Origin of the sequence: Pseudaminobacter soli (ex Li et al. 2025) (assembly GCF_029892515.1) — a bacterium.
GTDB classification, from domain to species: Bacteria; Pseudomonadota; Alphaproteobacteria; order Rhizobiales; family Rhizobiaceae; genus Pseudaminobacter; species Pseudaminobacter soli_A.
The window spans coordinates 56,426-171,536 of sequence record NZ_JARXVF010000006.1; the positions used below are offsets into that span (position 1 = coordinate 56,426).

Annotated in this window: 105 protein-coding genes, 1 tRNA gene and 8 pseudogenes (1 of these 114 only partly in view); 49 read left to right on the forward strand and 65 right to left on the reverse strand. The window is 61.0% G+C overall.

The window, feature by feature from the left end; translation table 11 throughout:
• Positions 1-552: 552 nt before the first annotated feature.
• Positions 553-882 carry a hypothetical protein gene (locus tag M2281_RS21715; protein ID WP_280823545.1) on the forward strand — a complete coding sequence of 110 codons (330 nt, stop codon included), beginning with the start codon at positions 553-555 and terminating at the stop codon, positions 880-882.
• 22 nt (positions 883-904) lie between these two features.
• On the opposite strand, the gene M2281_RS21720 is transcribed toward M2281_RS21715, so the two are convergent.
• The 4 genes and pseudogenes from M2281_RS21720 to M2281_RS21735 all read right to left on the reverse strand — a co-directional run.
• The gene (locus M2281_RS21720) at positions 905-1,633 is read right to left on the reverse strand and encodes a protein phosphatase 2C domain-containing protein (protein WP_280823280.1); all 729 of its coding nucleotides are present in this window, start codon (positions 1,631-1,633) and stop codon (positions 905-907) included.
• Positions 1,630-2,328, reverse strand: coding sequence for a hypothetical protein (locus M2281_RS21725; RefSeq protein ID WP_280823281.1), 699 nt, complete (start codon positions 2,326-2,328; stop codon positions 1,630-1,632). Before M2281_RS21725 ends, M2281_RS21720 begins: the two co-directional genes overlap by 4 nt.
• Positions 2,325-2,891: a hypothetical protein gene (locus M2281_RS21730; protein ID WP_280823282.1), complete on the reverse strand. Its 567-nt coding sequence runs from the start codon at positions 2,889-2,891 to the stop codon at positions 2,325-2,327. Before M2281_RS21730 ends, M2281_RS21725 begins: the two co-directional genes overlap by 4 nt.
• Positions 2,892-2,955: 64 nt before the next feature.
• Positions 2,956-3,048: pseudogene (locus M2281_RS21735) on the reverse strand (IS6 family transposase); the annotation flags it as partial.
• A 218-nt stretch (positions 3,049-3,266) separates the two neighbouring features.
• Between M2281_RS21735 and M2281_RS21740 the strand changes: the two are divergent.
• The 5 genes from M2281_RS21740 (at position 3,267) to M2281_RS21760 (ending at position 6,819) form a co-directional block, all read left to right on the forward strand.
• Positions 3,267-3,340: transfer RNA gene (locus M2281_RS21740), tRNA-Cys, on the forward strand.
• 77 nt (positions 3,341-3,417) lie between these two features.
• On the forward strand, positions 3,418-4,113 hold the full coding sequence (locus M2281_RS21745; protein ID WP_425537787.1) for an MOSC domain-containing protein: 696 nt from the start codon (positions 3,418-3,420) through the stop codon (positions 4,111-4,113).
• 107 nt (positions 4,114-4,220) lie between these two features.
• A complete protein-coding gene (locus tag M2281_RS21750; protein WP_280823283.1) occupies positions 4,221-5,663 on the forward strand; it encodes a PLP-dependent aminotransferase family protein in 1,443 nt (480 codons plus the stop codon).
• A gap of 185 nt (positions 5,664-5,848) precedes the next feature.
• On the forward strand, positions 5,849-6,124 hold the full coding sequence (locus tag M2281_RS21755) for an aminotransferase class III-fold pyridoxal phosphate-dependent enzyme (RefSeq protein WP_280823284.1): 276 nt from the start codon (positions 5,849-5,851) through the stop codon (positions 6,122-6,124).
• Entirely contained in the window at positions 6,121-6,819 is a 699-nt protein-coding gene (locus M2281_RS21760; RefSeq protein ID WP_280823285.1) for a phosphatidylserine decarboxylase, read from the forward strand. The genes M2281_RS21755 and M2281_RS21760 overlap by 4 nt, the downstream gene beginning before the upstream one ends.
• A gap of 308 nt (positions 6,820-7,127) precedes the next feature.
• Here the strand turns inward: M2281_RS21760 and M2281_RS21765 are convergent.
• The 3 genes and pseudogenes from M2281_RS21765 to M2281_RS21775 form a co-directional block, all read right to left on the reverse strand.
• A pseudogene (locus M2281_RS21765) lies at positions 7,128-7,295 on the reverse strand (YggS family pyridoxal phosphate-dependent enzyme); the annotation flags it as partial.
• Positions 7,295-7,724, reverse strand: a pseudogene (gene glyA / locus M2281_RS21770) (serine hydroxymethyltransferase); the annotation flags it as partial. The pseudogenes glyA and M2281_RS21765, both read right to left, overlap by 1 nt.
• A gap of 98 nt (positions 7,725-7,822) precedes the next feature.
• Entirely contained in the window at positions 7,823-9,313 is a 1,491-nt protein-coding gene (locus M2281_RS21775; RefSeq protein WP_280823547.1) for a PLP-dependent aminotransferase family protein, read from the reverse strand.
• 109 nt (positions 9,314-9,422) lie between these two features.
• Here M2281_RS21775 and M2281_RS21780 point away from each other — a divergent pair, with 109 nt between their 5' ends.
• The 7 genes and pseudogenes from M2281_RS21780 to M2281_RS29265 all read left to right on the forward strand — a co-directional run.
• Positions 9,423-10,658, forward strand: coding sequence for a benzoate/H(+) symporter BenE family transporter (locus M2281_RS21780; protein ID WP_280823286.1), 1,236 nt, complete (start codon positions 9,423-9,425; stop codon positions 10,656-10,658).
• Between the two features lie 5 nt (positions 10,659-10,663).
• Positions 10,664-11,509 carry a pyridoxal kinase gene (gene pdxY / locus M2281_RS21785; protein WP_280823287.1) on the forward strand — a complete coding sequence of 282 codons (846 nt, stop codon included), beginning with the start codon at positions 10,664-10,666 and terminating at the stop codon, positions 11,507-11,509.
• Positions 11,506-12,774 carry a 5-aminolevulinate synthase gene (hemA, locus tag M2281_RS21790; protein ID WP_280823288.1) on the forward strand — a complete coding sequence of 423 codons (1,269 nt, stop codon included), beginning with the start codon at positions 11,506-11,508 and terminating at the stop codon, positions 12,772-12,774. Before pdxY ends, hemA begins: the two co-directional genes overlap by 4 nt.
• 201 nt (positions 12,775-12,975) lie before the next feature.
• Positions 12,976-13,431, forward strand: coding sequence for a hypothetical protein (locus tag M2281_RS21795; RefSeq protein WP_280823289.1), 456 nt, complete (start codon positions 12,976-12,978; stop codon positions 13,429-13,431).
• Positions 13,432-13,584: 153 nt separating this feature from the next.
• On the forward strand, positions 13,585-13,926 hold the full coding sequence (locus M2281_RS21800; RefSeq protein WP_280823290.1) for a transposase: 342 nt from the start codon (positions 13,585-13,587) through the stop codon (positions 13,924-13,926).
• Positions 13,916-14,521, forward strand: a complete 606-nt coding sequence (locus tag M2281_RS21805; RefSeq protein WP_280823291.1) for a transposase — start codon at positions 13,916-13,918, stop codon at positions 14,519-14,521. The genes M2281_RS21800 and M2281_RS21805 overlap by 11 nt, the downstream gene beginning before the upstream one ends.
• A gap of 195 nt (positions 14,522-14,716) precedes the next feature.
• Positions 14,717-14,845 (forward strand): annotated as a pseudogene (locus M2281_RS29265) (hypothetical protein); the annotation flags it as partial.
• Between the two features lie 227 nt (positions 14,846-15,072).
• Here M2281_RS29265 and M2281_RS21815 read toward each other — a convergent pair.
• The 6 genes from M2281_RS21815 to M2281_RS21840 form a co-directional block, all read right to left on the reverse strand.
• Complete coding sequence (locus tag M2281_RS21815; protein WP_280823293.1) at positions 15,073-15,855, reverse strand: ABC transporter permease; 783 nt, start codon at positions 15,853-15,855, stop codon at positions 15,073-15,075.
• A 54-nt stretch (positions 15,856-15,909) separates the two neighbouring features.
• Positions 15,910-16,740 (reverse strand): ABC transporter permease, encoded by an 831-nt coding sequence (locus M2281_RS21820; protein WP_280823294.1) that lies wholly within the window; start codon positions 16,738-16,740, stop codon positions 15,910-15,912.
• Between the two features lie 47 nt (positions 16,741-16,787).
• Positions 16,788-17,897 carry an ABC transporter substrate-binding protein gene (locus M2281_RS21825; protein WP_280823295.1) on the reverse strand — a complete coding sequence of 370 codons (1,110 nt, stop codon included), beginning with the start codon at positions 17,895-17,897 and terminating at the stop codon, positions 16,788-16,790.
• 20 nt (positions 17,898-17,917) lie between these two features.
• Positions 17,918-18,937 carry an ABC transporter ATP-binding protein gene (locus M2281_RS21830; RefSeq protein WP_280823296.1) on the reverse strand — a complete coding sequence of 340 codons (1,020 nt, stop codon included), beginning with the start codon at positions 18,935-18,937 and terminating at the stop codon, positions 17,918-17,920.
• Positions 18,938-19,192: 255 nt separating this feature from the next.
• Positions 19,193-19,852: a 2-hydroxychromene-2-carboxylate isomerase gene (locus tag M2281_RS21835; protein WP_280823297.1), complete on the reverse strand. Its 660-nt coding sequence runs from the start codon at positions 19,850-19,852 to the stop codon at positions 19,193-19,195.
• Positions 19,853-20,038: 186 nt separating this feature from the next.
• Positions 20,039-20,911 carry a class II aldolase/adducin family protein gene (locus tag M2281_RS21840; protein ID WP_280823298.1) on the reverse strand — a complete coding sequence of 291 codons (873 nt, stop codon included), beginning with the start codon at positions 20,909-20,911 and terminating at the stop codon, positions 20,039-20,041.
• 87 nt (positions 20,912-20,998) lie between these two features.
• Here M2281_RS21840 and M2281_RS21845 point away from each other — a divergent pair, with 87 nt between their 5' ends.
• Positions 20,999-21,580 (forward strand): helix-turn-helix domain-containing protein, encoded by a 582-nt coding sequence (locus M2281_RS21845; RefSeq protein WP_280823299.1) that lies wholly within the window; start codon positions 20,999-21,001, stop codon positions 21,578-21,580.
• A gap of 617 nt (positions 21,581-22,197) precedes the next feature.
• Positions 22,198-22,320, forward strand: a pseudogene (locus tag M2281_RS21850) (alanine racemase C-terminal domain-containing protein); the annotation flags it as partial.
• Positions 22,321-22,756: 436 nt separating this feature from the next.
• Here the strand turns inward: M2281_RS21850 and M2281_RS21855 are convergent.
• From M2281_RS21855 to M2281_RS21870, 4 genes and pseudogenes are all read right to left on the reverse strand, one after another.
• Positions 22,757-23,713, reverse strand: a complete 957-nt coding sequence (locus M2281_RS21855) for an ornithine cyclodeaminase family protein (protein ID WP_280823300.1) — start codon at positions 23,711-23,713, stop codon at positions 22,757-22,759.
• A 129-nt stretch (positions 23,714-23,842) separates the two neighbouring features.
• Positions 23,843-25,126, reverse strand: coding sequence for an NAD(P)/FAD-dependent oxidoreductase (locus tag M2281_RS21860; RefSeq protein WP_280823301.1), 1,284 nt, complete (start codon positions 25,124-25,126; stop codon positions 23,843-23,845).
• 41 nt (positions 25,127-25,167) lie between these two features.
• Positions 25,168-25,623, reverse strand: a pseudogene (locus tag M2281_RS21865) (aldehyde dehydrogenase family protein); the annotation flags it as partial.
• A 496-nt stretch (positions 25,624-26,119) separates the two neighbouring features.
• Positions 26,120-26,836 (reverse strand): annotated as a pseudogene (locus M2281_RS21870) (2-oxoadipate dioxygenase/decarboxylase family protein); the annotation flags it as partial.
• Positions 26,837-26,907: 71 nt separating this feature from the next.
• Here M2281_RS21870 and M2281_RS29270 point away from each other — a divergent pair.
• Complete coding sequence (locus tag M2281_RS29270) at positions 26,908-27,339, forward strand: LysR family transcriptional regulator (protein ID WP_425537780.1); 432 nt, start codon at positions 26,908-26,910, stop codon at positions 27,337-27,339.
• Between the two features lie 331 nt (positions 27,340-27,670).
• Here the strand turns inward: M2281_RS29270 and M2281_RS21885 are convergent, their stop codons facing one another.
• The gene (locus M2281_RS21885) at positions 27,671-28,510 is read right to left on the reverse strand and encodes a helix-turn-helix domain-containing protein (RefSeq protein WP_280823303.1); all 840 of its coding nucleotides are present in this window, start codon (positions 28,508-28,510) and stop codon (positions 27,671-27,673) included.
• An 83-nt stretch (positions 28,511-28,593) separates the two neighbouring features.
• Here M2281_RS21885 and M2281_RS21890 point away from each other — a divergent pair, with 83 nt between their 5' ends.
• Positions 28,594-29,427 (forward strand): hypothetical protein, encoded by an 834-nt coding sequence (locus tag M2281_RS21890; RefSeq protein ID WP_280823304.1) that lies wholly within the window; start codon positions 28,594-28,596, stop codon positions 29,425-29,427.
• Between the two features lie 218 nt (positions 29,428-29,645).
• The gene (locus M2281_RS21895; RefSeq protein ID WP_280823305.1) at positions 29,646-30,098 is read left to right on the forward strand and encodes a carboxymuconolactone decarboxylase family protein; all 453 of its coding nucleotides are present in this window, start codon (positions 29,646-29,648) and stop codon (positions 30,096-30,098) included.
• Positions 30,099-30,263: 165 nt separating this feature from the next.
• Here M2281_RS21895 and M2281_RS21900 read toward each other — a convergent pair.
• A pseudogene (locus M2281_RS21900) lies at positions 30,264-30,874 on the reverse strand (transposase).
• On the opposite strand from M2281_RS21900, the gene M2281_RS21905 reads away from it, so the two are divergent.
• Positions 30,873-31,031 carry a hypothetical protein gene (locus M2281_RS21905; protein WP_280823306.1) on the forward strand — a complete coding sequence of 53 codons (159 nt, stop codon included), beginning with the start codon at positions 30,873-30,875 and terminating at the stop codon, positions 31,029-31,031. The pseudogene M2281_RS21900 and the gene M2281_RS21905 overlap by 2 nt on opposite strands.
• A gap of 263 nt (positions 31,032-31,294) precedes the next feature.
• Here the strand turns inward: M2281_RS21905 and scpB are convergent, their stop codons facing one another.
• The 3 genes from scpB to M2281_RS21920 all read right to left on the reverse strand — a co-directional run bounded on the left by scpB (position 31,295) and on the right by M2281_RS21920 (position 33,452).
• Positions 31,295-31,990 (reverse strand): SMC-Scp complex subunit ScpB, encoded by a 696-nt coding sequence (scpB, locus tag M2281_RS21910; RefSeq protein ID WP_280823307.1) that lies wholly within the window; start codon positions 31,988-31,990, stop codon positions 31,295-31,297.
• Complete coding sequence (locus tag M2281_RS21915) at positions 31,987-32,817, reverse strand: DUF1403 family protein (protein WP_425537781.1); 831 nt, start codon at positions 32,815-32,817, stop codon at positions 31,987-31,989. The genes scpB and M2281_RS21915 overlap by 4 nt, the downstream gene beginning before the upstream one ends.
• A gap of 392 nt (positions 32,818-33,209) precedes the next feature.
• A complete protein-coding gene (locus M2281_RS21920; RefSeq protein ID WP_280823308.1) occupies positions 33,210-33,452 on the reverse strand; it encodes a helix-turn-helix domain-containing protein in 243 nt (80 codons plus the stop codon).
• 158 nt (positions 33,453-33,610) lie between these two features.
• On the opposite strand from M2281_RS21920, the gene M2281_RS21925 reads away from it, so the two are divergent.
• The 3 genes from M2281_RS21925 (at position 33,611) to M2281_RS21935 (ending at position 37,081) form a co-directional block, all read left to right on the forward strand.
• Positions 33,611-34,276: a hypothetical protein gene (locus M2281_RS21925; RefSeq protein ID WP_280823309.1), complete on the forward strand. Its 666-nt coding sequence runs from the start codon at positions 33,611-33,613 to the stop codon at positions 34,274-34,276.
• 723 nt (positions 34,277-34,999) lie between these two features.
• Complete coding sequence (gene nirK, locus M2281_RS21930; protein ID WP_280823310.1) at positions 35,000-36,118, forward strand: copper-containing nitrite reductase; 1,119 nt, start codon at positions 35,000-35,002, stop codon at positions 36,116-36,118.
• A gap of 87 nt (positions 36,119-36,205) precedes the next feature.
• On the forward strand, positions 36,206-37,081 hold the full coding sequence (locus M2281_RS21935) for an SUMF1/EgtB/PvdO family nonheme iron enzyme (RefSeq protein WP_280823311.1): 876 nt from the start codon (positions 36,206-36,208) through the stop codon (positions 37,079-37,081).
• An 81-nt stretch (positions 37,082-37,162) separates the two neighbouring features.
• On the opposite strand, the gene M2281_RS21940 is transcribed toward M2281_RS21935, so the two are convergent.
• Both M2281_RS21940 and M2281_RS21945 read right to left on the reverse strand, forming a co-directional pair.
• Entirely contained in the window at positions 37,163-38,368 is a 1,206-nt protein-coding gene (locus tag M2281_RS21940) for an NnrS family protein (RefSeq protein WP_280823312.1), read from the reverse strand.
• 84 nt (positions 38,369-38,452) lie between these two features.
• Entirely contained in the window at positions 38,453-38,896 is a 444-nt protein-coding gene (locus M2281_RS21945) for a pseudoazurin (RefSeq protein ID WP_280823313.1), read from the reverse strand.
• 210 nt (positions 38,897-39,106) lie between these two features.
• Between M2281_RS21945 and M2281_RS21950 the strand changes: the two genes are divergently transcribed.
• On the forward strand, positions 39,107-39,811 hold the full coding sequence (locus tag M2281_RS21950; RefSeq protein WP_280823314.1) for a Crp/Fnr family transcriptional regulator: 705 nt from the start codon (positions 39,107-39,109) through the stop codon (positions 39,809-39,811).
• A 10-nt stretch (positions 39,812-39,821) separates the two neighbouring features.
• Here the strand turns inward: M2281_RS21950 and M2281_RS21955 are convergent, their stop codons facing one another.
• Positions 39,822-40,022: a DUF1858 domain-containing protein gene (locus tag M2281_RS21955; RefSeq protein WP_280823315.1), complete on the reverse strand. Its 201-nt coding sequence runs from the start codon at positions 40,020-40,022 to the stop codon at positions 39,822-39,824.
• A gap of 408 nt (positions 40,023-40,430) precedes the next feature.
• Between M2281_RS21955 and M2281_RS21960 the strand changes: the two genes are divergently transcribed.
• Entirely contained in the window at positions 40,431-41,402 is a 972-nt protein-coding gene (locus tag M2281_RS21960; RefSeq protein ID WP_280823316.1) for an ABC transporter substrate-binding protein, read from the forward strand.
• A 12-nt stretch (positions 41,403-41,414) separates the two neighbouring features.
• Positions 41,415-43,148 (forward strand): ABC transporter permease, encoded by a 1,734-nt coding sequence (locus tag M2281_RS21965; RefSeq protein WP_342394280.1) that lies wholly within the window; start codon positions 41,415-41,417, stop codon positions 43,146-43,148.
• A gap of 36 nt (positions 43,149-43,184) precedes the next feature.
• Here the strand turns inward: M2281_RS21965 and M2281_RS21970 are convergent, their stop codons facing one another.
• Positions 43,185-44,225: an ABC transporter ATP-binding protein gene (locus M2281_RS21970; RefSeq protein WP_280823317.1), complete on the reverse strand. Its 1,041-nt coding sequence runs from the start codon at positions 44,223-44,225 to the stop codon at positions 43,185-43,187.
• 225 nt (positions 44,226-44,450) lie between these two features.
• On the opposite strand from M2281_RS21970, the gene M2281_RS21975 reads away from it, so the two are divergent.
• Genes M2281_RS21975 through M2281_RS21985 form a run of 3 tightly spaced genes read left to right on the forward strand, consistent with a single transcriptional unit; the run spans position 44,451 to position 48,274 of the window.
• Positions 44,451-45,542 carry an ABC transporter ATP-binding protein gene (locus M2281_RS21975; protein WP_280823318.1) on the forward strand — a complete coding sequence of 364 codons (1,092 nt, stop codon included), beginning with the start codon at positions 44,451-44,453 and terminating at the stop codon, positions 45,540-45,542.
• A 20-nt stretch (positions 45,543-45,562) separates the two neighbouring features.
• Positions 45,563-46,516, forward strand: a complete 954-nt coding sequence (locus M2281_RS21980) for an ABC transporter substrate-binding protein (protein ID WP_280823549.1) — start codon at positions 45,563-45,565, stop codon at positions 46,514-46,516.
• A gap of 18 nt (positions 46,517-46,534) precedes the next feature.
• On the forward strand, positions 46,535-48,274 hold the full coding sequence (locus tag M2281_RS21985) for an ABC transporter permease (protein WP_425537788.1): 1,740 nt from the start codon (positions 46,535-46,537) through the stop codon (positions 48,272-48,274).
• Positions 48,275-48,301: 27 nt separating this feature from the next.
• Here M2281_RS21985 and M2281_RS21990 read toward each other — a convergent pair whose 3' ends face one another.
• The 6 genes from M2281_RS21990 to M2281_RS22015 form a co-directional block, all read right to left on the reverse strand.
• Positions 48,302-48,502 carry a DUF2905 domain-containing protein gene (locus M2281_RS21990; RefSeq protein WP_280823320.1) on the reverse strand — a complete coding sequence of 67 codons (201 nt, stop codon included), beginning with the start codon at positions 48,500-48,502 and terminating at the stop codon, positions 48,302-48,304.
• Positions 48,503-48,593: 91 nt separating this feature from the next.
• Positions 48,594-49,370, reverse strand: coding sequence for an amino acid ABC transporter ATP-binding protein (locus tag M2281_RS21995; RefSeq protein WP_280823321.1), 777 nt, complete (start codon positions 49,368-49,370; stop codon positions 48,594-48,596).
• A gap of 1 nt (position 49,371) precedes the next feature.
• On the reverse strand, positions 49,372-50,034 hold the full coding sequence (locus tag M2281_RS22000; protein ID WP_280823322.1) for an amino acid ABC transporter permease: 663 nt from the start codon (positions 50,032-50,034) through the stop codon (positions 49,372-49,374).
• On the reverse strand, positions 50,034-50,681 hold the full coding sequence (locus M2281_RS22005) for an amino acid ABC transporter permease (protein ID WP_280823323.1): 648 nt from the start codon (positions 50,679-50,681) through the stop codon (positions 50,034-50,036). Before M2281_RS22005 ends, M2281_RS22000 begins: the two co-directional genes overlap by 1 nt.
• Positions 50,682-50,735: 54 nt before the next feature.
• Positions 50,736-51,554, reverse strand: a complete 819-nt coding sequence (locus M2281_RS22010) for a transporter substrate-binding domain-containing protein (protein ID WP_280823324.1) — start codon at positions 51,552-51,554, stop codon at positions 50,736-50,738.
• A gap of 406 nt (positions 51,555-51,960) precedes the next feature.
• Positions 51,961-52,167, reverse strand: coding sequence for a heavy-metal-associated domain-containing protein (locus M2281_RS22015; RefSeq protein ID WP_280823325.1), 207 nt, complete (start codon positions 52,165-52,167; stop codon positions 51,961-51,963).
• Positions 52,168-52,419: 252 nt separating this feature from the next.
• Here M2281_RS22015 and M2281_RS22020 point away from each other — a divergent pair, with 252 nt between their 5' ends.
• Positions 52,420-54,948 (forward strand): heavy metal translocating P-type ATPase, encoded by a 2,529-nt coding sequence (locus M2281_RS22020; RefSeq protein ID WP_280823326.1) that lies wholly within the window; start codon positions 52,420-52,422, stop codon positions 54,946-54,948.
• A gap of 570 nt (positions 54,949-55,518) precedes the next feature.
• Entirely contained in the window at positions 55,519-57,030 is a 1,512-nt protein-coding gene (locus M2281_RS22025) for a multicopper oxidase family protein (protein ID WP_280823327.1), read from the forward strand.
• A 97-nt stretch (positions 57,031-57,127) separates the two neighbouring features.
• On the opposite strand, the gene M2281_RS22030 is transcribed toward M2281_RS22025, so the two are convergent.
• Both M2281_RS22030 and M2281_RS29275 read right to left on the reverse strand, forming a co-directional pair.
• Positions 57,128-57,841 (reverse strand): hypothetical protein, encoded by a 714-nt coding sequence (locus M2281_RS22030; RefSeq protein ID WP_280823328.1) that lies wholly within the window; start codon positions 57,839-57,841, stop codon positions 57,128-57,130.
• Positions 57,842-57,854: 13 nt separating this feature from the next.
• The gene (locus M2281_RS29275; RefSeq protein ID WP_425537782.1) at positions 57,855-57,998 is read right to left on the reverse strand and encodes a DUF1127 domain-containing protein; all 144 of its coding nucleotides are present in this window, start codon (positions 57,996-57,998) and stop codon (positions 57,855-57,857) included.
• Between the two features lie 155 nt (positions 57,999-58,153).
• Here M2281_RS29275 and M2281_RS22040 point away from each other — a divergent pair, with 155 nt between their 5' ends.
• From M2281_RS22040 to M2281_RS22055, 4 genes are all read left to right on the forward strand, one after another.
• The gene (locus M2281_RS22040) at positions 58,154-58,948 is read left to right on the forward strand and encodes a helix-turn-helix transcriptional regulator (protein ID WP_280823330.1); all 795 of its coding nucleotides are present in this window, start codon (positions 58,154-58,156) and stop codon (positions 58,946-58,948) included.
• Positions 58,949-59,020: 72 nt separating this feature from the next.
• Positions 59,021-59,467, forward strand: a complete 447-nt coding sequence (locus tag M2281_RS22045) for a FixH family protein (protein ID WP_280823331.1) — start codon at positions 59,021-59,023, stop codon at positions 59,465-59,467.
• Between the two features lie 2 nt (positions 59,468-59,469).
• Positions 59,470-60,705, forward strand: coding sequence for a cytochrome-c peroxidase (locus M2281_RS22050; protein WP_280823332.1), 1,236 nt, complete (start codon positions 59,470-59,472; stop codon positions 60,703-60,705).
• A 106-nt stretch (positions 60,706-60,811) separates the two neighbouring features.
• Entirely contained in the window at positions 60,812-61,495 is a 684-nt protein-coding gene (locus tag M2281_RS22055) for an outer membrane protein (protein WP_280823333.1), read from the forward strand.
• 232 nt (positions 61,496-61,727) lie between these two features.
• On the opposite strand, the gene M2281_RS22060 is transcribed toward M2281_RS22055, so the two are convergent.
• The 6 genes from M2281_RS22060 to M2281_RS22085 all read right to left on the reverse strand — a co-directional run bounded on the left by M2281_RS22060 (position 61,728) and on the right by M2281_RS22085 (position 67,214).
• Positions 61,728-62,936 carry an FAD-dependent oxidoreductase gene (locus M2281_RS22060; protein ID WP_280823334.1) on the reverse strand — a complete coding sequence of 403 codons (1,209 nt, stop codon included), beginning with the start codon at positions 62,934-62,936 and terminating at the stop codon, positions 61,728-61,730.
• A gap of 4 nt (positions 62,937-62,940) precedes the next feature.
• Entirely contained in the window at positions 62,941-64,155 is a 1,215-nt protein-coding gene (locus M2281_RS22065) for an Atu1372/SO_1960 family protein (RefSeq protein ID WP_280823335.1), read from the reverse strand.
• 22 nt (positions 64,156-64,177) lie between these two features.
• Positions 64,178-64,837: an amino acid ABC transporter permease gene (locus M2281_RS22070; protein ID WP_280823336.1), complete on the reverse strand. Its 660-nt coding sequence runs from the start codon at positions 64,835-64,837 to the stop codon at positions 64,178-64,180.
• On the reverse strand, positions 64,834-65,493 hold the full coding sequence (locus tag M2281_RS22075; RefSeq protein WP_280823337.1) for an amino acid ABC transporter permease: 660 nt from the start codon (positions 65,491-65,493) through the stop codon (positions 64,834-64,836). The genes M2281_RS22070 and M2281_RS22075 overlap by 4 nt, the downstream gene beginning before the upstream one ends.
• Before the next feature lie 11 nt (positions 65,494-65,504).
• Positions 65,505-66,257, reverse strand: a complete 753-nt coding sequence (locus M2281_RS22080; protein WP_280823338.1) for an amino acid ABC transporter ATP-binding protein — start codon at positions 66,255-66,257, stop codon at positions 65,505-65,507.
• A 75-nt stretch (positions 66,258-66,332) separates the two neighbouring features.
• Positions 66,333-67,214, reverse strand: coding sequence for an ABC transporter substrate-binding protein (locus M2281_RS22085; protein ID WP_280823339.1), 882 nt, complete (start codon positions 67,212-67,214; stop codon positions 66,333-66,335).
• Positions 67,215-67,382: 168 nt separating this feature from the next.
• On the opposite strand from M2281_RS22085, the gene M2281_RS22090 reads away from it, so the two are divergent.
• Positions 67,383-68,447: a GlxA family transcriptional regulator gene (locus M2281_RS22090; protein WP_280823340.1), complete on the forward strand. Its 1,065-nt coding sequence runs from the start codon at positions 67,383-67,385 to the stop codon at positions 68,445-68,447.
• Positions 68,448-68,572: 125 nt separating this feature from the next.
• On the opposite strand, the gene M2281_RS22095 is transcribed toward M2281_RS22090, so the two are convergent.
• From M2281_RS22095 to M2281_RS22120, 6 genes are all read right to left on the reverse strand, one after another.
• Positions 68,573-69,439 (reverse strand): ABC transporter permease, encoded by an 867-nt coding sequence (locus M2281_RS22095; protein WP_280823341.1) that lies wholly within the window; start codon positions 69,437-69,439, stop codon positions 68,573-68,575.
• Entirely contained in the window at positions 69,432-70,328 is an 897-nt protein-coding gene (locus tag M2281_RS22100) for an ABC transporter permease (RefSeq protein WP_280823342.1), read from the reverse strand. The genes M2281_RS22095 and M2281_RS22100 overlap by 8 nt, the downstream gene beginning before the upstream one ends.
• Positions 70,325-71,368: an ABC transporter ATP-binding protein gene (locus tag M2281_RS22105; protein ID WP_280823343.1), complete on the reverse strand. Its 1,044-nt coding sequence runs from the start codon at positions 71,366-71,368 to the stop codon at positions 70,325-70,327. Before M2281_RS22105 ends, M2281_RS22100 begins: the two co-directional genes overlap by 4 nt.
• Positions 71,369-71,444: 76 nt before the next feature.
• Positions 71,445-72,578, reverse strand: coding sequence for an ABC transporter substrate-binding protein (locus tag M2281_RS22110; protein WP_280823344.1), 1,134 nt, complete (start codon positions 72,576-72,578; stop codon positions 71,445-71,447).
• Positions 72,579-72,725: 147 nt separating this feature from the next.
• Positions 72,726-74,690, reverse strand: a complete 1,965-nt coding sequence (locus tag M2281_RS22115) for an FAD-dependent oxidoreductase (protein ID WP_280823345.1) — start codon at positions 74,688-74,690, stop codon at positions 72,726-72,728.
• 35 nt (positions 74,691-74,725) lie between these two features.
• Entirely contained in the window at positions 74,726-75,079 is a 354-nt protein-coding gene (locus M2281_RS22120; RefSeq protein ID WP_280823346.1) for a cupin domain-containing protein, read from the reverse strand.
• Positions 75,080-75,319: 240 nt separating this feature from the next.
• Here M2281_RS22120 and M2281_RS22125 point away from each other — a divergent pair, with 240 nt between their 5' ends.
• Positions 75,320-75,931 carry a helix-turn-helix domain-containing protein gene (locus M2281_RS22125; RefSeq protein WP_280823347.1) on the forward strand — a complete coding sequence of 204 codons (612 nt, stop codon included), beginning with the start codon at positions 75,320-75,322 and terminating at the stop codon, positions 75,929-75,931.
• Positions 75,932-75,970: 39 nt separating this feature from the next.
• On the opposite strand, the gene M2281_RS22130 is transcribed toward M2281_RS22125, so the two are convergent.
• From M2281_RS22130 to M2281_RS22175, 10 genes are all read right to left on the reverse strand, one after another.
• A complete protein-coding gene (locus tag M2281_RS22130) occupies positions 75,971-76,939 on the reverse strand; it encodes an ATP-binding cassette domain-containing protein (RefSeq protein WP_280823348.1) in 969 nt (322 codons plus the stop codon).
• Positions 76,932-77,915, reverse strand: a complete 984-nt coding sequence (locus tag M2281_RS22135; RefSeq protein WP_280823349.1) for an ABC transporter ATP-binding protein — start codon at positions 77,913-77,915, stop codon at positions 76,932-76,934. Before M2281_RS22135 ends, M2281_RS22130 begins: the two co-directional genes overlap by 8 nt.
• Positions 77,912-78,733, reverse strand: coding sequence for an ABC transporter permease (locus M2281_RS22140; RefSeq protein ID WP_280823350.1), 822 nt, complete (start codon positions 78,731-78,733; stop codon positions 77,912-77,914). The genes M2281_RS22135 and M2281_RS22140 overlap by 4 nt, the downstream gene beginning before the upstream one ends.
• 5 nt (positions 78,734-78,738) lie before the next feature.
• Entirely contained in the window at positions 78,739-79,674 is a 936-nt protein-coding gene (locus M2281_RS22145) for an ABC transporter permease (protein ID WP_280823351.1), read from the reverse strand.
• A gap of 187 nt (positions 79,675-79,861) precedes the next feature.
• Positions 79,862-81,460 (reverse strand): ABC transporter substrate-binding protein, encoded by a 1,599-nt coding sequence (locus M2281_RS22150; RefSeq protein WP_280823352.1) that lies wholly within the window; start codon positions 81,458-81,460, stop codon positions 79,862-79,864.
• Positions 81,461-81,581: 121 nt separating this feature from the next.
• Positions 81,582-83,213: an amidohydrolase gene (locus M2281_RS22155; protein WP_280823353.1), complete on the reverse strand. Its 1,632-nt coding sequence runs from the start codon at positions 83,211-83,213 to the stop codon at positions 81,582-81,584.
• A 21-nt stretch (positions 83,214-83,234) separates the two neighbouring features.
• The gene (locus M2281_RS22160) at positions 83,235-83,429 is read right to left on the reverse strand and encodes a hypothetical protein (protein WP_280823354.1); all 195 of its coding nucleotides are present in this window, start codon (positions 83,427-83,429) and stop codon (positions 83,235-83,237) included.
• Between the two features lie 11 nt (positions 83,430-83,440).
• The gene (locus M2281_RS22165) at positions 83,441-84,778 is read right to left on the reverse strand and encodes a glycosyltransferase (RefSeq protein WP_280823355.1); all 1,338 of its coding nucleotides are present in this window, start codon (positions 84,776-84,778) and stop codon (positions 83,441-83,443) included.
• A gap of 7 nt (positions 84,779-84,785) precedes the next feature.
• Entirely contained in the window at positions 84,786-85,979 is a 1,194-nt protein-coding gene (locus M2281_RS22170; protein WP_280823356.1) for a GNAT family N-acetyltransferase, read from the reverse strand.
• A gap of 188 nt (positions 85,980-86,167) precedes the next feature.
• A complete protein-coding gene (locus tag M2281_RS22175; RefSeq protein WP_280823357.1) occupies positions 86,168-87,661 on the reverse strand; it encodes a glucosamine inositolphosphorylceramide transferase family protein in 1,494 nt (497 codons plus the stop codon).
• A 280-nt stretch (positions 87,662-87,941) separates the two neighbouring features.
• Between M2281_RS22175 and M2281_RS22180 the strand changes: the two genes are divergently transcribed.
• Positions 87,942-89,048: an acyltransferase family protein gene (locus M2281_RS22180; protein WP_280823358.1), complete on the forward strand. Its 1,107-nt coding sequence runs from the start codon at positions 87,942-87,944 to the stop codon at positions 89,046-89,048.
• A gap of 270 nt (positions 89,049-89,318) precedes the next feature.
• Positions 89,319-91,298, forward strand: coding sequence for an acyltransferase family protein (locus tag M2281_RS22185; protein WP_280823359.1), 1,980 nt, complete (start codon positions 89,319-89,321; stop codon positions 91,296-91,298).
• A 149-nt stretch (positions 91,299-91,447) separates the two neighbouring features.
• Here the strand turns inward: M2281_RS22185 and M2281_RS22190 are convergent, their stop codons facing one another.
• Positions 91,448-92,923 carry a VpsF family polysaccharide biosynthesis protein gene (locus tag M2281_RS22190; RefSeq protein ID WP_280823360.1) on the reverse strand — a complete coding sequence of 492 codons (1,476 nt, stop codon included), beginning with the start codon at positions 92,921-92,923 and terminating at the stop codon, positions 91,448-91,450.
• Between the two features lie 269 nt (positions 92,924-93,192).
• Here M2281_RS22190 and M2281_RS22195 point away from each other — a divergent pair, with 269 nt between their 5' ends.
• Entirely contained in the window at positions 93,193-94,275 is a 1,083-nt protein-coding gene (locus M2281_RS22195; protein WP_280823361.1) for an acyltransferase family protein, read from the forward strand.
• Positions 94,276-94,342: 67 nt separating this feature from the next.
• On the opposite strand, the gene M2281_RS22200 is transcribed toward M2281_RS22195, so the two are convergent.
• Complete coding sequence (locus M2281_RS22200) at positions 94,343-95,749, reverse strand: oligosaccharide flippase family protein (RefSeq protein ID WP_342394283.1); 1,407 nt, start codon at positions 95,747-95,749, stop codon at positions 94,343-94,345.
• A gap of 63 nt (positions 95,750-95,812) precedes the next feature.
• On the opposite strand from M2281_RS22200, the gene M2281_RS22205 reads away from it, so the two are divergent.
• The 3 genes from M2281_RS22205 (at position 95,813) to M2281_RS22215 (ending at position 100,233) form a co-directional block, all read left to right on the forward strand.
• On the forward strand, positions 95,813-97,291 hold the full coding sequence (locus M2281_RS22205; RefSeq protein ID WP_280823363.1) for a VpsF family polysaccharide biosynthesis protein: 1,479 nt from the start codon (positions 95,813-95,815) through the stop codon (positions 97,289-97,291).
• 182 nt (positions 97,292-97,473) lie between these two features.
• Positions 97,474-98,616, forward strand: coding sequence for a glycoside hydrolase family 5 protein (locus tag M2281_RS22210; protein WP_280823364.1), 1,143 nt, complete (start codon positions 97,474-97,476; stop codon positions 98,614-98,616).
• Positions 98,617-99,084: 468 nt separating this feature from the next.
• Positions 99,085-100,233 carry a GNAT family N-acetyltransferase gene (locus M2281_RS22215; protein ID WP_280823365.1) on the forward strand — a complete coding sequence of 383 codons (1,149 nt, stop codon included), beginning with the start codon at positions 99,085-99,087 and terminating at the stop codon, positions 100,231-100,233.
• Between the two features lie 200 nt (positions 100,234-100,433).
• Here M2281_RS22215 and M2281_RS22220 read toward each other — a convergent pair whose 3' ends face one another.
• Positions 100,434-101,033, reverse strand: a complete 600-nt coding sequence (locus M2281_RS22220; protein WP_425537783.1) for an Lrp/AsnC family transcriptional regulator — start codon at positions 101,031-101,033, stop codon at positions 100,434-100,436.
• Between M2281_RS22220 and M2281_RS22225 the strand changes: the two genes are divergently transcribed.
• The 3 genes from M2281_RS22225 to M2281_RS22235 are packed head-to-tail and all read left to right on the forward strand — an operon-like array spanning position 101,020 to position 104,631.
• Positions 101,020-102,231, forward strand: coding sequence for a diaminopropionate ammonia-lyase (locus M2281_RS22225; protein ID WP_280823551.1), 1,212 nt, complete (start codon positions 101,020-101,022; stop codon positions 102,229-102,231). The genes M2281_RS22220 and M2281_RS22225 overlap by 14 nt on opposite strands.
• A complete protein-coding gene (locus M2281_RS22230) occupies positions 102,228-103,469 on the forward strand; it encodes a Zn-dependent hydrolase (protein ID WP_280823366.1) in 1,242 nt (413 codons plus the stop codon). The genes M2281_RS22225 and M2281_RS22230 overlap by 4 nt, the downstream gene beginning before the upstream one ends.
• 1 nt (position 103,470) lies before the next feature.
• Entirely contained in the window at positions 103,471-104,631 is a 1,161-nt protein-coding gene (locus M2281_RS22235) for a M20 aminoacylase family protein (RefSeq protein WP_280823367.1), read from the forward strand.
• Positions 104,632-104,646: 15 nt separating this feature from the next.
• Here the strand turns inward: M2281_RS22235 and M2281_RS22240 are convergent, their stop codons facing one another.
• The 6 genes from M2281_RS22240 to M2281_RS22265 all read right to left on the reverse strand — a co-directional run bounded on the left by M2281_RS22240 (position 104,647) and on the right by M2281_RS22265 (position 109,440).
• Complete coding sequence (locus M2281_RS22240) at positions 104,647-105,219, reverse strand: GNAT family N-acetyltransferase (protein ID WP_280823368.1); 573 nt, start codon at positions 105,217-105,219, stop codon at positions 104,647-104,649.
• A gap of 66 nt (positions 105,220-105,285) precedes the next feature.
• Positions 105,286-105,690: a DUF302 domain-containing protein gene (locus M2281_RS22245; protein ID WP_280823369.1), complete on the reverse strand. Its 405-nt coding sequence runs from the start codon at positions 105,688-105,690 to the stop codon at positions 105,286-105,288.
• Between the two features lie 99 nt (positions 105,691-105,789).
• Positions 105,790-107,241, reverse strand: a complete 1,452-nt coding sequence (locus M2281_RS22250; protein ID WP_425537789.1) for a YncE family protein — start codon at positions 107,239-107,241, stop codon at positions 105,790-105,792.
• Positions 107,242-107,304: 63 nt separating this feature from the next.
• Positions 107,305-107,655 carry a DUF305 domain-containing protein gene (locus tag M2281_RS22255; protein WP_425537790.1) on the reverse strand — a complete coding sequence of 117 codons (351 nt, stop codon included), beginning with the start codon at positions 107,653-107,655 and terminating at the stop codon, positions 107,305-107,307.
• Positions 107,656-107,853: 198 nt separating this feature from the next.
• The gene (locus tag M2281_RS22260) at positions 107,854-108,186 is read right to left on the reverse strand and encodes a cytochrome c (RefSeq protein WP_280823372.1); all 333 of its coding nucleotides are present in this window, start codon (positions 108,184-108,186) and stop codon (positions 107,854-107,856) included.
• Between the two features lie 9 nt (positions 108,187-108,195).
• On the reverse strand, positions 108,196-109,440 hold the full coding sequence (locus tag M2281_RS22265; RefSeq protein WP_425537784.1) for a molybdopterin-dependent oxidoreductase: 1,245 nt from the start codon (positions 109,438-109,440) through the stop codon (positions 108,196-108,198).
• 357 nt (positions 109,441-109,797) lie between these two features.
• Here M2281_RS22265 and M2281_RS22270 point away from each other — a divergent pair, with 357 nt between their 5' ends.
• The 4 genes from M2281_RS22270 to M2281_RS22285 all read left to right on the forward strand — a co-directional run.
• Positions 109,798-111,456: a thiamine pyrophosphate-binding protein gene (locus M2281_RS22270; protein WP_280823373.1), complete on the forward strand. Its 1,659-nt coding sequence runs from the start codon at positions 109,798-109,800 to the stop codon at positions 111,454-111,456.
• Between the two features lie 240 nt (positions 111,457-111,696).
• Positions 111,697-112,905 carry an MFS transporter gene (locus tag M2281_RS22275; protein ID WP_280823374.1) on the forward strand — a complete coding sequence of 403 codons (1,209 nt, stop codon included), beginning with the start codon at positions 111,697-111,699 and terminating at the stop codon, positions 112,903-112,905.
• A gap of 359 nt (positions 112,906-113,264) precedes the next feature.
• Positions 113,265-114,464, forward strand: coding sequence for a PAS domain-containing protein (locus M2281_RS22280; protein WP_280823375.1), 1,200 nt, complete (start codon positions 113,265-113,267; stop codon positions 114,462-114,464).
• Positions 114,461-115,111: the beginning of a sigma 54-interacting transcriptional regulator gene (locus tag M2281_RS22285; protein ID WP_280823376.1), read on the forward strand. 744 nt of this gene lie beyond the right edge of the window; the window shows 651 of its 1,395 coding nt (coding positions 1-651); it begins with the start codon at positions 114,461-114,463; its stop codon lies beyond the right edge, outside the window. The genes M2281_RS22280 and M2281_RS22285 overlap by 4 nt, the downstream gene beginning before the upstream one ends.

The window sequence follows — 115,111 nt, forward strand, 5'->3', positions numbered from 1 at the left end:
GAAAGATCCTGAGCACGAGGCGGAAGCTTCATCAGCTGCCCCGCCATCGCCTTGAGCCCATAACGTAATTGCCAAAGGAACTCGTGACCCTGCATGCGTTTCTGATGCGCACCCGGAAATCCGTACCAAGCTGGATTTCCTGCAGGGAATGCCCCGGCCGAAGCAAGTTCGCCAGCAAGGCGTTCCATCTCCTCGATTGCCGCGCCGGAGGAGTAGCCTGGCGCGTCCTAGCCGCTGATGCAACGTACGCTCGCGTTGTGGGTGAAGCACAAAGAACCGTCCAGGTGTTCAGACCTGGCCGACCCCAACATTCATTCCGGATCGCCGTTTAATACGAGATCGCTCCAAGTTACCGAGGGCTATTCGCTCGCACAGGAGAGCCCTGCGTAAACGTCCAAGCATTCAGGCCGAATAAGGCCCGAAAAACCGCCTACGCACCTCAATTCGCGAGCACAGCCAGATCGTTGATGCCATCGTCGCCGGGGATGAAACGAATTCGCCGCTCCCGCTGCGTCGCGCGCTATCCTTCATCCATTTGGAAGTGGGATCGCGATCGGCGCGAGTGTCAGTATCGAGGGCACCTGCATGACCGTGACAGAAGTTGCAGGAACGTGCGTAACCTTCGAGGCTATGTCGGCGACGCTCGACCGTACCAACCTACGCCGTTTCAAATCCGGCAACTTCGTCAACATCGAACGCTCTGCTAAAATGAACGGTGAAGTTGGTGGCCACCTGATGGCGGGGCATGTGGCGACCACGGCCGAAGTGATTGACCTTTCCGTACGCGATGAGGGCGCATTCATCCGGTTTCGCGTGCCCGCAGCGATGAACGCAAGCCGTTCCGCGGACCCCATTTGGCAAATACGGCTAGCCTGTCGCTGACCTATCTGCAGTCTCTTCGCCATCATCCATGCCTGAAATAGATCGTGTCGGGGGAATGTAGCCCGCCGACTCCGGCTGTCGGCTCGCCGGCGTTTCGCAAGATCGAGAGGACACCGCAATCATCGCGCTCGCCCGCGATCGAGGGCAGCCGACCCTCGAGAAATGCGCTCTGCTGGTCGGTACTTAACTCCGCCCAGAATCCATCCGTCGCTGCGAGCAGTGGCCGATCGTCGAGCGCGAAAGAATTCAGATCGGGCGCCATGAAGCGCTTTGATCGGAAGCTGCGCGTGATCTTGTGACGAATTTCCTGCTTCGCCAAGTTTTCGACCGACATCTGCAGGGCGTTTGCGAGCGTGTGGGGCTGCAGAAGCCAGGCCGTCTGACCGATTGCGTCGCGTTGGCCGACGAGGCAATCGCCTGCGTGCAAGACGAGTGCCGGCTGCGTGACGTCGAGATGCAGCAAGACGTAACTCGCCGAGTCCATGCGATACGCCTTCGCAAGCGTTGCATGGGTTGTGCGAAGCTGTGCGACCAGCGTGTTGGCGTTCACCTCTACCGCTGCGGTGACGAACCAGTCGACCATCATACGCGCGATCTCGCGGGCGAAACGGCCGCTGTCCGTCCCTGACGTTGCTCCATCGAGGACGATGGCCATCATGGCATCGCCGCGACGCCCAATGCCGGCGTGATCGCGATTGTCTTCGGTCCTCGTGCCTTGTCGACAGTGCCATCGGATATCGAAGGCCTTCAAGGCATGTCCAACTTGCTGATCGCCAGGAGGCGATCATAGACAATGTCGGCGCGACCTGCGGGACCGCGAATGTTGCCCGCGAGGAAATGATCGAAGTTGGGATCCGCGAGCATCTCGGCGATCCCCTCAGCGATATAGTCTCTGATTTCGGGCTCGGCCGCCGCGATCTCCGCCGTGAGTTCCTCACGTCCATCGACGAGCAGAAGAATGTCCTCCGCATCGCGGCTGGCGATCAAGTCGCCTTCGCCTCGCCCGTGATAGGCCTCCAGCTTGGTCGCAACAAACAAGGGTGGTGTGAGGCGTCTGATCGCAAGCGCATCCGTGAGCTGCGTTTCGACCGCTGTCTCGATCCCTTTCGCGTACCAGCGATTGCTGAAGCCAAGGATCTTTTCGTCGTCGGGCATGAAGTCGACTTTAAGCTCGCCCAGTTTCATGCGGCAGATGACGGCATCCTGCGCCTCGGAGAATCCGCGTGCGCGCAATTGCTCCAACAGTTCTGCCCATTCGGCGAAGCCGGCAAGATCGACGATCAGGTCGACATCGTCGGTCGCCCTTACTCCTTCCAGGACGATGGGATCGGTGATGTAGAGCGCCGTGGTACAGCCTCCGACAAAAGCAAGACGCCCGCGCAACTCCTCGCCGAGCGCCTCGGCGACGGTCGTCAGCATGGCCTTTAACTGACCCTCGACCGTCATCCCAACCTCGCTTTGAGCAGATCCGCGGCAAGGTGGCTCTCACGTGGATTGCCGATCCGGATCGCATCGACAAGGGCGAGATATGCGTAGAGCCGTTGGTCCTTCTCGGCGGCCTCCGGCACGCTCTTGAAAAGCGGCTCGATCACCTGCCCCAGATCCTTGCCATGTGCGTAAGGCCAGACGCAGATGAGGTGTCCGGCGCTATGCAAGGACTCTTTCAGGACCGGTGCGGCAAAGGCCGTTGGCAAGCCGCGCTGCATGGCGCCAGGCTTGGCCGGGAAGACGAACTTCAGACCGTGAACGATGAAGTCGCGCAGGAGACGCCGGTTCGGTTTGTGGCGGCCTGTCGCTCGGTCTTTGATCGCGAGCCCCGACTCGATGCTGCGCTTGAGAGACGCGCCGACCTCGGTTTTGCTGATGCCGAGCGCAGCCTCCAGCCCGCGAACAGAATAGATGTCCTCGCCCCCAAACGGCCTCGGCGGTGGGGGTTCGTGACCGGCTTCCTTGACCTCGTCCTCCAAGCTCGCCAGCTTCAGCAGGACGACTACATCCTGGCTCTTCATCGCCACTGTCCTCTGTCCTCGGACAGCGGACACTTAAATAGGCGACAGCGCTTGATGTCAATGGGACGATACCGCGCTCGAGCAGCATTTCCTCAACATCGCGCAGGCTCAGATTGAAGCGGAAGTAGAGCCAGACAGCACGGGCGATGATTTCGATCGGATAGCGGTGGTTTTATAGGTCAGGTCGGTCCTGCTCATGCCCCGCAACTACCCAAAGATACTTGCCAAAAAGACAATGTGACAGCACCCTCTTCCAGTCTGCGGAGCCGCCTTGGTTCGATGACCGATGTGGTCGGGGATCGGGAATCGGCCTAGCAAGTATCATCAATCCGGCTGATATCGGGAGCCAGATGTGCTGTTAGAGAGATGCCATGAGGCCGGATAGCGGAGTGGTGACGCAACGGACTGCAAATCCGTTTAGCCTGGTTCAATCCCAGGTCCGGCTTCCAACAGCTTATGAAATGTGGGCAACCCGGTGCTGGCAGTCGCCGGGCGGGCTGTCTCGCGACATGCGGGGGCGCTGGAAATGGCGATTGTTGGTGAAATCCTGATCGGGGCGATTGCGCCGCTCGGCCCTCGTGCCGCGCCAAGCGGCATCGACAAGCACCCGGTAGGGAGCCGAATCTTTCTGGGATCGGAAGGATTTGTCGGTGATGCCCAAGGCGACCGCAAGCATCATGGTGGCATCGAAAAAGCAGTCCATCATTATGCCTACGAGCATTATGCGCACTGGATCGCCGCTCTCGGAAGCCGCAGCGTGCTCTCCAGGTCGGGGGCCTTCGGGGAGAACCTGTCGACACGGGGCTTGACCGAACAGGACGTCGCCATCGGCGATACATTCAGGCTCGGCCGAGCAGTCGTTCAGGTCAGCCAGGGCCGCCAGCCCTGCTGGAAGCTCAATGCGCGCTTCGATACCGCCGACATGGCAATACGGGTCCAGAAATCGGGCATGACCGGATGGTACTACAGAGTGCTTGAGCCCGGATACGTCGAGCCGGGAGACCAGCTCTACCCGCTGGACCGTATTTCCCCGGAATGGACGATCCAGCGGCTCTGGCGCGTCCTTTATGTCGACACCATGAACCATCACGAACTTGCCGCCATGGTCGAACTCGACCATCTGCCGGAAAGCTGGCGAGGCTATGCCCGAAAGCGTCTTCAGACCCGGCAGGTCGAAGACTGGTCACGGCGCCTTCAGGGAGAGTCTTCGCCATCGGCCTGATCGGGCGTAAGCTAAATGGCCGCGCAATTGCCGAATTGCGCCTGGCATTCCCGGACTATAATCTGGCCTATCAGAGGACATCGAAACAGAACAAGAAGACATGCCGGATGGGCAAGGGCACCACGCTCGCGATCGAAGTCAGGCCGGAAGCCCGTGAGCCCGTGTTCCTCGCTTTGGCGCGAACGATTGTTCAGGAGATCGAGCGCGGTCGCCTGAAACCTGGCGATCCGCTGCCGGGGACGCGGGCGCTCTCCCGGACCCTGAAGCTCAACCGAAATACGGTCGACGCGGCCTATCACGAGTTGGCGATGCAAGGCTGGCTGGTGACGGAGCCATCGCGCGGCACTTTCGTCGCGACGGACCTTCCCGACATGGCCATGCATCCGCAGCCGGTGCGCCCGGCGGGCAAACAAACCACGCCTGTCCGAACGGCAGAGCGCGTGCTTCTTCGCCTGTCTGACGGTTCCCCCGACGTGCGCCTGGTGCCGACCACAGCCTTTGCGCAGGCGTTTCGCCGTGCCCTCGCCAGCGCTGCCTTCACCTCGGCCGGCACCTATGGCGATCCACGTGGGAACAGCAAGTTGCGCGACGCGCTATCATCGTACCTGCGCGACGAGCGTGGCCTGACGGCGGCGGCATCTGAAATCCTCGTGACGCGCGGCAGTCAGATGGCACTTTTTCTGGCGGCATCGGCAGTGGCTGATCCCGGTTCCCTCATCGCCGTTGAGCGGCCCGGCTATCCTCTCGCGTGGTCCGCATTTCGCGCGGCAGGAGCTGATGTCCTTGGCGTCCCGGTCGATGCCGGAGGGATCAATGTCGATGCGCTGGAGAAGATCGCCCGGACCAACGGCCGTTTGCGCGCTATCTATGTCACGCCCCACCATCAATATCCGACCACAGTGACGATGGGTGTCGCGCGGCGCTTGCGATTGCTCGACGTCGCCCGCCGGTTTGGCCTCGTCATTATCGAGGACGACTATGACAACGAATATCGTTTCGATGGTAGGCCGATCCTGCCGCTTGCTGCGCGGGCGGAAAGTGATCTTCCGATCATCTACCTCGGCTCGCTGTCAAAGCTTTTGGCGCCCGGCATCCGGCTTGGCTATGCGGTCGCGCCGCCGCAAATCCTGATTCAAATGGCGGACCGGCGCGAGGCTCTGGACCGCCAGGGTGATCTGCCGCTGGAACATGCGCTTGCCGATCTTGTCGAAGATGGAACGATCAAGCGCCATGCCCGGAAAGCGCGGCGGGTCTATCATGCGCGTCGCGACCTCATGGCACGATTGCTTCGGGAGCGGCTATCCGAAGATGCGCAATTCGCCCTGCCTGCCGGCGGGCTGGCTATCTGGCTGCGCCTGAACGATGGCCTGAGCGCGGAGACATGGGCCGCCAGCGCCGCGAAGCTCGGCCTTTCGGTCATGCCGGGCATTCACTTCGATCTGGAGACGGTGAAACCGGCGGAAGCGTTCCGGCTCGGTTTCGCGGGTCTCGATGAACACGAACTGACGCGTGCCATCGATATATTCGAGCGATCGAAGCCCTCCCGCTGAGGCCGCCAGTCGTTTTCCATGTGGTGCTGCGATCATCATAACCGGCCCAGAGGTTTTCTCTGATCCGTCCCTGCTTGATGGTCCATATCATGACTAAACCCTGCACACACAGGAGGGCGTCTTGGTGAACAACAGTGCTTATTATCAGGAAATGGCTGTAAATCCCAAGACTACGGGGTACGGCCATGTCTGATTCGCTTTTGCAGGTCATCAAGCGGATCGATCTTTCATTCGAGTTCGGAAAGGGATCGTGGCTCTGTACGCAGGATGGCGGGCGCTATCTGGATTTCGCATCCCGCATCGCCGTTAATTCGCTCGGTCACAGTCATCCGCACCTGGTCAAAGCCGTGAAAGCCCAGTTGGGCACGCTCTGGCACACTTCGAACCTCGTTCGCATACCCGAAGGCGAGCGGCTGGCGAGACGCTTGCCCCGGCTCGCGAATGCAGAGCAACCTGCATGAGTGTCCTGTCTTCGATCAGGAACAGCCTCGTGCCGGTCCACAGGGCGGGCTATCCGTTCATCTTCATCGGCCTCGCCGGGATTGTCGGGTTGAGCATTGTATCGACTTTTCTGGCCTGGCTCGCCGTCATCGTGACGGTCTGGATCTGCTATTTCTTCCGCAATCCACGCCGCACAACGCCGGTTGAGGATGGTGTCGTCGTGTCGCCTGCGGAGGGCCGCGTCAGTATGATCGCCGAGGTTCTCCCCCCGAGCGAACTCGCTTTGCCGGCCGAGCTGATGCTGCGGGTTTCGGTTTTCATGAGCATTTTCGATTGTCATGTGAACCGCGCGCCGGTGAGCGGGCGGATACAGCAAATTGCTTACACGCCCGGCCGCTTTCTCAACGCCGATCTCGACAAGGCCAGCGAACATAACGAGCGCAATGCGATCGCACTCGAAACGCCTTATGGCCCTGTCGCGGTCGTACAAATCGCGGGGTTGATCGCCCGGCGCATCGAACATTGGGTTGCCGAAGGCGACCACATTGAAGTCGGAGACCGCTTCGGCCTGATCCGTTTCGGCTCCCGCCTCGACGTCTATCTTCCCCTCGGGACACCGGTTTGCGTCGCGGTTGGCCAGACCGCCATCGTCGGTGAAACGGTGCTGGCGAGGCTGGGCGGTAACACGGCCGCACAGCGGTACAAGACGAGCTAGGGCAGCCTGCCCAAAACGCGATTGTCGTCGCATCGGTCGGGCGAAACCCATTGGGGGACGGCGATCAAACCGTCCCCTGAAGGCGCGGCCTCTCGCAGCGCCGGCCCATGCTTCGTCGCGTCGGCCCGAAGGGCGCTAGGCTCGATGCGAGCCGAGGCAAGTTCGGCAGCATGACCAATCAGCCAGCGTTCGATCCCTGCGCAGGCATCCACTTCCGGGTGAAACTGAAGCCCAAGAACATTCTGCCCGATCGCGAAGCCTTGTCTGGCGCACAATGCCGTCGTGGCGAGGCTGGTCGCGCCCTCGGGTATATCGCCGATGATGCTCCAGTGGATCGCCAAGTCGCCTAGCGCGGCTCGCTTGTCGCGGGCCTCCTGCAACTTGTTTTCCCCGAAGTCTGAGATGCCGGCGGCATAGGCGAGCCGCAGGACATGAGCCGGAACCGTCTTGGTGACGGGAAGCAACCGCACATCGTCGACATATTCATCGGGGCTCCATGAGTCAGATATCCGCCGGCCCTGAGATCAAGCCCGAGGATCGTATCGCCCGGCGTCAGGAGCGCCAGAAACACGGATTGATTGGCCTGACTGCCCGAATGCGGCTGGACATTGGCATAGGTGCTGCCGAAGAGCTGGTTCACACGTTCGATCGCCAGGCCTTCGACCACATCAACGTTCGCGCAGCTTCCATAGTAGCGGCGGTGCGGATAACCCTCGGCATATTTGTTGGTGTGCATCGAACCTTGTGCATCAAGTACGGCTTAGCTCACGAAATTCTCTGATGCGATTAGTTCGATGGACTCGCGCTGGCGGACCTTCTCGCTGGCGATGGCGGCGGCGATGGCGCTATCGGCAATCTCGCCTCAAGGTGCTAGCAAAGAATTTCACGGCCCGCGCACTCCGCATAGCGGCTGATAAGCGGCAAGTACCACAGAGATGGCCTGCTGTTCCCAACCACCTTAGCCTACCGAAACAGACCAATCTGGCATTGGAGTGCGAACCGCTCACACTGTGCTGACTGCGCGCAGCGCATTTGCCAGCTTTTTGACGGCCACCTCGATTTCCTGCGGGGTATAGGCAGCGAAACCCATCAGGAAACCGGCCTTTCCGTCCCCGGCCGCATGAAGCGCGGAAAGGCCAAGAAGTTCGATCCCTACGCGCCGTGCCGCATCAATCGCGGTCCGCTCGGAAATCTTGCAGATCAGCACACACGGCATTTGCAAGCCGCCGATGGGAACCTGCGCTTCGACGAAGCCCGAAAGATGCTTGCGGACGAGCTTTGTCAGCACATCGAGCCGCTCTGCATAGATGCCGCGCATGGCGCGGACATGCGCGCCGAAATGTCCGCCTTCCATGAATCGGGCCAGCGTCAGTTGCGCCATGGAGGCCGTGTGACCGTCCAGCAGCGTGCGCGCAACCGTCATCGGCTTGACGAGTTGCTGCGGCAGGACGACATAGCCGATCCGCAAGCCCGGAAAGAGGGCTTTTGTGAAGGTGCCGACATAGATGGTCCGGTCATGAGGATCGAGGCCCTGGACGCAGGCGGTGGGTTTTCCGGCATAGTGAAACTCGCTGTCGTAATCGTCTTCGATGATCCATGCTTGATGCCGGTCGGCCCATTCGATCAAAGCGAGGCGACGATCCAGGGCCAGTGTCGCCCCTGTTGGGAACTGATGGGACGGAGTCAGGAACACAGCCTTCGCCTTGCGTGGTTCGGCCATGATCTGTTCGACCACGATGCCCTGACGGTCCACGCGGATCGGAACGCATTCCAGACCGGCAGCATCGAATGCCTTGCGCGCACCGTAGTAGGCGGGGTCTTCGATGAAGATTCGATCACCTGGATCGAGCAACATATTCGCACACAGGGTCATTGCCTGCTGCGAACTGGTCAGAACCAGAACGCGATCAGCCGTAGCGCGTGCGCCACGTTCCAGATTTACGTAGTCGGCAATGGCGCGGCGCAGTAGTTCCGTTCCCTGCGGGTCGCCGTGAAGGAGGGCCTGAATGCCTGTTTCCTTGAGCACCTGCCGCTCCAGACGTTCCCAAAGTTGAAGCGGGAAGCTGCGCGTCTCTGGCACTCCGTGCGCGAAAGGGCGCGGCGACGGCATCTCGCGCACGCCTCCGCTGCGGAACATGGCGGAGCCCCGCTTGCTGAGGTTCGGGGCCTGATAGCGCAGGAGGGCATCGCGTTGGGTTAGCCGGCGGCCGGGCATGAACTCCGTCATCTCCGCGACAAAGCTGCCGCTGCCCACGCGCCGGTCGATGAAGCCTTCCGCATGAAGCTGGGCGTAGGCAGACTCGATGGTGTCTCGGGAAACGCCGAGCGATTTGGCAAGTGCGCGCGAGGCCGGCAGCGGCTTACCAGGACCGAGCGCGCCGTCGACGATCAGTTGCCGGACGGCCCGCTGTATCCGCGCATGCAGGGGCATCGCCGCATAGGCAGGATGGGCAAGCCAGGCCTTCACGGACTCCAGTTGCGAATGCTTGAACAAATGGTCTGGAACTCTCTCGATAAGTGGATGGGAATAACAGGCCATTTGTGCGCTAGAAGTCAAGGCAAAGAATTGGCCGCAATCCACGATCAGGAGCCTCATCAGAATCATGCCGACTAGTCCGCCGTCACGGTCGCCCGTCCGTCTGAACGACCTTACACATCCTATTGTCGCGGGATTTATCTCTGTCATCGTCAACTATGGCGGCACCTTTATTCTGGTCTTTCAGGCAGCGCGTGTCGCCGGACTAAGCCCGGAACTTACGTCGTCCTGGGTGTGGTCGGTTTCGATCGGCGTCGGCCTGACAGGGCTCATCCTGAGCTGGCGCTATCGCGAACCGATCATCACGGCTTGGTCCACACCAGCGGCAGCGTTCCTCGTGACCGCACTCGCCACCACGCCCTATGCCGAGGCGGTCGGGGCCTACATGATCTCGGCGGCCGCCTTCGGCCTGCTGGGCCTCTCGGGCTATTTCGAGAAAGTCATCCGACTGATCCCGTCCGGCATCGCCTCGGGCCTGCTCGCCGGAATCCTGCTCCAGTTCGGCATTGGAGCCTTCGGCGGTGCGACCGTCGATCCGCTGTTGGTCGGCCTGTTGATCGTCGCCTATGTCCTGTTAAAGAGGTTTTCCACCCGTTACGCGGTTGTCGGCATTCTAGCGCTCGGTCTTGTGTTCCTCGTAACACAAGACCGCGTTGATCTTTCCGGGCTCCAGCTTCGATTCGCGGCGCCGGTCTTCACCATGCCGGTCTTTTCTCCGAATGCGCTGTTGAGCGTCGCGCTGCCGCTGTTTCTCATCACCCTGACCGGCCAATACATGCCGGGGATGCTCGTGTTGCGGAACGACGGATTCAGGACGAGCGCCAACCCCATCGTCACGGTGACTGGCATCGGCTCGCTCCTCATGGCGCCGTTCGGTTCGCACGCCTTCAACATCGCGGCGATCACGGCCGCCATCGCCACTGGCAGGGAAGCCCATGAAGACCCGTCCAAGCGCTGGGTCGCCGGTATCGCGGCCGGCGTCTTCTATATGCTGGTCGGCGTTTTCGGCGTGACGTTGGCGGCCGTCTTCATGGCGTTTCCTGCAACCTTCATCACGACTCTGGCCGGGCTGGCGTTGCTCGGAACCATCGGCGGGAGCCTCGCCGGCGCCATGGCGGACCCGGCATCCCGCGAGGCGGCGCTCATAACATTCCTGGCCTCGGCCGCGAACATCAACCTGCTCGGTATCGGCGGAGCATTTTGGGGGCTGGTGATCGGCCTTGTTGCCTATGTCGTTCTGAACGGTCGACTGCCACGCCGTGACCGTGCCGGACTGGCGGTGCGTGAAGGTGCGGTGGAGTGATGCTTATGCCGGCCAACATTATCTCCATCCAGAGCCAGGTCGTGCATGGGCATGTCGGCAACAGCGCCGCCGTGCTACCCATGCAGGTTCGGGGGCTGACGGTCGCCGCAGTTCCGACCACCTTGCTTTCCAACAACCCCCATTTCGAGACCATGCGCGGGCGCGTCCTCGAAGCCGAGCTTGTCGGCGATCTGCTCCGCGGGGTCGAGGAACGTGGCCTGATAGAAACGAGCCGCTACATCGTCTCGGGCTATCTCGGTTCCCGCGCCAACGGGGACGTAGTTGCGGCCTTCGTCGAGCGTGCGCGACGGCTCAACCCGGATATCGTCTATATCTGCGATCCGGTTATGGGCGATTCCGATCTCGGTATCTTCGTCGCGGATCAGGTGGTGGAATGCCTGCTCGACCGTCTCGTGCCGATAGCAGATGTGCTGACGCCCAACCAGTTTGAGGTCGGGCTGATCGCAGGGGGCGAACTATCGACATGGCGCGAGCTTGAGGCGGCCGTTCTGAGAATACAGGCGCAGCGCGGAGTGCAGCTGGTTGCCACCGGCTGCACCCTTGCCGATACGCCAGACGGCTCGCTAGAGAATATCGTTTTCGAGGACAAGACCTGCACGCGGCTGACTTTCCCGCGCTTGCCAATCGTCCCCGTCGGGACAGGTGATCTCTTCACCGGCCTCCTGACCGCCAATCTAGCGCATGGTCGCCCTCTGCTCGGGGCCACACGAGATGCCGCAAATGTGTTGCTCGACGTACTCGGCCGCGCGATCGCCAATGGCGAACACGAGATGCGGCTCGCCAGCGTCATCGAAGCGCTTGTGCCAAACCCGGTGGAGACTCCCCAATGATCCGTTTCAACTATCAAGACTTTTTCACGCAGGAACTGACCCAACTGCATCGGGAGGGGCGTTATCGCGTTTTCGCCGACCTCGAACGTGAGCCGCAAAGCGACATCTACGCCTTCGATCATCGTGTTGGCAGGCGCGTCACCATCTGGTGTTCCAACGACTATCTGTCTATGGGCGTCCATCCTGATGTCATAAGTGCCGCAGGCGAGGCGTTGCAGCAATATGGGGCGGGAGCGGGTGGCACGCGCAACATTTCCGGCACCAGCCATGAGCATGTCCTGCTTGAGCAGGAGCTTGCCGACCTTCACCGCAAGCAATCCGCTTTGCTGTTCACATCGGGCTACGTCGCAAACGATGCCGCTCTCTCCACGCTCGGCCGCTTTCTGCCGGGCTGTGTAATCTTTTCCGATGCCCTGAACCATGCGTCGATGATCGAAGGCATCCGCCGCTCGGGTGCGGAAAAGCACGTGTTCGCGCACAATGACTGGCGCGACCTTGAGCGCCAGCTTGCCACCGTTTGCAAATATCGGCCAAAGCTGATCTGCTTCGAGAGCTGCTATTCCATGGATGGCGACTTTGCCCCGATGGAAGCGATCTGCGATCTCGCAGAGAAGCATAATGCTTTCACCTATGTCGATGAAGTCCATGCCGTCGGCCTTTACGGCGCGCGCGGCGCTGGCGTCGCTGAACGGGATGGCCTTCTCGACCGTATTGATATGTTCCAGGGGACACTCAGCAAGGGTTTCGGCTCTATCGGCGGCTATATTGCCGGTAGTCAGGATGCGGTCGATTTCGTTCGCAGCTTCGCATCTGGATTCATCTTCAGCACGGCACTACCGCCGTCCGTGGTCGCGGGCATCCGTGCAGCCCTGCATCATCTGAAAGAAGACGGTTCGGCCCGGCAGGCGCTGACGAGGCGAACGGCGTCCCTGAAGGGGAAGATGCTGGCGAACGGCATTCCGGTCCTGCCGAGCCCCAGCCATATTCTGCCTGTGATGATCGGCGAGGCCGCGTTGGCAAAGGCGATAGCCGACCACCTGATGGCCGAAGACGGCATCTATATCCAACCCGTCAACTATCCGACCGTGCCGCGCGGGACTGAACGCCTGCGCATTACGCCAACCCCGCTTCACACCGATGAGGACGAGGACGCCCTGATCGCTGCGCTTGTCGGTGCCCGCGAGACCTTTCCGCGCTGGCGGAAACTTGCGAGAACTACTCGACCTGGCACTGCTTCCGTGTCCGCGCGTGAGGAAGTCGAATGACGAAAGTGCTGTTAACCTCAATGCTTCCGAATTTGCCTGAACCTCCCAGCCCCCTCTGCACTGGACGCACTGCGACGGAGCCGTTTGAGGGAGGTGAGACGCCGAACGCCGGTGTGGGACACAAATTCCGGCAAGAGGCAACTTGTCGGATTCCGACAAAAGAACTCTACTAACGCTCAATGGTATCGAAGAGGTGTACCGATGATCGTCGATCATGACCACGATGCGGGACTGAGCGTCACCTATATCTGGATCAATGAGAGGCTTCCGCCCGTATTCGAGCGCCGACTGCTTAACGAGCTCCTTGCCTTATCAGAGCCTGTCGGCTTGGGCGTGATCGAAGCTCATGTTCGGAAGGGCAACACCATCAACTCCATCCTCGATGAAGGCTTGCGCCAGGCCGCCCATGACCATAGAGGGCGGCGGCGCATCGACGACGCCTTTCGGTTCGACTACGTCTGCGGCTATCGGATAAAAGTCGACTACCTGCCCTTCGGCATTTCCATCTACGAAGACAGTCCAGAGTTGCATCTGCGATACCCGGGCATGCCTGTCGTCGTATCGTCTGTATTCGACCTGGAATACGGCAAGGGCGCCCTCGAAGGAGCCGTGAGATTGGCGCTTTCCCAGGACAAAGAATCCGAAGACTTCGGCTGATGCTTTGCTCCCCGTCGCATTGCTGCCGTGGTGACGTCAGTTGCCGTGACGAGCAGTCATCGACATGGTACCTAGGAGACCTGTGCGCGGGTAGTTCTGGACGGCATGCCCTATCTCTGATTCCCTCAGTTCGAACAGGAATTGAGGGCAACGATGGCACGCCGCCGGATTGGTCAGGGAAGCTTTGGGTTTGGTGATTGTCGGGCGCGTTGCCATTCATCGTTGGACGATCTTTGCGGCCTCATCGACTGGTCGCCCGTCGAACATCATCTGGCGGTGATTTCCTGCGCAGCCAAGGGCGAGCCGGCATGGCCGCTGCTGGCGCTACTCAAGGCAATGCTGCTTTCGGTCTGGCACGATCTGTCGGACGTGAAGCTGGCCGAAGCGCTGGATGACCGGGCCTCATTCCGACGATTCTGCGGGGATTTTCAGCCTCGGAGCCGACGCCCGAACGCACGCCTTTGTCCGTTTTCGCAAGGCCCTCGTGGCGCATGACCTTGACCGGTCTCTTTTCCACGAGATCACCGGTCAGCTCAAATCCAAGGCAATCAAGGTCAAGACCGGCACCCTTGTCGACGCGACGATCATCGCATCGGCCAGCGAGGCAGACGGTGAGGCGCATTGGGTCAAACACAAGGGCAAGCCACCGGTTCATGGTTTCAAAGCTCACGTCGGCGCCGACGCCGATACGGCACTGGTGGAGGAGATTGCGATCACTCCGGCCAATGTCAACGACGGCAAGGCCGGCCTCGAGGCTGTGCCCGACAATCCCGGCGAGGTCTTTGCCGACAGTGCCTATCGGGGGCAGCATTTTGGCGATGCCGTGCGGGCCAAGGGTGGCACACCACGTATCGTTGCTATCGGCATGTGGGGGCGCAACGAGGCCGAAACCCTCACGCGGCTCGAGGCCTGGAACCGACCGATCCATCGGGTTCGTGGCCGGATCGAGAAAATCTTCGGAACCTGGAAGCGAAGCTACGGTCTTCGTCGCATGCGATGGCGAGGATTGGCCAAGGCTGCCGTCCAGGTCCGTCTCACCGCCGTCGCCTACAACCTCAAGCGCGGTCTGAGGATTGTCGCAGCGACGTGACAAACATCAAACCCAAAAGCCCGCCACGCTTCGGGCGAGGTCCGACCGCATCGTCCACGCCATAAAGCAGTACCGCGCTGCCGAAAAGGCCTCGAAATCAATGAGAAAGAACTACCCGCGCACAGGTCTCACCTAGAGCGCTTCAGGTTTGACGGAAGCGTATCCGGCGTTTTTGCAGTAGTTGCCGGATTGGCCATGGCGCTTTGTCAGGTCTGCTACTTCCGGGCCGTTGCCGAAATCGGCGTGGCGCTGGCCACGCTCATCACGATCTGCTCCGCCCCGATCCTGGTCGGGCTGTTGGCTCCCTTGCTCCTTCGCGAGCGCATCACGTGGAATGTTGCCTTCGCGTTGTTCCTCGGCCTGATCGGGGCAGCCCTGCTGGTCGGTGCGCCGCCGGAAACCGGAAGCGCAACCGGCATTGCCTGGGCCTACGGCTCGGCAATCGCCTTTGCCTGTTTTGTCCTTTGCAGCCGGACCTTGGCCCATCACGACCCGGAAAAAATCATCGTCGTCGGCTTCGGCACCGGAGTGTGGCCCTCCCCCATGATCTTTCAACTTGCCCGATTCCTAAGATTGCGACGCCAGCACCAGAGGTCACGACTGAGCACAGCCATCACCGTCAGGCTTATCAAGACCACCGAGATGGCGGCGATTGCCGGATCTACATTGTCGCGCAATCCATTCCACATCTGGCGTGGCAGAGTGACGACATTGAAACTGGTGACGAAGAGCGTCACCGAAATCTCTTCCCAGGACAGGATGAAGGCAAAGAAGGCAGCAGAGGCGATACCGAACTTTGCGTTGGGTAGAACCACCCAGAAGATCGACTGCCACAAAGACGCGCCCAGCCCGCGCGCTGCCATGTCGATGCGGTTGTCGATGCGGTTGAGTGACACCATGAACGTAACGAGTGAAAACGGCACCGCTACCACCACATGAGCCAGGATCACTCCTCCGACGCTGTCGAATGCAACCCACGGCGCGATATCAACCATTCTCGTTTCGAAAAAGTAGAGGATGATTGCGGAGACAACGGGAGGCATCGCCATGGGAAGAAAGACGATCGCGGCGATTGCAGTCACGAGCCAATGGCGAACATACCAGAGCCCAAGCCCGAATAGTACCGCGAGGACGGTGGCAATCACTGCACTTGTCACGGCAATGCCGAGACTGAGCTTGATGCTGTTCAGCCACACCGGGTTTGTCACGAGCGCCTCGTAGTGGCGCAGCGACCAATTACCGTTCGGCATCGAGAGATAGCGCTCGCCAGTGAAGGATACCGGAACGATTGCCACCAGCGGCGACAATAGGAAGATAACCGTCGCGAAGGCCATGACCGCGCTGACCAGCCCCGGCCTATCCGTTGACTTTGTTGGTAGAGGCATTGGTCATCTTCCTACAAGCTTGTCGATCCGCATGGCTTTTCGGAGCCCCAGGCCGAGCACGGAAATGAAAATGAGCAGGACCATGCTCATGGCGGCGGCAAGTCCCCAATTCACAGTCTGGAACAGTTGCAGGTAGATGAATTCCGCCACCATCACACTGCGCCCACCGCCGAGTATGGCCGGCGTGATGAAGAACCCAAGCGCGAATACGAACACGATAATTGCCGCGCCCACGACACCCGTCATGGCCATGGGCAGGGTCACCTGCCAGAAGATGCGCATACGGCCTGCACCGAGACCGCTTGCAGCCTGGAGGATGCGCACGTCGATCTGCCTGAGAGCGGAAGCAATCGGGAAGACGGCAAACGGAATGAGGAAATGCACCATTCCGATGATGGTACCGAACTCATTGCGCACCAATGCCAGCGGCTCGTCGATCAGACCAAGATCCGCCAACCCTTCATTTACCAAGCCATTGCTGCGCAACAGAATGAGCCAGCCGAATGCCCTGATCAGTACCGATATCCAGAACGGGATCAGCACGCAGTATTCGATCAGCCGCTGCCGCCAAAGCGGCCCGAACACCCAATTGTAAGCAACTGCATAGCCCAGTGTCACGGACACTGCGGTCGCGACGATACCGATCCGCATTGTCCGCAACAGCACGCCCAATACTGTCGGGTCGCCGAGAACCCGCCCGTACTGGGCGAAGCCGGGTTGAGGGTCCGTCACACTCCATCCCGCCACCATAAGAAATGGCATCACATAGGTGACGGCGAGAAAGAGGGGCAGAGGCGCCAGCAAAATCCAGTAGACCCTTGATGGCCAGACCATGTCGATATCCGCTGCTTTTCTAAAAACGTGTGAGCCGATCCAGGTTTCTAACTCGAAACGACCTCGAGGTATTTTTCGAGGGCAGACGAATAGTTGTCGGCATACCATTCAACGTCGAGGAAGACCTGTTTGCTGCTGGCTTCTGGGGATACGCAGTTCAGGTGTCTCTGCTCCTCCGGAATCAATGCATCGGCCTCCGGGTTGGCCGGGCCGTTACCCATGAACTCGAACAGCTTCACCTGACTGACCGGATCCTGGCTCTGTGCGATGAAGCGCATCGCGGTGTCTCGCCCCGCCGGATTGCCCTTGGGGGTGACAAACGTGTCTAGGGTGAGGAAGCCGCCGTCGTAACTCCACTTCACACGGTCCTTTGTATCGCGGCCAAGTAGAATTGCTCGGGTATTCCACAGATAGCCCATGGCAGCTTCGCCTTCAGTCAGCAGTTGCTGGCTCTCGGCGCCGGATCCCCAGAAGCTGATAATATGCGGCTTCAACGCTTCGATTTTCGCGAGCGCACGCGGAATATCCAGAGGATAGAGCTCTTCCGGCATTACGCCGTCAGCTAGCAAAGCCGCTTCCAGCATACCGTTCATCCACTTGTACATCGTACGCTTTCCGGGGAACTTCTCCACGTTCCAGAAGTCCGACGGAGAAGTTGGCCCCTCCTCACCAAAGCGTCGTGAATCATAGGCCAGGACAAAGCTGTAATAGCAATCCGGAACGCCGAACTCGTAATCCAATCCCGGACGAATCTTCGTGCGGTCGACGACATCATAGTCGATCGGCTCCAGCGCGCCCTGTCGCCCGAAGGACACACAAAGATTGGCGTCCGTATCGAGCACGTCCCAGATGATCTTCCCGCTGGTGATCTGCGCCTTCAAGGCGCCCTCGGTTGGTCCGCTGCCATCGATTTCGACCGGAATGCCTGTTGCCCGGGTGAACGGTTCTCCGAACGCCTTTTGAAAGCCCTCGATCGCGTCGCCACCCCAATTGGCCAGGACCAACCGGCCCGCAGCAAAGGCAAGGTCGGCGCGGAGCGCCGCCGGCAAGCCCAACAAGAGTGCGGCCCCCTTTACGAAGCTGCGCCGATCGAGTTTGCCCGCCACGGCGCGACGCGTAAGTATGTCGAGACAATCCTGCTTGAAATGATTGGTCATGTTCTCTCCTCTCCTTATTTTCAGCTTGTTGGGCGCTCATCGGAGAGGATGAAACCTCTCGCGATCGGCCAACTCACTGTGACCTGTGCCCCCAGTTCCGACCCGGATGCCTCCGACGGATCCTTTATGGACAGCTGAATGCGTTGGCCCGTGGGCAAAGCCACCTGCAACGCCACCTGTGGGCCGTTGTAGCTTCGGTCCACGATCATCCCGGTCACGGCGTTTTCGTCCCCGGCCGGGGGACCGATGTGAAGGTGCTCGGGGCGGACAGCGAGCAAGGCATCCTCAGCAGCGATAGCTGTGGGAGCAAAAGGCGCGCTAAGGGCGCTCTCGCCCAGACGACCGACTATCCGATTGCCTATAGAGCGACATTCTGTCAGTGGCAGCAGATTGATACGTCCGAGAAACTCCGCCACGAAGCGATTGGCGGGTTGCGTGTAGATCGTCCTGGGATCTGACACTTGCATCAGTCGGCCATGGTCGAAAATCGCTATGCGATCGGAGAGCGACAGCGCTTCGGACTGATCGTGGGTGACGAGGACGAAGGTCGTACCGGTTTCCAGGTGAATGCGTTTCATCTCGGCCTGCAGGCCTTCACGCAGATTCTTGTCCAACGCCGAAAAGGGCTCGTCGAGCAGCAGAACACCCGGTTCAAACACCAGGGCGCGTGCGAGGGCGACACGCTGCTGCTGGCCGCCGGAGAGTTGTTGCGGTTTCTTGTCTGCGTGCCTGTCAAGGCCCACACGCTCGAGTATCTCCCCCACCCGGTGCGTGATCTGATCGTCCTTCATCTTCCGGACACGGAGCGGAAATGCGACGTTGTCGCGGACCGAAAAATGCGGAAATAGCGCATAACCTTGAAAGACCATGCCAAAGTTGCGGCGGTCGGCGGGCCGGTTGGTGATGTCGATACCATCTTCCTCAAGACGACCGTGGGTGGGTGCCAGAAACCCGGCGAGTGTCATAAGGAATGTCGTCTTGCCCGAACCGGAAGGGCCGAGAAGGGTAAGAAACTCTCCCGCCCTTATCGTCAGATCCATTTCTTGAAGTGCTCGGAAATGTCCGAAGGACTTACCAAGGCCGATAGCCCTGAGCTCCGAAGCGTGTCGACACTGCTGATTCACTAACCCTCCCCCGGCGGTCGAAGTGGACCCCCATTGTCTTGAACGTTTGTTCGTCCAGATCCGCCACCGCTTATCTCGCGGCTGGTATGTTGGATTGGCCGATGTGTAATGGGGCTGCGAACAAAAACGCCGGCGCGGGCTGCTCGACGATCGAACCCAGAGCACCCTGGCTCAACCGCGCCCCAAAGCTCCCGCCTCTTGCGCTTTTCTCGCGATTACTGCCTCCTCCAGCATTTCGATCCTGTCCTGTCCCCAGAAGAGCTCACCTTCAAAGACGTAGGAGGGCGATCCGAAAACGCCGTCCTCGATTGCCCGGAACGTATTGCTTCTAAATTGTTCTTTAATGTCGTCGCCCTGGGCGCGGGCAATGAGGCGATCGGAGTCGAAACCGTTTGCCTCGGCGATGTTCCCGACGGTCGAGGCGTCGCAAATGTCTTGTTCCTCCGCCCAGAGCGCTTTCATGAAGGCGTTCGCAAGCAGACCCGCATTGTCGCATTCCCGCATGGCGGCGATCACACAACAAGAGGCCAGTGCGGCATCCTCGCTGTCGACGAATTTCGGCTCGATGTTGCACGTCATGCCGAGCCGGCTACGCCATCGCTCCAACTCGGTGATGCGGTATCGCTGCCGCTCCGGTGCGCGTTGGGAAAGTAGGACACCGCCCGTACGGGCGTAAACCTCCGGAAGATTCAATGGAACGTATTCGATCTCAATATCGTGCCGCTGGCTAAGACTTTCGAGACGAGGGCCTCCTAAATAGGCCCAATCCGACAGTATCCAGAAATAGTAGACGATCTTCGCAGATCGCCTATGCAAGCTGTGCGGCTGCATGCGTTTTCCTCCTCGCTAAAGCACGGATACGGTTGGGAAATTTGTTTGTAGACACAGTGCGTGCCAAAACAATAAGGCCGGCCACGCAGGACTGCCGCGAGGCCAACATGATCTTTCCCACCGCAAGCAAGCACTGCGGAACGCTGCAGCACCTGCCCTGAGCGTATGAATTCTATCTCACGTTGCTCAGTCCAGAACGTCCGGCTCTTGTTCTACAATCAAGTCAGCCATGACCTTGAAACTGTGTCGCGCCATGCTGGCGTTACCGAACTGGCGATGAGCGATAGCGGCTTCATCATCCGGCATGATACGGGGCGTGCCCGCGGCTTCGGCCAAAAGCTGCATCTGCGCGGCCCGATCCATGGTGATGAACCACCACGCAGCTTCCTCGACCGAACCTCCCACCGTCAGAAAGCCGTGATGAAGCAAGATCGCCGCTCGGCACGAGCCCAGTCTGGCAGCTATCAGGTCCATCTCCGCCCTTTCAACGAGCAGCCCGTTGTATTCCTGGTACACGATGTGATCGTTCCAGAAGGCACAGGATTCCTGGATGATGGGATCAAGTGGACGCCCCAGTGACGCCCAGGCCCGTCCATGGATCGAGTGAGCATGGGCAGCGGCGACGACGTCAGCGCGTGCGTCATGGATCGCAGAGTGGATCGTGAAGGCAGCCTTATTGGTTTTGCGGGTGCCTTCAACAATTCTGCCGCGGCTGTCGATCAGAAGAAGGTCACTCACCTTCATCCTCGAGAAGTGCACCCCAAAGGGATTCACCCAAAAGTGATCATGGAGTTCAGGGTCGCGAGCACTGATGTGACCGGCAATACCTTCGTCAAAATTCAGCCGCCCGAAAATCCGGAACGCGATGGCAAGTTGCTGTTTGCGATGCAACCTTTCGTCGGGCCCTGAAGCATTGGCCTGGGGTAGTTCGTCGAGTTCATCTAGCCCATCATCGATCTGTTCAGATTGTAGCGCCATGAGGTCCTCCCAAAAGAAGCTCACGGAAGTAAACGCGAGTGAGTAACGCCCGTCAATAGCTTTGGCAAATTTTTTTGCCACATTGGCAAATTCCTGCCTTTGGGCCTTGGCGCGTCCCCAAAAGGTGATACACGTCCCACGCTAGCAATCAGATGTAGAATCGCCTGCATGAGCAAAACTCCTGAACACTCTGACGCCTGGATCGGGCCGCGGCTGCGAGATTTCCGCAAAAAATCCGGCATGACGCTTGAAGCCGCGGCTGATCGGGTAGGCTTGTCACCCTCGTTTCTTTCACGATTGGAAAAAGGGGAACGTCAGCCTTCTGTCGGTGTTTTGCTTGAACTGGCGCGCGTGTACAGGACAAGCATTGGCGAACTGGTGGGAGAAATCGTCGACCGCGAGTTCCACATAGTCAAATCGGGCGAAGGCCGAAAATTCAGCAACGAAGATGGCCAGTGCACCGCGCTAAGCGGCCTCGGATCGACGGCTGCTCTCGAAGCCGTCAAGCTGCTCCTTCCACCAGGACGAAAGAAATTGCGACAGGCGAACCGACGCGCGGCCCACCACCAGGGGGAAGAGTGGCTTTATGTTTTGCAGGGAAGCATCGAATTCGAGATCGGAGAAGAACAAATAAGTCTCGAAGTGGGAGATGCCCTGCATTTCAATTCACGCCAGCCGCACCGTATGGCAAATGCAGGTCCCGATGAGGCATGTGTATTAATTGTTTCAGGTCCTGCAAAGGAAATTTGACGTCACGGCGAATTTTAGGCACGCCGTCGCGGATGGGTCGTTTGCCACAATATCAGCAATGCTGCGAGCCTGAGTTTCAGCGACAAGCTTCGCTTTGTACCCGGTGATGTTGAAGGGCGCGCTCAAGACATCACGATAGCCGAGTGTTCCGAGTTGACTGCCGGATGCGTCCTATCCACCACCACATGGTGGTAGCAGCCTACTCATGTCCTTCGGTTCAGGCAGGCCCAACTTTGTGCCCGTGACAACTATGGTGTCGGAGCAATCGAGTTCCTTGCCTTGAGCTCGATCACGGGCAGGCAGACAACGCATCCGAAGCGGAAAATGGAGGCGCCCAGGAGGCAGATCAACTCGCGGCTGTAGATATAGCGAGCACCTTATTCCGCGCGTGGCTGAGCTGCAGATCCGGATCGGGGAAAACGAGTGTGCCGGCTTGCAGCACCGCGAAGGCAGGATTTGCCGACCGAGCCAGCAATCCGGCCTAGTACTGTCGTCAAATCCGGCGCTTCAAATCCATTGGGCTGACGCCGAGCGTTCCTGTGCGATTGCGCTGCCGGAGATTGGGTAGTTCCCGCCGTCGGCCGCACGAAAGGAAAGAAGTATCGACTCGACGCCACGTGCCCGCAGACAAGATTAGGCAAGGCTCCTATGTCGAGATCGTCGGCCCCCATCAGTCGGCCGAGGAACTCGCCAAGGACGCCGGGACCGTCAACTACGAGATCCTAACGAGCCTGGGATCACGCTACCGGCGCTCACAACGATCCTCCACACACCGAGCGGAGGTCGATTATCCGGCTCCCCGGCGAGCCTGCATAGGATCTACAACGAGGTGCGCCCACATGGCGCAATCGGACACAAGGTACCGATCTCGCTGATCAATCCCGATGGCGCCATCAGCCCGCCCTCGTGAACAGCCGGGAAACCCCACCTTCCGGCGGTCCAAAGAATGGTATCGGATCAGAGGGGCATCCGCTTCATCAGTTCCCAGCGGACATAAACACCCGCCTGAGAACGAACCGTGCTTCGGGCGTGCGTCTGCTTTGAGCGTTGCGCGGCTTTGCTGCGGCTATCAGCCTTTCAAGATGGGCGTTGGGGACGAGCGTTACTGCCATTTGTCTTCCATTTGGGAAGTCCAGGACCGTCAATTATTATGACGGCCCAGCAGGAGAAGCTCTTCTATCGGAGCCTTCTGTAAACCATTTTCGCTGATACGAGGTCCGCCAAACCGGACCCAACGGCTTTAAAACAGGTTATTTCGTCGTCGCTCCCCCGCGCAGGCTGACTTGTCTTACAGAGCTGAGCCAGGGTGCCACGCACGGTCTCTTTGGATATGATGCCATGTTCGATCGGCTGTACAATATCGCCAGCCTCGTGAAATGCCTCCGTAGTGTCGATATAAAGGGAAGCACGACGAATAACATCATCATCGGCTTCGCGCATTTGCGGTGTAAAAGCGCCGATCAGATCGACATGTGTTCCCGGCTGCAGCCAGGCTCCCCTGACAATAGGAGTGGTCGCGAGCGTTGCGGTGCTGACAATATCAGCACTCTTCACTGCGCGCTCGAGGTCGTCAGCCACACTTGCCCGAAAACCTTGGTTCACGAGTTGGTCCGTCAGACGGCGAGCCGCATCAGGATTTATGTCCCAAACCGCTACCGTCTCGATCGGGCGGACCGCTTGGTAGGCTTCTGGAATGAGGCTTCCCACCCTCCCAGCACCGAGCACCAAGAGTTTTGAGGAATCTGGCCGGGACAGATAGGAGGCTGCAAGTGCAGAAGTTGCAGCAGTGCGACGCCCCGTGATTGTGTTTCCGTCCATGAGGGCTAGTTGCTCACCGGTTAAACCATCAAAAAGAATGTAAGTCGAGACCAACCCTGGCAACTCTCTCGCAGCATTGCCGGGAACAACGGTTACAAGTTTCACCCCAAGGTATGAGCGCCCCTTGCCCGGGTCCGTCCAAGCTGGCATCAACAGCAGCGTCGCATCAAGTTCTCCCTCGCGAGTGAGGGTGTGATGGTGACGCTCAGGCAGCTGGCAACCTTCGATGAATCCGTGGCGAAGTGCCTCGACCAAACCGTCGAATGGCAGTTGACGGGTAGTTTGCGCCGCGTCCAGAATTACTAAGCCTCCCAAGATATTCTCCTTTTGTGCGAATCTGCATGATGGTCTGCGACCGGTGCTGGCGACGGCGATTAAGCTTATAGCGCCCGCTTGGCACTCTATCGACCTAACCCAACCCCGCCCCATTCGAACCGGCGAGGTTCAAATGCGATTGCTCGCCAGATGAGCGATCTGCGCGCCGGCTTCATAGTAGAGCTCCTTCAAGCCGCGCAGCGGTGCCGGTTTCATGCCGCTCGTCGGCAGTGGAAGGTCTGCCGGGCTTTTCTCGCCGAGGATCAGCAGCGCCAGTTCTCGGCCGAACACCGTTCCCGGTGAGATGCCGCGTCCATTGTAGCCGAAAACACCGACCGCCTCAGGACCGAAATTGTGCAGACGCGGAACCGCGTCATCAGTCATGCCGATCTGACCATACCATTCATGGTCAAACTCAATGCCGGCAAGCCGCGGGAAAAGGCGCGTCAACGCCCTTCGCGCCCAGCCTTTGTGAATGGCGGCGCCACCATGACGCAGGGCGCCGACGGAGCCGAATACCAGCCGACCCGAGCGGTCGAGACGGAACGAAGAGAGGATCGTTTTTGTATCCCACACGCCCTCCTTGCCGGGCAATATAGTGGCGAGCGTCGCGGCATCGAGAGGCTGCGTGGCGAGATTGAAATAGGGAAGCCGCACTTGTGCATACTGCGTATCGCGAAATGGTCCCCGGCCATAGGCATCAGTGGCAACAACTAGCCATTGCGCGTCGATGTGTCCTCTCGGGGTGCGAATATCCCAACGGACACCAATCCGCTCTGCCGAAACGACCGGGGTCGACGTATGGAGGCGCGATCCGGCGGCGCCTGCTGCACGGGCAAGGCCACGGGCGTAGGCCAACGGTTGCAGCGTCCCCGCCCGTTCGTCGAGCAGGGCGCCGGCATAGGCGCGGGTGCCTACGCGGTCTGCGGTCTCCTGGGCATCGAGCAGGCGCACCGGTGCACCGCGTTTCAGCCACTGCGTTTCCCGCTGCCGAAGCTCTTTCAGGCCGGTTGCGCCGACAGCGCAATGAAGCGTGCCCTTGCGATTCAGCTCGCAATCGATGTTGTGACGGTCAATAAGAGACATCACCAGCGCCGGCCCTTCGCCCAGCACCTTTAACAAGCGCTCGCCATGTGTTTGGCCAGCCGCAGCCAACACATCGTCCGGCATCAGCCAAAGACCGGCATTGATGAGTCCGACATTGCGGCCGGCTCCACCGAAGCCGAACTCATACGCTTCTAGAAGAACCACGGATTTGCCGGCCTCAGCAAGGTGCAGCGCACAGGACAGGCCGGCATAGCCGCCGCCGGCGATGGCCACATCGGCTTGTATGGTCTCTTCCAGCGGCACCGTCACCGGCGCGGGCGGAGCCGATGCTTCCCACAGGCCGTGGGAGCGAGGATTGTTCAGCATCTTACCTCCAATTCTGATCCTTCAGGCCGCAGCGCAGCGCACGAGATGACGCCGACGACGCAGAGCGGATGCCAGGTTTCCGTCATGCGGTGGCCGGGACGCTCGGTGGCGATGGTGAGGCCGTACAATTGACGCGAAAGGCCGACGGCGAAATCGCAGATGTCGATCATTTCCTGGACTTCGCCGCGACCTTCCGACGGGATCTTGCCGACCTCGATCGAAACCAGGCGGCCGAGCTCTGCCTTGTGGGCACGCAGTTCTTCACCCAGCAGGCGCACCAGTTCGCCACGCTTCGGACCCGGCACAGGGCGCCAGGCCTCGAAGGTCTCATGGGCGGCGTCGATGGCCTTGTTGGCATCGGCTGCCGAGATCGTCTTCAGCGCGGCCAGCTGCTCACTCGACACCGGACTGAGCACCACAAGGTCGCCGCGCGAAAGCACGTCCCCGGCAACGCCCAGCTTCGCAAGCAGCTCGGCCGTTTCCTTCGCTATCGCCATGACATTCAGCTTTCCATTTCCTTCATCAAGCGCAGCCTCAGCTGTTCAGAACCGCACCACGCCGGTGACGCCGGGCGCCGTCGCCTGCCGGAATTGCGCAGTCATTTCAATTTTCGGGAGTATAGCGGTCGTAAAAATCCTGGTTGCTGCGGCCGAGCCCTTGTTCGGCGCTGAAGCTGCCGCCATGTTCCTCGACCGCGATCTCCGTCACGAAGCTGCGCAAGCGCGCCGATGAACGCGCCGGCCAGCGGACTGCCGGGGAGTTCCCAGATTTCGGCCAGGATTAGGGTGAGCATACCCTGCGGGCCGAGAATGGTACCCAGCCGGTCAATATGATCGGCGGCAAGTGCCATTAGGCAACCGCCGACAGAGCACAGGCGGCGGCAAGGCACTGTTTGGACGAGGCACGCTCGATGCCGGCGTAGTGTTCGAACTCGTTGAGCACGGCTGCGCCCAATGCCGCCTCGAACAGCTTCTGGTTCGGGCTGGCCGTGAAGTCCTGCACGGCATCGATGTCGAGCGTACGCGGAGTGAGGTGATTGATGTGCGGGCCCTTGAAAGACACCACGTCAGCGATCAGGCGGTGGGCGGCGAGCAGGCGCTCGTAAAGCGCATGGTCGACGCTGGCCTGTTCGTGCCAGCGGAATGTGTCCAGCACTTCGGCCACGAAGCGCTCGCCGTCCTCCGGCGAAAGCCCGTCGTCGCGCTCGGCTTTCTCCACCAGCGCGACGGCGCCGTCGGAGAAAATGCGGCGCCGGCTGAGGACTTCCCGGGCGGCGTCACGCAGTTGCGGATCGGCGATCAGATCGAGCCGAAGCAGCGAGGTGAACACGCGGAACGGGTTGATCTTGAGCGCTTCCTCGCCGACCGGACGGAAGGCTGTGGAGTGGACCGGCACGCCGGCCTCGCTAAGATCGTAATAGTCGACGGGAAACATGCCCATGATCGCGAACACGCGCCGCATCATGGCCAGTTCGGCCTTGGTGCCGAGGCGGATGGCACCGTGACGCTCCTGCGAGATACGGTCCAGTGTCTCGGTGGCTTCTAGTCTGGCTCGCAGTCCGGGTTGCCGCTCAAGCATTGTTGCGTTGATGTCGGCGACCAGCCCCATCAGCATGCCATAGGCCAGCACTTCGTTCCGGTACATGGCCGACATGGCCGCCGAGAAGGCGGCACGGATGGCATCGCCGGACATGAAAGTGCTGGATAGCATGGGCTTCGTTCCGAAATGCGGGCGACTTGATGCGCAATTGTTACTATATCGCGAAACGAAAGCCATGAGTCATGCTGACTTCATCTGAGTTGATATGGAAATTGCATAATCGTGTCTCGAACCCTAACTCCCACTTCGGCAAGCTGCAGGCCTTCGAGAGCGCCGCGCACCACGGCAGCGTCACTCAGGCCGGGCGTGAGCTGAACCTCACTCAAAGCACGGTCAGCCGTCAGATCAGGGAGTTGGAAGCCCAGCTTGGCATCGCGCTTTTCGAGCGGGCGCGCCAGCGTGTGGTGCTTTCGGATGCCGGCCGGAAATTGCTGCCGGATGCGCGTAAGCTGCTGGAGCAGGGCGAGGCGACCATGCTGCGCATCCTGAAGCTTGATCGCCTACGCATACGAGAACCGAACGGGGCCCGCGACGAGTTCCACCTCGCAGCCGCCGCCCAAAACCTCCGCAAACTCGCAAAGCTGATCCCAATGCCGATGTCGAAAGCGGCGTGAGAGGCCAAGGCCTCTACGCGCTTGAGATCGGCAACCTACCGAGCGCGCTCGCCAGTCGACCTTTTCAACGAAATCCGAGATTGCTTATGGAGTAACCGATTACTTCGGCGTATGTGTTCAAATCCCACACGGTCCGCCATAACCGCCGAACGCCCTCTATAGTTCGCTATTGTCGCCGATTACCGCATTCCACCAGATGAGATAGCAAGCAGGCCACGCCGCCGTTTCTACGCTATAGCCCGATTTATCTTCATGATCAGCGACGGCATCCAGCACGCCATTGCGACCGGCCTGCTAAGACAACCCAGCCCAGAGCGGGTTAACAAGCTTGCTACCCTAGCAATCTGTAGATCCAGAATGCCTCGCTATGGTCAACCAGTTCGTTGAGTTTTGCGGGTGGCAGGCCGGTAACCCGCCGAACCTCCCTCCCAAGATGGGATTGATCGGAAAATCCACTCTCAGTCGCGATGGCCGCGAAATTCAAGCGTTCCCCATTCGACATCTGGGCAGCATGCGAAATTGCATTCTCAACTCGGGCATAGAGTTGAAGGTCTCGCAAGCTCTGGCCTGTCCAGTATTTGACCAAACGCTGTACCGACCTCCGCCCGGTTATCCCGGCGGTTGATACCGTCCGCGTGGCAAGCAGCGCCAGCCAGCTTCGGACATCGGAAGCTTGCTGCGCATGTTCATTGTCCCAGAGGGAGTTCAGCAGATGATGAACTTGGGCGAACGGGTCCCGGCCCAATTGCATGGTCGCCAGCTGATCCAACCCGACCCCCGATATCACATTCTCCAAGGGGAGAACGGAGCCGACATATTGTTCGATCTTAATGTCGAGCAGGCGCGCCAACGCTTCAGGATAAAAACTAACGGTCAGCGCGTGGACGGCCCCAGGAGACCAACTGACGGAGGGGCTTCGTGTCGGACCTGAGAAAATGACTTTGGGAAGCGGGTTGCCGAGCGTTGGAACATGCTCTCCGGAGCCTTCGACCATGTGCAATTGGCCGTCCAGTATCCATGAGATGGAAGGGAATGGCGTCGCCGGATAATAGTTAAACCGATCCGCATCGCTTAACTGAACGTCGCGCGTATCGCGCTCCACTGCGAGATATACGCAATCACCAAGAGAGCGCCCAGGGCTATGCAGTGTCGCGTACTCAACTCGTTTCATGGCTCATGTCGTTTCGGTTCTATACGCCTCAGCCTCTTCGGTCCCATAGCGGATGGAGAACCGGACTATCCACGGGGCATACAATGACGCTCAAGCAGCAACTGTTTCAACGCTTTCCGCTCGACGGCTCTGTTGTCGTCGCTGGCGAGGAGGTGACCACTCCATATCACATTTACGACGGCACAATCCTGTCGCTTGGGGGTACGGTCGACGGGGAGGTCGCTGCCAGATTTCTGGCAGCTGAACATCTTGAGCCTGTGCTGGATACAGACGGGCGTGCGCTCGCCGCCATATGGATTTGCGATTTCACCAAAGCCAATCTTGATGCTCATCATGAGCTTCAAATATCTCTATTTGCCACACGGCGCAAAGTGCAACCGCTGCGGGCGGATGCGTTCTCCTTTCATCGCGCCCTGAACGTCATCCCCGATCTTATGATGGTATGTCATGGTCTGTGGAACAACACGCAACGCGTCGTTCGATACAATAGCGAACATTTGCTGCTCAATGCGCGCCTCACAGAGAGCAAGGTGGATTTCTCAGGCGATAACTGGACCTTCGAGTTCCGGGATGCAGGGGGCGGGTTGATCGCAGAGGGGTCGGTACCTGCCACGCGGCGCCAGCCGGCAGGTGTGGTGTGGAAGATCGCCTGGCAGATGGGACTTCGAGGCCTGCTGGGTCTTCTGAGAGCGCCCTTCTTCAAGATGCCTGTTGTGAACACAAGACGCCAGGGCGACGTCTGCAATCATGTTTGCACAACCTATACCGCTTGCGAAAAGCCGCTGATAAGGGGCGCCGCCGATAGGGACTTGATTGCTATAAGCGAGCCTATTTACGCAGAACTCGATTTCAGGATCAATTTCGTCCAAGTATTGAGAGATATAGGTTTCATTTTCATGCACCCAATACCCTTTTGAACAAGAAAAAGTTCCCATGATCCCTACGAGCGCTATGGGAAATGAAATGTCGGCTTTTGTCTATCCGCCTTCGGCATTCACCAAGCGGCATAGAAACTTGCTGATTCAACGCAGCAATCCGATATGGTCTGATGTAGCATAGCGGTAGATTCGAACCTTTGAAGGCAATTGTCCGCGAGCTGACACAGCTCGCAAAAACCATTTGTGGAGTGCGTATCTTGTCTAGCAGGATCAATTATTATCGCGCGGCACCAGTGGCGATGAAGGCGATGATGGCTCTGGAAGAAGCCACGAAGACCCTTTCACTCCGGAAGTCTATACGCGAACTCATCAAGATGCGTGTGTCACAGATCAACGGTTGCGCATACTGTCTCAACCTTCATGCCGCAGAAGCGCGCGCGGCGGGAATTTCGCAGCAAAAACTGGATGTTTTGGTTGCCTGGAGGGAAAGCCCCGCTTTCGATGAGAAAGAGCGGGCTGCACTTACTTGGGCCGAAGCTCTAACGCGGCTGGAGACATCTGGCGCTCCAGATTCTGATTACAGCACATTGGCGGCGGCTTTCGATGAGTGCGAACAGGTTGAGCTGACCCTCGTCATCACAACAATAAATGCTTGGAACCGCTTTGCCGTGGGCTTCCGTTCACAACATCCCGTCGATCAGTCGACATAGACCTCAATGGAGCGACGACCGACCACTTCCCACCCCATCGGAGCCATTCGCTCGTGCCTCAATTTAGAGGGCTATAGCGTAGGTGTAGTTCTCCGTTTCGTCGGCTTCGGCCCGCCAAACACATGGATACAGGCTTGGACGGAAGCCGGTCTTTGATGGGGTTGTCTATGCCTCCGCTCGATTGCAGCGGACGGATTTCGGGCGTGCGCAGGCAAGCATGCGGTTGAGGACGGCGCAGCCGATGGCAACTTCCGTCTGCTGAGCGTGAAACGACCGAGCCCGAAGACGTCGCCCGATGATGGACTTGTATCGTCCGATGGCGGTCTCGACCAGCGCGCGCCTGCCGTAGCCGGTGGAAGCCTGCCATTTCATCCGGCCGTCTCTGATGATTGCCGCGATATGCTTGTCCCTTTGGCCGGGCGGTTGATCGCCGGTCGGTTCGACCGCGTTGACGCGTGGCGGAATGACGATGGGACGGCGAGCGCCAGCCCCATCATTTGCAGCACCGATGCCAGCAGGCCTTCGGCTTGGCGCAGCCGCAGGCCGAACACCAGGCCCAGCGTCAAGGCGGTCTCGATCGCAAGATCGGAATAACGGTGCTCGCTACCACGTGTAGTTCGACGTGGAGCAACCCACATCGTAAGCGCCTGAGGCGTCAGCCATAGGGTTAAGCTGCCACGTCGGCGCAGCCCAGCCTCATATTCCGGCCAATTCGTCACCTTGAATTTCATCTTGTCGATGCGATGGCGGCAGGCGGCATTGTGTTTGAAAGGCATGACTGCGACAGACCAGTTATTGAGATCCCCGCACGACTACATCATGATCGGTGATCCGTGCACCAACGCCCCGCCGGAACTGAAACGTCGTTTCCCGGAACTGGCCGCCAGACAAGGCAATGCACAAAAGCAGTGGTATTCGATTGAGATAACCTGAACGTAATCCAGGTCTGCTCGGTGACTTCGAACTGGACTGATCTTCCCCTGAATAACGGCTCCACGGTCGCGCACGGCTCCGGAGAGCTTCGCCACCCGCGTACAACTGCGACCCGCAGCGTATTCCTTGGTGATGGCTGCTTTCGGGCAACGGCAAAGCTTCCCCCTACGGCCGACATTAGGCGCAAAGGGGTCATTGGCAACGCGGATGGTGGAAGTCACCTCGCGCCATCACGTACAAACCCGGATGCCTGCAATGGCCCCTCACTCGTCCCCAATCCCGCCGCCTGCCAGCCCTGGCGCAAGGTCGCCCGCGAGCAACGCTTCTTTTGCCAGCAATCCAGCATCTTCGAGTGCTTCGATGTCCGGAAGGTCGCGCAGGGTCTCCATACCGAAGGCGGACAGGAAGGTTTTCGTCGTCACATAGGTATAGGGCGCCCCCGGCGTCGGGCTGCGCGGTCCCGATGCAATGAGGCCGGCGTTGCGCAGGGCGCCGATCGTGTCGCGGCTGACATCCTTGCCGAAGATCTTTGTGAGCTCGCTGCGGGTGACCGGCTGGAAATACCCCACCGCCATCAGCACCATCGCCTCGAACTCCGACAGAGCCGCGGCGGTCGAGCGGGTGGGTGCGGATGCGGCGCGAATGGTGCCGGAAAATCGGCTCCGGGTGCGGTGCTGCCAGCCACCGGCGACCGAAACCAGCTCATAGGGCCGGTCGCGCAGTTCTTCCCTGAGATCGTCGATCAGCAGATCGATGCTGCAGTTCCTGCCTACAACGCGGGCCAGCGCCTCGCGGCTGACCGGCTCTCCGGCAGCGAAGACGACCGCCTCGACGCGCAGCATCCATTCGCGCCATCGCAGTTCCGGAGGCAGGTCCTCCAACTCGCGATCGAACAACACATCGTGTTGCGGATCGTCGACCGACTCCTTCTTTGCTGTGCTCGACCCGGCCACGGTCATACCCCATAGATCCGGAAGGAGGAGCGGCCAGACAGCTCGCGCACCGCGCCAAAGCTCTCCAGCCGATCGAACAGCCGGGTCGCGGCCCAGCGGGACAGCTTCATCCCAGGCGCGGAGGCTGGCACGGCATCCTCGGCGAGCAGTTTTCGGATGACGGCGCCGGCGCCCTTGGTGCGCACCTTTGGTACTGCCGCGAGCAGCTGGTCGGCCCGGCGGGCGATTTCGCCCACGGACCGCAGCCCCGCCCCGGCGCCCTCGACCAGCGCCAGGCAGACGGCGCGGGGAAAGGCGGCTTCGCCGGGGCGGACACGCCCCCTGCCCTGAGACGTCCTGAAGGCGGGGCCAGAACGTTCGGCCATCAGCAGCGGCACAGGGTACGGCCATCTGAGCTTTTCAGCGATCAACGCATCGGCGAGTGCCCAGGCCAAAACCTCCGCGTCCGGCCGCACGCCACAGATCGCCACCACCAGTTCCGCCGCGGCAAACGGCGCCGAACGACCGGACTGCAGCGCCGCGTCGGCGTGATCGACGACCGCGGCCAACCGCTCGTCCCAGGCCAGGTCGAGGAGTTCGGCAAACTCGGCGACGAATTTCGAGGTGATGGCGCCTTTCTTCTCGGAGAGCCTTTTGAAGGCCAAAAACACCTTGCCGGCCGGGCCGGGATCGTCGCCGGCGGCGGTCAGCAGCACTGCGTCGCGCAAGGCGGCTTCGTCTTCGCTGCGACCGAGCAGCCGGACGGCGCTTGCTGTGCATTTCAGCGCCTGGCGGGCGCGCCAGCAGCCGACCCAAACGGGCTTCGCACGGACGAGATCGTCAAGCGATTTCAAGGCGATGCCGGCGGCGAAGGCAGCGTCGGCTTCGCTGACATCGCGCCCCCCGCCAGCGCCCAGTCCGGCACCCGGGGCGGCCAGAGTGGGTTTGGTGACGACGCAGGCGCAAGCGAATCCATGCCGGCCAGGCTAACCGCGCGTGCGGTTTTGGCCACAGTTTTTCGTAATAACCGCACAGCTTGTCTTGGCGACAAAATGACTGATAATGTTGCCTTATCAGCTACTTAACAATACTCGGTACCCCTGGCCAGCGGAGATCAGGGCGCAGGGTAATGCCGTTCCTCGAGTCCCCACGTAGTTCCCGTCTGGAGCCCTTTCGTGAGCGATCTTCGCGCGCCGATAGAGCAGCTTCTCCTAACGATGGATTTGCGACGCCTTCATTCGGCGAATCAGGGTCTCTTCAGTCCTGGGTTACGTGCCAGCCGAACACCCGGTCCGCCGCCGTTCTCTGGAATGAACTCGATACCGGCCGCTTCGAAAGTTCGACGAATTGCGTCAATCGTCGAACTCTTTAGCTGGTCGCCGCGTTCCAGACGCGCAATGGTATCAGGCGATACGTCAGCGTTTCGAGCAAGGTCTCGCGTTCCCCAACCAAGCGCAACTCGCGCCATTTTACTCTGAACTGCGTTCATTTCGTATCTATGATACGATTTCTGTTGATATCTGGATTTATCCGCATTATCGTAACCCTGATACGATTTTATCGTTTGACCGATAGCGAAACGGCTGAAGGTGTTCCAACCACCATCAGCAGCTTGACCACAACCTAAGCTTTCGAGGAGCTCGGATCATGGCTGATTCCGACAATAGCACGAGTTTTGGCTGCGTCACGCGGCGGATGGCGCTTGTTGGATGGGTTGTTGGCGCGACGGGCTGGGCGTCTGGTGGCGCGGCGTCGGCGCGCGGCACAATGGCGGACGCGATCCCCGACCCAGCGCTGGCGCTGTGGCGGGAGTTGGCGGCGGCGCATGCGCGGGTGCAGCAGCTTTGCCGGCGGCAGCAACTGCTAGAGACGAAGCTGGCCGAGCGCGTCGACTTTGTCGGAGCGGTGGTCAGGGTTCCCGGTGGCGAGGAGACCGTGATCTGCTCGCTGGAAGCGCTCGACCGTCTCATCGGGACACGGACGGACATGGCGGCGATCCGCGCCAGCGTGGCGGCAGAGCTTGCCGACCGCCAGGCGTCTTTCGACGCCGCTGCTGCAGAGATTGGCTATTTCGCGGGACTTCGGGCCGAGCGCGCGGCGTTCGATCGGGTCGAGGCGCTGCTGCTGGCGCTGGCGACGACACCCGCCACCTCACTCGCCGGTGTGGCGGGCAAACTCGATGCCATCATGCGCGAGGGTGAAGCTTGGGAAGACTGTTCCGCCTTCCCCTGGCCGCAGATCCGTGCGGCGCGCGACGACCTTTTTCGGATCGGCCCCCAGATGACGCAGGGTACGTTTTTCCCAGCCGATTAGGCGATGCGGTTCTGTCTCCGCTGCCCTGTGACAACAAACAGACGGCGGTGGCGGGCAGTTTCGCCAGGCGGCTTCATTGCAGGGGAGTCGTCCAGTGCGGGCGATCAAGGTCAAGGCGGGGTGGCGCCGCGGCCTTGATCGGCTTACAGGGGACACAGACAGACATTCGGCGGTTCGACCTGAACCAACGGGCCGGCGGAGCCGGTCAAGACCATGGCCGGTAGGGCGGCGAAGACTTGACCGGCTTTCCTTCTCCGACGGCCGCTCCCCCTCTCCCGTCCCCTGGGGAACGCCCTAAATTTAAGTCTTCGCACTCCAGGCCACGACGCCGGTATTTTTCCCGCCGCTCAATTTGCCGGCTTCATACCAGCGGCGGCGTGCTCGTCAGCATTTCCCATGGCGGCCTTAGGCGTCACTATGATGCGATCGGCTACATGCTGCGGGCTTATTTCCTTGCAGTCCGCCGGCACATTGCCTTCGAGCAAGCCCTGCTCGCCTCGGTGAAGGCTACCTCCTAACCACGCTAATCCCCAGCCGATATCAGTGATCAAAGCCTTCGGGCTCGGCTGCGATTGCTTGCCCCTGCGGAAAGTATTCGTCACCCACATGCCAAATTGTCGCACTGCAACACCTGTTTGCGCTGCAGCAAAGAACGGTTGCCCGCAAGCCTATAGTTTCCGGATTGTAACAACAGGCAACGTCACGCCAGAAGGAGATTTAGAAATGTTGACGCGACGCGAAGCACTCTTGGGTACGGCCACCGGTGCGGCAGCGGCCGCGATCCTGGGCTCGATCATCGCCACGCCCGCACTGGCTCAAGCCGGCGCAGCCGATATCGCCGGTCTCCCGCGGGTCAAGGTCGACCTCGTTGCACCACCTTACGCTCACCCCCACGACCAGATCGCCAAGGGCGGGCCCAAGGTCATCGAATATCGGATGACCATCAAGGAACAGCCCATGGTGATCGACAATGAAGGCACCACGCTGAGGGCCATGACCTATGAAGGCTCCATGCCTGGGCCGCTGATGGTTGTGCATGAAGGCGACTATGTCGAGCTCACGCTCGTCAATCCCGAGGCCAACGAAATGCCGCACAATATCGACTTCCATGCCGCGACCGGCGCGTTGGGCGGTGGTGCGCTGACCCACGTCAATCCGGGCGAGCAAGCGGTACTGCGCTGGAAGGCGACGCGCACCGGCACATTCGTCTACCACTGCGCTCCGACGGGCATGATCCCCTGGCACGTCGTGTCAGGCATGAGCGGCGCGGTCATGGTTTTGCCGCGCGACGGGTTGAGGGACGAGAACGGCAGGCCGCTGAAATATGATCGTCTCTTCTACATCGGCGAGCACGACCTCTATGTCCCCCGCGACGAGAACGGCAAATACAAGAAGTATGGCTCGCTAGGCGACAGCTATGACGAGACGCTGAAGGTCATGCGTGGCCTGATCCCGACCCACGTCGTGTTCAACGGCAAGGTAGGCGCGCTGACTGGCGACAATGCGCTCAAGGCAAAGGTTGGCGAAACGGTGCTGTTCGTCCATGCCCAGGCCAATCGGGACACCAGGCCTCACCTCATCGGCGGCCACGGCGACCATGTTTGGGAACAAGGCAAGTTCGCGAACCCGCCCGCCAAGGATCTGGAGACCTGGTTCATCCGCGGCGGTTCGGCAGGTGCGGCGCTCTACACCTTCAAGCAGCCCGGGGTCTACGCCTACGTGAACCACAACTTGATTGAGGCGGCCGAACTCGGCGCAACGGCTCACGTGGTGGTCGAGGGCGAATGGAACGACGACTTGATGAAGCAGGTCGCTGCCCCCGGCCCGATTACGACCAACTGACCGGCGGTAGTCGTTCCCTGATCCAACTCGGCCCGCCGGCATGCCCGCGGGCCGTTTCTTTGGCACGAACACAACAGGAGCCAAACCATGAAACTGGGCAGCTTGCTTCTGACCACAGCCGCCGTCACCCCTCTGCTTGCGCTTACGGTCTACCTTCCCTTCCAGAAACCGGATAGGCCCGTGACACCCACCATGACCTCTCCGGCGACCGTCGTCGTTTCCCCCGGTCGGCTGGCCTATCGGTTGCCGGGCGAGTTCCTCAGCGCCGAACGCCCTGTCGATGCGCCCGAAAACCAGATCCGCTTCCGACGTTCGTTCGATATCATGGCTTACCAGGTCAGCGCCGCCGACTATGCCCTCTGCGTCTCCGACGGTGCGTGCGAGGCGCCAGACAGCGCCGTCGATCGTATTGGAAATCTGCCTGCTACAGGTGTGAGCTTTCGCGATGCGAGCGCCTATGCGCAGTGGTTGTCGGGCCGTACAGGACAAAGCTGGCGGCTACCGACGGACGAGGAATGGGCCTTTGCAGCGGCCGAACGCTTCAGCGAAGAGGTTCTGGACAAGGACGGTGGGAGCGATGCCATCGCACGCTGGCTCGCACGCTATCGCAGCGAGTCCGAGGCAGCGAGGGGCCGCGATCCTGAGCCCAAGCCGCAAGGACACTTCGGCGCCAACTCCAACGGCCTCTACGATGTCGGCGGCAATGTCTGGGAGTGGACGACGACCTGCTATCGCAGGGTTGCGCTAGATAGGAGCGGGCGCATCGACACCAGCACCGACAATTGTGGCGTACGTGTCGTCAGCGGCAAGCATCGTGGGTACATGTCCTTCTTCATTCGCGACGGTAAGAGCGGCGGCTGCGCGGCCGGCCTGCCGCCTGACAACCTCGGTATCCGACTGGTCAGGGAGCGTCCATCGATGCTCTCGGCATTCAAGGCCCTCTGGCGCGGCACGGCCGGCTAGCCAAGGCAAGCGCAAAGGCCCGGACCTCCTGTCGGAGATCCGGGCCCTTCTTTTTCTGCAAATGCGATATCGGATGCCTGATCACGACGGCACTGGGTTGGGCTGGCGAGACCGCAGACGCGGACGCACGAGCATGCCGCCATAAAGTGCCGCGTAGCCGAGAAAGGCCAACGTCCAGGCAGCGGCCGAAACATGCAGCAAGGCCGTTACGTCGGGAATGAAGGCGTAGGCCACGCGCAGCACGGCCGAGACAACGACAGCTGAAAAGACCAGGCAGGTTGCGTTGCTGGCGTGCAGTTCGCGCCCCGTGTGCCCGAGCGTCGCCCGCGCCATAACCGCCAGCGTCATGGTTCCGATCGCGCCCGCGCTGAGCGCGTGCAGACTTGCGGCCGGTGGCACGGCTTCGGGCAGAAGGGACGCAAGACCGGCCAGTAGGAACCCGGCCGGCACGAAGGCGTAGGCAACGTGCAGGACGAGCACCAACGGATCGCGCCAGGTGCGCTCGCCAGCCCAGCGGCACAGCCTCGCAATGTTGAGTCCCCCTGCGCCAAGCAGCATAAGCCCGCTTGCGGAATGATCCGGAAAGCAGGTCCAGGCCACAAGCGCGAGCGCCGAGCAGACAATTGTCGCGGCATCGAAGCCATTGAACGGCACCGGCAACCGCCCAGGATTTTCGCGCACCAGCCAGTTTCGGGTGAAGCTCGGTATTATGCGCCCGCCGATGATCATGACGAGGAGGACGGTCGCGCCGATGCCGAGCTTACGAGCAATGTCCGTTTCCCCCTTTAAGTGCGCCTCCAGATGGAAGACAACGTTGGCAACGAAGAGAACGCAGACCGGCGCCAGGACCTTGAGGTTGCGCCAATTTCGGCCGGCGACGATTTCAATGGCTGCCGCCACGGCGACCGCAAGCAGGAAAGCGCTGTCGATGACCGCAGCCGCCAGCCAGCGGATGTCGGCCGAGAAGAACACCGCGAAGCGGCCGGCCAACCAAAGCAGCACCAATGCTGCCAGCGGCAGGCCCTGGACGGGCAGCCTGCCGGTCCAGTTGGGTATGGCCGTGAGTAGAAACCCGGTAACGATGGCCGCCACATAGCCGAAGATCATCTCATGGATGTGCCAGTCGACAGGCGCAAAGACACTGGCGGTCTCCAGCCGCCCGTAGAGCATCGGCAACCACATCAGGATGGTGAGGCCTGCATAGAGCGAGCCAAGCAGGAAGAAGGGGCGGAACCCGTAGGACAGAACTGCGGGATAATTGCCAGGCCGGACACGAGGAATGGCCATGATGCACTCCTTTCAAAAAGCAAAGGCCGGGCAGAGCCTGTCTACCCGGCCGGTTCTCAAGACCTGTTAAGCGTAACCGCCGGCTCAGTTGCCCGCGGGCACTTTCGCCAGAAGCTCCTCGAACACCTTCTTGGCCTTGCCGATCTGCTTGACCGCCTTGGCTTGTTCGAGATTGGTCGGCTTGCCCACCACAACCAGGGCCACCATGCCCATGCCGTAGTGCGGCGTGCATTTGACGCCATAGACGCCTTCCTTGTCGAGCGTGACAGTGATCTGCTCACTCATATTGCCCTTAAAGGGCGTCGCCCCATCGGGGATCATGTCCTTGATGCTCTCGGCATCATGGGACTTGTCCGTCGGCACGAAGGTAACGGTGTCGCCGGGTGCCGCGACGATGAAATCGGGCTGGAACACCATGGAGCCCCTTTCGCCCCTGTTCAGCATCTGGACCTGATGATCGGCGGCCTGAGCAGCGCCGGCCAGGAGGATGGTTGCGAAGGCGGCCGCAATTGCCACTGCATGTTTCATCGTCTTTTTCCTTTGTCCTTGCATTACGGCTCCAGCCGTCGGCCTTGTTTAGGATGCACACGCATCGGAAACTTTGATGCAGCGCAAACTTGAGCAGAATTTCAGGAATTCGGCGCCGCTTGCCGCCGTCCGCCGGCCTGTGACATTGTGGCGCTCGACAGCGGTCCATGAATGCGCGCACTGGGTTCACGTACCGACCAGGAGGGACAATTGAGCCGACTCGATCGCTCGCTGATTGCCGGCATACCGATATTCCAGGGAATGGCCCCGGCCGATCTGGACGGCATACTCCATAAGGCGCGGTCGCAGCGCATTGCCAAAGACCAGACGGTCTTCGAGCAGGAAGGCGAGGCACATTCCTTCTTCCTGCTGCTGGACGGCCATGTCCGCGTCGTGAAGACGACTCCGGACGGCCAGCAGGTGATCGTCCGCTACATCAGCCCCGGCGAATTGATGGGCATAGCGCATGCGCTCGGACGCACCACCTATCCGGCCAGCGCGGTCGCCGCCGTCGATTGCGTGGTGCTGGCTTGGCCGGGCCCTGTATGGCCGGAAATGGCCGCAACATTTCCGAACTTCGGCGCTGGCACTTACAAGACGGTCGGTGCCCGCCTTCAGGAAACGCAGGCGCACGTCGTCGAACTCGCCACCAAGCAGGTCGAGCAGCGTGTCGCCCATGCCCTGCTGCGACTGGTCAAGCAGACGGGGCGGAAGACCGAGGACGGCATCCTGATCGATTTCCCGATTTCGAGGCAGGACATCGCCGAGATGACCGGCACGACCCTGCACACGGTCAGCAGGCTCCTCACCGCCTGGGAGGACAAGGGCCTGGTCAAGAGCGGCCGCCAGAAGGTAACTGTGGTCGAGCCGCATCTTCTGTTCACACTCGCCGAAGGTCAGGCCGACAAAGGCTGACCTACCCCCTTCACTTCATCGCCTTCGCCAGGTCGTCAATCAGCTTTTCTTCGTCCAGGGAATGCTCCCTGGCGGCGTCGGACACCGTGTGAAACGAGGCGATGGGGCAACCGACGCAAAGCATTCCGTGGTTGAGTATGACCCGGATCGTACCGGGCCATTCGCGCATGATGGTGTCCATCGTCATGTCATGGTCGAAACGTGACTTCATCGCAGCTCACCGCTTGTGAAGCCCGACCATGAATGAAGCTACCAGCTGTTTCGTTGCGCGCGGACAAACAAGCGAGCAATCGCGGCGCGTCAATTGCACCGCGATCTCCATTGAACGCGAGCGAGTTGCAGCGATGCCGATTATCGTTTCTGACGTCTGAAACCGGTAATCCTTGCTGGGCGGGCGCGACCGACGGTGACTGCCGCACCCATCAAGAATTTGGGCCCGACGGCGAGCGTCTGAGCGATGCCGATACGCTGCCTGGTCGTCAGCCATCGACAGCCCGATAGTGCCGGCATCCAACCATCGCCAGCCTGTCATGTCACCGTCAAGCGCAACGGCTAGGAGGGGTTACGACCAACCTGCTGGGGGTTGCGATCGCCCCCTCCGCAACCAAAGAGACCGATCATGCGCATCTTGATTTCCACTCTTCTCCTTGCCGCCAGTATCGCCCAGGCTTCCGCCGCCGAGGGCAAGCTCGTGCTCTACACCAGCCAGCCCAACACTGACGCCCAGCAGACCGTCGACGCATTCATGGCCAAGAATCCCGGCGTGACGGTGGAGTGGGTGCGCGACGGCACGCCTAAGATTCTCTCCAAGCTGCGCGCCGAAATCGAGGCAGGCCAGCCGCAGCCCGACGTGCTGCTGATCGCCGACGTCGTGACGATGGAAGGGCTGAAGTCAGAGGGCCGCCTGCTACCCTATCCCGAGGCCGACCTATCCGCCTTCGACGCGGGGCTGATCGACAAGGACAAGACGTACTTCTCCACCAAGCTGATCACCACCGGCATCGTCTATAACACGAAGGCGCCCTTTGTTCCGACGAGCTGGCAGGACCTGGCGAAGCCTGAAGCCAAGAACCTCGTCACCATGCCGAGCCCGCTGACCTCGGGTGCGGCCATGATCCACACCGTGACGCTCACCGGCAACCTCTCCAATGGCTGGGACTTCTACGGCGATCTGGCCAAGAACGGCGCACAGGCAGCCGGCGGCAATGGCGACGTGCTCAAGGCGGTGGCCGGTGGCGATAAGCTCTTCGGCATGATCGTCGACTACATGCCGATCCGCGAGAAGGCCAAGGGCGCGCCGGTCGAGTTCGTATTCCCCATGGAGGGCGTCTCGGCCGTCACCGAGCCGGTTGCGATCCTTTCCACGGTCAAGAACGTCGATGCCGCCAAGGCCTTCGTCGATTTCGTTCTGTCAGAAGAGGGCCAGAAGCTCGCTGCCTCGCAAGGCTACATCCCGGCTCGCACCGGGATCGACCTGCCGGCCGGCTATCCTGAGCGTTCGACGATCAAGGTACTCGGCTACGATGCGGCCGCCGCTCTGACCAACGACACGGCGAACAAACAGAAGTTCACCGAAGTGATGGGCCAGTAAGGTCGGCCTCCTTTGGAAGCTTCCGAACCAATCTCTGCCGCCGGGCGCCCTGCTCTCGGCGGCACGTTCCCGGCCCGCTTCAGGCCCAGTACCTTTGGCGCTTGGGCGATCGTGCTGGTGACAGTCTGCCTGCTCTCTCTGCTGCCGATGGGTCGGCTGCTCCTGGCCGCACTGGCGCCGGGCGGCGAGTTTGACGTCACCGGCTTCGTGCAAAGGCTGGCCACGCCGACCGCATTGAAGGCAACATGGCACACACTGGACACCGCCTTCTTCGGCGCGGTTCTGGCAATCGCGATCGGCGTGCCTTTCTCTGTCGCCGTGGCCATGACCGACCTGCCCGGCCGCCGGGCCATAGGTTTCCTGGTACTTCTGCCCATGATGATTGCCCCGCAGGTGACGGCGCTCTCATGGCTACACCTGTTCGGCCCGTCGAGCGCGCTGCTGAACGCGCTGGGCATCGCCCCGCCACCCGGATCGCCCAACCCGATCGTCGGTCGCGAAGGCATTATTCTTCTTTATGGCGTCCAGCACGCGCCTATTGTCTTCGTCACCTTGCGCGTTGGCCTGGCGCGCGTGCCGCGCGACTTCGTTGAAGCTGCCCGAGCATCCGGCTCCGGCTCGCTCCGGGTTCTTGCGACCATCGTCCTGCCGCTGCTGCGCCCCTATCTCATCGCTGCGGCCGCGCTCGCATTTGTCTCCGGTATCGGCAATTTCGGCATTCCGGCGTTGCTCGGCTTGCAGGTCAATTATCTGACGCTGCCGACGCTGATCTACCGCCAGATGGCGAGCTTCGGGCCGGATATCCTGCCCCAGATGGCGAGCCTGTCCGTGCTGATTGGCATCTTGGCGTTCATTGGAATTGCCGTGCAGGCGGCCGCAAGCGGCCGTTCTCCGCGCTATTCAGGCGGCATCCCGGCTCGCTTTGCACTTGGCCGCTGGCGTTGGCCACTCGCTGCGCTTGCCTGGGGCACCATCGTCCTTCTGCTCGTCGTTCCGGCTCTCGCTTTGGTTACGACGGCTCTGGTGCCGTCCTTCGGCGTGCGGCTGACATTGGATACGCTCACCTTTTCCAACTTCGCCGAGGTATTGACCCGACAGGCCGCTACGATACGCGCCTTCCGTAATTCAACACTGCTCTCGGCCGCCGCCGCGATCATCCTGGCACTGGGAGTAATACCGTTCGCGCTTGCGATGGAGCGGCTTGGCGAACGCAGCCGCCGCTGGTTGCAAGGTGCGCTGGAACTTCCCTACGCCGTTCCTGGCATCGTGCTGGCGATCGCCTGCATCCTGCTCTTCCTACGCCCGCTGCCGCTGATCGGCAGCCTCTACGCGACGGCCTGGATCATCCTCGTCGCCTATCTGATGCGCTTCGCCGTCTTCGCAGCCAAACCCGTGGCGACGGCTGTGCGACAGATTCCGCGCGAACTGGATGAGGCGGCAGCGGCCTGTGGCGCCGGCGCGCCAAGGCGCATGTGGACCATCTCGGCCCCGCTCGTCATTCCAGCCGCGGTGGCCGGCGCGCTGCTTGTATTCATGGGCGCCTTCAACGAGCTCACCGTCTCGGCGCTTCTCTGGTCGGGCGGAAATGAGACGCTCGGCGTCGTGCTGTTCAGCCTGGAGGAAGCCGGGCTTGCGACGCACGCCGCAGCTATTGCCGTCATCACCATCCTTGCGGTGGTTATTATCCTGGCTGTGCTCGACCGCTTCTCGTCGCGCCTGCCTGCCGGCGTCTTGCCCTGGCGCTGAGGCGCCTTGGCCAAGCGCTTCGCCGTTGCGCGAAAATCACGCGTCGGGGATGACCCAGGCGTCGGAGATAGCGACATGAACATGCTCGCCGACCACGTGAGCCTGCGGGTCGTCCAGCAGTATTTCCTCGCCCGTCCCCAAAGAAAGCCGCAGCTCGTGGACCGGTCCACGATAGGTAGATGACTTGACCACGGCCGGGAGCCCGGCGTGTGCAAGCGCCAGCGCTTCCGGCCGCAGAAGGATACGGACAGGCCCTGACTTGATGCCGGCCCCGCGCGCCTCGATCCGGAGCCCCGATATCTCGACCACAGCCAAGTCGTCGCGGTGGTCAACGGCCTGTCCGTTCACGATCGCACCGCGCCCGACAAAGCCGGCTACATTGACATGGACCGGTGCTCGATAGATCTCGATGGGCGATCCCACCTGCAACAGTCGCCCACGATCTAGCACTGCGATGCGATCGGCCAGCGCCAGCGCCTCGCCTTGGTCGTGGGTCACATAGACAATGGTCGCGCCGGTGGCACGGTGGATGTCGCCGAAGACATCAACCATCGTGGCACGCAGATGAATGTCGAGATTGGCCAGCGGCTCGTCGAACAGGATTATGCCCGCATCGGCCACAATGCATCGGGCAAGCGCCACACGTTGCCGCTGTCCGCCCGAAAGCTCGTCCACTTTGCGTGCTCCGAGTCCGGTAAGCCCGACCATGGCGAGCACATCCGCAACCTTCTGCTCGATGGTTCCCTTCTCCAGCCCGCGGGTCCGCAGCGGGTAGGAGACGTTGCCGGCAACATCCATATGTGGCCACAAAGCATAGGATTGGAAGACCATGCCGACGCCGCGCTTTTCCGGCCGCACTTGCCGCACAGGATCGGCGACCAGCTGGCTGCCGAAGCGGATGCTGCCGGCGTCTGGCGCCTCGAAACCAGCAACCAGCCGCAGCAGCGTGGACTTGCCGCAGCCGGAGGGGCCTAGCAACGCGGTGAATGAGCCGGCCGGAAAGTCGAGCGAAATACCGTCCAACGCTTGGATCGCACCGAAGCGGCGCGAAATATCCCGAATGCTTATCTCGCTCACGCCCACTCCTGCCGACAGGTGACTCGAGGCTTTATCTTGGATGGAAAGCGTCGCCGCATGCAGAAATCCATCGTAAAATGCAGAGCGCCATTTCGCATGCTTTTGTGACAGTTCGGCGAAGCCGCAGCGGTAGGCTCGACCAGGCCGCAAGCATTTCTGGTGGAATTCGCATTACTGTCATCCAGAAAGGTTAGGCCTTGCCCGAATTGAAGGGGCAAGGACACATTGAGCACTGCGGAGCGCTCTACCGAGGGACTGGCCATACAGTTGCGTGATCTCGCGCTTTCCTTCGGCGAGACACCTATTCTGCGTGGCGTGTCTCTTGATCTCGCGCGAGGGCGCACACTGGCACTTCTGGGCTCCTCGGGCTGCGGCAAGACCACGCTCCTTCGCTTGTTAGCCGGCTTGCTTTTTCCGACAACGGGGTCGGTGTCCATTGACGGTCGGCAGATGGCCGACGCTGCGACCGGGCACTTTGTGCCGCCGGAGCGCCGAAGGCTCGGCATGGTCTTCCAGGACTATGCCCTGTGGCCGCATATGAGCGTCGCGGGCAATGTTGCCTTCCCGCTCGAGATGGCTGGTGTCGGTCGTGTCGAGATCAACCGCAGAGTCGGGATGGCGCTCCACCGCGTTGGCTTGGCCGACCTTGCCGCGCGCAGCCCCGGCGAACTTTCAGGCGGTCAGCAGCAGCGTGTGGCCATTGCGCGCGCCATCGTGGGCGAGCCCAAGCTGGTTCTCTTCGATGAGCCGCTGTCCAATCTCGACCGCGAGCTGCGCGAATCGCTGGCAGTCGATCTCGCCCAACTTCTCTCCGATCTGTCCATCAGCGCCGTCTACGTCACCCACGATCAGGGTGAGGCCTTCACCATCGCCGACGAGGTGGCGGTCATGCAGCGCGGACAGATCATTCAGCTTAGCGATCCGCAGTCGCTCGTCGAGGGCCCTGCCAGCGCGGAGGTGGCGGAATTCCTCAAGCTCGGAACAGTCGTGCAAGCCGAGCGACAGGGCGGCAGCTGGGCGCTGGCCGGGACCGGCATCCGCCTGGCCATGGGCTCGGAAGGCCCAGCCGACGCAAACCGCGCGCGCGTAATGCTGGGCCGCAAGGCATTGCGTGTGCACCCGGAAGACGAGGCACAAGCGAGCGGACAGGTTGTCCGCGCGCTCTTTCGTGGCGACTTCTACGCGCTCTCAGTTGCGCTTGGCGACGACGGCGGGCGCGTGGAGGTCGAGGCAGTCAGTGAATTTCGCCGATCGGTCGGCGACAGGGTTGGGCTCTCGATCGAGCCTGTAGGCCTTCGCTGGTTTCCGGCGATTTGATCAGGAAAGGAACAAATATGATGCGCGTCTCCCTCTTCGCCGCTGCGGCTGTCTTCGGCCTTGCGCTGTCCTCTTCGACGGCGATGGCCGACATCACTGTCTACACTGCCGGTCCGGCCAGCCTGATTGACGATCTTGCGGCAGGTTTCACCGCCAAGACAGGCGTGAAGGTCAACGTCTTCCAGGCGACCACCGGCAAGGTCATGGCGCGCATCGAGGCCGAGGCAGCCAATCCGGTCGTGGACGTATTGATCTCCGCGTCGTGGGATACGGCCACCGACTTCGCAAAGCGCGGCTGGCTGGTACCCTACACCAGCCCCAACGCCGTCAACGTACCCGACTTCCTCAAGACCGACACCGCAGTTGCACAGGGCGTCTCGGCCCTTGCCATTGCCTGGAACCCGAAGAGCGGCACGCCGAAGCCGGCCGATTGGTCTGACCTGGCCAAGCCCGAATACAAGGACCTGGTCAATATTCCCGATCCGGCGCAATCCGGCTCGGCCTTCGAGCTCACCGCCGCGCTGGAAGCCCGGAGCGGCTGGAAGCTGTTCGACGATCTGAAGGCCAATGGCGCAATCGTGGCCGGGGCCAATGCCGAGGCTCTGAACCCGGTGTTGCAGGGCGCCAAGGCCGCCGTGTTTGGCGCGGTCGACTATATTTCGCTCGCAGGCATGAAGAAGGGCGAGTCGATCGACGTGATCTTCCCGGCATCCGGCACCGTGATCGCGCCGCGCCCGATGATGATCCTCAACTGGTCGAAGCAGCAGGACGACGCCAAGCACTTCGTCGACTACGTTCTCTCCGACGAAGGCCAGGCCAAGGTTGCGGCGACCGCTTTGATGCCCGCCCGCACTGACGTCAAGACGGACCGCCCGCTTATCGGCGACCTCAACATACTTAAGATCGATACCGAGGCCGTTTACTCCAAGCGCGAGGAAACGCTGGCCAAGTTCGCCGCGATCTTTGCCAAGTAGGCATCGGCCATGCAGGCGATGACAGGAGCCTCGACCTCCGCCGGGCCGGTGGAGGCGCGTTCTGCTACAGGGAAGAGCCGCTCCGGCGAGGGCGGTCATTCCGCTGCGCTTTGGATCGCTGCGACCGGGCTCCTGCTCGTTGTCGGAGTACCTTTCACCTTCATCGTTCTGCAGGCGATCTTTCCGGAACTGGGGCGCGGCTCGCTTGCCGCGCCTTTCTCCAGTCTTGGCAAGACGTTGTTCGATCCCCTATTGCCGCGCATGGCACTCAACACTGTTGGGCTGGGCGTTGCAGTCGCAGTCGTCTCCGCGCTGATCGGCGTGCCACTGGCTGTGTTTCGCGGGCTGTTCAAGGTCCCCGGCGCAAAGATCTGGGATGCGCTGATGCTCGTCCCTTTCATGATACCGCCCTACATCGCCACGCTGGGCTGGATCATGACGCTGCAGCCAAACGGCTACCTTCAGCAACTCGCCGGATTCAATCTCGCGCCCTTCCTGTTCTCGCTCAGCGGCATGGCATTTGTCATGGCGCTCAATTGCTTTCCGGTCATCTATTTCGGCGTCTCGCGCACGCTGGAGGCAGTCGGTGGGCGCTACTCCGATGTCGGCCGCGTCTTCGGCGCTTCGCCCTGGCGTGCCTTCTATCGCATAACTCTGCCGCTTTCCGCTCCGGGCCTTGCGGCAAGTCTGCTGCTGGTCTTTGCAATGGCGATCGAGGAATACGGAACGCCCGCAGCACTCGGCCGCCACGCCGGCTTCGAGGTACTGGTGACCCAGATCGAGTTGCGCGTCTCCGACTGGCCCATCGATCTGCCTGGCGCGTCAATCATGGCGCTGACATTGGTGTTGCTCTCTTTTGGCGCGTTCCTCGTGCAGCGGCGTGTACTCTCAGCCCGTAATTTCCAGACGACCGGCGGCAAGCCGCAGGCCATCAACAAGCGCCCGCTCGGGCCACTTAAAGTCCCAGTGCTCATGTTCTTCGCACTGGTTGCTTTCCTTGCCGCCGGTGCACCGTTGTTTGCCATTCTCGCCACCGCGCTGTCGCGCACCATTTCCGGCGGGTTGGTGCTCGACAACCTGACGCTGGCGAACTTCATTAGCATCTATGACGATGGCGCCGGTGCGCTCAAGGCGCTGACGCTCTCGCTTTCCCTCGGTGTCGCAACGGCAATCGTCGCGGGGCTGCTCGGCGCGATTGCCGCCTATGTCGCTGTCAAGACAAGGTCGCGTGGCCGTTTCCTGCTCGACGTGCTTACCATCATTCCCAATGCCTTGCCGGGCATCGTTGTCGCGATCGGGCTGGTGCTCGCCTGGAACCAGCCCTGGCTGCCGGTATCACCCTACAACACCTCGCTTATCCTCCTCCTTGCTTATTGCTGCATCCTGCTGCCGCAACCGGTGCGCTACACCACTGCAGCGCTCCATCAGATAGGCGACAATCTGGAAGCCGCAGCCCGTGTCTTCGGCGCATCGAGAATGGTCGTCTTCCGGCGCATCCTGCTTCCGCTCATCGCCCCAAGCCTTGTCGCCTCCATGCTTCTCGTCTTTGCAGTCGCTGCGCGCGAGTTGGTCGCCTCGCTTCTGGTGGCGCCGGTCGGAACGCATACGGTGGCGAGCTTCATCTGGAGGCAATTCGAACAGGGCTCGATCGGGCTCGGCATGGCAATGGCGTTCGTCACCATCGTGCTGACCACGCTCGTTCCGTTTGCCATTCTCATGCTGTTGCGCCGAGTTGGCGGCAACGACGCGATCCTTTGAAGCAGATCGTGCGCTGCTCTTAGATTTCTAGCGATTGATGAGCCAAAAAATGAGCGACAGCACTATGCTGATCAGCAGCCCTGTAGTGATCGGTGCGTAGAAGGTGAAGTTCGGGCGCTGGACAAAAATGTCCCCCGGCAGACGACCCAGGCCAATACGCGACAGCCATGGCCAGAAAACTCCGCCCGCGACGATGGCGAGGCCGACAATTATCAGCGTTCGGGACATAGCAAGCTACCGCTCAACGTTGAGCCGTGCAGTCATACTGATGATGATCCTGATCATCGCAATCTTCAACGTGGAATGTGAGCGCAGGCCATCAGAAGCTGTTGCGCTCGTGATAGGTTCGCAGGAAGGCCTGGATACGCGCGTCCTCGGGGTGGTGCAGGATACGGCTTGGGACATCCACGCCAACCAGCTCCCCCTTTTCCATGAAGGCCACCTGGTCAGCAACATGCGCCGCAAAGCCCATCTCATGGGTGACAACGACCATGGTCATGCCTTCGGAGGCAAGGGTCTTCATCACGCTTAGCACCTCGCCCACAAGTTCCGGATCGAGCGCGGAGGTCGGCTCGTCGAACAGCATAAGGCGCGGCTCCATGGCGATGGCGCGCGCAATCGCCACTCGCTGTTGCTGGCCGCCCGACAGGCGCGATGGGTGACTGGCCATCTTGTCAGCGAGGCCGACCTTCCTCAGTGCTTCGGCGGCGCGGGCCTCGGCCTCGGGCTTCGGCAGGCGGCGCACGCGGATCAGGCCCTCGGCGACGTTCTGCAGCGCGGTCATGTGCGGCCAGAGATTGAACTGCTGGAACACCATGCCGATGGAACGACGCATCTCGCGCAGCTTGCGACCCGACATTTTGCGGCCACCGGGGCTGACATACCCAATCAACTGCCCGTCGATGGCGATCTCTCCTGAATCATATTCCTCAAGGAAGTTGATGCAGCGCAAAAGCGTAGACTTGCCGGAGCCAGAAGGCCCGATCAGGCAGGTCACTTTGCTTGGCTGGATCGAAAGATCCACGTCTTTCAGCGCCTGGAAAGGGCCGAAATGTTTGTTTACCTTGCGGATCTCGACGGATGACGCGGCAAGCATCCTACGTCCTTTCGATCAGGTGTTTCGTGATGCGCGTTTCCAGCCGGCGGCCGATGCGCGAGATGGCTTCGACCAGCGCCCAGAAGAACAACGCCAGCACCAGGTTTGCCTCCAGATAACGGAAGGTTTCGGTGGACATGCGCTGCACCTGATACATTAGCTCGGGCACGGTGATGATCGACAGGATCACCGTCTCCTTCGTCAGGATGATGGAGAAATTGACCAGCGCCGGCAATGCCGAGACAAGGCTGAGGGGCAAAAGGATGCGACGCACGATGGTCAGCTCGGACATGCCGATGGCGCGTGCTGCCTCCAGTTGGCCCAGCGGCACGGCGAGGAAGCCCGAGCGGAAGATCTCGGCGAAATACGGGCTCCCATAAACGGTTAGCCCGATGAGCCCGGCGGGCAATGCATTCAGCCTTAGCCCGAGCAGCGGGCCGCCGTAATAGAGCACGAAGAGCTGCACGAGAAAGGGCGTGCCCCGGATGATCTCGATATAGCCCTGGAGCAGCCAACCGAGCGGTCGCGGTCCGTAGCGCAGCGCCAGTGCGATGATCAGGCCCAGAACCATGCCGAAGATCGTGCCCAGCACCCAGCAAAGGATGGTGTATCCGAAGCCACTCAGCAGGATCGGCCAATATTGCTGCAGGATGCTCAAATCCATTACACAGTCATCCTGTGCTCAAGGTAACGCCCCAGCGCGGCCAGGCAGAGATTGATCAGCAGGTAGATGCAGGCGGCCGCCAGATAGACCTCCAGCGGGCGGAACGTGGTGGCCGCCTGCGCCTGGCTGGCGCGTGTCACCTCGAGGATGCCGACCACCGATACCAGCGACGACGCCTTGACCAGCAGGATGAGCTCGTTGACCAACGCGGGCAGCGAAATCCTGATCGCCTGCGGCAGGATCACCCGCACCCAAATGTCGCGCGGTCCCATGCCAATAGCGGTGGCCGCCTCGGTCTGCCCGTTAGGCAGGGCCATGATGGCGCCGCGCCAGATCTCGGAAATATACGCGCTGGCGCAGATGCCGACCGTGGCCACTGCCGCGACCAGCGCCGGTACATTGATGCCGATAACCGGCAGAAGATAGTAGACAAGCAAGAGCTGCACCAGCAACGGAACGCCGCGTAGAAAACTGACCCAGACTGCCGCGAGGCGACGCAGCCAGGCCATGCGCGACAGGGCCGCCGCGCAGATCAACGCGCCAACCACCAACCCGAGCCCAATGCCTAGTACCGAGATCAGCAGCGTATAACGCGCCGCCCAGAAGAGCGGCCAGAAACTGCCTAGAAAGGTGGAGATCGAAAACATCGCCGATCCGCGTAGTCTGCCGCGGGCGGGATCACTCTCGCCCGCGGCATGTTGTTACTTGGTCGGGACTTCGCGGGGCAGTTCTGTGTATTTGCCCAGCCACTTCTCCTGAATGGCCTTGATGCGGCCATCGTCCGTCATCTTCAGCAGCGCGTCGTTGACGCCTTTGACGAAGCTTTCGCTGTCGGCGTCCTTGCGCACCACCCAGGCGAAATAGGTCGGCTTGCCGAACGTGGCCGGCTCGAACATGGCGAAGGTTTCGGGGCGGTTCTTGACCAGATAGGCCAGGTTCGGCAGCGAGCCTGCGACCGCATCCAGACGACCGGTTGCGAGGTCCGCATAGGCCTCGTCGGTAGTCCCGTATTCCTTGATGTTCACGCCGCCCAGCTCCTTGCCAAAGGCCTCGAGCTGGCGGAATTGCGCGGTGCCTTGCTGGACGCCGACGGTCTTGCCCTTGATATCCTCCGGCTTCTTCAGCTCGGTGTTGCCCGCGGCATGCACGAGCCCGACGGTGGCGTCCGCGATCGGCAGGCTGAATGCGTAACGCTCGAGACGCTCCGGCGTGATGGTGACCGGCGCGATCACGATGTCGAACTTCTTCACCTCGAGGCCGGGCAATTCTGCGGTCCAGGGAATATCCTGATAAACGGGTTCGACGCCGATTTCCTTGGCTACGCCGTCGAAGAGATCCTTCGTCATGCCTTCATAGGTGCCGTCCACCAGCATGTCGAAAGGTGCGTAGTGCATATCGGTCGCCGTGGCGATCTTGCCCGCGGCCTTAACGTCGGAAAGCTGGTCGGCTACGGCAGGCACGGTCAGGCCCAGTACGGCCAGGCCGAACAGGGCGGATTGCAGTGTTGTGGAAAATGTCATGTCGTTCTCTCTCCCTACTGCACTGTCCAGCGAATATCGCTGGACATATATCTATTGATCATTTTCTTGCGCGCCGCCAGTGACCGACAGCGCGCAAAGTAGACCAAAGAAAAGCGGGCAGGTTCAGTCTGCGTTCGCGAGCGCAAAAGATCGTGACCTGGCAGCCTGCATCGACATGCTGCGAGACATCGGTCGCCGGCTCGTTCCACCGCATGCGGGGCCAGCCAGCTCTTGCCGGTGATTTCAGCACCAGTGGGGAGAAAACATCACGTGTACTGCGTCTTGGATTGGACCCGGCTCAGGCCAGTATACTGATCCACTCGTGGGGAAAGTCACAGGTGCAACCATAGCCCCCAGGCGGCGATAGCCTGGAACGGTGCCTGGCCACGTTTGAAGGTACGGTTCCTCAACCGCTAACGGATGGTGCAGCCGGATAGCCGGCGATGTCGAGCGCGCGCATAACTGTTGCGCTACCTGCTTTCGTTTCTATCGTGACCGTCTGCGCTTTGAGGTCAATGTCGACGCGCGCCGCGGCATCGATGCTCTGGACTGCCTTGGTGACAACTCCGGCGCAGTGGCCGCAGGTCATGTCCGGAACCTTCAACGTAATCATTTCAATCTCCTGTTCTTGATCTGGCGATTGCCGTTATGTGCGGCTTCCAGCGGCCGGAAGGTCAAGCGGCTTTCCTTGTACCTGAAGATTTTTTCGCCGGTTCGCAGTCCAAAAAAAGCAATTCGAAGTCGCTTATTCCTATTATTTCAATGCGTTGTCGCGATTCAAGAAAATTGGCACACTCTCTTGACCTTCCCGGCACTGGAACCTTTAGACCTCTATCCAATCGAGAATGAACAAAGGCCTGGTCCCATGAACGCCCATTCAAATCCCGGCGCTGCCACCATCCGGCAAGGATTCCCAATCGTCGGGATGACCTGCGCATCGTGTGTACGCCGGGTCGAGAAGTCGATCGCCAATGTGACGGGAGTCGCGTCCGCATCGGTCAATCTTGCGACGGAAAGCGCGGAAGTCGCCTTCAGCGGCCAGCCGAACCCGATGGCGGTAGTCGCGGCCATCAAGGACGCCGGTTACGACGTTCCTGCCGAGAGCACGGAAATCCAGATCGTAGGCATGAGCTGCGCTTCCTGCGTTCGTCGCGTCGAGCTGGCGATCGTTGCCGTCCCAGGCGTCTTGAAGGCTTCGGTCAATCTCGCCACGGAAAGCGCGACGGTCGAGAGCCTGGCAGGCATGACGCCGCTCGCGGCCATCGACGCCGCGATCCGCAAGGCGGGCTACGAACCCCGCCGCGTGGATGAAGCAAGCGGCGCCGCGAGCACCGATAGTCGCGAGGAGGCCCGTGGCCGCGAATTGTCCCGGCTCAAGCGCGACCTCGGCATCGCGGCGGCGCTGACGCTGCCCATCTTCGTCCTCGAAATGGGCTCACACGCCATTCCGGCATTGCATCACTGGCTGCTGATGAATGTCGGTCAGCAGGCGCTCTACATAGCCTTCTTCATTCTGGCGACAATCGTCCAGTTCGGCCCCGGGCTGCGTTTCTACAAGAAGGGCGTGCCCGCGCTGCTCCGCCTTGCGCCTGACATGAATTCGCTGGTCGTTCTCGGCTCGTCCGCAGCCTGGGCCTATTCGGTGGTCGCCACTTTCGCGCCGTGGGTCCTGCCCGCCGGCACGGTCAACGTCTACTATGAGGCATCCGCAGTGATCATCACGCTGATCCTGCTCGGCCGCCTCCTCGAAGCCAAGGCCAAGGGACGCACCAGCGAAGCGATCAAGCGGTTGATGGGTCTGCAAGCCAAGTCGGCCCGCGTCGAGCGCAACGGCGAGTTCGTTGACGTTGCGCTCGAGGAGGTTGCGGTCGGCGACGTCCTCCAGGTGCGCCCTGGCGACAAGGTTCCCGTCGACGGCATCGTGCTTTCGGGCTCGTCCTTCGTCGATGAAGCGATGATCTCCGGCGAGCCTGTTCCCGTCAGCAAGGGTGAAGGTGCTGAAGTCGTCGGCGGCACGATCAACAAGACCGGCAGCTTCACCTATCGCGCCACCAAGGTGGGGGCCGACACGTTGCTTGCCCAGATCATCCGGATGGTCGAGACCGCCCAGGGCTCAAAGCTGCCGATCCAGGCGCTGGTCGACAAGGTGACCGCCTGGTTCGTGCCAGCCGTCATGGCCGCCGCTACGCTGACCTTCCTGGCCTGGCTAACCTTCGGTCCCGAACCCGCTGTCACCTTCGCGCTCGTCAATGCGGTTGCCGTGCTAATCATTGCTTGCCCCTGTGCCATGGGGCTGGCCACGCCGACCTCGATCATGGTCGGCACAGGTCGCGCCGCCGAGATCGGCGTTCTCTTCCGCAATGGCGAGGCGCTGCAATCGCTCAAGTCGGTCGAGGTCGTGGCGCTCGACAAGACCGGCACGCTTACCGCAGGCAAGCCCGTGATGACGGACCTTGAGGTCGCCGGGGGCTTCGACCGCGCCGAGGTGTTGGCGCTGGTAGCTGCCGTCGAGGCCCAGTCCGAACACCCGGTGGCCGCAGCGATCGTCGCGGCAGCCCGGGAGGAAGGCCTTGTCTTGGGTGCGGTTGATGCGTTCGAGGCGGTTCCGGGCTTCGGCGTCAGCGCCGTGGTCGACGGCCGTCGCGTTGCGGTCGGGGCCGACCGCTATCTGTCGAGGCTCGGCATTGAAGTCGCGGTGTTCGCGGATATCGCAGCCCAGATGGGCCGGAAGGCCAAGACGCCGCTTTATGCCGCCATCGACGGCAAGCTGGCGGTTGCGATCGCCGTCTCCGATCCGGTCAAGCCGACGACGCCGCAGGCCATCCGCGCCCTGCACGAGATGGGCCTGAAAGTCGCGATGATCACGGGCGACAACCGCCGCACCGCCGAAGCCATCGCCGCCCAACTCGGCATAGACGAGGTCGTGGCCGAGGTGCTGCCCGATGGCAAGGTGGATGCCGTCAAGCGTCTGCGCGCCGGCGGCCGCACCGTAGCTTTCGTGGGCGACGGGATCAACGACGCGCCCGCTCTTGCCAAGGCCGATGTCGGCGTGGCTATCGGCACAGGTACCGATGTCGCCATCGAAAGCGCCGACGTGGTCCTGATGTCGGGCGACCTTCTTGGCGTGACGAATGCGATTGCGCTCTCCAAGGCAACCATCGGCAACATCCGCCAAAACCTGTTTTGGGCTTTCGCCTACAATGCCAGCCTGATCCCTGTCGCGGCAGGTGTGCTCTACCCGGTCAGCGGCACGCTTCTGTCGCCGATGCTGGCCGCAGGTGCGATGGCCCTGTCGAGCGTCTTCGTGCTCGGTAACGCCATGCGCCTCAAGCGCTTCCAGGCGCCGGCCCGCGCCGTCGCCGCCGGGGCTCCGTCGCTAGCCCCTGCCGAATAGCTGAAGCAAAGCGACAATTCGGTCGCTTGACCTCCGCCAGTGTGAACACCCAAATGGCATCATGAACTTGACGCAGTACCTTTCGGGCACGAGACGCCGGCGCGACGACGTTTTGCGCGCGCGAGCAGCGTTTTCGTTCGATATGCTGTCGGCCGGAGCCAGGGCCCTACGCCTTGTGCTGCCTCTGCTTCTGTTGTTGTTCGTCTCGCTGGGCCAGGCGGCTTTAGCGCATTCGGACGGGACCCAGTTGCATCACTCGCATGCGGCCAAAGTCATGTCGCATCACACCAAGTCCGACACCACCTGCTGCGGCGACCGCTCACAGAATGGGGCGGCCAAAAGCTGCCTTGTCCAATGCCTGGCCTCCTGCAGCTATTGCGCGCCGCTGCCGCTGGCTGCGGCACTCCCCGAGATCGCAGTCACATCGCCGGCCCCTTCCACGGACAATCCCCTGCGCGGCGCGATAGCCTCGCCCTACCCCAGACCGCCATCGATCTCCTGAACTGACGCAGAGCCCCGCTCGATCCGGCTCGCCATCGGCCGGACAACAATCAGTTTTGGAGATCAAGTATGAAAACCCTTTCACGCCGCGACTTCCTCGCGGCTTCAGCCGCTGCGTTTTCGGCCGCCGCGGTTCCATCGCTGCTGCTTCCGGCCCGCCCGGCCCGGGCAGACGGCCACAAGGTCATCACAGCAGGCAGACGCGTCATCGAGGTCAAGGGTCGCGCCGCCAATGTCTTCGGCCTGACCCAAGCCGACGGCAGCCACGGCCTGGTCATGAGTGCGGGCGAGAATTTCCACATTCGGTTGGAAAACCGTATCGGCGAGCCGACGTCCATCCACTGGCATGGGCTTACTCCACCCTGGCAGCAGGACGGGGTTGCGGGCATATCGCAAAAGCCGATCCCGGACGGCGGCAGCCATGACTACGACTTCCCGGTCCCACGTCCTGGCACCTTCTGGATGCACTCGCATGTGGGGTTGCAGGAACAGCGGATGCTCGCAGCACCGCTGATCGTGCGTGACCCGGAAGAGGCCAGTGCCGACATTCAAGAAGTCGTGGTGCTGTTCCACGATTTTACGTTCCGCGATCCGCACGAGGTTCTGGCCGAACTCAAGGCTGGTGGACACGACATGCAGATGATGCAGACGTCGCCGTCCGGCCATGCTGGCCATGACATGTCCGGCATGTCGATGGACGACGGCCACATGAACCATGGCGGGATGTCAATGAATGGCATGGACATGGGCGGAACGCAGATGGGCGGCATGGCCCACCTGCAGGATGTGCAATATGACGCCCTGCTCGCCAACGACCGCACCCTCGATGACCCGGAAGTTTTTGCCGTTGAGCCCGGCGGCCGCGTTCGTCTGCGCCTGATCAATGGTGCCGCGAGTACCAACATGTGGATCGACCTTGGCTCGTTGTCGGGGACATTGATCGCCGTCGACGGCATGCCGGTCGAGCCGCTTGAAGGCGGGCGCTTCGAGTTTGCTGTCGCCCAGCGCCTCGACATCCTGCTTGAACTGCCTTGGGAGGCCGCCGCGTGGCCCGTCCTGGCCGTGCAGGAAGGCGGGCGCATGCGCACCGGCATCGTGCTCATGTCCAAGGGCGCGACCGTCGGCAGGCTCACCGAGATAACGGAAGAGGACTTTCCCGCTGTCGGTGCCGGGCTCGAGGAGAAGCTCAGGGCGGCAAAGCCGTTGGCCGAGAGGCAGCCGACACGCCGGCACACCATGATGCTCGGCGAAGCGCCAGGCTACGTCTGGATGCTCGACGGGGCGGTCCATGGTGTAGACAGGCCCCTTGCGGTGAAGACCGGCGACCGTTTCGAGCTGACCTTCATGAACCACACCACCATGTCGCATCCCATGCACCTGCACGGGCATCACTTTCAGGTGGTCGCAATCAATGGCCGCCATATCGCCGGAGCAATGCGCGACACGGTGCTCATTCCCGCCGGTATGGGCATGGTGACCATCGCCTTCGACGCCGACAATTTCGGCAAGTGGGCGCTTCACTGCCACCACCTTTACCATATGGTCGGCGGCATGATGACATCGATAGTCTACGAGGCTTGACGGAAGCGCCCCGGCGACCGTCACGGATCGCCGGGGCGCATGTATCCTGATGAACTGGGTTACGCGCGGCTTTGCGTGCCGGCTGTATGATAGCCGGCTAAATTGCGGGAGCCACCGTCGAATCCTTCATCCGCCAAGCGGCGACGGCCAGCCAGATCATCCACACCAGGCTCAGGACCCAGGCCAACACGATGGCGACCGACTGCGTTGCTGAAAAACCCTCGGAGCCGGCTACCCAGCCCTGCACCATATAGGCAAGGCCCGAGAGGCCCATCAGGTAAGCAGTTGGCCGCGGCAGCCAAGCTGTCCGCAATGCCGCGGCCGCGAGCAGGAGCAAGGCAACGCCCATCGCGAAATCCTGATAGCTCCTCATTCCCCACTCCAGCCAGCGGATTGCCTCGGCGCCCGCAAAGCGTGCCGCCTTTTCTGCGTCCGGGGCACTCGCCCAGGCATTCACAGATTGCTTGAGGGCCACTCCATCGACCGCCTGGAGCACGCCGTACAACGCGAGCGCCACTACCGCTGCAGCGGCACCGAACCGACCCAACCACCTCGACGTTTCAGTCTGAACATCCAGGGCCGAAGACAGGGCGAGCAGCCCAGCAAGCAAGATCGCCATGCTCGCGAACTGGCCTAGGTGCACGGCCGTCCAGATCCCGTTGTCCGCGTATTCGGCGAAGATGGCGTGGTGATCATTGGCGTCACCGCCGGCGTGAAGCTGGGTAACAACGATGTAAAGGATCTGTCCTACGAGCAGCAGGCAGGCCGAATGGCGCATCGACTTACGCGGGCTAGTTGCTTCGAGGTTCATGAACACACTCCTTTCAACGAGGCCGCGTCATGCGAAGGTGGTGGCGGGAAAGACCGAAGTCCTCGAGCTGGCTCTCGCTGAGACCGGCAAGTTCAAGGGTGGTCTGGCGACGGCGGCGATGCAGGACCAGCTTGTCGATGAGGCGGGTAATGAACATTTGGAAGCTCCATTTTTGATGGAGCGGATCTATGCGTTGGCTCTGCCGCTGACTTGAACGTAGGGGCTGGTCTCCGGCCGGTGGTCTCTGATGTCGGCGCTACGCCGGTATCGCCCGAATTTCCACGACTCCACTCGTTGCGAGATTCATGGCATATGAGCCACATGGAGATTGTGGGCATTGGCAGGTTCATTTTCTGGGCGGGGGGCAGCCTTTGGATCGGGCAAGCCTTTCGGCCGAGCGAGCTCCATTCCCACCATGCCATCCAGGTCAGTATCGCCCTGTCCGATCATGTACAGTTCAGAACCAGCGACACGGCGGCTTGGGAAGCCTTCGGCGCCGCTGTCATTCCGCCAGACCGACCCCACACGTTCCAGGCGCCGGGAGGAATGGTGGCGCAACTCTTCTGCGATCCAGAGTCCGCCTTGGGCCGTAGCCTCATGGACCGCTTCGGACGCGATGAGATCGTCGGGGTTCCTCCGGACGAGATCGCGCCGCATGCGAAGTCTCTCCGCGCGGCGTTCGACAACGGCAATGCGGACGATGAGCTGGAGCACATCGCACTCGACGTCCTCTACGCTCTTTCGGGAAGTGCTCCGGTAAACTTGGTCGATGGGCGAATTCTTCGTGCCACTGCCTTTATCGCCGCGAGACTGGCAGAGCCGCTGACCTTGGAAGCGGTGGCCCACCATGCTGGGCTCTCCGCAGGACGCTTCAGGCATCTCTTTGTCGAGGAAACAGGTATCTCGTTTCGGGCCTATCTTCTTTGGACAAGGCTCAATCGAGCACTCGAAATCGGCTTCGGGGGAGCGTCGTGGACCGATGCTGCTCATGCGACGAACTTCGCCGATTCCGCACATTTAAGCCGCACGACGCGCCGGATGTATGGTCTCGCTCCGAGTTCCTTGAGACAGGACATTCCGCCGTCATCGCGCCAGATGACGGCATAGCCCTTTTATTCAAGTCGGTTTCAGGCGGCAGGTCTATCGAGCCCGCGAAAACACAATTCGAGGGACATCAACATGCCTGCCAAGTTCTCCCGCCGTCATCTCTTCTGGCTTGCACCAGCCGCCGCGCTCGTCGTTGCCGGCGCCGGTTTCGCGGCCCGGATGATGGAACCGCCATCCGACCTTGACCTGTCTTTGACAAAGAAGACTGAGCACGGGTTCTACGTCGCGTCGCTTGCGGCCGATCAGTCACCCGTTCCTGTTGGGGCGATCCATAGCTGGACAGTGAAGGTGACGACCCCCAATGGGAAGCCGGTTGACGCCGTTGCGATCTCCATCGACGGCGGCATGCCGCAGCACGGGCATGGCCTGCCGACGAAGCCCGAAGTCACGCGCGACCTTGGCGCAGGCCGCCATTTGATCGAAGGCATGAAGTTCAACATGGCCGGATGGTGGACGCTGACCGTCTCGATCAACGGTCCAAAGGGCGCCGACAAGGCCACCTTCAACCTGGTGCTCTGATCATGCGCTGGCGCTTTCTCCTCGTTATTGCCGGACTTGCCTGCGCGGCAGTGATGGTGCGTGCGGGCGCGGCCTTGTTCAGGCCAGACTGGTCCGCGGACGACCTAAAACACATCCAATCGCTGTCGCTTGCAAATTTACCGGCGCTGCGCCCGGATCCATCCAATCGTGTTTCGGATGATCCCGCAGCCGCGGCCTTTGGCAAAGCGCTGTTCTTCGATACGCGGCTCAGCGCAAATGGTGCCATCGCTTGCGCCTCGTGTCACAAGCCGGACCGGCAGTTCCAGGACGATCTGCCGGTTGGGCACGGCATGGCAGATGGCACGCGGCGCACGATGCCGATCGCCGGAACAGCCTATTATCCATTCCTGTTCTGGGACGGGCGCAAGGACAGCCAGTGGTCGCAGGCGCTCGGGCCGCTCGAAAATCCGGTCGAGCATGGTGCCGACCGAACGATGGTCGTTCGGCTGATCGCCACTGCATACAAGGCGCAGTATGAAAGAATCTTTGGTCCCCTGCCGAACCTGGACGGTCTGCCAGAACATGCCATGCCAAGCGGTCCTGCCGAGTCCGTAGCGGCCTGGAACAATGTCACCCTGCAACAACAGCAAGGGCTCAATCTCGCCTATGCCAACATTGGCAAGGCGATCGCTGCCTTCGAGCGCACGATTGCACCGCAGCCGACACGTTTCGACGCTTATGCGGTCGCGTTGGCGACCGGCAAGCAGAAGCTGGCCAACGACCTTTTCAGCGAGAAGGAACGCGAGGGCCTAAAGCTGTTCATCGGGCAGGGCAACTGCGTCACCTGCCACAACGGCCCGTTGCTCACAGACAATGCTTTCCATAACGTTGGCCTGCCTGGCGGCGACGCCACCCTTGACAGCGGCCGAAGCACATCGGTTGCCGAACTGCAGGCGGATCCGTTCAACTGCCTTGGCCCGTTCAGCGATGCCGAGCAATCAGCCTGCAAGGAGCTCAAGTTCATGGAGACGGCAAGCCCGGATCTGGTTGGCGCGTTCCGCTCACCTTCGCTGCGAGGAGCCGCGTTGCGGGCTCCGTTCACCCATGCCGGCCAGTTCGCAACACTCCATGATTTGCTGGCTCACTATAACAAAGCACCAGCAGCTGAATTTGGGAGGAGCGAACTCAAACTGCTGGGGCTGTCGGATCAGGAGTTGGAGAACCTCGAGGCGTTTCTTCGGACCCTTAACCCGGAAACCGAAGAGAGCAAACTATGATCGAGGCAGCTGGGGCATGCCATTTACACACCTTTACATGGGCGCGATTGCCTGCCCCGGAGATTATGTCCTAACCAGCGACAAGGATTAGGAGATAATCAGCATCATGCAAAAGTTCATTGTCGCCGCCGCACTTTTTGCCGCGAGCATCACAGGCGCCAAGGCTGCCGACGTGGTCGTTCAGGAGCCGGTCGCCGCGTATGATTGGTCGGGTGTCTATGTTGGCGCCAACATTGGCTGGTCGCAATTGAAGAGCGATTGGCACGACATCAATGACGATTGGGGTGGCGACACGTACAAGGCTGGCTCGGATGGTATCCTGTTGGGCGGCGTGCTGGGCTACAATGTCCAGCTGACCAACAACGTGGTTCTCGGCATCGAAGGCGACCTGGCCTACACCTCGACCAAGCGCAGCTTCGATGCTCCGGGTTATGGCAACGTCGAGCTCGTGAACAACATGGACGTATTCGGGACGTTGCGCGGGCGCGTAGGCTACGCAATGGACCGTTTCATGCCCTACCTGACGGGCGGCCTTGCGGTGGCGCACTTCAAGCACCAGTGGACCGAGGACAACGATCCGACCGACAGCTGGCCGAATTTTGGTGGCACCAAGGCGGGCTGGGCTCTCGGTGGCGGCTTCGAATACGCGTTTGCCGACAACTGGACGGCCAAGGCGGAATATCTCCATGCCAATTTCGGCAACGTGACGTCGATGAACGAGGATGGCTTCCGGATGAAGGTTGACCGCTCGGTCAACACGGTCCGCTTCGGCATCAACTACAAGTTCTGATCTGCACTATGCAGTGACTTTTGGCCCCGGCGAAAGCCGGGGCTTATACACTACGAGGCCGGGACATGATGATGTTCCGGCCTCAAGTGTTATGTGCAACACCGCGAATGACAGCGCGGAAAGCGGTTGATCCATATCGAGCCCTGAACTTCCGTTCTGATCATCATCCTCAACGCCAGAACGCGCGATCACAACGCGACGGCGCTTGACCACTAACACCGTTGCTTTTCTGTCAGGCAATCAGGCCTGCTAAGCGTCTTGCCGAACCAAGAGCGAGCGTCCATCCGAGCATGCCGTGTCCTGCATTGATGTAGAGACCGCGCATTCTGCGGGAGGGAGCTATGATTGGTTGGGAGGATGGCGTCATGGGGCGTTCGCCAGACCAACGCACTCCTTCGGACGGGCGATCAAAGCAGGCGGGCAGCACGGCGCTGGCGGTTTCCTGCAGGACGCCGAAGCGACCCGCATCGAATCCCGCACCGGGCTGCTCGATGTCGGCAAGCCCGGCAACGCGCAACCGTTCGCCGATCGTTGCAAAGGCGATCTTGCGCTTCACATCCGTCAGGCTGACGCGCGGCGCTCCTTCTTTCCAAGGCACGGTCAGGGAGTAGTCGCGCACGGGTTGGATTTTACCTGCTTCAGGCAGATCAGCGACCAGGGTGTGGGTCAGCGATCCCGCTGTGACGACTGCGGCATCGACAACGAGCGGATCGCAGTCGGCGAACCGCACCGCCGAAAGCCGGCCTTCCCGCTGATCGAAACCGGCCACCTTCCGCCCAAAGCATGTCGAGACCGGGAACGTGGCCACCATGAACTCTGTCAGATGACGGCAAAAGGCGGCGGCGTCGCCTAGCGCATCGCCGGGTGTGTAAACGGCGCCCGCGATTTCTCCCTGATAGCTCTTCAGGGCCGGCTCAACTTCTTCGGCTTCCCGACGCGACAGGAGACGTTGATCGAAGCCAAGCTGCCGCTTGCGCGCAACGGTCGGCCGGGCTGCGGCAAGGCTTTTGGTATCAGGATAAAGATGCAGCTTGCCGGCGACACGATAGTCGAAGGCTATTTGCGTCTCTGACAGCAGCTTCACCATCTCATGGCGTGATTCATCGGCCAGTCGCAGAATCTCGCGTGTATTGTTCCACCAGCGCCGGGCGGGCGTGTTCGCCATGAAGCGCAATCCCCAGATCAGGAAATCGGGATCGAGCCTCCAACGGACCCGGAAAGCCGGATCGCGACCGGCCATGATGGCGGGCAGATGCCTGAAAAGAGCCGGCGAGGCCATTGCGTCGCCATAGGCCCAGGAGAGCTGGGCTGCATTGCCGGCGCTTGCTCCGCAACCCGGCTGAGGGGCCGCGTCGATCAGGACCACCTGATGATTGGCGCGAGCCAGCAGATATGCCGATGCGACCCCAACAACACCTGCTCCGATGACCGCAATCCGCATGGCCCTAGTCCCTTGCGCCGCAGAGAACGGCGGTCAGTTCGATTTCCACGGGTACGCCCCTTGGTAATGACGCCACTCCGATGGCGACCCGAGCATGCGACCAGGTCTCGGGAAATATCTCGCGCAGAAGCTCGGACGCACCATCCACCACCGACCCATGCTGCGTGAAGCCCGGGATGGCCGCGACATATCCCGCGAGCCGTACGAACCCTTGCACCTGGTCGAGCCGGCCCGCGATGCGTTCCAATTGCGCCAGCGCATTGAGAAGCGCCCAGCGTGCACACTCGCGCCCTGCCTCCAGGGAAACGTCCGCACCCAGATGGCCTGTTCTCAGGACAGCCTTGTTCTTGATCGGCACCTGCCCGGACACGGTTACGATATCGCCGCTTCGGATCGCGCCGACGAATGCGCCGGGAGGGACGGCAGCTTCCGGCAAGGCAAGGCCAAGGGCAGCAATGCGCTCCCGCACAATGCAGGGCCCCCTTGGCGCGGTCATCTCGCGAGCAGTCCTTGCACAGCGTTCCACGAAGTCGCGCAGGATTGCCTTGTCGAATTCGGTCAGGCGATACTCGGGATGCCATTGCACTCCCAGGCAGAAGCAGCTCGTGTCGCCTTCAAAGGCCTCGATGACACCATCCCGCGCCCGAGCCGCGACACGAAATCGTCCGCTCCCGGTGAGCGCATGCCGATGCAGACTGTTCACCTCGATCTCGCTCCCGCCAAGAACACGGGCAAGACCGCTGGAGGCCTCGACAGTAATGGTGTGGGCCAGGCGGCTGGGAACGGCACCTGGCATGTGTTCAACCGGCTCCCCGACAGGCTTTGGCAGGCTGGTGACGAACGTTCCCCCCAGCCATTCGCCGATCAGCTGCATTCCATGGCAAATGCCGAGCAGTGGCTTTCCCGATTCCAGCGTCTGCCGGACAAGCGCGAGTTCGAATTCGCGCCGTTCCGGCGTGGCTTCCAACCCAGGTGTGGTGCCCGTGATCATGACGCCGTCAGCAAGTTCAAGCGCGGTGGCAATTTCAAGCTTTTCATACGGCAGTATCAGTGCAGTGCCACCGGCCTCGCTTATGGCTTCGGCGTAATTCGCCCGGACGACATATTCCCGTTCCGTCCAGCCGTCGGCGGATCGTCTGAAGTCAGGCGTCATCAAGATGACGGGTCGGCGGCCCTGCTGCCGACACGCCGCACGGCGGTCATGCGTTGAAGTCGTCATTGTCTTGTCTCGTGATTGGGAATTAGCCAACAGCAGGAGCGAGCCGCCGGGAGAGAAGCGAGAACGGCCAAGCGATGAAAAAGTAGCAAAGCCCCACCGCTAGATAGATCTGGAGCGGCAGGAAATACTCCGTCGCCATGGCTCGGCCGGTCAGCACCAGTTCATTCACCGTGATGAGCGAGGCGAGCGAAGAATCCTTGAGCAGCGAGACGAAGGTGACGATGAGCGGGGCGATGATGATGCGCACAACTTGCGGCAACACGATCAGAGTAAAACTCTGAAAGGGCGTGAAGCCGACCGCGAGTGCTGCCTCGCGCTGTCCCTTCGGGATCGCCATCAGGCCTGCGCGAAACAGTTCCGCGACCTGCGCTGCAAAGGCAAATGCGAGCCCCAGAACCGCCCCGGTAAAGGCATCGAAGGTTATGCCGATACCCGGCAGGCCGAAATAGAGCAGGAACAAGATGGCCAGGAGCGGTACGCCGCGAACCACCGAGACATAAACCGTTACGAAATGGCTTAGCGCTCGCGACGGCGCATTTCTGCAAAGTGCCAGTAAAAGCCCGAACACGAGCGAGAGGGCAAAGGCACTGACCGAAAGAAGGGCAGTCGTTCCCATGGCTTTGACGAGAAGCGGAAGCCATTCCTTGCCGTACTCGAAATAGGGCTCGATGAAATCGCTCATGCCTTCAGCCTCCCGTAGCGGCTTTCGAGGAAGCGGATCGCCTGCATCAACGGCAGGCCGAGGAGAAGATAGAGGCCTGCGACCGTCACATAGATCAGCGTGGTCTGGAACGAGGACGTCACCATGGATCGTGCGTAGAACATGATTTCCGGCGCCGCGATGGCGGAGACGATGGACGTGTCCTTGAGCAGCTGGACCGCATAATTGCCGAGCGATGGAAGCGCGATGCGCAGTGCCTGCGGTGTCAGGATCTCGAAAATGGTCTGGAAAGGAGTGAAGCCAACCGCCAGCGCCGCTTCGCGCTGGCCGTTCGGTAGTGCCGCGAAGCCTGACCGGAACAGGTCGCAGGTGACCGCGCCACCGATCAGCCCGAGACCGAGGATCGCTGCGGCGATTGCCGACAGCCTGAAGCCGATGCTCGCAAGCCCGAAATAGAGGATGAAGAGGTGGGTGAGTGCGGGAATGTTGCGCATGATCTCGCAATAGGCGTCGATCAGGAAATGGATCGCGCGCAGCCTGCCGAACTGGCGCAGAAGCGCGAGGCCGAAGCCGAGAGCGACACCGAGCACAAGCGATGCCAGCGTGACCAGAACGGTGACGCCCACCCCGCCGAGAAACCCTTCCAGCACCATGATGAAAGTCGATAATCCGGACATGGTGCGGGTCCTCAGTGCCGGATCTGTTTCAGGAAAGCCTGAGTTCTCGCCTCACGAGGGGAGAGTATCAAGTCCCGTGCCGGCCCCTGCTCGACGATGGTTCCTCCGTCGAGGAACATCACCCGGTCGGCGATGTCGCGGGCAAAGGCGATCTCGTGGGTGACGATCAGCATGGTGCGCCCTTCGGCAGCCAGCTCCTCCATCACCTTCAGCACTTCATGCACCAGTTCCGGATCGAGCGCTGAGGTGGGCTCATCGAACAGCATCAGTTTCGGTTTTTGCGCCAAAGCTCGGGCAATCGCCACGCGCTGCTGCTGACCGCCGGAAAGCTCCAGCGGCGAAGCATCGGCGCGGTGGGTCATGTGGACCTTGGCCAGCATTTCCAGTGCCAGTTCCTGTGCTTCCCTTGCCGAAAGCCCGCGCACCTTACGGGCGGCGATCGCGACATTCTCCGTCACCGAAAGATGGGGCCAAAGATTGAACAGCTGGAACACCATGCCCATTTCGGCGCGCTGCGGCGCGAGTTGGCGGTCGCTCATCTGTCGTCCGAGGCTAACGCCGATCCGTTCGCCATCGAGATGAATTTCGCCCGCGCTCGGCTTTTCGAGGAAGTTCAGGCAGCGCAGACAAGTGGATTTTCCCGAACCCGAGGGACCGATCAGCGCGATTTTCTCGCCTGCGGCCACCTCGAAATCGATCCCTTTCAAAACCTCCACCAGCCCATAACTCTTGCGCAGGCCCGTCACGCTCAGGAGCGGGTTCATTGCATTCCCCATTTTGTTTTTGATTAAGGTGACACGGGGCAGAGACCGTGGCGGCTTCTGCCCCGGATCGAACCATCAGCCGCCGGTCTTGCAGGACGGCAATTTGTAGTCGGCCGGGCGATCGACGCCGGCGCGGAAGTTCTCGCCAGCGGGCGTGTACCAGACATCGGCGGACAGGCCGTAGCGCCCGCCGATCTCCTTCATCTCACAGCCCTTCCACATCTCGCCGATTATGGCGTCCACCTTCTGGCGCAGATCGTCGTTCTTCTTGTTGAAGCCATAGACGACCTGGCCGAGACCGGTGAGCAGGGGGAAATCCGAATTGTTGTCGGTGAAGGCGAGGAAATGCATGTCCCACTGCGGGTTTTGCTTGATCGCGTAGGACACGACCGGAGGATCACCGATCACGGCGTCGATGCGACCTGCTATCAGGTCGCGCACGGCGGCATCGGAGGTGTCATAGAGAGAAAGCTCCAACCCTTTGATCTTCTTGAGCTCCGGCACGAAGGAGAAGCCGGTGATGGTTCCGACCTTCTTGCCCTCGAGATCGGAGAGCTTGTCCCAATTCGTCTTCGACGACTGCATGATGCCGTTCTTGAAGTAATGGATCGGCTCGGAAAGCGTCATGATCTTGGTGCGCTTTTCAGTCCAGCCCATGGTGCCGAGCATAACGTCGACGCGGCCCGATTCCACGGAAGCGATGGTGCCCGACCATTCCATCAACGCCGGCTGGATCTTGAGCCCAAGTCTGTCGGCGATCTTCTGCATGATCTCGCCGTCGTAGCCGATCATCTTGCCGTCCTGCCAGCCGGATCCGGGCATATCGCCGGTGAATGCGACGGTCAGCTTACCCTGCTCGACCAGTTCGAAAGCCCTCGCAGAGGGCGAAAATAACGAAAAGCTCCCACTTGCCAGTAGCGCGCACACCACCAGCCTTCTCGAAAGAGAAAGTGCCATTTGTTCGATCCTTGAAGTTATTGTTCCCCTATCCGGTGGCTTTTTGGTTCCGGATACTGTGTTTAACGGAGATCAGTCTGACATTGAGGAAGGGTGTTGAATTGTAAAAAACAGACTTTTTCTTTGAAAATTGACCCAACCATTCTATCGTGAATTGGGAGGGTCGCCATGGTCACTGGTAGCGGTATATCGGGCGCGCAGGCCGATGCGGATTACGTTGGCTGGCTCGACAGCCTTTGGGCGGAAAGGTTGCTTTCAGCGCGCGACCACAAGCCGGATCTCTCCATCGGCATCCTCCTATGGCCGACCTTTCCGATGATGTCGCTGACGGGCGTGGTGGAACCTTTGCGCCATGCGGCCGACTTCGCCGACAATTCTCGCCCGCTCCACTGCCGCTGGTCGATCATGGGCAAGCCCGGGTTTGCCGCGGTCGCAAGCTGCGGCATCCGCGTGCAGGCGGACGCGCCCTACATCAACCCGACCGACTTCGACTATGTCGTCGCGATCGGCGGCCTCCTGCCACAGTTGCGAACCGCACCAGCCTCGCACCGTGACTATATCCGCGTCGCCGCCGCCGCGGGCGTCACCGTCATCGGTGTCTGCACTGGCGCCTTCGCTTTGGCGCAGGAAGGACTGCTCGCTGGTCGAAAGGCCGCGATCCACCCTTTCCATGCGGAAGACTTTCGCATTGCCTTTCCCCGCCAGGCTTTGTCGGTCCGCGACGATTTCCTGATCGAGAATGGCAGGATCACCGTGCCGGGCGGCATTTCCATCCTGTCGCTGATGACCGAACTCATCCGCAATCATTGCGGACCGGATCGGGCGGCCAAGGCCGTTCATCAGCTTTCATTGACCGAACAGAAAGCCCTGAGCGTCTTCGATCACGAGCGCGCCCATTCGTACCGCCACGCCGTCGACACGCGCATCCAGCGCACCATTGTGCTGATCGAAAGCCGCAAAGGCCGCGATATGTCACCAGAACAGGCTGCCGCCACTGTCGGCCTCTCGCCACGCCAGTTCACACGCCTGTTCCAAAAACACGTTGGAATGACTCCCAAACGCTTCATTCTGGAAACTCGACTTCGCTACGCACTTTTTCTCGTGGAGAACAGCACCCTGCCCATCACCGCGATCGCGCTCGAAACCGGCTTCTCCGATTCAGCGCATTTGGCGACGGCATTCCGGCAGAAGTATCAAAGCTCGCCAAGCGAGTTCCGATACCGGTGCAGGTAGGCACTCAATCAAATCAGTTTGACCTGAAGAGCACCGCCATAAGCCAACCGTGGCAGGTCTTTGTGTGGGGTATCGAGGTGTAGAGGGGAATGGGCCTCTAGCGTGCGTCTCCCCCCAAGGGGATCTCACGTCTTGCGCAACTGCCTGATGTACCAAGCCATGATCAGCGAGAGGCTGACGAACACGGCTGCGGCGAGAATAACGGAAGCGACGGCAAGGCGCGGTGTGCCGGCCGAGCGCAGGCTCAGCCACATCAGTACCGGTAGCGTCTGGGTGTCGCGTGTCGTCAGGAAGAGCGCCATGACGAATTCGTTCAGCGATATCACGAAGGCAAACAGGGCCGATGAAATAATGCCCGTCGATACAGATGGCAGGACGATCTCGAAGAAGGTTTGCACCGGCCGGCCGCCGAGATCGTAGGAAGCCTCGACGATACGGTGATCGACGGTGCGGAAGGTTGCCTCCATCAGCATGAATACCAGCGGCATCGCCCAGAGCGAGTGGGCGAGCATGACGAGCTGGCGGGAGCCATAGACGTTGACGCCGAACAGCGAGACATCGCCGAACGCCATTGCAACACCGAGCCCCAGCACCACGCCAGGCATGAACAGCGGCAGCATGATCAGCAGGTAGACGAGCGACTTGCAGGCGAAGTTGAAACGCTCGAAGGCCCAGGCCGCCATCACGCCGGCTGTCGTTGATATGACCGTCGTGCCAAGCGCGATGATGACGCTGCTTTTCAGCGCGTCGACCCATTGGGGACTGCCGAAGAAGTCATAGTACCATTTCAGCGACCATGCCTTGATTGGAAACCGGACCGCGGCGGCATCGTTGAACGACATTGCGAGCGTGACCAGCACCGGGATCGCAATGTAGGCAACGATGAAGATGGTGAAACCGAGTGCCAGGATGCGCAGGACGGTTGCATCTATTCGCGTCCGCGCTGCGGGTGCGGTGGTGGCGTCCGTCGAAAGAGAGTGAGCATCAGCCATTGAGCGCGGTCCGCTTCGAAGTCAGCATGCGGATGACTACCATCACGACGGCGACCCCCATCGTCAGCACAATCGAGAAGGCAGCGGCGCGGGGCCAATTGTGCTTGCCGAGCATCTGCTCCTGAATGAGGTAACCGATTGTCCAGAGCGTATCCGGGCCCAGTGCCGAGGGGGTGGCGTAAGTTCCAATCGCCCAGATGAAGGATTGCGCGAAGGCCGCAGCGACACCGCCCTTGGTCAGCGGTAGCAGTACCTCGTAGAAGGTCCGCACCGGCGCAGCGCCGAGATCCGCGCTTGCTTCTAGCACCTTCTTGTCGATGCCGTCGAAGATCGACAGAAGGATGAAGATAACGTAGCTCAAGCCGACAAAGGCAGCGAACTCGGTATACATCAGGCTGATCTTGTCGGTGATCAGTCCCGATGAGGTAAGCGCGTAGCTGAGCAGGCCGTTTTTCGGAAAGAACATCCACCAGCCAAAGATGATCGAGATTTCCGAAATCAGCAGCGGGCAGAGCGCCAGCGCGATGAAGAGCAGGCGCCATCGCTTGGGCTTCAGCCACACCAGCATCGCGAAGACATAGCCGATGGTGACGGTGACGATTGAGGAGATCAGCGCCAGCCGCATCGTCGTCCAGAGCGCGCTGCTGAAGGTCGGGTCCGTCAGCATTGCTGCGTAGTTATCGAACGTAAAGCCGGGCACATAGAACCGCTGGTCGATATGCTCGTTGAAGCTCATGCGCGTCATGAAGACGATCGGCAGGCCGAAAAAGGCGAGCGCGATCGACAGTGCGGGCGCCATCAGAAGCCAGGGCGTGAGCCGCATGCGCCATCGCGGCGCCCGCCTGGCACCGTCCTGGACCTCCATTTCTGAAACGGCTCGGACGTTCATTGGTAGGCCATCATGTCTGCGGTCTGCCAGCCAATGTCGATGAGATCACCAGCTGCGTGTGCGACTGCGCCAGGATGATCGACAAACAGCTCCACTTTTCCAGCCTTGAAATGGTAGCGGTGCACGTCACCCAGGAACTCGGTGAAATCCAGCCGTGCCCTGAGGCCATTTTCCATATCGGTCCGATCCAGATGCATCCGGCTCGGCCTGATATAGATACGCCAGGCCCCGTCATTCAGCCGACGGGCGAGCCGAAGATCGATCGGCGCCCCATTGCTGTCGACAGCCGCACCAGCGGAAATCTGCGTGCGCAGACAACAGCTTTCGCCGATGAAGGTATAGACGAATTCATTAGCCGGCTCGCCGAACACCTTTTCGGGGCGATCGATCTGCTCGATCCGGCCGCTCCGCATCACTGCGACGCGGCTCGACATCGCCATCGCTTCGCTCTGGTCGTGGGTCACGTAGATGGCGCTGAAGCCGATCTCGTCATGCAGCCGCTTGATCTCGGCACGCAATTGCAGCCGAAGCGACAGGTCCAGCGCCGAGAGCGGTTCGTCGAAGAGCAGAATGGTGGGGCGAACGACCATGGAACGTGCAAGCGCTACACGCTGCTTCTGTCCACCCGACAGTTGCGCCGGGTATCGCTCCTCGTAGCCGGAGAGCCGTACGACTTCGAGCGCCTGCTTTACACGCGGTGGGATATCGGCCTTGGCGACACCGCGCATCCGCAATCCATAGGCCACGTTTTCGGCCACGGTCTTGTGGGGAAACAGCGCTCCGCTCTGGAAGATCGTCGTGGTATCCCGCTGATAGGCGGGAAGGTGGTCGACGCGGTTGCCGTTGATGCGGATGGAGCCGGAATCCGGTTGCTCGAAACCGCCGATCAGCCGCAGGGTCGAGGTCTTGCCCGAGCCGGAGGGTCCAAGCAGAGTGACGAACTCTCCACGCCTGACGTCGATGGAGACATTGTCCACCGCGACGACACCGCCGAAGGCGCGCCTGACGCCGTCGAGTTCCAGTGCATTCGTGTCTGCCAAAACAGTCAACTCCGCATTCGCGTGACGCGGAGCGCCAAACATGACGCTCCGCAAGAGCCTAGGACCGGCTCTGGACTCAGCCTTCGGTCGTTTTGGTGATGGTTTCCTTCATGCGGACGCTGTAGGCATCCCAGTTCGGGCCGAACTTGTCCCAGCCATCGATGCCGAACAGCTTGTAGGTGTTGCGGAGCGCCTCCTCGGTGCGCGGATAGCTCTGCCAATGCGCAGGTGCCTCCAGGCCCTGAAGCGACATGAAGTCGGTCGAGGCATTGAGGAAGTTCTGCTGGGTTTCCTTCTCGAGCAGGTAGCTCATGAAGAGGTCGCTCAGCTCAGAATGCTTGGTGCCGCGCACCTTCATGAACCAGTTCGTATAGGATGCGGTGCCTTCCTGCGGGATCGCCGCTTCGAAGTCGTCGCCATATTCCTTGATGAAGCCATAGGCGTCGGCGGAATACATCATCGCCACCGTTGCTTCTTCCTGTGTCATGAGGTTGGTGAGCTCGGCGCCATCCTTGTACCATTTGGCGACCTTGAGTTTGTCCAGTTCCTTGAACAGCAGCTCGACCTCGTCAGGCGTGCCGAACACCTCGTCAATGCCCGGCTTGCTGGAAGAGAGAAGTGCCGGAATGCAAAGATCCCAGTAGAATGCCGAGGCATCGAGCGTCGCCTTGCCCATGGCCCTCTCGTCCCAGAAACCCTTCCAGCTATCCGGCTTCAGGCCACTCGCCTTTGAGGTCAGCATCCATAGCGAGCCGGTGCCGAATGGAACGCCATAATCCTTGGCGGGTCCGCGCAGTTCGTCGAACCAAGGATAGACATTAGCATTGCCCGGTATCTTCGACCGATCGATCTTGGTGAAGACGTTCTGGGCCATGCCGGTCGCGGTCGTGTATTCGTCAGCGATCGTTAGGTCGAACGGGGGATTGTCGGCCGGTGCGGCGACGATCTGGGCGATCATCTGGTCCCAGCCACCGACAGTCTCGACCTTCGTTCCGTACTTTTCATTGAAAGGCTTGACCACCGTCTCGCGGAAGCTGAGCTCGTGATTGCCCGACCAGGACACGACGATCAGTCCTTCTCCCGCAAATGACGCCTGCGCGGATGCGACGGTCGCACGCCCCAGGATTGCGGGCATGCCGATTGCCGCACCCAGCGCGAGCTTCATCGCGTCACGACGCGTAATGCCAGTCTGAATTCCTTCGGAAGCCATAAGATTCCCTCCCCTTTGTTCAAGATGGGGCCTGCGGCTTTTACCGCTCATGCCCCGCTCACCCGTTGAATTTCCTCACTCGGCACGCGCCCTCGAAAGCGCTTGGATTGGTCGTCGGTAGTCGAGGGCAAGCGCCTCGGCGCGTGGCTACAAGGCCGCGCCGACTTTCAGTCCTTCATAGACCGCCTCCTCCGCGGTGCGCGGAGCCAAGCTGTCTCCGATGATGTGAAGCTCAGGCACCTGGTCGATCAGCATGGCGCTCAGGTCATCCTCAGGCTCGTGTCCGAGACAGAGCACCAGTGTATTGATGTTCTCGAACAGAATTGGCTGTTCGCTGACCGAATGCTGCATGTAGACCGTACCGCTATCGCAGCCATAGAGACGCGCATAGGGCGTGATGCCGACCCCGCTTTTGTGGAGCTCTGCAGCAATGTTGTCGCGGACATATAGCGGAAGCAGTTCGCCGGGATGCGTCCCGTTCACCGCAAGTTCCACGCTACAGCCGTCATTGACGAGCATTTCGGCAATGCCGGGCCCGATCCAATCGCAGCGCCAGTCGGCGACGACCACGCGGCTGCCGGTTTTCACCTGCTTTCTCAGCAACTGCCAGGCATCTACGATTTGGACACTGCCATCCTGGGTTATTTCCGGAAGATACGGCTTGGCGCCGGTCGCAAGCACCACAGCGTCCGGCTTCTCGGTGTCGACGAGTGCATGGTCGACACGCACGCCCTTGATCACGCGCACCTGGGCCAATTCGAGTTCGCGCGACAGGTTGGTGATGATACCACCGAATTCGGCGCGGCGCGGCAGTTGTTGGGCCAGTTGCGCCTGCCCACCAAGTTGGCTGGACGCTTCGTAGAGCGTGACTTGGTGACCTCTGACCGCGGCGATTGCCGCAGCCTTCATGCCCGCCGGACCGCCACCGACTACCATGACTTTCTTCGAGCGCGCGGCGGGTGTCAGCGTTCCGAACCTCAGCTCGCGGCCCGTTTCCGGATGCTGGATGCAGGAGATCGGGAAACCGCGGTGAAAATGCCCGATGCAGGCCTGGTTGCAGGCGATGCATGCGCGGATGTCATCGGTCCGCCCCTCCTCTGCCTTGGTCGGCATTTCCGGATCGCAGATCAGAGCCCGCGTCATGCCGCAGACATCGGCAGCACCCTCCGCCAAAACCGTCTCGGCTTCATGCGGCTGGTTGATGCGTCCGGCAACGAACACCGGAATATTCAATGCGCGGCGGAACTGGAACGCATCATTCGCCAGATAGGCATTTTTATAGGCCATGGGCGCCGCGATATGTACGGCGCCGCCGAGCGATGCCGACGTTCCGGCAGTGACGTTCACATAGTCGAGCAGAGGCTCGAGGTGGCGACAACTCTCAAGCGCCTCATCCGACGTCAAGCCATGCTCGTCGCGCTCGCCGCCGCTGATGCGCATGCCGATGACGAAATCCTCCGACGTCGCCGCCCGGATAGCCTTCAGTGCCTCGACCGCGAAACGCAACCGGTTTTCCACCGACCCGCCGTAGTCGTCGGCCCGGCGATTGACGCGCGGATTGAAGAACTGGGCCGGCAGATAGCCGTGGCTTGCCACAAACTCCACGCCATCCAGTCCGGCCTGGTGCATGCGACGCGCCGCCTCGCCGTAGCCGGCGACGATCTCGTCGATCATTCGCTTGTCAAGCTGGCGCGGCATGACGCGAAAGCGTTCGTTCGGCGATACGGACGGCGCATAGGCTACCGTCAGCAGGCCGTCTCCGCCTTCCATGATTTCCCGGCCCGGGTGGAAGAGCTGCGAGAAGACCACACAGCCATGTGCATGACAGATGTCAGCCAGTTTGCGATAGCCTTCGATGCAATCGTCATCCGTGGCCATCAGCATGTGCGAGGTGTAGCGCGCCGTCTCGTGGACGCCCGCCACCTGGCTGACGATGAGGCCGACCCCGCCGCGCGCACGCGCCTCGTGGTAGGCGATCAGCGCATCGTTGACCAAGCCGTCCGTCGGCAAAGTCGTATCATGCCCGGTGGACATGATGCGGTTCTTCAGTCGCACGCCGCGGATCTGCAGTGGCTGGAACAGGTTTGGAAATGCGGTGGTCGCCATAGACATCAGCAAGCGCCTGTTGGTCTTCGGTTCAAATGCCTTCAGGCCTTGATCTCGCGTGTCCGCCAATCGACGGGATCGAGAGCGTAGAAGACGGTCGCGCCTTCGCCCTCGTAGGCCAGTGCGGTTCCCTTCGGCACCCAGAGCACGTCGCCCGGCACGGTGTCGAAAACCTGCTCGCCAACCCGCAGACGGAATTTGCCCTCGAGCGTGACGATCAGTTCGTCATAGAGAACGGTCCAGGAGATGGAACAATTGTCGAAGCGCGCAATGCCGGCGCCCATGGTTTTGCTGAGTTCGGGGCCGACCAGGCGGGAGATCGTCGCGCGCGCTGGGTCGTCTCCGTAAGCCTCGAAAGCCCGATCGGACTTCTTGAAATGCACAACGTTGGTCATTCGGCTTCCTCCCGTCCCGAACCATCAAAGTGGACCCCTCATTATTTTGTCCGAAGTAAAAATGCGAGCGATTTTTTTAGTCATCCCAAAATCGGTTGCTAATTTTGAGTTTCCGGAGGAGCCTTGGTCGGGCGGTGAAAAGTGGATTTTCCCGCCTCCTCTCTTGCGAAGTGGTCCCCGATCAGCAACAAGAACCGACAGCACATCAAGGCCGGCCATCAGCCCGGAGCGATATCGAAAGTGACCATATCCGCTAAGGACCAACCGGAACCTGAACTGGAAACCGAAGCCGCTGGCGAGGATCTGGTTCTAGGCGAGCGGATTCGCGGCCTGCGCAAACGACGGAAGTTGACGCTCGCCCAATTGGCGGAAGCCTGCAACCTCTCGATCGGCTACATAAGCCAGATCGAGCGCAATCTCGCCTATCCATCCATCCCGGCCCTTGTGAGCATCGCAAAGAGCCTTGGCGTGACTGTGCAATGGTTCTTCGCCGGCGCGTCACCGGTGCCTCAGGATGAACACGGCTATGTCGTGCGGCGCGGCAACCGCCTGAATCTCCAGTATGAACATGGCATCATCGACGAGCTTGTGACGCCGAAGATGAGCCTGCAGGTGGAGATGATCTATTCCCGCCTGCCACCGGGTACGGAGAGCGCCGAAAGCTATACGCATGACGGCGATGGTGTCGGCTTCGTCGTCTCGGGCGAGCTCGAGATGTGGGTCGGCGAGCGCCACTTTCATCTCTATGAAGGCGACAGTTGCTCCTATTCCTCAGGCGAGCCACATCGCTACCGCAATCCCGGCTCGCGCGAAGCGATAATCATTTGGGCTATAAGCCCACCGAGTTTCTGACCGAAGATACTGCCGGGACGGCTCCCCCGGCTAAACCCCTTAGTGTGCGGGCATCAGCCGGACGCTGTGGTCACCGTTTATCGCGACAAGCTGCGAGGGCGGCGGCAGGCTGTAGACGTCGTGTTTGCCGAATTCCTTCGGATAGAAGTCGTAGCCCGCAGGCGGCGGGGGTGCACTCGCTTGGTTGACCAGGCTCGTGCCGGCAAGCTCGGCAAAGGGGTCGGGGATCGCGCCGATCAGCCGCCGTGTATAGGGATGCGTCGGATTGTCAAAGATGCTGTTCCACGGCCCCGTCTCGACGATCTGGCCGAAATACATCACCGCCACGCGGTCGCTCATGTGCTCGACCACGCTGAGGTCGTGACTGATCATAATGTAGGAGAGTTCCAACCGCTCCTTCAGTTCCAGCAACAGATTGATGATCTGCGCGCGGATCGACACGTCGAGCGCCGAGACCGGCTCGTCCAGCACCACCACCTTCGGATTGAGCACCAGCGCGCGGGCAATGCCGATACGCTGGCGCTGGCCACCGGAAAATTCGTGCGGAAAGCGCCTGGCCTGGTCGGGCTTGAGGCCTACCAGGCGCATCATCTCCTCCACGCGCTGTTCCACCTCGCTAGCCTCGATGCCGTGCAGGTGTAGCGGTGCTGCCAGCGAAGTGAACACGGTCTGGCGCGGATTGAGCGAGGCATAGGGGTCTTGGAACACGATCTGCGCCATGCGCGCCCGCTCCAGGCGCGATGGCTGCGCCTCGCCGGTGATCGGCCTGCCCTCGAAACAGATCGTACCGGAGGTCGGCGCCTGCAGGCCGACTATGGACAGCGCCAGCGTGGACTTGCCGCAGCCCGACTCACCCACCACCGACAGGCACTCGCCCTTCTGAAGCGTCAGGCTGACATTGTTGACCGCCCGAAGCAGCTTGCGTGAATGGCTGAACACGCCGCTCTGCACCGGGAAATGAACGCTGAGGTCTTCGACCCGCAGCAGCGGTTCCGGACGATCATTCATGGTGGAAGCACCTCACGAAGCCATCATTGCCGAGATCGACCTCCGCCGGTTTCTGGTTCACGCAAATGGCGGTGGCATGCCCGCAGCGCGGCTCGAAACGGCAGCCGGCCGGAAAATCGGCGATGGACGGCACCACGCCCTCGATTTCCTGCAGGCGTTTGCGCCCATGGCTTCCCCGCGAGCCGAGGCGCGGCAGAGAGCTGAGCAACCCCTTGGTGTAGGGATGCGCAGGGGTGCGGAACACATCTGCCACAGGCCGCTCCTCGGCCATGTGCCCGGCATACATGACGCCGACCCGCCGGCACATCTTGGCGATCACGCCGAGGTCGTGGCTGATCATCAGCACGGCCGTGCCGCGTGCGTCGCAAAGCTCCTGCATCAACTTCAGGATCTCGGCCTGCACTGTGACGTCGAGTGCCGTGGTTGGTTCGTCGGCGATCAGAAGGTCCGGATTGCAGGCGAGCGCGATGGCGATCATGACGCGCTGGCGCATGCCGCCCGACATCTGGTGCGGGTAGTTCTTCACCCGCTGGTCGGGCGCCGGCACTTGCACGCTCGCCAGCGCCTCGACGGCCTTCTTCTCAGCCTCGTGCCAGGTCGCGCCCTGATGCAGCACGAACATTTCCGCGATCTGCCTCCCCACCGGCGAGAGCGGATTGAGCGCGGTCATCGGCTCCTGGAAGATCATGGCGATGCGATTGCCCATGAGCCTGCGCATCTCGCGCGCCGAGAGCTCCAGCAGGTCCTGGCCCTTGAAGCAGATCGAACCGCCGGAAATGGCAAGCGGCCGCTTGAGCAGGCCGATCATGGCAAGCGCCGTAATGCTCTTGCCGCAGCCGGATTCGCCGACCAGCCCGAATGTTTCGCCCCGGCCGATTGAGAAGGAGACGTTCTCAACCGCGTTATGCCGGCTGCCGCCGGCGACGATGTCGATACGGAGGTCCTTCACCTCCAGAAGTGTGTCCGTCCCGCTCATGCCTTACGCGTCCTCATATGCGGGTCGAGCCAGTCACGCAGGCCGTCGCCGAAAAGATTGAGCCCAAGAACGGTGAGGAAGATGGCGATGCCGGGGAAGATCGCCGCCCAGGGCGCGATGACGATGAGCTCGCGCGCGTCGGTCAGCATATTGCCCCAGCTCGGCTGCGGCGGGCGAATGCCGAGGCCAAGATAGGAAAGTGCTGCTTCCGCCAGGATCGCGTCACCCATGCCGAGCGTGGCGATGACCAGCACAGGGCCGATCATGTTGGGCAGGATCTGGGTCGCCATGATGCGGCCGTCGCCATAGCCCAGCGTCTTGGCCGCCTGCACGTAGCCCTGGCTCTTCAAGGACAGCGTCGAGCTGCGGGCGATGCGGCAGGTCCAGGACCAGTTGGTCAGGCCGAGCGCAATGAGCAGGCTGGCGAGGCCGGGGCCGAGAATAGCCATGATCGCCAGGGCGAAGATCAGCGAGGGGATGGAGAGCATCAGATTGGTCAGGCCGTTGACCAGATCGTCCCACCAGCCGCCGAAATAGCCGGCCGAAATGCCAAGCGCGAGGCCGATCATGGTGTTGATCATCTGCGAGCCGATGCCGACGGTGAGCGACACCTGCGCGCCGTAAAGGATGCGCGTGAACACGTCGCGCCCTTGCGAATCGGTGCCGAACCAGAACTGTCCGTCAGGCGGCAGTTCGGCATTCATCAGGTCGGCATCCATGATCGGGTTGAAATGCGCCAGCCACGGCGCGAGGATCGCCGCGCCGATGATGAGGACACAGAGCACGCCGCCTATCACGAGGTTCAGTCTCAAGCCCATAGCACTCACCCGTGGCTGATGCGCGGGTCGATGACCGCGTAGAGGACATCGACCACCGTGTTGACGAGGAGGAAGCACAGCACCAGCACCAGGATGCTGCCCTGCACCACAGGAATGTCGCGCAAGCTCACGCTGTCGATCAGCAACGAGCCCAGTCCCGGCCACGAAAACAGCTTTTCCACCACCACCGCCTGACCCATCATCGAGCCGAACTGCAGGCCGATGGTGGTGATGACCAGCACCAGCGCGTTGCGCACCAGGTGCCACTTCACGAGCCTGAAGCTGTTCATGCCCTTGGAGCGGGCGGTGCGGATGAAGTCGGCGCTCATCACCTCCAGCACCGCCGCCCGCGTGGTGCGCGCAAGCAGCGCCAGCGGCGCGACACCCAATGTCAGCGCCGGAAGGATAATATTGCGCAGGCCCCCGTCGCCATAGCCGAAGCTCGGCAGCCAGCCGAGCGTCATGGCAAACAGATACATCGCCAAAAGGCCGAGCCAGAACTGCGGCAGCGACAGCCCCGATATCGCGCCCACCATGGTAAGGCTGTCAAGGATGCTGCCCGGCTTGAGCGCGGCGATGAAGCCCAGCGGCACCCCGATCATGACCGCGATGCACATGGCCGCGAAGGCTAGCTTGAGCGTCGGCCACAAGCGCTCGCCGATCATATCGACCACCGGCTGGCGGGTGCGGAAGGACGTGCCGAGGTCGAAATGGGCAAGCTGCCAGATATAGTCGCCGAAGCGCACATAGACCGGCCGGTCCAGGCCGAACTCCTGCTTGATTTTCTCAACCACCTTGGGGTCGCTGGTGCCACGGCCGTCGGCAAACATGCTGGAAGCGATGCTGCCGGGCACGATGCTGAAAATGACGAATATCAGCAGCGCCACCGCGACTATGGTCGGGATCATCTGCAGAAGGCGGCGCAGGACGAAACGTAGCACCGGTATGTTCTCCCCACCTGCGATGCAGCGGGCGGGCGTCCGGCGGTGAACCGGAAAGCCCTGGCCGTGCATCGGGGTTTCATGGACGCCGGCGGCGCCCTGATCGGCCGCGCCCCGAGGAGGCGCTACCGCGCGAGGCAGCGAAAGCCGGCAAACGATCTTGCCGGCTCCGCCATTTCAGCCGGGCCTACCGGGTCGGCGCGGTGTCATCGACCCAGAGCTTTTCGTAGGACTGGATCGCCATCTCCATGGCGTTGGGCTGCACGCCATGCAGCCAGGGCTGATAGGCCATGACCGCCTTGTTGTAGTTGAAGAACCAAACTGGCGCCTCTTCCTGCAGCAGGTTGTTGGCCTTGCGCAGCAGGTCGTTCTTCTCGTCTTCGGTCGCGGCCTGACGGGCCGCGTCGATCAGCTTGTCGTAGTCCGGATTGTTGAACTTCGTGTAGTTGCAAGAGGCCTGCGGCGTCTTGGAATAGAAGCAGCGAAGCGCGGTGAGCGAATCCGGCCCGCTTTCCTGCGACCACATATAGGCCTGGAAATCGCCCCCCGGCACCGCTTCGGACAGAACCGAGCTTTCCACCGGCTTGGCTTTCACCTTGATGCCGACCTTGTCGAGCATCGGGATGATGGCTTCGACGATGGTCAGGCCCCAGCTTTCGTTCTGGGTGGCCGTCAGCTCGAACTCGAAGCCGTCCGGATAGCCAGCCTCGGCCAGGAGCGCCTTGGCCTTCTCCGGGTCGTACGGATAGGGCTTGGCGTCCTTGTCATAGGCAGGCGACGACACCGGCAGCCAGCCGGAGGCGCGATAGGCCTTGTCCTTGGCCAGCCGCTTGATGATCAGGTCGGAATCGATCGCATAGTTGATCGCCTGGCGCACCCGCTTATCCTGGAACGGCTTGAAGTCGGGGTTGAAGCCGACCGTGCGCGTATAGACTTCGGCCACCTCCATGATGTTCTTCGCCAGTTCCGGATCGGACTTGTAGGCGACATATTGCGCGGGCCCGAGAACGGAAACGTCGACTTCCTTGTTGCGGAAGGCCACGTCGCGCGCCGAGGCGTCGCCCATGATCATGATGTTGATCTTGTCGGCGTAGGGCTTGCCCTTGTCGTAATATTTGTCGTTCTTCACGACGGTAAGGCGCGAACCCGGCACATATTCAGAGAATTTGTAGGGCCCGAGGCCCACCGGATGGGTGAAGAAGTCCGGCTTCTCCGCCGCGCCGGCCGGATAGATGGCGGTGTAGTTGGGCATGAGCTGATAGCCCGGATCGATCGGAGCGGTCAGCGTGATCGCCAGGGTGAAATCGTCGATTTTCTTGAGGCCGGAAATATCCTTGGCCTTGCCTTCGTTATATTCGGTCGCGCCCTTGATGTTGCTGATGTACTGCGCTGCCGGGTAGCCCTTACCCGGATCCATGATGCGGGTGTAGCTGTAGATGATGTCGTCGGCCGTCATCTGCTTGCCGTCGTGGAAATAGGCATCCTGACGCAGCTTGTAGGTGTAGGTCAGCTTGTCGTCCGAAACCGAAACGTCGGTTGCCAGTCCCAGCACGGGCTTGCTCTCGTTGGCGTCCCAATCGTAGAGCGAGCGGTGGATGGCCTTGGCCCAGAACTCGTCCTGAACCTGGGCGGAGGCGTGGATATCAAGCGACGAGAAGCTGGAGCCATAGGGCGCGACGAAGTTGATGGCGCCGCCGGGACGTGGCTCATCGGCCGTCGCGAAGGACGCGGCCCCGGCAAGCAGAGACGCCGCAAGCGTCGAGATTATTGCAAGTTTCTTGATCATGTTCCCTCCTTTGTTTTCTTCACGCGGGCAGCTTCTGCTGGCGCGCGATCCTCTCGTCCCATGCTGCGCATCGTTCTCCCTTCGATGCCCAGCAATCCGTGCGGCCCTTTCGGCCCTGTCGCTATTGTCTTTCGAAAACCACCTCGCCGCCGCGTAGCGTCATCACGCACTGCGTATCGTTCAATATCTCTTCCGGCTTCGCCGTCAGCATGTTGCGCGAGAACACGGCGATGTCGGCCGCCTGCCCCGGCACCAGCTTGCCCTTCACATGCTCCAGCTTCTGCGAGAAGGCGCCATATTCGGTATAGACCTGCAGTGCCTCCTCCATGGAGACGCGCTCGCGCGCGTCCATCACCGTGCCCTTCCAGGTCTCGCGCGTCACCATGCTGAAGATGTTTGGGAACGGATTGGGATGGCAGACAGGCGAGTCGCTGCCCGTGGCTGGCTTGAAGCCGAGCTCTTTCCAGGTGCTGAGCGGATAGCTCGACAGCGCCCTCTCCTCGCCCAGCACCGAGAGGTAGGCGTCGCCGAAATCGTAGATGAATACCTGTTGCGGGCAGGGATAGATGCCCGCCTTCTGCATGCGCCTATGCTGCTCGTCAGTGGAAAAGCCGCAATGCTCGATACGGTGGCGACGGTCGGGATCTGGCATCGCCGCCAGCGCCTTCTCGTAGGCGGTGATGAGCTGGCCGATTGCCGCGTCGCCGATGGCGTGGCAGGCAAGCTGGTAGCCCTTCGCATGGGCATCCATAACCAACTCTTCCAGATGCTCATCGGTGAGGATCTGCACGCCCGTCGTCCCGTCATCGCCAAGATAGGGCTTGCTCATCCAGGCGGTACGGCCGCCGGCCGAACCGTCCAGGAATATCTTCACCGCGCCGACCTTCAGCATGTCGTCGCCGACGCCGGACACCAGCCCCGCCTCGTAGCATTGCGGCACGATCGACGTGCCCGGATCGCCCAGCAGCACCAGCCATGTGCGCACCGGCAACCGGCCATTCAGCTTGGCGAGATTATAGGCCCTGATCTCGTCGAAGCCGCCGACATGGCCGACCGCCGCATCCATGACGCTGGTGATGCCATAGGACAGCAGCATGTTACCGGCCGCCTCGATGGCGTCGATCATCTGTTCGGTGGTGGGCTGCGGGATCGCCTTGCGGATCAGCCCTTGCGCGTTTTCGGCAACCATGCCGGTCAGCACGCCATTCTTCTGCTCGATCAGCCCGCCTTCGGGCACCGGTGTGCTCTCGTTGACGCCGGCAAGTTCGAAAGCCGGCGTATTGAAGATGGAAACATGGCCGCAGGCGCGTACTAGCATGACCGGATGGTCGGGCGCGGCCGCGTCCAGTTCCGATTTGTGTGGGTGGCGGCCGATGTCGAGCTTGGTCTGGTCATAGCCACGTGCAAGGATCCAGCTCCCGGGCGGAACCGAGGCCGCCTGTTCCTTGATCTGCCGTAGCAGGCTGTCCAGTGTCGGTGCCTTCTGCGGCGTGGCGTCGAGCCAGCCAAGCGTCAAGCCGACTGAGATGAGATGCAAATGCGCATCGTTGAGGCCCGGCGTAGCGAACCTGCCGCCGAGATCGATCAGGCGGGTGTCGCCGCCCTTGAATTTGAGGATTTCATCCTTCGATCCGGCGGCAAGCACCTTGCCCTGCCAGATCGCCAGTGCCTCGACCACGCCCTCGTCGTAGCCGCACCAGATTGTGCCATTGTGCAGAATCGTATCGGCCTGCAAAAACTGCCCTGCTGACATTCAGCAGTCCCCTCCCTGAGCTCACGCCGCGTCAGGAGGCAGCCTTCCATCATAACAACATGCAATCAAGTGGTTGAATTGCCCAAACCACACGAAAAATTTTTTGCGATGATAGCCTTCATCAAAGACGAGTGTTTTGAGATCGCCCGATTTCCTGGCGATCGGGCAGGCCTCAAGCGCCGTCGGCAACACGTCCGACGCCCTCGCTGAATCCATCGTGTCCTTGGTCAGCTGGTCGCCTGGGTAAGTTCGCCGCTGTCGAGCTCAGAGGCCCGTTGCTTGCCTAGCAGGTCCACATAGATTCGTTCCACCGCGTCGGCGAGGCGGGCATAGTCCCGGTTGGCTTTAACCCATGCCGGCCCCTTTGCCCCCATGGCTTCCGCCTTTTCGGGATCGTCGAACAGGCGTGCGACGCCTTCCGCCATGGCCTCGCCCGAATATGCGGTGACGAAGCCGGTGCCGCTGCCGTGGATCACCTCGTTCTGGTCGTAGTGCACAGTACCGACTACCGGACGCCCCATGGCCAGATATTCGACCAGCTTGGTCGGCGTCGCGACCTGCTGGGCAGCGTCCATCATGAACGGTGAAAGACACACATCCGCCCGCTTCACCCAGCCCAGCGCCTCAGCCAAGGGCAGCCGCCCGGTGAAGATCACGCGATCGGACAGACCAAGTTCTTCCAACCGCGCGTTCAGTTTGTCGCGCTCGAAGTCGGGCACCGCGCCAATGAGCACCAGAACGGCATCATGACCCTCGGCGACCAGCTCGGCCAACGCATCGAAGGTCAGATAGGTCAAGATGCTGACGACATTGGCGCACAAATAGGCCATGCACTTCTTGCCGGCCACCCGGGGGTCGTCCACTGGCCGGATTGAGGCAGCGTTGTAGCGCTCGGTCGACACCCCCATGGGTATCGGGGTCATCTTCTCCATCCGTATGCCGCGAAAGCCGACGCGCTCGCGCATCCGCTCTGACTGCACGATGACATGACTGCTGAGCGGCAGCGCCACCTTGTGAAACAGGAAGTTGCCGGTGACTGCATAGGCGATGCGCACCAGCCGAGCGGGCCAGCTCATGGGAATCAGATTTTCGAGGGCATCGCGTAGCCGTCCCTCAAGGACGGGATAGCTCATCCAGAACAGGCATGGCGTTCCGGAGATCTTGCCCGCAAGGCCATACGTTATCGCCCACAGCGGTTGGTCGCGCACTTGGATCAGATCATAGTCGCCTCGCGCTGCCCGCCATGCCAGCTTCAGCCGAAGCCAGTTCTCTGCCACCCTGTAGCGAAGCGAGCCGAGTTTTCCGTTCATTTGGCGATGTGCGACGTAGAACCGCTCGGCACCGCGTTCGTCGACACGCGCCGGACCATCTTCGAATGGGCGCAGGCTCCAGTCGATCTTGAGCCCGCGACCGACCAGATGATTGGAAAACAACTCGACGAGGTCGACGCGGAAGGCTGGGTAATCGTCAGGCGCGACAAACAGCATGCGGACGCCGGCCAGCGCCCCTTGCGATGGGATCTGGCCCGAATTCGTTTCGGATGCCTTTGCGGCCAAGCCTTTCATCGAAACCTCACTCGGAAGGACGGCGCAACAGATACGCCTGCGCTGTCTTCAGACGTTGCCATAAGAACTTGTTTTGGCGCATGCGCGCCTTCACCGCCTGGCCAAGCCGGATCGTTGCGATCATGGCCGACCCGAGAGGCGTGAAGGCAGCGTATGCGTCATCCAATTCGTGGATGATGTCGCACCAGTGCGTCTTGTACTCTTCGTAGCCGACGCCAAGATCGTAAGTGGTGATGCCGCGCTCGCAACACTCCTCGATGTGCTTAAACAGAAGCACGTGGCCGGGGCTCTGGGAGACGAGTTCGTCCTTGGCAAAGGTCATGAAATAGCCGTTCAGGCGGCCACGATATATTCCCGCGGCGCGCACAGCCCGTAACTTGCCGTCGACGGAAAGTTCCGTCATTTCCAGCAGCGGTTCGTCCATGGTCAGAGAGCGCTCAAGTAGTTCGCGGAAGAAATCCAGCACGCCCGGCTCGGCAAAGCTGTTGAGTTTGCCTTGCTCAGTAAGCCTCAGCGCCTTTTGTTCGAAGAAGAAATCGAGGGCGGCGCTGGCCTGCGTAAGGTCCTCCGACGCCCCATAATGCAGGGTGCCCACCTTGGCCATTCGGCGCTCTTTGGTGCGGACTCCACGCCTGCGCCCAGCGCCATTGGTTTTTTCCAACACTGCTTCGAATCCGCCGGCAATGTCGAACGCATAGCCCTCCGTGGCCGATGGGCTTCGGGGCAAGCTGGCGAGCGGCTGGACCACGCCGTCAAGGATTCTGGGCATTCTCACAAGCACTGCGCAATCGGCATCGCTCAGCGCGTGTGCAAGCATCCTTTCGACCTCACTACGCTTCATGGAAGACATAGCCGCGACCGCCTCAGCACTCCAGAGGCCGAAATTGTAGCCGGAATGATTGCCGCCGATCCATTTTGCCACGCGTGCTGGTCCGACCCTTGAAATCGCGAGCGGCAAGATGAAGGCTGGGCGACCGTGAAGCTTGCCCAGCACAATCGCAGGCCAGGCCTTCTCGTGCGGCAAGACGTGTCGGACGTAAGCGTCGACCCAGTCGTAACGCTGGAAGATGGTTCCGTATCCGGTCGCTTCGAGTTGGCGCCATTCGCCCTCGATAGCCGACGGTGTGGTGACCATCTCCACGTCGAATGGAGCAGACTGTGCTGCCGTTGGGCTGGAGATTGAATTCAGCGGCGACGTCATTATTCCATGCTTCCTGAAACCGGTGCTGGATGCAACGGGTCAAGTTGGTTCAATCTTGCGTCCTCACCGAGGAGCAACCGAGGCAGTCATCGCCCGAAATTTGTCAAGACGGCAAACGGATTGCTTCCACACGAGAGTTTGCCTCGAAGACGCGGCACGAAGGTTGCGCGTGCCAGTCTCTGGGAACATCATCGTCGTGCTCTACGCAGACCGCCGCGTAGCACCGGGGAGATGCAGTCGATCACCTCGAGGTGCTCTGAACTGTTGAGTGTGTGGATCTTAGGATAGGTCGACTTGTCCGGCGACAGGATCGGGACTGGAACGGTCAGCCGCACCTTCGTCTCGTCAAGTTCGACGACATCGGCAAGGCCGAGCGCACCACCATATTCGTCGGTACCGTCCTGCAACGGCAACACGATCCGATCGCCCACGCGCACGAAACGTCCCCCGGGCCTGGCAGCAGCCCGATCTATCCTGATCGGATTGGCCGGATGCGGCACCCACGGCCCCTGCAGCGACTTGGCATGGAACACAACAAGCGTATCGGAGGCGCTGCCATAGCCGTCGCGCTGGGTGGCGAACAGCCACAGCCGGTCGCCATGCTCCAGCACGGTAGCGTCATACAACTCGCGTTCGGAAATCAGCACTTCATGCCTTTCCCACCGGTCCGGAAAGGATCCCGCACGATAGAGCACCAGATTGCCGCCCGCTCCGCCCTCGGGCAGCATCCAGATCTCGCCATCATGGCTGAAGACCTGCGGATAGGACAGGTGATAGGGCTCTTCCAGAACGCAACGCGGCACCGTCGCCGTGCCGTCGCCGAACACTTCGGCCATCGAGATCACGGCCTTGTCGCCACCGTGGCGAAAATCTTCCACGAAGATAAAATGCCGCCCCTGCCATTCGAACGGGAACGGATCAGCGTAGAAGCGACTGCCATCGTCAGGCAGGGTGATCCAGGCCTCGCCCGCCAGCAGCCCGGTATCGGCTACCCTCCTGCCCTTGTGAAACCGATAGCTGACATTCCAGCGATGCAGGTTGAAGGCGAGCCTCTTGACCACGCCGGTAACCTGTCGTGGCACCACCGAGAGCATATAGGCACTGACCATTTGGCCACTCGTCGGGCGTTCGCCCTCGGAGGGCCGTCCGACAGACACTCGTCCAGCGGGTTCATCGTTCAGGTAACGCTGGGCCGTATCCACCAGCAGGGTGACCATGCGCGCCAAAACGTCTTCGATCCCACGAACGATCGATAGACGGCTATCCACCATGGGCGCGGCATGGGCAACAGGGTTGACGCCATCAAGCAGGATGTCGACGTCGGGCAGCTGTCCGAGCATCAGCAGCCTGGCTGCGTTGGAAAGCGAGGGGCAGCCGTGGAAACTGGGCGCCAGCACGGGCGAAGCAAATTGCTGATCGCCTCCGCTCAGATCCAGGCGCAATGCAGCATCCGGCCGTGCTGGCGACAAGATCGGGGCCTGCAGCGTGTCGAGCAGGCTGTTCAACCGAACACGAAGCACTGTGCGCTCCATTTGGAGGATATTCTTCAGCGTCGGCGATATTGCGGGCGTATCGACACCTACCAGCGCAACATCGTGGCCGTTTTCCCGAAGGCGGTCAGCTACGACAGCATGCAGGCGGCACACCGCATTTGCGGGCACCAGAACATCAATCGCACTCATTGGAAAACCGTCAACACCGCCTTCTGCCTCTCCCACACAGTAGCGCGCAATTGCTAAGGCCCTTTTAAAGGTGACGGTGGAGACAGACGCAGTTCGCGTGGCGATCCGCGCCTGATGCGAAACAACACATAATTATGGATTCTGCTAAAGGGATTTTCGGGATGAATCAGATAGGGCAATAGCTGCCTTCGCGAATCCTGCAATCTCGTTGAGAGCGCCGCTACCCATTCGTTAAGAGGAAGTTAGCCGCTGTTAATCTAGATTTGCGCCCTTCGGACGGATGGATACCCAAACAGGAGGGTGGTTAGTGCGCGGCCAGACGCAACTGTGTTCATTGCAGCAATCAAGGGGTTTTGCGGCAATGGCCGTCGTCGCCTTCCATCTGACGATAATGCTGACGCTGCCGCGCTATCTGGGTCAAGAAATCTTTGCCGACTTCACCCGGCGCGGCAATCTTGGTGTCGATTTCTTCTTTGTGCTTTCTGGTTTCATCATCGCCTTCGCCCATGGTCGCGATATCGGCCGCCCTGATCGCCTACGCAACTACCTAATGCGCCGCTTCGTGCGGCTGTTCCCGGTTTACTGGGTTTATGTCGGCATCTTCTGCGTATTGGTGGCAATAGGTTTCGGAACAGCTGCCACGCTGCCGGATACGGCCGGCCACTGGATTTCGACCGTATCCCTCATCCGCCTCGACAATTTCGTGTTTCCCATCGCGCCCGCTTGGACCCTCGTCCACGAAATGGCCTTCTATCTCGTCTTCGCCCTTTTCATCGTCAGCAGGCGCTCCGGCATGGCGGCCTTCGCGCTCTGGATGCTTGGCTGCCTGCTGCTGCGCGAATATCCCGACTATGCCGACTGGACGCCGAGAACCACCTATCTCTCGCCGCTCAACCTCAATTTTCTCGTCGGTATACTGGCCTTCTATGGCTGGACGCACGGCAGGCCGATTGTCGTCAAATGCGCGTTCGTTGTTGGTCTTGCGCTGCTGATCGCAATCTATGCGCTCGAAGCGGGGGGTATGCTCTACAGTCGTCTACAGATCGCCTACGCCGTCGCTTTCGGGCTAATCATCGCCGGCGCCGCGGCTCTTGAGTCCGATGGACAATGGCCGTCCAAAGTTCGGCTTCTCAACCTGATCGGCGATGCATCCTATTCGATCTATCTGACCCATATTGCCTTTCTTGGCCTACTGGCCAAGATCATGATGGGGCTGACGGCTCACATGCCGGTACCGCCGAAGCTCTTTTATATATCCGTATTCGTCGGCACGGTTGCCTGTGGCTGCATCCTCCACCTGCTGGTGGAGCGTCCTCTGGTCGAATTCTTCCGAAATCGGCTAGCCGGCAGATCGGAATTTCCCCTCGTCCAGCAAAAGGCGAGCTGAAGGCAAGGCCCCTCTATGGCGTGCGCTACTTCGGCGCCGCCGCTTGTCGCCATCATCGCCCGATGACCTTGGGACCGGTGGCGCAAGCTGCGGTCTGGGCGCCTTGACGAGCCTTGTTAGGGACTAGTCCGCGGGGAGCAATTGGAGGGTCGGATCGCATCTGACGCGACCCAATCGCAAATCCTCGGCTTCAGCAATTCTCTACCGTCCCGTTGCATTACTTGCTTGTTGGGTTGTAGAGCCAACACCCTGACGGGAACGGAGACAGACATGGAATTTCGCAAGGACATTAACGGCCTGCGTGCGGTTGCCGTGCTTCTTGTGCTGCTGTTCCATTTTGGTGCGCCCGGTTTCGATGCCGGCTTCATCGGCGTCGATATCTTCTTCGTCATCTCCGGTTTCTTGATGACTGGGATCATCGCGTCGGGACTGGAAAAGCGCAGCTTCTCCATTCTCGGCTTCTACCGGGCGCGGCTCGTCCGGCTCTACCCCGCCCTTCTTGCGTTGGTCGCCGCCACGCTGTTTTTTGGACTGGTCTTTGTCGAGCCCGGCGCTCTTGAGGGCATCGCGCGCGACGGCATCTCGGCGCTGCTCTTCTTTTCAAACATCGTGTTCTGGAAAGAAGCCGGCTATTTCGGGGCTCCGGCCGACACCATGTGGTTCTTGCACACTTGGTCGCTTTCAGTCGAATGGCAGTTCTACCTAATCTATCCGATCGTCCTGGCTGTCGCCTTCCCGCTGCTTCCACACCGCACCGCCCGGTACGGCCTGCTGCTGGTGGGTTTCATCCTATCGCTGGCGCTTTCGGTCGTGGCGGGCACGGTCTTCGCCAACGGGCAGATTGTGTCGGCAGGCTTTTATATGCTGCCTCCAAGGGCGTGGGAGATGTTGGCCGGAGGCCTCGTCGCCCTGTGGCCACGGCGGGCGGCTTGGTGGGCGCCACGCGCGGCTGGAATCTTGGAGATCGCTGGCGTCGCCATAATCCTTTCGGGCCTGTTCCTGTTCTCCGAGGAAACCCCTTGGCCCTCATATGCGGCACTTCTGCCTGTTGCGGGGACCATGCTGGTTCTGGCCGCCCGTACGCCGCGCTCGGTCCTCGCGTTTGCGCCCTTCCAGTGGGTCGGGACGTGGTCGTACTCGATCTATCTCTGGCACTGGCCGCTGGTCGCGGCGATCGCCTATTTTGGCGTGTCGGCGGCAGCGGTCGCCCCGACCGCCTTCGCACTTTCGCTCCTTGCCGGCTGGGCGTCCTACAGTTTTGTCGAGCAGCCTTGCCGTACCTTGCTGAAGGGAACTGCAGGCCCAAGCCGTCGTGCCCGTGTCGGTTTGGTGGCCGTGTTGGCTTGCCCCGCGCTGGCGGTGTCCGCTGCCTGCGCAGTCATCATGATCGAACACGGCCTTCCGCAACGAAACGAAGCGGTAGCGGCTATCTACGAGGACAGCCTCGCCGCTACTGCCGACTACCGCTTTCCCTTGAACCGTTGCGGCGGAACCACAACCTTCGGAACGGCACTGAGGCCTTGCACGGTAGGCAGCGCATCGGAACACGAGGACGTGCTGGTGATTGGCGATTCGTTCGCCCAGATGTGGTATGCGCGCGTCGCCGAACTCGAGCCGAAGCTCACCGACCATGCCGTGGTCTTCATCACCATGGGAGGCTGTCCGCCCATCGCCGGACTGGAGAGGAAACAGCCCGGCTTCGGCTGCGCTTCCTTCCACCAACGAGAGATGGAACAGGCGCGCAGTGACCGCTACCGAACAGTCATCTTGGCGGGAATGTGGACCTCTTACTTTACGAAGGACAGAGCGAACTCGATGATCTGCGGCAAGGATGGGCACTGCCTTTCGACTGGCACCGAACCCGGCCTGAAGGCTGCGCTCGACAGCCTTGCCAGCGAGATCGAGGAATTGCGCGCACTCGGCAAGACCGTTGTGGTGCTGACGACCGGCCCGTATCCGGGCTTCAACGTTCCCGCCGAACTGCGCCGGCGCGTTTTCGCAGGGAATGCCCTTGCTGCCGACTGGACCTTTGATTTCGCGGCGATCATGGCCCAATCTCAACCCATTGATAAGGGTCTGGAGATGCTGGCCGGCCGTGGAGCAAGTGTTATCGACCTTGCGCGACTGCTTTGCCAAGGCACGACCTGTTCGGCTGCACGCGACGGCGTTTCCCTCTACAAGGACGCCTCGCATCTGCGCTCGAACTATACTGCTGCCGTTGGCAATTTCCTCGACCCGTTCATCCGCTAGGAGCGGCCCGAGTCCGGACTGGCGGAGGTAAATCGCAAAACGACCTCCGTGGGCGATGGTGCAACACTTTAGGTTCTTACTATCCGGCGTATATCCCGCAACCGGTTCCCATTTTCCGAGATGCGTCGGGGTCGGCTCGGTACTTATCATCAACCATGTTGATGCCCATCTCGCTGCTCTTGCCGCTCGCCTGCGACGGATGCGTCACGTCGGGCGACCAGTGCGGCTGTCGTTGTCGGGGGGACGCCGCCTGCGCCTGCAAGCGGCGTTCCGCTGCCGGTGCGGGGTAGCACGTCATTGGCCGGATCCGGCCGCATGGCTGGCAAGTCGTCCGTTTTCGCCCTTGTGACCAGAGCCAAGATCAACACCGTTGGAATGGTGAGCATGGTGGTCTTGCCGCTGATGCCGACGGTGGTGGAAATAATCAGGAAGACAAAGAGCAGCGGCAGGATGGCGCCTCGCCCGCTCGCGCGCAGCATGTCGACGAACCAGCCTGCGACGCCGAACCACAACACCGTCGACATGACGATGCCATAGCGCACGAGATGGCCGACCCAGGAATTTTCAATGCCCTCGGTCAAGCCGTTCCATCGCACATTTGTCTCAAGGCCCAGTTTGGTCTGCCCGACCAGGAACTCGCGTAAGCCGAGGCCGCGAAACAGGCTGAACAACTGAATGCGGCTCTGAGCGCTGCTTTTGTCATTCAGGAAGCGATTGAGGAAATTGTCGAACAGCCCCATCTGGAACATCGCCGTCACCGCGACGACGCCGAGCGGGGCAAGCACCAGAACCGCCAGCAGCATCCGGACACTGACGGCCCGGCCACAAAGAAAGCGCAGCACATTCAGACCCATGACCACCGCCGCCACTGCATAGACGACCGTGAAAGAGGTCCGCGAACCGATGAACGGCATGGTCACCATGCAAACCAGTAGGATCGGCAGCCGCCAGCGTTGGCTCAGCCCGCGCACGTCGCGAACGGTGATCAGGATGACGGCATAAACACCGGTGATGAGGGCTCCGATCAGCGGGTGGCCAAAAAGTGCGGTCGCCCGAAACTCCCACGTCTGTTCGCGGTCGCCAAGAACGAAGGGGAACAGGCGCCAACCGGACAATCCTTCGACGATCGCCAGGAAGCAGTTGAGCACCATGATGATATGCACCGCACGGGCGATGCTCAGCCGCGTGCGCTCGCCGGCATCCGCAAACAGCATAAAGATCAGCGCCGCGGCCATCAGCGTATCGATGAGAAAGGAAGCGGGCTGATCGGCCTTGTAGCGGGAGATGAACACCCAAAGCAGGATGCAGGCGGCAAGCAGAAAGACCGAGCCCATGCACCGAAAGAGAAGATCGATCAGATAGCCGACCGGATTGCGATTGGCGATCACAGCAAGGCCAAGCGCCAAAGAAAACAAATAGGTGGCTGGATGGATCTTGGAGACGACCGAGCCTCCGACTGAATTGTAGGGGATCCCGAAGAATTCCAGGGCAAAATTGGACAACGACAGCAGCGCCACCACGCCGGCCAAGAGCAACAGATCGACGATGCCGCGGCCCGTTCTGGGCGGCAGGCTCGAGATGCCGGCTGCCGCCGGCCTCTCGTCAATCCCCGATCTCGCCGCCATCGTCATCCCACGCACAAGCCATCGCCCCTGGCCAACCCTAACTCATTGATCTTTCCAATGAATGAAGCGCGCGGTAATCGTCGACTCACACATTCCTGCTAGACAAATCACGGGAGCGTTCCATTGGCGGGGACGAGACCTGATGACTAGCTTGGCTCGTGTTCCAATTCGCGGCTCAGGATCCAATAGATTCCCTGCAGATAAGCTTGTCTGTTAGTTGATTGCGCAGCGCCAGCTTGAAACAAAAAGTCATCGTTTAGGAGAACAATGTGGAGAAGCTTTATTCCGTCCAGTACCTCCGCGCCTGTGCCGCAATATTGGTTCTGGTAACGCACGCGTTTTCCTATCAGATCGGCGACGGTAACCCATTCGTTGGACTCTCAGGTCGTTCTGGCGTCATATTGTTCTTCGTCATCAGCGGCTTCATAATGGTCTATATTTCCGGCGCTGCGTCTTTTTCGGCCTCCACTTTTCTCAAGCGCAGAGCCATTCGCATCGTGCCGCTCTACTGGCTGTTTACAAGCTTCGCCGCTTTGTTGGCGGCTCTGGCGCCGAGCCTGTTCAAGAATACTGTTTTCACCTGGCCGCACTTCCTTCAGTCGCTTCTGTTCATCGTCCACGAAGCGCCTGAAACTGGCAGCGCGAGCCCGCTTCTTTCACTCGGCTGGACGCTCAACAGCGAAGCATATTTCTATGTCGTCTTCGCGATACTTGCTTTCCTGTCCGCAACCTCTCGCCTGGTTCTCCTTACCGCATTCTTCGTCGCAACATGGCTGGCAGGACTGCTGATCGCACCCACCGACCCCGTCCTCCAGTTTTATCTAAGCACCTCGCCGCTGGCCTTCGCTGCCGGCACATGGATTGGCTGGCTCTCTTTGAACGGCGACTTTACAGCTGACAGATGGCACATCTGGGCGCTCGGACTTGTTGCGGCTTCAGGCGCCGCGCTCGCGCTCGCACTTGTATACAATAATACGGGCTTGATTAGCCAGATCCGCTTCGGCGGCCAGGTCGCCTGGGCCGCCGCTCTGCTTCTGCTTGGCCTGGTGCTGGAAACGAAACTCAAGCGCTGGAGCCTGCTCGAACAGCTCGGCGACGCATCCTACGCCGTCTACCTGTCACATATCTTCGTGATCGGCGCCGTGACTTATTTGGCCAAGCGCATTATTGGCACGGGTGGAGCAATGACAGTCATGCTGATTGCTGCGGTCAGTATCGTGGCGGCCTGCGTAGCCGGCATAATAATCCACAAGATGATCGAAAAGCCTTTACTTCGCGCACTGAATGGCAAGCGAAAGGCAGTCGGGACAACATTCGCCGGAGCTGTCGCGGGCGCCGCCGAAAGAACCTAACTCGCCGTTGGGTCGCGAGATGAATGTGGTTGGCTAGAGCTGAGCGTTGGTGGTGCAGCCTACCTGGTCAGGCAGGCTGTGGCAGCGACACGGACCGTGTTCGGCCGATCGCAAACCGTGTGAAGCCGATATAGACCAGGGTCTGCAAGCCCCAGGCGATAGCACGCGCAATGATCATGCCGTAGGCGCCGTGATCCTGCAGAAACCAGGTGCCGATGATGAAGGTCGCCGCCCAACCGGCGGTGATCGAAAGCCCGGTCCACATATAGCCTGACGATACCGGCACCTGTCCCAACGGCAGGGCTCCCGCAATCATGGCCGAGGCGAACACGACGATCATGAAGATCGGCCAGTGCTGCGCGGGATCGAGTTTAAACAGGAGCAGGAACCAGTCGCCGAATAACATCATGACCACGACGAATCCGATGGCGATGACGATGTTGGTACCGATGCCCATGCCGAGCACGTTGAGCACTCGACGGCGGTTGTGTTCACCGAATCCGGTTGACAGCATCGGAATTGTCACCTGCACCACGATCTGCGGTGCGAACAGAAGCAGGGTCTCGAGCTGCATGGCGATGAAGTAGAGGCCGACCTGCTGAAGGCCGTCAGGGTTGCCGACCACGATCGTCGTGCAGATCCAGCTCACCGGCTCGTAAAGAAGGCTCGCCAGTAGCGCAGGTATGGCGTAGCGCGTTATCATCGGCCATTGCGACAGCGCTCCGCGAAACGCGAGCGGAATGCCGCGCGCCTTCAATGTGCGAAGCATAGCCGGGGCAGTGATCAGGCTGCCCGCGAGATAGGCGCAGCCTAGCGCCGCAAAGCTGCCCGTCAGGCCGTGGAAATAGAGCCCGATCGGCACCGACGCGATCATCAGGCCACCCATGATCATGTTGAGTCGCGCAATGGTTTTGAATTGCTGCAGGCCGTTAAGAATGGCGACCTGCACGTTGTTCAGCGCGCTGACAACAACGATCGGCGAGATGACCTTGAGATAGAACGCCAGTTCCGGCTGCTTCAGGAGCCGGCCGGCGATCGCGTCGGAGAAAAGGAAGATTGCCAAGGCGATAAGAGCGCTGGCACCCGCCACTAGAAGCAGGGCCATGCCTGCCAGGCGCCCCGCAGTGCCCGGATCGGTCGCAGCGTATGCGGCAATGTTGCGCGTGGCCATGAGGTTGACGCCGGTGGAGGCGAGGAAGGTGGCCGAGACCAGAGTGCTGTAGGTGACACCGAACCTACCGACGGATTCGATGCCGAACCAGTGCGAGATCAGGATGGTCGTGATCATCGGCGTCAGCCGGACGGCCACAGTGCCGAGGATTGACCAAATCAGCCCGAGGCTAAAGACGCGAAGGTCAGCCGATTGGGAGATCCTTGTCCTGAGGGACCGCATCAATTCTCGCTCCTGCTGGTAGGGTCGTTCCGGTGACTGCTTAGCAGTTATGTGTGAGTCGACGATTACCGGGCGTTTCATTCATTGGAAAGATCAATGAGTTAGGATTGGCCCCAGGGGCGATAGCTTGTGCGTGGAATGACGATGGTGGCAAGATCGGGGATTGACGAAGGGCCCGCGGCAGCCAGCATCCCGAACTTGCCGTACAGGCCGGACCGCAGCATCGTCGACCTGTTGCTCCTGGCTGGCGTGGTGGCGCTGCTGTCGTTGTCCAACTTTGCCCTGGAATTCTTCGGACTCCCTTACAATTCCATCGGAGGCTCGATCGTCTCCAAGATTCATCCGGCCACTTACCTGTTTTCGTTGGCGCTTGGCCTTGCCGTGATCGCCAACCGCAATCCGGTCGGCTATCTGATCAATCTACTCTTTCGGTCATTGGGCTCGGTCTTTCTGCTTGCCGCCTGCATCCTGCTTTGGGTGTTTATCTCCCGCTACAAGAACGACCAGCCCGCTTCCTTTCTGATCGATACGCTGATGGCCGCGGCGCTGATCGTTATGCTGTTCGCGGATGCCGGCGAGCGCACGCGGCTGAGCATCGCCCGCGCGGTGCACATCATCATGGTGCTCAACTGCTTCCTGGCGATCGTCGAAGGATTGTCCGGTTGGCGCCTGTTCCCCTTCGTTCTTAACGGCCTCCAACAGACATGGGAATATCGGGCCACGGCGCTTTTCGGCCATCCGCTGATCGGAGCCCTGATCACCGGTGTCTATGCCGTCATCCTGATTACCGTTCGCGACGTGCGGGGGCTGAGCCAACGCTGGCGGCTGCCGATCCTGCTACTTTGCATGGTGACCATGCCGTTTATCGGTTCGCGGACCTCTTTCACGGTCGTCTATGCAGTGGCGGCGGCGGTCATGGGTCTGAAGGCGCTGCGCTTTCTACGCGGCGGGGCAGTCAGTGTCCGGATGCTGCTGGCGGTTCTGGTGCTTGCCCCGCTCGGCGTCGTCGCGGTGACGGCGATGTTCCAGATGGGGCTGTTCGACAATTTTCTCAATCGTTTCATACACGATAAAAGCAGCGCTCAGAGCCGCATTCAGTTGTTCAGCCTGTTCCGCGACTTCGGCTTGCGCGAATTCCTGGTCGGGCAGACCAGCCTCGTCCTTGACACAAATGTGCGATGGAACGGCTTGACCGAAGGTATCGAGAATTCCTGGGTCGGCCACCTCGTGAGCTATGGCATCGTCATGTCGGCGGTGCTGTGGTTCGGCATCGCAGGCTGGTTCGTCGACATGCTGCGCGCCGGCGGGCGAGGCGCCATCCTGCCGCTGCTCTTTGTCTTCCTGATTATTTCCACCACCGTCGGCATCAGCGGCAAGACCACCATGCTCACCATCCCGACGGTGCTAATCCTCGCTCTGGTCGCTGGGGAGGGGGCGGATGGCTTGCCCGCCATGCGGCCGGATTCGACCAATGACGTGCTGTCCCGCATCGGTCGCGGACCGCCGCCTATAGTTGCGGGCGGCGCCCGTCTTCCGACCATCAAAGAAGCGCGCCTGAACGGTGATCAGCCGCAGGTCAGGCCCCCAGGTTTCGCCACTACGCCGGTGACAGGCGAGGCCTGAATCGCTCAGGAATATGCAACAATGGATTTGCTTGCAGCCGAAATGGACTCCGTTCGCCAATGCCGCTGACACGCCGTCAATTCCTTTCTGCCTCTGCTGCAGCGCTCATGACGCCACCTGCGCACGCAGGCGCAGCTCCTAGATCCAACCCCGGCTTCCGCCGCGGCGGGGCCGTGCACTCGATGATGAACTGGGGCGCACTCCAAGACGGCGATCCCGGACGTTACTTGCCGCGTCCATTCGAGACGCCGCGGAATGCCTTTCCCGCCGCGCTGATACAGGATTTCGCCCACTCCGGGTTCGATTTCATCCGCCTCACTCTGGACGTCGGTCCGTTCATGCAGTTGCAAGGTGCAGATAGGGAAGCGCTGGAACAAAAGCTCATCGACAATATCCGTCTGTTTCACGATCTCGGGCTCGCCGTCATCGTGGACGTCCATCCGGTGGAGCAGGTGCCCGCCTATTCACCCCAATCAATCCTCGACGATCTGGAAGGGCCACTCTTTGCCGACTACACCGCGATGATCGGCCGACTGGCCACTCTGTTGGCCGCTGTCCAGTCGGGGAACGTAGCTCTGGAACTCATGAATGAGCCGGTTATCCGCGAGGCAAGTCACCGCACGCAGGTCAAGGTGTGGGGCGCGGCTCAACTCGTCCTGCATGACGCAGCGCGGCGGGCTGCAGCCGATCTGCCGCTTCTGCTGACGGGGGCGAATTACGGCGGCATAAGCGGACTCACGGATCTCGACCCGTCACCCTTCATCGACAGCAACACGCTGTTTTCGTTTCACTACTATCTGCCGATCAGTTTCACCCATCAGGGGGTCGACTTCGGAACCGCCGACGCTCCCGCCTCACCCTATGTCGTCGACCTTCCCTATCCGTATGACGCTGTTCCGGCGCAAGAGATCGCAGCGGCGATAGAAGGGCGCATCGCCGCCGATACCGCGCTTGACGTAACGGGCAAGGAAGCCACGCGGAACCATGCCCAGCAAATCCTGCAAAGCTTCCTGTCCGGCGCTTGGAACCGCGAACGTATCGAAAACGACTTTGCCGAGGTCGGAGCCTGGGCAGACCGTAATGGCGTGGCGAGGCACCGAATCGTGATGGGCGAGTGCGGTGTGACGCGGCGCGCTGCCGGGTTCACCGGAGCCAATGACATCTATCGCAAGCGCTGGCTGTCCGACGTAACGCATCTGGCGCAGGCAGGCGGCTTCGGCTGGGCTTTGTGGGGGATCGAGAGCCGCGAAATGGGCATCTACAGGGTCGATGATAAAGACCGGGTCGACAGTGACGTTGTCGCGGCGTTGGCTATGTCTGATTAGATTATCTCGTAAAAGCAGCGCCAGATGGTGGTCGCCCATTTTCCGGGCGCAACATGCCCGTTCGCCTAATTGCACCGAGACCACTTGCGTCGGCGAAACCGCGTCGCTGAGACGAGCCGCAACTTCCAGCAGATCCCGTGGGCCAGAATCGCAATCACAACACCTTTCGAAGATCATTCGAAAGAAGCCGCATCTTTCAGTGCCGGCCTCCAATCCAGTCAATATCTTGAATAACGAAACAATTTCAGCGGACTCTCATTCACTTCAGTCAAAAATGAACTGAACAATATTTCATTGGTGAAAGTGTTATAGCGAAAAACCTAATTTATGATCTCGACGATCCAACTCGGAGCCGGATAATTTTCCCAGCCATTCACAAAATATTATGAGTCATTAAACATCTATTTCAACATGCGCCGGCCATCGTCACGGACAACGGGATTTTCAAATATGTCGGGGAGTTTGGGCATGAGGGATTCGAATCTCAGACAAATCTGGGCTCAACCGCCGCCACCGGCGACGACGCGATTTATTGAGCAGCCAAATCCTTTCTTCGAGTCGTGGGTTCTGGACAGCGCGCGTCGCAATCTTTTGGGCGCACACGACCGTTTCCTGATCGCTGGTGACGCCCAGCAGATCGCCCTGCCGTTGAAGCTCAAGCGGTATGTGCCCGGGTGGTTGCCAACCGTCGCGCGCATATGGGGCCACGACCACTGTTTTGATACGACGCCGCTGGCGAAAGACGTGTGTCGTGAGGGCCTGAGAAGGCTGTTTGCCTCGTTGGCAGCGCGCGGCATCGACATCTTACGATGGCCTCGTTTGCCAATGGACACCGCCTTCGCGGCGACTCTCCTCGACTTTGTGGAAAACTCGGGCCTCGCACACGAGAGGACGAAGAGCTACCAGCGTCCGCTTCTCATTTGCGATGCTAGCGATCCAGATACTTTTCTCGAGCGCCAGGTCAGCAAGAAGCGTCTCGCAGAGTTGCGGCGATGCCGGCGACGGTTGTGCGAACTGGGCAAGGTTGAATTCCTGACTTATGAGGGTGTGCATGACGCAGCGCAGTGGTGCCGGGACTTCATCGAACTGGAGGCCTCGGGTTGGAAGGGCCCATCGGGCACCGGCACCGCGATCGGATGCTCCGATAGCGAGCGCGCCTTCTTCGAGGCCGCCGCAGCCGAAGGCGCGGCCGCAGGGCGGATCGTTGTCCACAGCCTCACGCTGGACGGCACGCCGGTCGCGATGACCGTCAATTTCCGCTCCGGCACTTGGCTGTGGGCTTATAAGGTCGCCTATCGTGAGGATCTTGCTCACCTGGCGCCCGGCGTGCAGGTGGAACTGGAGGGCACACGCGCATTCCTGAGCGATCCGACGCTCACCCATGTCGATTCCTGCATGGCATCCGAACATGGTGTTGTAGCGCAGCTGTGGCCCGACAGGCGGCCGATGGCCGAGATCCTGATCGCCGTTCATCCAAGGGCCAACCGGGTCGTTCGCGCCGGCGGTTTGCTATGGCGCCAATATCGTGGTCTGAAAAGCGCTGCGAAGGATACAATGCGGAACCAGCGTCGGATGTGGCGACCGCCAGACCGGAGGCGGGCTGCAAAATCCAGCTAGGGCGGTTCAGGTTTTGACGGAAGCGTAGCCGGCGTTTTCGAGATAGTTGCCGCGTTCTTTGATGGTTGTGACCGGGCGCCCCGACGTGGGGCCCCCTGTCTCATCGATGGTTCGCTTCTGAGCGGCGCGTATCCTCTAACTCGGCACTACGCCGTGGTCGCGTTGACTGATGCGCGATAGTAGCGGTCGAACATAGCCTGTCAGCTGTCCACCTGAACGCTCAGACCCACCTTCACCCGGTCCATCGCCACGAAGGTCCGGAAGCGCTTGACGTTGTTGTTGCCAAAAAACAGCCGCCGCGTCAGGGCCTCGTAATCGGCCATGGTCGGGACGACGATGACGAGAATGAAGTCTGCCTCTCCGGTCACGTAATAGCATTGCTGGATTTCGGCGGCGGCCGCGAATTCCCTTTTCGCCATTTCTATCTGGTCGGCCGTTTCGCTGATGACCTCCACCTCGACAAAGATGGTGATGGCCTGGCCGACGGCCACCGGATCGAGGACGGCGACGTTCGCCTGAATGACCCCGTCTTCCTCCATCCGCTTGATCCGCCGCTGCACCGCTGGCGCCGACAGGTTGACGGCCTCACCGATGGTTCGCTGTGGCGTGGTGTTGTCCTTCTGAAGAATGGCGAGGATCTTGCGGTCGAAGGCATCCAATTGCGGCTGAATGGGCTTGCTCAAGCACGACCTCCAATGAAACAAACTTGCAAATGTGGCACCAAATATCAGCGCACTTTTCATCCGCTCTGCAATAAATTTCAGCAGCAAACGAAAAGAGGCGATGATGTTTCTGCTCAACACCACTCCCGACTACCACAAGCCACTCGATCCGAGAGACGCCGAAACGCTCGGCATTGCCGCAGCCGAGGAGGTCGAGCGCCACCTTTCGTTCCGGGACAATCATGCGGCAACGCCTCTGGTGGCACTGCCGCGACTGGCTGCCGAAATCGGCGTCGCAACGATCCACGTCAAGGACGAGGGCCATCGTCTTGGGCTGGGAAGTTTCAAGGCACTCGGCGGCGCCTATGCGGTGATCCGGCTTGTTCTTGAGCAGGCCGAAAAAGAACTCGGCCGCTCCGTCGACGTTGCCGAACTGCATTCGCCAGAGGTCCTTGCTGTCGCGCGCACCATGACGGTCGCCTGCGCCACGGACGGCAATCACGGCCGGTCGGTCGCGCAAGGCGCGCAGCTCGTCGGCGCGCGGGCGGCAATTTTCGTCCATTCCGGGGTCAGCGACGAGCGCGTCGCGGCCATTGCCCGTTTTGGCGCGGACATGATCCGCGTCAAGGGCAACTATGACGATTCGGTTCGCGAGGCCGCCCGAACCGCCGAGGCGAAGGGCTGGACAATTGTCTCGGATACGTCCTGGCCGGGCTACGAACGCATTCCCGGACTGGTGATGCAGGGTTACACGGCCCTCGTACGCGAAGCCTTGCGGAAAATGCCTGAGCCGCCGACGCATGTGTTCATCCAATCCGGCGTCGGTGGAATTGCCGCTGCCGTGGCGGGCCACCTGGCGATCGAGTTTGGCGACAGACGCCCGCTTTTCACGGTCGTCGATCCCGCCCGGTCGGCCTGCATCGTTGAATCCGCGCGCGCGGGGCATCCGGTGACGGTTGCTCATGGCGAGCCGACCGTCATGGCCATGCTCGAATGCTACGAGCCATCGCTTGTTGCCTGGCGTGTTCTCTCCCGCGTCGCCGACGCCTTCATGACCGTCGATGAAGAAGATGCAATCTCGGTCATGAAGCGGCTCGCCAATCCCGTCGATGGCGATCCAACAATCGTCGCCGGTGAAAGCGGCGGCGTCGGACTGGCCGGACTAATGAAGGCCGTCGCCGATCCCGCAATCAAAGCTGCGCTGCGGATTGACGCCAACGCGCGCATCTTCGTGGTCAACACGGAAGGGGCGACCGACCCGGGCAAATACCAGGAGATCGTCGGGCAATCTCCCACTGCGGTGGCGGCGAAGAACAGGGCAGGAGCCGAAGCGTGAGCAACCCTTCGATAGATGCAGCGCGTCTCCTCGATCGCATCAACGCGCTGGGCGCGATCGGACGTGATGCGGAGGGCAGGCTCGTCCGCCTTGCGGCTTCCGATGCGGACAAGCTCGGCCGCGACCGGTTCGTTTCCTGGCTCGAGGATGCTGGCCTGGAAGTTGCCGTCGACCGCATCGGCAATGTGTTCGGCATCTGGCGGCCGGATGGAGCGGGCGACATGCGTCCTCTGATGCTTGGCTCACACATCGATACCGTCATAAACGCCGGCATCTACGACGGGTGCTACGGGGTGCTTTCCGGCCTGGAGGTGATCCAGACCCTGAAGGACGATGGCTTTACGCCCTTGCGCCCCATGGTCGTTGCCGCCTTCACCAATGAGGAGGGCGTGCGCTACGCGCCCGACATGCTGGGATCTCTTGTCTACGTCGGCGGTCTCGACGTCGATGCGGCCCTTGCGACCGGCGGCACGGATGGCACTGTTCTCGGGGACGAACTGCAGCGTATCGATTACGCAGGCGCCCATGAGCCAGGCTTCATGACCCCATATGCCTATATCGAGCTGCATATTGAGCAGGGTCCGGTTCTCGAACGCGAGGGCATTCCGGTAGGTGCGGTGCAGAACCTGCAGGGCATTTCCTGGCAGAAGGTGACGATCGATGGCGATGCCAACCATGCGGGGACCACGCCGATCTCGATGCGCCGGGATGCAGGCTATGCTGCTGCGCGTGTCGTCACTTTCCTGCGCGAACGCGCGAAGGCTTCGAACACGCCGACCGTCGCCACGGTTGGCTGCATGGGCTTCGAGCCGAATGCCATCAATGTCATCCCCTCACGCGCCACTTTCACGATCGATCTGCGCGACCCGGACGACGACCGCCTCAAGGAAGAGGAAGCAGCGCTCGCCGCGTTCCTCGAGAAGATAGCCGCCGAGGAGCAGGTCGACGTGTCGGTCGAGCGGCTGGCCCGCTTCGAGCCGGTGACGTTCGACCATCGGATCGTGGAACTGGTGGAGAAGGCGGCGCGGGATCGCGGTCTGGCGTGCAGGCGGATGACATCAGGAGCCGGCCATGACGCTCAAATGATCGCCCGCATCGCTCCGGCCGCCATGATCTTTGTCCCGAGCGTCGGTGGCATCAGTCATAATCCGAAGGAACACACGGCTGACGAAGACCTAGTCGCCGGAGCCAATATCCTCCTCGACGTCGTTCGCCAGCTTGCGACCAAGGATAGCTGACATGACCATCGACAACGATGCGCTTGTTAAGGAAATGACCACTTGGCGGCGCGACCTGCACGCCCATCCCGAACTTGGCTTCGAGGAGGAACGGACGTCGGCTTTGGTGGCAAAGAAGCTGCGGGAGTTCGGGCTCGACGAAGTCGTCGAAGGTGTCGGCGGAACGGGTGTCGTCGGAACATTGAGACGCGGGAGCGGCAATCGCGCCATCGCGCTTCGGGCCGACATGGATGCGCTGAGGATCACCGAACAGGGTGACAGAGCCTATCGATCGCAGTCTCCGGGTGTCATGCATGCGTGCGGCCATGACGGCCATACGGCGATGCTGCTCGGTGCGGCCAAGACCCTGGCCGAAGAAGGCGGCTTTGATGGCACCGTCCGGTTCATTTTCCAGCCAGCCGAGGAATGGGGCAAAGGGGCGCTGGCCATGCTCGACGATGGCCTGATGCAGCGATTTCCCTTCGATGAAATCTACGGCATCCACAATATGCCCGGTCTACCGATCGGGCATTTCGAGACCCGTCCTGGGCCGATCATGTCGGCAGAGGACAATTTCGAGATCGTCCTGAAAGGCGTTGGCGGCCATGCCGCCCGCCCCCACGCGGGTAACGAGGTTCTGGTCGCGGCTTGCGCCCTGGTGACCAACCTCCAGACCATCGTGTCGCGGCGGCTCAGTCCCGCCGACATCGGTGTGGTCTCGGTCACGGAGCTCATTACCGACGGTACGCGCAACGCGCTGCCAGGGTTGGCCCGCATTCTCGGCGACGCCCGCAGCTTTCGCCCGCAGGTCAGTGCGGAAATCGAAAAGCAGATGCGCATCATCGCGGAAGGGACGGCAATAACCCACAATGTCACGGCCGAGGTCAATTACACACGAGAATTCGTGCCGCTGGTCAACGACGCCATGCTCGTCGACGAGGCCTTCGCTGCAGCGGGCGATATTTTCACCGCTGAGGCCGTCGCAGTCGCGGCGGAGCCGATGACCGGTTCAGAGGATTTTGCCCGTTTTCTTACTCATGTCCCCGGCTGTTTCGTGTTTCTCGGCAATGGCGTGGACTCCGCGCCCTTGCACAACCCCATCTATGATTTCAACGACGCCGGACTCATTCAGGGGGCGAACTTCCATGTCGGCATCATCCGCCGACGGCTGAGCGCGAGGTGAAACTACAGAAACAGGTCAGCCAACGCCGCTCTCTCGCGATGTCTGGCAGTGGTTGGGCGTCAAAAGCGAGTAGCGCTGCTGCATGATTTCCTGCCCGCGTGAACGGGAAACTGCGCGAACGCTGTCGAGCGGGCGAAACCCCAGCTTGCGGAGTACCTTGCCCGACGCTGGGTTGTCGGCCGCATGGCCGGAGCGAAGTTTTGACAGGCCGATCCTGCTGAACGCAAATTGCACCACGGCCTGCGCCGCCTCCAACGCATAGCCTCGCCCCCAACTGGCCCGTTCGAACCAGTAGCCAAGCTCGCCTTCCCGCCCGGAGATTCCATCGACGTCGACTATGCCAATGAGCCTGTCCTGCAGTTCGACGGCGAACCGATAGGCTTCGCCCGCCATCCATTCACGCTCATGGTCGGCGAACCAGTGACTGATTTCCGCTCCATCAGGAGGGAATGAGACCATGCGCAGCATTCGCGTCACTTCCCAGTCCGACTGGATTTCGAAGGCGCGCTCCGCATCGGAAACGTTGGTCGGGCGCAGAACGAGGCGCTCAGTGGCAATCCGGCAGGGAGGGATAGGACTGGCGTTCATGCGCCCTAGCCTGCCAATAGCTTTGATTGTTGGTCAACGGTATCGCAGTCCAAGGCCGGGTACATTCTATGGCGAGGTGGTCGCTTTCTTTGCCAGCGCACCCAGTGCGGCGCTCAGGGCTTCGATCGTGGGTTGAACCTGTTGATCCGCCCCGTGTCGTTTGGCGAGCCAGGCCGGATCGTTGTAGGAAAGCCAGGTGTCACCGGAGGCGTCCTGCCAGACCAGCGCCTTCAGCGGCAGGTCTATTCCGATCGTTTGAACCGACTGCATCAACGGTGTGCCGGCTTTGGCATTTCCAAAGATGATGAGATCGGTTGGCCGCAGCTCAAGCCCTGCCTCGGCGGCGCCTGCCGCATGATCGACATGCGCAAAGACCGTCATGCCCTTTGCCTTGATCTCGGCTTCTAGCCGGCTCATGGTTTCTTTCGGTCCAAAATTGCTGCGTACCGTGATCAATCCGTCCGTTGCCATTGCCTGCGCTCCCAAAAACCAGGTCACGGCGACAAAGATGAGCGCTCTGCTCAGCACCAGAAATACGCCGCGCCTATCCGATGACCGAATGGACAATGTTCACTCCGCTTGAATTTGCACGGGCTCGCCAGGTTCCGTCGCCGAGCCGCGCACAATGACGAGATAGCGGCGGGGCGCCTCTGCTTCGCCGCGAACAAGCTGGCGGATCGGGCCGATCGCATTCACGATCGCCGACCCCGCGGGATTGGTCATGAAACTGCTCAGCGGCTCGAGCTTGCCCTTACCGTCGGAGTGCTCCGCGAGTGCGAGAACATAGGGACGCTTGGGTTCTAGGCCGGTAACGGCAGCTTCCAGAACCTGAACCAGACCCTGATCGAACAATGTCACGCTGGTTGGGGCTTGCGCGGCAGTCGCGGCTTTATCGCCTGTGGGCGTCATGGTGAACTGAGCGGACTGACCGGCTACTCCGAGCGGCTGCAGACCTTCGGTTCCCGCACCTTCTGGTACTGCGTTCGGAACGTAGACGATGGCCTGTGCTGCCTGGCCAATCGGAACGTTCGCGATCACCGTGTTGCTGGCCGTATCGATCACTGCCAGCTTGTCATCGTTCTCCAGACCGACATAGACCCGCGTTCCGTCGCCGGACGGCCAGATGCCGTGCGGGAGCTTGCCCACAGGTACCGTCGCGACCTTGCTGAAATCATCGGTGCGGAACACCTGCACCTCATTTAGCCCGCCGACTGTGACATATGCGAACTGGCCTTGCGCATTGCGCGCGAAATTGACGTGGTTGGAGATCGGGCCGGTATCGAGCGTCTTGAGCAAGGAGAATGGGGGAGACGCGTCGAAGACCTGCGTCTTTCCCGTATCCTTTAGCGTAAACCAGACTTGTTTGCCGTCAGGCGTTGCGGCGATGTTCGGACAGAATGGACTTTCCTGTTTGATGTGTCCGACGATCTTGTGGTCGGCGACGGTGATGGCCACGGTCTCAGGATTGAACGACGAGCAGACGTAGCCGTATTTTCCGTCGGGCGAGAAGATCGTCATCCCAGGTCCGTTGGGAACGGTTATCCGCGTCTTCTCCTGATAAGTCGTTCCATCCAGAACGCTGACATAATTCTCACCGCGGACGGTAACCCATACCTCTTTGCCGTCGGGGGTAAAGAAGGCCTCGTGCGGCGCCCGACCGACATAGGTTACCTGCTTCACGGCATTGGTTGCCGTGTCGATGAAGGTGACGGCATTCGACCCAATCGCAACGACGGCTATGGTGCGATGGTCGGGCGAGAAGCCCATGCCATGCACCAGGAGCTGCCCCTTGTACAACGGGCTGAAATTCGCCGGGGCCGGTTCTCCCAGCCTGATGACGCCAAGCAATTTGTTGTCAGCAGGATCCGTCACTGAAACCGTGTTGGAGAATTGCTCGGCCGCATAGACGCGGTCGTGGTGGCTGACCGGGATATCGGGATCCGCGGCCGCGGCCGGCGCCTGACCTGCCATGACGCAGCGCACCGTCAAAAGTGTTGTTGCGGTCAGCACCAGAGCCATCATCGAAAAGCGCTTCATGTTCCAGCTCCTTGTCCAGTGACAGGGAAAGTTCGAAGCCTGCGTCTGCTAGTTGGATGGCTCGATGCCAGAAAGATCGTCTGGCGATCGCGTGGCTTGGGGCAACGGCTCGCCCAACGCCAGCCGCATCGCCGCGATCTCTTGCTGCTGCGTCACGATGATTTCCTGTGCCATGCGCTTGAGCCGCTCATTGTGGCCGTAGCGTAATTCGGCCTGTGCCATCTCGATCGCGCCCTGATGATGAGGCACCATCATTTCCACGAAGTCATGATCGATGTCGCCGGACGGCCGGACATTCATGCCGGCCATCATCTTCTTCATGGCGCCGGCATTTTCTTGCAGAAACGGCTTCTCTTCAGCTGGAGGCGAAGGCGAGGAAGACGAGCAGATTGCGGCGATATAATCGGCGAGAAATCGTGGTTTTTCGGAGCATCCGACGAGTGCTCCAACGGCAGCGAAAAGAATGAAGGCAAGCCGCGCCTGCCGAAGAAGACGTCCTCGGCTCGAAGTGCGGCCTTTGGCGAAAAGCAGTCCTTGCCTGAACATGCGAATCTCCCGGCCCGACCCGTCGACACGAACAAAATCACTGCGCCCGGATCAGTCTGTACCTTTTGTGCGGGCGAGATAGTCGATGATCGGCGCTATATCGGCGTTGTCGATCGGCGCTTTGTAGGCATTGATCATCTTGTGAACCTCCGCCTCCCAGGTCGCCCTCGGCAGCGCGGGCTGGTTCAACACCATTTCGGTGGAGTGACAGGCGAGACAATTGTTGTTGATCGCGTCGGCGTCGGCTCCGCCGGGAAACTGGCTGTCGCCCGATGGCAGGTCCACGTGAACCGACTTCAATACGGGCAGTTCTTCGGGCCATGTCTGTCCGGGCAACAGGATAGCGCCCATCAGCAGGCCTGTAATCAGAACACGCTTGCCCATCCGCCACTCCTAAGTTGCCGTGACAGACGTCGTTTCAATGACGTTTCGCATGAAGCCCGAACCGTTCCAATTCGGAACGCTCGGCTGCGCGACGTTTTCAGAGTTCGTGCAACGAACCATCAGTGAGTGGACACCCCTCTCAGGGAGGATGAAATCCGTTTCCCACTGCCGGAAGCTATATTTCCCATAGTCCATTCCGAGCTTGGTCGCTTGCCAGGACTTGCCTCCGTCCGCGGAGAAATCGACCTTGGCGACGCCCGTGTCGCCGCCCACCGCAATGCCGCGTACCAGGGTTTTTGCCCCTGCCGGGAATGAGGCGCCGTCTGCCATATTGGTGATGAACGAGCGCGGCACCATCCGGCTGATCGGGACCATCTTCACGCCGGTCTGGCCGGGCTTGATATTGGCGTAGGGCGTGTCCGGAATCGTATAGGCGGTCGTCATCCAGTAATTGTCGTCGGGCCTGTCGAGCACTTCGATGTCGTTCAGCATCTTGACCCAATAAGTGGAATACCAGCCGGGCACGATGAGCCGCAGCGGAAAACCATTCAGCAAGGGCAGTTGTTCGCCATTCATCGTGTAGGCGATCATCACCTCGCCGTTGCGAGCGAGATCGATATCGAGCGATTTCATGAAGTCCGGTGCGTCGGGCACGACCGGCTCGTCGAGCCCGTTGAAACGCACCTGAACGGCGCCCGCCTTGACGCCGGCAAGATCGAGCACGTCCTTGAGGCCCACACCGGTCCATTTGGCATTTCCCATTGCGCCGTTGGCCCATTGCGCCCCGGCCACCCTGGGCTGAAAGAGCCCGCGGGAATTGCCGGAGCATTGGTTGACGGCGTTCAGTTCGACCTGCGGCAGGTCCCGAATGATCTCGGTCAGTGTAAGCGACAGGATCTTGTTGACGTGTCCATGAACCTTAAGCCGAAAGGTTCCGACATCGATCTCGTTTGGGATGTCTGCCCAATGCCAGCGCACATAGAACCGATCGTTGGGCGTGAAGACGCCCTGGTCGAACACTTCAAGCGGGGTTTCCAGAAGCGGAGGGCGAGTCCGTTGCAGTATCAGATCGCGCTTTTGGGGAAACTCACTTGTGATTGGCCGGTCCCGGGGATCACTCGCTAGCGGCAGCCTGACGACTGCTTGTGCCCATGCCGGTGTTGCTGACAAGCTCAGGCCGGCAACACCTGCCTGGACGAGAAACCGACGGCGGGACACAGATACCGCCGCCATTCCTGTGTCGCGGTCAATCATGACTTACCTCGCCATGGCGTTTGTAACGCGATGCTTGCCCGAACGGTTCCGCAGCAAAATTTCGTCTGGTCTGCAACGCAACAAATCACGCCAACTGGCGTTGATACGCCACGCGCGCGGCATGGCCAGTGCGAGAGCGGGCCGTCCGGCCCGTCGATGAGCGCGAACAAGAAAAACGACGACAACTCTGGTGCCGACGTCGACCCAAGAAGGTCAGCAAGACGAGGCTATGGCGACGATTATCGCACCCAGTGAAATGCCGAAATAGACGCCTGCCGCGGCAACCGAGGCGGGCGACGATCTCGGCTGGAATGAAGTTTGGCTACGCGCAGTCACATCAACCAAATGGAGGTCGCTATGAAGGTACTCGAAGCGCTAGCGGCAGCGATCGCGGCTGAGGGCATTGACCACATCTTCGCGGTCATGGGCGATGCCAATCAGGACATCATCGTGGAGCTGTGCGAAAAACACGGGCTCAAATTCGTTCACGCACATCATGAGGCTGCTGCCGTCGGCATGGCGGACGGCTATTCGCGCTTCACCGGCAAGATCGGCCTTGCCTCCACCACGCAGGGCCCCGGCTACACCAACGCGACGACCTCGCTCGTTCTGGCTCGGCTGCATCGATCGCCGGTATTGATGCTGGCCGGCCACGCTTCTCTGCGCGATCCCTACAACCCCCAGGGTATGGTCGACCAGGACGCAATGGCGAAGCTCACGGCCGGGGCAACCGTGAAAGTCAATCACGCCAACAATGTCGACTACTGTCTTGGCGAAGCTTTCCGCCAGTTGAAGGCAAGGAAAGGACCGTTTGTCCTCAACATGCCGCAAGACATCCAGCACAGCGTCCTGCCGGACCCAAATTGGACCTATCGCCCCATGTACAAGGCCAAGGTGTTGCAGCCGCCGCGGCGGGAAGACGTTGCCGAAGCTGCCAAGATCGTGGCCGGCGCCAAAAAGCCAACCATTCTTTGCGGGCTTGGAGCCGCGCAGGGCAAAGCCGAGCCCGAGGTCCGGAAATTGGCCGAATATCTCGGCGCGCCGGTGGCAACCACACTTTATGCAGCGGGTTTTTGCTCCCAGTACCCGCTTTATCTCGGCATCAGCGGCGGGCTGGGTTCAGACCTAACGGTCGATATTCTGGCCGAAAGCGATGTCATGATCGTCGTCGGCGCGAGTTTGAATGAGTGGACGACGCATTTCGGTAAGATCCTCGAAAACGGCAAGAAGATCATCCAGGTCGATGACCGAGAGGATGCATTCGGCTGGTTTGCACGGGTTGCGGTCGGTCTGGAAGCCGACGCGAAGATAGCCGTCGCGGCCCTGCTCGAGCGGCTGAAGGAAAGCGGCAAGCAGGCCCGTGAGCCGGATGCGGAGACAGTCGAGAAACTCAAGCAGCGGAAGCCGCCGGCCATAAATTACGAAGACGGAAAGACCGTCGATCCGCGTCGCGTGGCCAGCTATCTGGAAGACAAGCTGCCGAAGCGGGATCGCATTCTCGTCTTCGACGGTGGCCACGCCGCAATGGTGACCAGCCAAGCGATGAGCAGCCCCAGCGCCGACAACTGGGGGCTCGGACTGGACTTCGGCGCCATCGGGCAAGGCTTGAGCATCGCACTGGGTGCCTGCTTTGCGCGACCGGGCAAGCGGATTACCCACCTCACGGCGGATGCCTCGTTTATGATGAATGTGGCCGACTTCCACACCGCGGTCAGTCATAACCTGCCGCTCACCGTCGTCGTGTTCAACGACAATGCAGTCGGGCAGGAGCGGCACGATCTGGTTCACAAGGGGTTCCCGACCAAATATGCCGACATTGCACAGCCGGATTTCGAAAAACTCGCAGTCGGCATGGGCGCAAAGGGTTTCAGGGTCAATCGGCCGGACGATTTCGGCGAGATCGACAAGGCTCTTGCCGTGGAAGACGGCCCGGTGATCGTCAATGTGCGCATCAACGGAGACGTCGAACTGCCGGTCAGCTGGGAGATTGCGCAGCATCTCGAGATGACCGAGTAGGAAACCGGTTGCAGATATTTCAGCGGGCGGTCGCCACGCACAGCGATCGCCCGCAGTGGTTTTTTACAATACCAGCCTGGGCGTAACCGGGTCGTCCCTAGGCTTTCAGGAAAAATTCGACGATAAATTGCACCCGGATGTCGGCACAGGCGGCAAAGATCCGTCCTTGGGGGATTCAAGCGCGCAACCGACATCCGAACAGCGGCATCGGGCGGCGTAGGCCACAACCGGGAGAGTGCCATGAACCATTCCTATCGCTGGGTGATCGTTGCAGCGGGCGGCCTGCTGGGCTGCGTCGCGATCGGCGCCATGTTCTCGCTGCCTGTCTTCCTGCGGACAATATCGCAGGACACCGGCTGGTCCATCACGGGCATATCCACGGCGATGACGATCGGCTTCCTCGCCATGGCGGCGGGCAGCGCGATGTGGGGCACCCTCTCCGACCGGTTTGGCCCACGCGTCGTGGTGCTCACGGGATCGGCCGTCCTGGCCGTAAGCCTGGCACTCGCCAGCCAGGCGCGATCGTTGGTCGAGTTCCAGCTCCTGTTCGGCCTACTGGTCGGGGTGGCGACCGCCGCCGTTTTCGCGCCGATGATAGCCTGCGTGACCGGCTGGTTCGAGACCCAGCGTGCGCTAGCCGTTTCGCTCGTCTCTGCCGGCATGGGCATGGCGCCGATGACCATGGCACCACTCGCGGCCTGGCTGGTTACCATCCATGACTGGCGCACCGCGATGCTGATCATCGCCGGTATCACGGCAGCCCTGATGATCCCCGCCGCCCTGCTTGTGCGGCGCCCGCCAGCGCTGAGCGAAGGGCCGGCGGAGATGGCGTCGGACGAGCCGCAACCCGGTATGACGGTCAGGCAGGCGGTCCGTTCGCCACAGTTCATCGTTCTGATGCTGGCGAACTTCTTCTGCTGCGCCACTCACTCCGGCCCGATCTTCCATACGGTGAGCTACGCCGTCACCTGTGGCGTGCCGATGATCGCGGCCGTGTCGATCTACAGCGTCGAGGGACTGGCCGGCATGGGCGGACGCATCGCTTTTGGCGTCCTGGGTGACAAGTTCGGCGCAAAGCGCGTGTTGGTGTTTGGGCTGCTTGCACAGGCCTTCGGCGTGCTCGCCTACGTGTTCGTCTCGACGCTCGGCCCGTTCTACGCCGTGGCAGCGCTGGTCGGCTTCATCTATGCCGGAACGATGCCACTCTACGCCGTGATCATCCGCGAGAATTTCCCACTCAGGATGATGGGCACGATCATCGGCGGCACAGCAATGGCCGGTAGCCTTGGCATGTCGACCGGTCCGTTGCTGGGCGGCCTCATCTACGACCAGTTCAACAGCTATGCGCTAATGTATTTCGGTTCTTGGGGCATGGGACTGGTGGCGATGATGATCCTCACGGCGTTCCGGCCGTTCCCCAGGAGGCAGGTGGAAATGGCGATGGCGTAGAGCCTGGCGTCGTAGAGGGAGGCGCTCTTCGACCGGGCCACGTGAGCCAGCCAGCTCCAAAGTGCCGGCGGGCGATCGTTGCCCGCCCTCGCCCTACATGAGGATATGTGGAAGCCAGGCGAAGGCTACGCGATCTGCGTCGACTTTTCTCCGCGGCCAAAACCAGTTTTCTCCTGGGGCACCCGCTATGATCGCAAATGCGCAGCGAAACGCTGCATATTTGCGTATCTTCTAGCCTTCCCCCCCACAAAGTCATGTCTTTCCTAGCGTGACATATTGCATTTGCGCGCCGATCTGGTCCGATCGATGCGACAAGAGGGCCCGGTCGGGACGGGCCTCACGTCTCGGGGGAGATCAGATTGAGCATCGGTCCAGCCAGCCATGAAGCGGACATGGCCGTGTCTCTACACAGGCTCGTGGAAAGGGCACCCCTGCTGGTCGATCGGATCGATACAGAAGGCCGCATAGTCGCGCTCAACAGCATTGAATTGAAGGAACTGAAGCTAGACCCCGACAAGGCGGTCGGCCAGCCACTTGAAACGCTCTACGACGGAGATTCCGCCCATCGCATCCGCGTTTTGCTGCGCAATGGGGAAGCGACTCCTGCTGCCTTTCCCGTGTGGATGAGCTCACCCACGCGTGACGAAACACCGATGATCGCGGTTGCTGTCGCCGACGGGGACGGCGGGCTCGCACTCGTCAAGCTGCCATTGGGGGCCGCCGCCCTCGGCATCGGTGACGAGCTGATCGAGCGCGTGGAGATCCTCTCGCAGATGATCGGCGCTGCCACCGAGGCGTGCTGGTGTATCGAGTTTCTCGAGCCGGTGGACGTATCGCTGGCCGAGGACGAGATCGTCGAGCGCATCTTCGCTAACCAGTCCAGATGGCGCGCCTGCAACGCGGCAATGGCTCGGCTTTACGACGTGCCCGAAGATCTCGACTTCAACACCCAACCGGTGTCGCAGTACTTCCCCGCCACACACGTCAACAAAGCGATGATCCGCGACCTCGTGCGTGCGGGTTACAGGCTCGACCACGCGGCCGCCGTGGATCAACGCCATGACGGCTCCGAGATGCTGGTCGAGAACGACTTCCGCGCAGCGATCCGCGACGGTTTCCTTATCCGCCTGTGGGGTACCACGCGTGACATTGGCCCGCACCGGCGCCGCGAGCAGCAGCTTTCGGAACGAGCCAGTTCCATGCTGGACATATTGAGCGCGGCGCCCGACCCAATTATCGTGCTGTCCGAGGAAGGCCTGCTTCTGGCCGCCAACCCGGCGGCTGAGAACGCCTGGGGCCGGGGCGCGGACCAGATGCTTGGCCGCCCCATCCAGCAATTCACCGAAACACGCGACGCTGCCGGCAGGCTGCGACGGGCGGCGCTGGCCGCCGCTGACGAGGCCGAATGCGAGCTGGTCGTGGTGACGGCGAACGGAGCGCGCGAAGCCTGGCGTTTTCGAGTTGCCATGACGGAGGGCGAGTTCCGCCGCTATGTCGCGACAGCCCGACGCAAGATGCGACGCAGGACGCGGAGCGCTGCGACGGAGGCGTCGCCATGAAGTTCTACGGCAACGACATCGCCAATCTCGCCCGGCGGCGCGTCCGTCCGGCCTTCGTCGACGATCCGTTGTTCGGATCCGTCCTGGAAGCACTGCCGGATGCCGCCGCGCTTATGGAGCTGGACGGCCGCATCAAGCAGGTCAACTCCAAGTTCGAGATGCTGCTCAGCCTCGGCAAGGGCGAGTTGGTGGGCACCGAGTTGGTCAGCCACGCGGCCACCGGTGGACAGATCATTCAGAAGGCGGCGGCCGCGCTTCAGCAACTCAAGCGGCTGGAGGCTTCGGGGACCCTGCCTTCGCAGCGCTTTGTCGTGGCAAGCCTGGGCATCCTGCGCACCAGCGATGGTGGCGCCTATGCTGCGTTATTAGTGCTGCGCGAGCCGAACCGCATAGCGCGCGCCGCCGGCTCTGGGCCGGACCGTTTCCGCTTCCAGGACGACGGCGGCCTATCGATGGCGAGCCCCTACGTGCCGGCTCCGTATCTACAAGGCTTGATGAAGAGTGGCGCGCTAGCGCTGGAACGCGGCTCGCCCATTCTCGTCACCGGCGAGAGCGGGACCGGCAAGAGTGAGTTCGTGCGCCGGCTGTGCAAGGCCGGCGAACAGGGAGCGGCCCCGTTCGTGCACGTCAATTGCGGCATGCTGGGC

Coding starts and splice junctions, on each gene's coding strand:
- M2281_RS21725 (WP_280823281.1), bottom strand. CDS start 2,328: ATGACGGTCGAGGGTCAGTTAAAGGCCATGCTGACGACCGTCGCCGAG.
- M2281_RS21730 (WP_280823282.1), bottom strand. CDS start 2,891: ATGAAGAGCCAGGATGTAGTCGTCCTGCTGAAGCTGGCGAGCTTGGAG.
- M2281_RS21745 (WP_425537787.1), top strand. CDS start 3,418: ATGGCGATTGTTGGTGAAATCCTGATCGGGGCGATTGCGCCGCTCGGC.
- M2281_RS21750 (WP_280823283.1), top strand. CDS start 4,221: ATGGGCAAGGGCACCACGCTCGCGATCGAAGTCAGGCCGGAAGCCCGT.
- M2281_RS21755 (WP_280823284.1), top strand. CDS start 5,849: ATGTCTGATTCGCTTTTGCAGGTCATCAAGCGGATCGATCTTTCATTC.
- M2281_RS21760 (WP_280823285.1), top strand. CDS start 6,121: ATGAGTGTCCTGTCTTCGATCAGGAACAGCCTCGTGCCGGTCCACAGG.
- M2281_RS21780 (WP_280823286.1), top strand. CDS start 9,423: ATGCCGACTAGTCCGCCGTCACGGTCGCCCGTCCGTCTGAACGACCTT.
- pdxY (WP_280823287.1), top strand. CDS start 10,664: ATGCCGGCCAACATTATCTCCATCCAGAGCCAGGTCGTGCATGGGCAT.
- hemA (WP_280823288.1), top strand. CDS start 11,506: ATGATCCGTTTCAACTATCAAGACTTTTTCACGCAGGAACTGACCCAA.
- M2281_RS21795 (WP_280823289.1), top strand. CDS start 12,976: ATGATCGTCGATCATGACCACGATGCGGGACTGAGCGTCACCTATATC.
- M2281_RS21800 (WP_280823290.1), top strand. CDS start 13,585: ATGGCACGCCGCCGGATTGGTCAGGGAAGCTTTGGGTTTGGTGATTGT.
- M2281_RS21815 (WP_280823293.1), bottom strand. CDS start 15,855: ATGGCCTTCGCGACGGTTATCTTCCTATTGTCGCCGCTGGTGGCAATC.
- M2281_RS21820 (WP_280823294.1), bottom strand. CDS start 16,740: ATGGTCTGGCCATCAAGGGTCTACTGGATTTTGCTGGCGCCTCTGCCC.
- M2281_RS21825 (WP_280823295.1), bottom strand. CDS start 17,897: ATGACCAATCATTTCAAGCAGGATTGTCTCGACATACTTACGCGTCGC.
- M2281_RS21830 (WP_280823296.1), bottom strand. CDS start 18,937: ATGGATCTGACGATAAGGGCGGGAGAGTTTCTTACCCTTCTCGGCCCT.
- M2281_RS21835 (WP_280823297.1), bottom strand. CDS start 19,852: ATGCAGCCGCACAGCTTGCATAGGCGATCTGCGAAGATCGTCTACTAT.
- M2281_RS21845 (WP_280823299.1), top strand. CDS start 20,999: ATGAGCAAAACTCCTGAACACTCTGACGCCTGGATCGGGCCGCGGCTG.
- M2281_RS21860 (WP_280823301.1), bottom strand. CDS start 25,126: ATGCTGAACAATCCTCGCTCCCACGGCCTGTGGGAAGCATCGGCTCCG.
- M2281_RS29270 (WP_425537780.1), top strand. CDS start 26,908: ATGCTGACTTCATCTGAGTTGATATGGAAATTGCATAATCGTGTCTCG.
- M2281_RS21885 (WP_280823303.1), bottom strand. CDS start 28,510: ATGAAACGAGTTGAGTACGCGACACTGCATAGCCCTGGGCGCTCTCTT.
- M2281_RS21890 (WP_280823304.1), top strand. CDS start 28,594: ATGACGCTCAAGCAGCAACTGTTTCAACGCTTTCCGCTCGACGGCTCT.
- M2281_RS21905 (WP_280823306.1), top strand. CDS start 30,873: ATGACTGCGACAGACCAGTTATTGAGATCCCCGCACGACTACATCATG.
- scpB (WP_280823307.1), bottom strand. CDS start 31,990: ATGACCGTGGCCGGGTCGAGCACAGCAAAGAAGGAGTCGGTCGACGAT.
- M2281_RS21920 (WP_280823308.1), bottom strand. CDS start 33,452: ATGAACGCAGTTCAGAGTAAAATGGCGCGAGTTGCGCTTGGTTGGGGA.
- M2281_RS21925 (WP_280823309.1), top strand. CDS start 33,611: ATGGCTGATTCCGACAATAGCACGAGTTTTGGCTGCGTCACGCGGCGG.
- nirK (WP_280823310.1), top strand. CDS start 35,000: ATGTTGACGCGACGCGAAGCACTCTTGGGTACGGCCACCGGTGCGGCA.
- M2281_RS21935 (WP_280823311.1), top strand. CDS start 36,206: ATGAAACTGGGCAGCTTGCTTCTGACCACAGCCGCCGTCACCCCTCTG.
- M2281_RS21940 (WP_280823312.1), bottom strand. CDS start 38,368: ATGGCCATTCCTCGTGTCCGGCCTGGCAATTATCCCGCAGTTCTGTCC.
- M2281_RS21945 (WP_280823313.1), bottom strand. CDS start 38,896: ATGAAACATGCAGTGGCAATTGCGGCCGCCTTCGCAACCATCCTCCTG.
- M2281_RS21955 (WP_280823315.1), bottom strand. CDS start 40,022: ATGAAGTCACGTTTCGACCATGACATGACGATGGACACCATCATGCGC.
- M2281_RS21960 (WP_280823316.1), top strand. CDS start 40,431: ATGCGCATCTTGATTTCCACTCTTCTCCTTGCCGCCAGTATCGCCCAG.
- M2281_RS21980 (WP_280823549.1), top strand. CDS start 45,563: ATGCGCGTCTCCCTCTTCGCCGCTGCGGCTGTCTTCGGCCTTGCGCTG.
- M2281_RS21985 (WP_425537788.1), top strand. CDS start 46,535: ATGACAGGAGCCTCGACCTCCGCCGGGCCGGTGGAGGCGCGTTCTGCT.
- M2281_RS21990 (WP_280823320.1), bottom strand. CDS start 48,502: ATGTCCCGAACGCTGATAATTGTCGGCCTCGCCATCGTCGCGGGCGGA.
- M2281_RS21995 (WP_280823321.1), bottom strand. CDS start 49,370: ATGCTTGCCGCGTCATCCGTCGAGATCCGCAAGGTAAACAAACATTTC.
- M2281_RS22000 (WP_280823322.1), bottom strand. CDS start 50,034: ATGGATTTGAGCATCCTGCAGCAATATTGGCCGATCCTGCTGAGTGGC.
- M2281_RS22005 (WP_280823323.1), bottom strand. CDS start 50,681: ATGTTTTCGATCTCCACCTTTCTAGGCAGTTTCTGGCCGCTCTTCTGG.
- M2281_RS22010 (WP_280823324.1), bottom strand. CDS start 51,554: ATGACATTTTCCACAACACTGCAATCCGCCCTGTTCGGCCTGGCCGTA.
- M2281_RS22015 (WP_280823325.1), bottom strand. CDS start 52,167: ATGATTACGTTGAAGGTTCCGGACATGACCTGCGGCCACTGCGCCGGA.
- M2281_RS22020 (WP_280823326.1), top strand. CDS start 52,420: ATGAACGCCCATTCAAATCCCGGCGCTGCCACCATCCGGCAAGGATTC.
- M2281_RS22025 (WP_280823327.1), top strand. CDS start 55,519: ATGAAAACCCTTTCACGCCGCGACTTCCTCGCGGCTTCAGCCGCTGCG.
- M2281_RS22030 (WP_280823328.1), bottom strand. CDS start 57,841: ATGAACCTCGAAGCAACTAGCCCGCGTAAGTCGATGCGCCATTCGGCC.
- M2281_RS29275 (WP_425537782.1), bottom strand. CDS start 57,998: ATGTTCATTACCCGCCTCATCGACAAGCTGGTCCTGCATCGCCGCCGT.
- M2281_RS22040 (WP_280823330.1), top strand. CDS start 58,154: ATGAGCCACATGGAGATTGTGGGCATTGGCAGGTTCATTTTCTGGGCG.
- M2281_RS22045 (WP_280823331.1), top strand. CDS start 59,021: ATGCCTGCCAAGTTCTCCCGCCGTCATCTCTTCTGGCTTGCACCAGCC.
- M2281_RS22050 (WP_280823332.1), top strand. CDS start 59,470: ATGCGCTGGCGCTTTCTCCTCGTTATTGCCGGACTTGCCTGCGCGGCA.
- M2281_RS22055 (WP_280823333.1), top strand. CDS start 60,812: ATGCAAAAGTTCATTGTCGCCGCCGCACTTTTTGCCGCGAGCATCACA.
- M2281_RS22060 (WP_280823334.1), bottom strand. CDS start 62,936: ATGCGGATTGCGGTCATCGGAGCAGGTGTTGTTGGGGTCGCATCGGCA.
- M2281_RS22065 (WP_280823335.1), bottom strand. CDS start 64,155: ATGACGACTTCAACGCATGACCGCCGTGCGGCGTGTCGGCAGCAGGGC.
- M2281_RS22070 (WP_280823336.1), bottom strand. CDS start 64,837: ATGAGCGATTTCATCGAGCCCTATTTCGAGTACGGCAAGGAATGGCTT.
- M2281_RS22075 (WP_280823337.1), bottom strand. CDS start 65,493: ATGTCCGGATTATCGACTTTCATCATGGTGCTGGAAGGGTTTCTCGGC.
- M2281_RS22080 (WP_280823338.1), bottom strand. CDS start 66,257: ATGAACCCGCTCCTGAGCGTGACGGGCCTGCGCAAGAGTTATGGGCTG.
- M2281_RS22085 (WP_280823339.1), bottom strand. CDS start 67,214: ATGGCACTTTCTCTTTCGAGAAGGCTGGTGGTGTGCGCGCTACTGGCA.
- M2281_RS22090 (WP_280823340.1), top strand. CDS start 67,383: ATGGTCACTGGTAGCGGTATATCGGGCGCGCAGGCCGATGCGGATTAC.
- M2281_RS22095 (WP_280823341.1), bottom strand. CDS start 69,439: ATGGCTGATGCTCACTCTCTTTCGACGGACGCCACCACCGCACCCGCA.
- M2281_RS22100 (WP_280823342.1), bottom strand. CDS start 70,328: ATGAACGTCCGAGCCGTTTCAGAAATGGAGGTCCAGGACGGTGCCAGG.
- M2281_RS22110 (WP_280823344.1), bottom strand. CDS start 72,578: ATGGCTTCCGAAGGAATTCAGACTGGCATTACGCGTCGTGACGCGATG.
- M2281_RS22115 (WP_280823345.1), bottom strand. CDS start 74,690: ATGTCTATGGCGACCACCGCATTTCCAAACCTGTTCCAGCCACTGCAG.
- M2281_RS22120 (WP_280823346.1), bottom strand. CDS start 75,079: ATGACCAACGTTGTGCATTTCAAGAAGTCCGATCGGGCTTTCGAGGCT.
- M2281_RS22130 (WP_280823348.1), bottom strand. CDS start 76,939: ATGAATGATCGTCCGGAACCGCTGCTGCGGGTCGAAGACCTCAGCGTT.
- M2281_RS22135 (WP_280823349.1), bottom strand. CDS start 77,915: ATGAGCGGGACGGACACACTTCTGGAGGTGAAGGACCTCCGTATCGAC.
- M2281_RS22140 (WP_280823350.1), bottom strand. CDS start 78,733: ATGGGCTTGAGACTGAACCTCGTGATAGGCGGCGTGCTCTGTGTCCTC.
- M2281_RS22150 (WP_280823352.1), bottom strand. CDS start 81,460: ATGATCAAGAAACTTGCAATAATCTCGACGCTTGCGGCGTCTCTGCTT.
- M2281_RS22155 (WP_280823353.1), bottom strand. CDS start 83,213: ATGTCAGCAGGGCAGTTTTTGCAGGCCGATACGATTCTGCACAATGGC.
- M2281_RS22160 (WP_280823354.1), bottom strand. CDS start 83,429: ATGGATTCAGCGAGGGCGTCGGACGTGTTGCCGACGGCGCTTGAGGCC.
- M2281_RS22165 (WP_280823355.1), bottom strand. CDS start 84,778: ATGAAAGGCTTGGCCGCAAAGGCATCCGAAACGAATTCGGGCCAGATC.
- M2281_RS22170 (WP_280823356.1), bottom strand. CDS start 85,979: ATGACGTCGCCGCTGAATTCAATCTCCAGCCCAACGGCAGCACAGTCT.
- M2281_RS22175 (WP_280823357.1), bottom strand. CDS start 87,661: ATGAGTGCGATTGATGTTCTGGTGCCCGCAAATGCGGTGTGCCGCCTG.
- M2281_RS22180 (WP_280823358.1), top strand. CDS start 87,942: ATGGATACCCAAACAGGAGGGTGGTTAGTGCGCGGCCAGACGCAACTG.
- M2281_RS22185 (WP_280823359.1), top strand. CDS start 89,319: ATGGAATTTCGCAAGGACATTAACGGCCTGCGTGCGGTTGCCGTGCTT.
- M2281_RS22190 (WP_280823360.1), bottom strand. CDS start 92,923: ATGGCGGCGAGATCGGGGATTGACGAGAGGCCGGCGGCAGCCGGCATC.
- M2281_RS22200 (WP_342394283.1), bottom strand. CDS start 95,749: ATGAAACGCCCGGTAATCGTCGACTCACACATAACTGCTAAGCAGTCA.
- M2281_RS22205 (WP_280823363.1), top strand. CDS start 95,813: ATGGTGGCAAGATCGGGGATTGACGAAGGGCCCGCGGCAGCCAGCATC.
- M2281_RS22210 (WP_280823364.1), top strand. CDS start 97,474: ATGATGAACTGGGGCGCACTCCAAGACGGCGATCCCGGACGTTACTTG.
- M2281_RS22215 (WP_280823365.1), top strand. CDS start 99,085: ATGAGGGATTCGAATCTCAGACAAATCTGGGCTCAACCGCCGCCACCG.
- M2281_RS22225 (WP_280823551.1), top strand. CDS start 101,020: ATGTTTCTGCTCAACACCACTCCCGACTACCACAAGCCACTCGATCCG.
- M2281_RS22235 (WP_280823367.1), top strand. CDS start 103,471: ATGACCATCGACAACGATGCGCTTGTTAAGGAAATGACCACTTGGCGG.
- M2281_RS22240 (WP_280823368.1), bottom strand. CDS start 105,219: ATGAACGCCAGTCCTATCCCTCCCTGCCGGATTGCCACTGAGCGCCTC.
- M2281_RS22245 (WP_280823369.1), bottom strand. CDS start 105,690: ATGGCAACGGACGGATTGATCACGGTACGCAGCAATTTTGGACCGAAA.
- M2281_RS22250 (WP_425537789.1), bottom strand. CDS start 107,241: ATGATGGCTCTGGTGCTGACCGCAACAACACTTTTGACGGTGCGCTGC.
- M2281_RS22260 (WP_280823372.1), bottom strand. CDS start 108,186: ATGGGCAAGCGTGTTCTGATTACAGGCCTGCTGATGGGCGCTATCCTG.
- M2281_RS22265 (WP_425537784.1), bottom strand. CDS start 109,440: ATGATTGACCGCGACACAGGAATGGCGGCGGTATCTGTGTCCCGCCGT.
- M2281_RS22270 (WP_280823373.1), top strand. CDS start 109,798: ATGAAGGTACTCGAAGCGCTAGCGGCAGCGATCGCGGCTGAGGGCATT.
- M2281_RS22275 (WP_280823374.1), top strand. CDS start 111,697: ATGAACCATTCCTATCGCTGGGTGATCGTTGCAGCGGGCGGCCTGCTG.